The organism is Blautia sp. HA8986 (genome assembly GCF_056504635.1).
Genome location: NZ_JBWLUQ010000001.1, coordinates 1,963,334 through 2,078,676, shown reverse-complemented (window position 1 = coordinate 2,078,676; position 115,343 = coordinate 1,963,334). Strand labels below are relative to the sequence as shown.

The window sequence follows — 115,343 nt, the reverse complement described above, 5'->3', positions numbered from 1 at the left end:
AGAATATTTCCGCAGTGAGATCAGGTAGTACTAAGAGTCTGTATTTTCTTGTATACAGAAATACCCCCTTTTCTTTTCATGCCAGCTGTGGTATACTCATGCCTAGCACAATATATAGAGAAAAAACAAGATATAGAGAACTATAATACTATATATAGTATCGGGAGAGATGAGTCATGATATATGTGATTAAGAAAGATGGGACAAGAGAGGAGTTCAATCCTCTGAAGATCGTGGCTGCCGTGAATAAGTCAGCAGAGCGTATACTTTATACTTTTTCAGATGAGGAGAAGGATTTTATCTGCAGATTTGCCCAGGAGCATGCAGATTCCCTTGGAAAAAATGAGATCGAGATCCAGGAGATGCACAATATCGTAGAGGGTGCCCTGGAGCGTGTGAACCCGGCTGTAGCCAAGAGCTATCGCGATTACCGTAATTATAAGCTGGATTTCATTCATATGATGGATGACGTCTATACCAAGAGTCAGGCAATCCGTTACATTGGAGACAAGAGTAATGCCAATACAGACAGTGCACTTGTAGCTACCAAGAGAAGTCTGATCTTTAATGAGCTGAACAAGGAGCTTTACCGTAAATTCTTTATGAACCGCAACGAGCTTCAGGCATGTAAGGATGGCTATATTTATATTCATGATCAGTCAGCACGTCTGGATACCATGAACTGCTGTCTCTTTGATGTAGCTGCTGTTCTGCGCGGTGGTTTTGAGATGGGTAATGTATGGTATAACGAGCCTAAGACTCTGGATACTGCTTTTGATGTTATGGGTGATATTATCCTCAGTACAGCAGCACAGCAGTACGGTGGATTTACAGTGCCGGAGGTAGATAAGATCCTTGCGCCATATGCCAAGAAGAGCTATGATAAATATATTTCCGAATTTATGAAATACTCCGATGAGAGCTGGAAGGGCCGCGAGGAGAAAGCAATAGAGTATGCTCTTGATAAAGTACGAAGAGAGTACGACCAGGGATGGCAGGGAATTGAGTACAAGCTGAATACGGTTGGTTCTTCCAGAGGCGATTATCCGTTTGTTACAGTGACTTTGGGACTGGGGACTGAGCAGTTTGAGAAGATGTGTACTGTTTCTCTCCTGAAAGTCCATCAGGGCGGACAGGGTAAGACAGGTCATAAGAAGCCGGTGCTTTTCCCTAAGATCGTGTTCCTTTATGACAAGGAGATCCATGGCCCTGGAAAATGCTGTGAGGATATTTTTGAGGCTGGTGTGGAGTGTTCCTCCAAGACCATGTATCCGGACTGGCTTTCCATGTCAGGTGCAGGCTACATCTCCAGTATGTACAAGAAATATAAGAAAGTTATCAGCCCCATGGGATGCCGTGCTTTCTTAAGTCCATGGTATGAGCGCGGAGGAATGGAGCCGGCTGATGAGAATGATACACCTGTTTTTGTAGGACGTTTTAACATTGGTGCAGTGAGTCTTCATCTGCCTATGATCCTTGCGAAAGCCAGAGCAGAGAGCAGAGATTTTTACGAGGTTCTGGATTTCTATCTTGAGATGATCCGTAACCTGCATATCCGCACTTATGAATACCTGGGACAGATGCGTGCTTCTACAAATCCGCTTGCATATTGCGAGGGTGGTTTCTATGGCGGACATCTGAAACCAAATGAAAAAATCGGTAAGATCCTGAAGCCAATGACAGCTTCCTTCGGTATTACAGCACTGAATGAGCTGCAGGAGCTTTACAATGGCAAATCTATCGCAGAAGATGGTGAGTTTGCTCTGGAAGTTCTGAGATATATCAATAACAAGGTAAACGAGTATAAGAAAGAGGACGGTTATCTTTATGCGATCTACGGAACTCCGGCAGAGAGTCTTTGCGGCCTGCAGGTAGAGCAGTTCCGTAAGATGTACGGAATTATCGAAGGCGTTTCCGACAGACCGTATGTGAGCAACAGTTTCCATTGTCATGTAACTGAGGATGTGACTCCCATCGAGAAGCAGGATCTTGAGGGACGTTTCTGGGAGCTTTGCAATGGCGGTAAGATTCAGTATGTACGTTATCCGATCGGATATAATAAAGAAGCGATCCGTACCCTGATCCGCAGAGCCATGGATCTGGGATATTATGAGGGAGTAAATCTTTCTCTTGCATACTGTGACGACTGTGGTCACGAGGAGCTTGAGATGGACGTATGCCCTGTATGCGGTTCCAGAAACCTGACTAAGATCGATCGTATGAACGGATATCTTTCCTACAGCCGTGTGCATGGTGATACACGTCTGAATGAGGCGAAGATGGCGGAGATCGCTGAAAGAAAATCTATGTAATATACAGGTCGGTCACAGAGGCGGTTGTGTTTGTGCTTTATTCAATAATAATATAAAAAATCCCATGCGCTGATCAAGGATTTACTCTTGATCCGGGCATGGGATTTTTTTATATTCAGAGATTTATTTAATGATAGTTCCTGTCTTCTCGCAGTAACCATCTTTTGCATGGGCCATATCTGTGATGATGGTACGACGTCCGTTTCCTTTCTCAACGAAGGAAACGCCTGCTTCGATCTTAGGAAGCATGGAACCAGGTGCGAACTGGTTGTCTGCAATATATTTCTTCGCATCATCTGTGGAGATAGTATCCAGATAGGACTCATGATCTGTCTCATGGTCAAGGCTTACTTTCTCAACACTTGTGAGGATCATCAGGGTATCTGCATTCAGCTCCTCGGCAAGAAGTCCGGCTGCCCGGTCTTTCTCGATGATGGCACTGGCACCGTTCAGCTGTGCGCCCTGCTCAAGAACCGGGATTCCGCCGCCGCCTGCTGCGATAACGATCTGCTCAGCCTGGGAAAGAACCTTCACTGTTTCGATTTCAACGATCTTCTGCGGCTTCGGTGCTGCAAGGATTCGTCTGTACTGGCCGTCGCCAACTTTTGTAACAAAGTTACCTTTCTCTTCTTCGGCCTCAGCTTCTTCAGCGTTGAGAACACGACCGATGACCTTCTCAGGTTCAGCAAAAGCCTCATCATATGGATCGATGACAACCTGTGTAAGAACTGTGCTTACCGGCTTGAAAATTCCTCTGGAAATCAGTTCCGCACGAATGGCGTTCTGAAGGTCATAGCCGATGTAACCCTGGCTCATGGCAGAGCAGACAGACATTGGTGCAAATGTATAATCAGGATGCGCCTTGCCGAATTCATTCATTGCGGTGTGGATCATCCCTACCTGCGGACCGTTGCTGTGGGAAATTACCACGCGGGTTCCTTCTTCTACCAGGTCTGCGATCGCTTTTGCTGCGAGACGTGTGGCTGTTTTCTGCTCAGGGAGTGTGGTACCAAGTGCTCGGTGGCCTAATGCAACTACTACGGTTTTTTCGCTCATAGGAAATACCTCATTTCTCTTTAAAATTAAACTGCTGCGGAACAAGCCGCGATCAGGTCGGGACAAAAGATTTTCTGCCCTGACATTATTATATTTATTATAAAAGACCCATGTGGGAAATGCAATACAATTTTAACTGATAAACTGTGAAGCAGCTATTCGGTGTAGAGCTATGTGGCGAATGCGGAGTGTGAATATAAGCCTGACTGCAAACAGGCTGTATGTCAGACTGTAATGTGGGACAAAGGAAAAACCGTCTGATTTCTCAGACGGCTCATTTCCTACTATTTTTTTGAGGGGGGAGATAGAGAGTGGTTTTTCATCTATCCAAGTTCTATTATATAGATGAAATATGTTTAAATTATGTCGGCATTCTAAAAGAAATCGAAAATTTATAAAGAAAGTTTAAACAAACTTTATATTTTTTATATGCAGTTGCACGATATCAGAGAATGTGTTACATTAAAGAGGTCTTATTTCCGCGTTCTGCGGGAAACATTCACGCATCAGTTCGATGCAAAAATTCACTGTATTTAGAAATTAACAGAATCACCGGCGGTTATGCACCGATTTTTCAGGGAGGGATGCCTTTGTCTGTGGAAAAGTAAGCTGTGATATGGAAACTATGTGTAAAAATGATATGAGGATTGTGAAAACTGTATAAATCGGAGCAATCCGCAGATATCATGCTGTGAAACAGAGATGGGAGAATTTCGATGAAAAACAGAATATGGAGACAGATACGAAGAATCGGGATCGCCGCTGCCGCTGCAGGGGCTGTATTAGGTGCAGGATTCCAGCCGGAAACTGTAAAAAGTGCAGATCTGACAGATGTAAATATTTCAATTGGTCAGATTGGAAGCTGGACAGACAGAGAGAATGGAAAAGCAGAACTACAGATTCGGGTGGAACGACTCAGAGGCTGGCTGGAGCAGAGAGAAGCCATGAAAGATATGGAGAGTACTGACAAGGAGCAGGAAGACGAGGAACGTACCGATCAGGATCAGGAAAGGGAGGAAGAATATGAGTACGTGGAGGAGCTGGCATCCGGGGAAACAGTACAGCAGGAGAATGAAGAGCAGGAGGAAACGGGTGCGAGCCCACAGGAGGGAGAAGCGGCCGGCGGAGAAGCTGTAGAAAAAACAGAGTATGCAGAACCATCAGAAGGAGGAATCCCTGCCATAGCCCCGGAAGATACTGCAGTTTCAGAAGAAATTCCAGCTCTGGAGGCGGCGCAGAAGAAACTGACACTTGTCACATACATCTCAGAATATTTTTTTGCGGAAATCTCGGAGCTTCCGGGAGATATATCTGTTACACCAATTACCATAAAGAATCAAAAGGGAAAAAATACAGAGATCATGAAACTGGAATATAAGATAGACACGGAAAATATGCCGGAAGAAGCTCTTTCTCTGCGCATTCCACTGACTTTGCGGGAAGAATACCGTTATCCGGCAGAGGCATCCGGTTACAGCCTTGTTCAGGATGAACCTCTGAAAAAAGACCGAAACGGTGCTGGAACCTTTCTTCTTATGGAAGAAAATGAGGAGACACAGATACTGGCAGAAGGAATTTCACCATCGCTGGATGTGGAAGCTGCTCAGGCAGATATGAATGTGGCGGTGGCCTCCGAAACGAAAGAAATGAAAGCCGGAAAGACTATCCGATACAGGATCGACCTGACTAATACAGGAAAACTGGATCTTACAGATGTTCATCTTACCAGTACGTTTTCCTGTCCGAAGATTATTCAGCGGTGGGAGAACAAGGAGGGTTCAAATTCTGGAAATTTCCGGACAGAAGGGGACAAGGCAGAGATCTTTACATTAAAGGCTGGTGAAAGCAGAGCTCTGTACGTTCTGGCTCCGCTGGAAAATGAGCAGGAGAAACCTCTGGAGCATAAAATAGAAGCAACTGCCACCATAAAAGAAAAACCGGATGCAGCCATTACAAGAACTGTATCGGTTACAGATGAACTACAGGCACTGAAAGCTGATTTTACGGTAAAGAAAACAGCAGATAAAGAAAAAGCGGAACCTGGAGAAATGGTAACTTATCAGATCTGCATTGTCAACACAGGAGAAAAAACACTTCATTCAGTTGTAGGAACCGAGCGTTTTCAGGCAGAAGGAATCCAGGCTCAGTTTGTGGAGCAGGAAGGTATTACATTGAACCGCACAAAAACGAAAGCTCTGATTCCGCAGATCGCTCCGGGAGAAGCAGTTTCCCTCCAGGCAGTTGTAAAGATCCCGGAGAAATCTGTGAATCAGAAGCTTCTGAATCAGGTAACAGTCACAAGCCAGGAAACAGGAGAGCGGGTTGTTGAAGCATCTGCGCAGATCACAGTAGAAGGAGGGGCTGTAACAGCAGCACCAACAGAGCAGCAGGAACAGTCACAACTGGAAAGATATTCAGAAGAACAAAATCATGCAGCAGTTCAGAATGAATCCCAGGTCAGAAGTGTGTCTTCTCATCCAAAGACCGGCGATAATACGAGGACAGAGTTTTTTACCCTGTTGTTACTTGCAGCGGGAATTACCATACTTGGCGGATTCTGGCTTCACAGAAAGTATCGGGACATGCCATGGACAAGCCATTTCCAGGGAAAGAAACGTTGAAAACAGGGGGGAGGTGTGCTATTCTATATGGTATGTATATAAATCAAAAACCAGCATGTCTTCCCGCTTTCCGCTGTCACAGAAACAGGCAGAAAAAGGGGGAAATGGAGGAGAAGAAATGAAACTTTTATCCTTATTGGAACATCTTGAATACAAATGCCTTCAGGGGAATACAGAGCAGGAGGTAACCTCTGTTGTATATGATTCCCGCAAGGTGGAAGAAGGAAGCCTTTTTATCTGCATCAGAGGTGCTGTGGTGGACGGCCATAAATTCGTACCGGATGTAATTGCCAAAGGAGCCAAAACCCTTATCGTGGAGGAACCGGTAGAAGCTCCTGCTGATGTGACTGTGATCCAGGTAGAGGACACACGTTATGCAATGGCATTTATTTCCGCTGCATGGTTCGGACATCCGGCCCGAAAGCTGAAAACCATCGGAATCACCGGAACCAAGGGAAAAACAACCACAACATACATGGTGAAATCCATTCTTGAGAATGCAGGATATAAGGTTGGCCTGATCGGAACTATCGAGGCGATCATCGGTGAGAAACATATTCCGGCAGCTAACACAACACCGGAATCCTACATGGTGCAGAAATATTTTCATGATATGGTAGAAGCAGGCTGCGATGCTGTTGTTATGGAGGTATCTTCACAGGGACTGATGCTTCACAGAACACAGGGATTTATCTTTGATTTCGGTATTTTTACCAATATCGAGCCAGACCATATCGGACCGAATGAGCATAAGGATTTTGATGATTATCTTCACTGTAAATCCATGCTTCTCAAACAATGTAAGGTGGGCATCGTGAACAGAGATGATGAGCATTTTGAGAAGATCATCGAAGGACATACCTGCGAACTTGAAACATACGGCTTTTCCGAAAAAGCAGATCTTTGCGCTGAGGATGCGAAACTTGTAGGAAGAAAGGGATATCTGGGAATTTCCTACCATGTAAAAGGCCTTCTCGACTTCCCAGTAGAGATCGACATTCCAGGTAAGTTCAGTATCTACAATTCCCTGACAGCTATTGCAATCTGCCGTCATTTCAGGGTATCTGAGGAGAACATCGTCAAAGCTCTCAAGGTAGCCAGGGTCAAAGGGCGTATCGAGATGATCAAGGTATCTGATGAGTTTACTCTGATGATCGATTATGCCCACAATGCAATGGCACTTGAGAGCCTTCTTGGCACATTGAAAGAATATAATCCTCACAGACTGGTATGCCTGTTCGGCTGCGGAGGAAACCGTTCCAAACTCCGTCGTTATGAAATGGGCGAGGTTTCCGGAAAAATGGCAGACCTTACCATCATTACTTCTGATAACCCGAGAGATGAAAAACCGCAGGCTATTATCGACGATATTAAAGTGGGAATGGCCAAGACAGATGGTAAATTTGTGGAGATCCCGGATCGTAAAGAGGCGATCGCCTATGCTATCCATCATGGTGAGCCGGGAGATATCATTGTCCTCGCAGGAAAAGGACACGAAGATTATCAGGAGATCAAGGGCAAAAAATATCCGATGGATGAGCGTGTGCTGATTCAGGAAATTCTGGAAGAAGACAGGAAAGCGTAAACGCATGACCTATGCAGATGTGATCATTGATATTTCTCATGAGAAAGTTGACCGGGATTTTCAGTACCGGATCCCGGATGAACTGGAACAGGAGATAAAGCCGGGCGTTGTTGTCACCGTTCCGTTTGGGAAGGGCAACACGCTTCGGAAAGGTTATGTGATCGGAGTCACAGAAAAAGCCAAATATGATACTTCCAGGATTAAGATGATCCAGAGCGTGTCTACAGATGATGAGACAACAGAATCACGTCTCATCGCCCTGGCTGCCTGGATGAAGGAGACTTATGGTTCAACCATGATCCAGGCTCTTAAAACCGTTCTTCCTGTAAAGGACAAGATACGTGCAAAAGAAAAGCGGCTGATTTTTTTCTGCGGAGAAAGACAGGCTGCGGAAGAGCTACTGGAAGAACTCTCCGGCAGCCGGTTCAGGGCAAGAGAACGTTTCCTCCGGGCGATACTGGAAGCCGGAAGACTGGAATATACTTATGCCTCGAAGGAACTTGGCGCAGGTGCATCGGTTCTTGATTTTTTTGAAAAAAAAGGTATGATCCGCTTAGAGAATCAGGAAATGTACAGGATTCCGAATCAGGCTGATCTTGTAAAAGAAGACTGTGAATTATGTCTGAATGCGGAACAGAATGTGGCAGTTAAGCAGATATTCAGGGAATGGAAGGAACAGGAACCGAGGCCGGTACTTCTTTTCGGAGTTACGGGAAGTGGCAAGACTCAGGTGTACATGCGGCTGATCCAGCAGGTGATACAGGAGGGAAAACAGGCTATTGTCCTGATCCCGGAGATTGCCCTCACCTATCAGACTGTGCGGCGATTTTATGCCATGTTCGGAGATAAGGTGTCAGTCTTAAATTCCAGACTTTCCCAGGGAGAGCGTTACGATCAGTTTAAAAGAGCGAAACGTGGTGAAGTGCAGGTGATGGTAGGGCCAAGATCTGCACTTTTTACACCATTTTCCAATCTGGGACTGATCGTTATTGATGAGGAACATGAGTCTACCTACAAAAGTGAGAATACACCGCGGTACCATGCAAGGGAAACCGCCATCCAGAGGGCCCGGATGGAGCATGCGAATGTGGTGATGGGATCAGCTACACCATCACTTTCTGCTTACAGCCGTGCAGAAAGCGGGGAGTATCTTCTGGTGAAATTGAATGCCCGTTATGAAGAAAGACCTCTTCCGCAGGTATCAATCGTGGATTTGAGGGAAGAATTAAAGAAAGGAAACCGTTCTGTTCTGAGTACGGAACTGAAAGCTTCTTTAAGTGAAACTCTCCAGAAGAAAGAGCAGGCCATACTTTTTCTCAACAGAAGAGGGTATGCGGGATTTGTTTCCTGCCGTGCCTGCGGCCATGTGATGAAATGTCCGCATTGTGATGTGTCTTTAAGTGAGCATAATGGCCGCCGCCTGATCTGCCATTACTGCGGCTATGAGACGGTGAAGCCACAGGTCTGTCCTTCCTGCGGATCCCCTCACATCGGAGGATTTAAGGCAGGAACTCAGCAGATCGAGAAGGTTCTTGAGAAGGATTTTCCGGAGGCAAGAGTCCTTCGGATGGATTTTGATACCACAAGGACAAAGGACAGCTATGAGAAGATCCTGGCAGCTTTTTCCAGGCATGAAGCAGATATTCTGGTGGGAACCCAGATGATCGTCAAGGGTCATGATTTTCCGGATGTGACGCTGGTTGGTGTGATCGCAGCGGATCTTTCCCTGAATATGGATGATTATCACTGCGGAGAGCGGACATTTCAGCTTCTTACCCAGGCCGTAGGGCGTGCAGGCCGCGGAGTGAAGCCAGGGCATGCGGTGATACAGACTTATCAGCCTGAACACTACAGTATCAGGGCAGCAGCTACCCAGGATTACGCTGAATTTTATAAAGAAGAAATGGGCTACCGGTTGCTTATGGATTATCCGCCCGCAGCACATATGATGACGATTTTTGGCGCCTGCCAGGATGAAGAACTTCTGAAAAAAGCCATGTATTATATAGAAGCTTTTATCTGCAGGGTAAGTCCGAAAGAGGAACTTCACATGATCGGTCCTGCAGCAGCATCTGTGGGAAAAGTGAAGGATGTATACCGCCAGGTGCTCCATCTGAAAAACGTGGACATGGCTTTTCTCACGGCAGTAAGAGAGAAGCTTGAGCAGTATATAGAGATAAATTCCGGTTTCCGGAAAATATACATACAATTTGATATGAGCTGATAAGGCAGGACAGCCGGCAGAAGCTTATCATCTGAAATGAAAAGGAGAAGAAAAAATGGCACTTAGAACAATCAGAGTAGAGGGAGATCCTGTACTGACCAAAAAATCCCGTCCTGTAGAGGAAATGACACCAAAGATCAGTGAGCTGATCACAGACATGCTGGATACCATGTATGATGCAATGGGTGTAGGTCTGGCAGCACCGCAGGTAGGAATCCTGAAACGTATCGTTGTGATCGATGTGGGAGAAGGCCCGATCGTTCTTATTAATCCGGAGATCCTGGAGACAAGTGGTGAGCAGACAGGTGATGAGGGATGCTTAAGTGTTCCGGGAATGGCAGGACAGGTAACGCGTCCGAACTATGTGAAAGTAAAAGCACTTGACGTAAACATGGAAGAAGTGATCTACGAAGGCGAGGAGCTTCTTGCCAGAGCATTCTGCCATGAGATCGACCATCTCGATGGAAAAATGTACACAGAACTTGTAGAGGGAGAACTTCACAAGGTAACTTACGACTACGACGAAGAAGACTAAAGGCGGGATAATATGAAAATTGTTTATATGGGAACTCCGGACTTTGCAGTTGCACCTCTTGCTGCACTGGTAAAGAACGGATATGAGGTTGAGGCTGTGATCACACAGCCGGATAAGCCTAAGGGCAGAGGCAAAACCATGATGTTTACCCCTGTAAAAGAAGAAGCACTGAAACATGACATTCCGGTCCTGCAGCCTGTGAAGGTGCGTGATCCGGAATTTGTGGAAAAACTTGCAAAAATTGCACCGGATATCATTATTGTAGCAGCTTTTGGACAGATCATACCGAAGAGTATTCTGGAGATGCCGAAATTCGGATGTATCAATATCCACGCATCCTTACTTCCGAAATACCGCGGAGCAGCACCGATCCAGCAGGCAGTTATTGACGGGGAAAAAGAATCCGGCGTTACCCTCATGCAGATGGGAACCGGCCTGGATACCGGAGATATGATCTCCAGGATCGTGGTGCCGCTTGCGAAAGATGAGACAGGTGGAAGTCTTTTTGACAAGCTGGCAGAGGCAGGAGCAGAGCTTCTGATTCAGACGCTGCCGACTATTTTTGACGGAACAGCTGTATATGAGAAACAGCCGGAGGAGAGTCCGACACCATATGCAGCTATGATCTCAAAGAAAATGGGACTTCTGGATTTTTCAAAAAGTGCCCGGGAACTGGAACGTCTTGTGCGTGGTTTAAATCCATGGCCAAGTGCATTTACCTTTATCAATGGAAAAACTCTTAAAGTATGGAGGAGTTCCGTTGAGCAGGCAGAGGTTAAAGAGATACCGGGTACCGTTGTGAGCACAGATAAAGATGGTATCCACGTAGCCTGCGGACAGGATGTACTGGTACTTCACGAAGTACAGCTGGAAGGCAAGAAACGTATGGAAGCAGATGCTTTTCTGCGCGGATGTCAGTTGAAACCAGGAGACATGTTTTCAGATTCCAGGGAGTGATGAATAATGTACGGATATGGTTATTATGGATATGGGATGGACCCTACAGTGCTCCTGCTTGTAATCGGAATGATTCTTTCCCTTGCCGCATCTGCAAAACTTAAGAGTACTTTTGCAGTATATAAGAAAGTGAGGAATCATTCCGGGATTACCGGTGCGGAGGCAGCACAGCGGATTCTCCGGGCAGCAGGGATCACAGATGTACAGGTTGTTCCGATAAGAGGAAGCCTGACAGACCATTATGATCCACGGACGAAAACAGTTTCGCTTTCTGAGGATATTTATGGAAGAAACTCTCTGGCAGCAGTTGGCGTGGCAGCACATGAGTGCGGACATGCGATCCAGGATGCAACCAATTATGCACCTTTGAATATCCGTTCTGCGATCGTGCCGGCTGCGAATATCGGCTCACAGCTTTCCTGGCCGCTGTTTATCGCCGGACTGATCTTTTCCATTCATCCGCTGGTTACGCTTGGAATTGCATTGTTTTCACTTGCAGTACTTTTCCAGCTGGTAACTCTTCCGGTTGAGATCAATGCCTCCTCCAGAGCACTTACAATGCTGGAGACTACCGGTATTTTAGGCACTGACGAGAAAAAAGGAGCAAGAAAGGTGCTGACAGCAGCTGCACTTACATATGTGGCAGCTCTTGCATCATCCATTCTTCAGCTTCTGAGACTGATTATCCTTGCAGGAGGTAGAGACCGTGATTAGCAGCGGAGTGAATACAAGAGAACTGATCCTTGAGATCCTGTTACAAATCGAGGAGGAAGGAGAGCACAGCCACATCGCGATCCGCAATGCTCTTTCCAAATACCAGTTTCTTCCGAAACAGGAGAGAAGCTTTATTACGAGAGTGTGTGAGGGAACTCTGGAATATCGGATTTATATTGATTATGTGATCGATTCTTTTTCCAAGGTTTCCGTAAATAAAATGAAACCGCAGATCAGGGAGATCCTCCGAAGCGGTGTTTATCAGCTGAAATTTATGGACAGTGTTCCGGACAGTGCAGTGTGCAATGAGGCTGTGAAGCTTGCCCAGCGGAAAGGCTTCTACAACCTGAAGCCTTTTGTAAATGGTGTTCTCCGCACTATTGCCAGGGAGTTAAAGAATCTGGAGCTTCCTTCCAGAGAAGAGAATGAGGTACGGTATCTTTCTGTGAAATATTCCATGCCGGAATATCTGGTGAATAAATGGATTGATGCCTATGGAGTGAAGACCACGGAAAAGATCCTGGAAGATTTTCTTACGGAGAGACCGCTTACAGTGCGGTGCCGTACGCACAGGGCATCAAAAAAAGCCATTGTTACAAGTCTCAGATCACAGGGAGTTACTGTGGAGCAGGCTCCATATCTGCCATATGCACTGAAGATTTCAGATTACAATCATATTCTGACGCTGGATGTTTTTCTCCAGGGACAGATACTGGTGCAGGATGTAAGTTCCATGATGGTGGCAGAGGCTGCCAGTCCGAAAAAAGGTGACTACATTATCGATATGTGCGCAGCACCTGGCGGAAAGAGTATCCATGTGGCAGATAAGATGGGCGATTATGGTAATGTGGATGCCAGGGATGTAAGCCAGTACAAGGCTGATCTTATTGAGGAAAATATCCAGAGAACAGGTGTGATCAATGTGGAAGCAAAAGTGCAGGATGCTACCATTTATGATCCGGATTCTGAAGAGAAGGCAGATATTGTGATCGCAGATGTCCCATGCTCGGGATACGGCGTAATCGGAAAGAAGCCTGAGATCAAATACAGGGCAACTCCGCAGAAACAGGAAGAGATTGTTATGCTTCAGAGAAAGATTCTGGACAAGGCTGCGAAGTATGTGAAGCCGGATGGAACACTGATTTTCAGCACATGTACCATTGCAAGAGAAGAGAACGAAGAAAACGTATTATGGTTTCTGAAGAATTACCCGTACAGGCTGGAAAGCCTGGATCCGTATCTTCCGGAGGAGCTTCACTGCAAGTCAACCAAACTTGGTTATCTGCAGCTCCTTCCGGGAATACATAAGACGGATGGATTCTTCATTGCCAGATTCAGAAGGAAATAACACAAAATGACAGATATAAAATCCATGACACTGGAGGAACTGAAAAATCTGATGACTGAGATCGGTGAGAAGCCTTTCCGGGCAAAACAGATCTACGCATGGCTGCACCAGCAGCTTGTTACCTCCTGGGATGAAATGACGAATCTTTCCAAAAGCCTTCGGGAAAAGCTTTCGGTTTATCCAATCACAGCTCTGACCCAGGCTGATGTAAGGATATCGAAAATTGACGAAACAAGAAAGTATCTGTTTCAGCTGGAAGATGGAAATGTGATCGAGAGTGTTCTTATGAGATATCATCATGGAAATTCGGTGTGCATTTCCTCACAGGTTGGCTGCCGTATGGGCTGCCGGTTCTGTGCCTCCACTATCGGAGGGCTTACCAGATGCCTGAAACCGTCTGAGATGTTGGATCAGATTTACAGGATACAGGCAGATACCGGTGAGCGCGTTGCCAATGTAGTTGTGATGGGAACCGGTGAGCCGATGGATAATTATGATAATCTGATCCGTTTCATAAAGATCCTGACAGATGAGAACGGGCTTGGCATCAGCCAGCGTAATATAACGGTTTCTACCTGTGGCATCGTACCTAAGATGTATGATCTTGCAGAGGAGAAACTTCAGATCACACTGGCACTTTCTCTTCATGCACCAAATGATGAGAAACGCCGGGAACTGATGCCTATAGCGAATAAATATTCCATGGATGAGGTCTTAGATGCCTGCCGGAATTACTTTGACAAGACAGGACGACGTATTACATTTGAGTACAGTCTTGTGGCCGGGGTAAATGACGGCGAGGCAGATGCAAAACAGCTTGCAGGACGCATCCGGGGGATCAACTGCCATGTAAATCTGATTCCTGTAAATCCTATTAAGGAGCGGTCCTATGTCCGTTCTACTCGACAGGCTGTTGAGAATTTTAAAATAAAACTTGAAAAATACGGAATTAATGTTACTATTAGAAGGGAAATGGGCAGCGACATTGACGGTGCCTGTGGACAGCTAAGAAAAAGTTACATGGAAAAAACAGAAAGCGAGAAGTGACATGAGGATATACTCAGCTACTGATGTAGGGCAGAAGCGGAAGATGAATCAGGACTACGTATTTGTGTCCGAAGGTCCGGTAGGAAATCTGCCTAACCTTTTCACAGTCGCAGACGGAATGGGAGGCCATAACGCCGGTGACTATGCATCCTCACATGCAGTACGGATCCTTGTGGATGAAATCCGTGAAGACGCGGATTACAATCCGGTGAAGGTCATTCGTCATGCCATTGAAGCTGCCAATACGGAGATCAGAAACCGTGCGCAGGAAGATGCAAATCTCCGGGGCATGGGAACCACTATGGTGGTAGCGACTATTGTAGATCAGTATGCCTATATTGCCAATGTTGGCGACAGCCGCTTGTATGTGATCAGTGATGAAATCCGACAGATTACCAAAGATCATTCTCTGGTTCAGGAGATGGTCAGAATGGGTGAGATCAGTGAGGAGGAAGCACGTAATCATCCGGATAAGAATATTATTACAAGGGCACTTGGCGCAGAGAAAACGGTGGATGTTGATTTCTTTGATCTGAAGCTTGAGAAAGACTGTACGATCCTGATGTGTTCGGATGGTCTGAGCAATATGGTGGAAGATTCCAAAATTCAGGAGATCATATCCGATCCGGAAGCAGATATTGATCAGAAGGGCAATGCGCTCCTTCGGGAAGCAAATCAGAATGGTGGTAAGGATAATATTGCAATCGTACTGGTAGAACCATTCACGAATGAGGTGAAAACATGTTGAAGACGGGAATGATCATAGCCGAACGCTATGAGATTGTAGGAAAAATCGGAACTGGCGGAATGGCAGATGTCTATAAGGCTATGGATCATAAGCTCAACCGCTTTGTGGCAGTGAAAGTCCTGAAACCGGAGTTTCGGGAAGATACCACATTTATCAGGAAATTCAGAAGTGAGGCTCAGGCAGCAGCCGGGCTGACACATCCGAATATTGTCAATGTTTTTGATGTAGGTGATGATGGTGGTGTTTATTACATTGTAATGGAACTGATCGAGGGAATCACCCTGAAGGAGTATATCTCCAAGAAAGGCAAGCTTTCTATTAAAGAAGCAACAAGTATTGCCATTCAGGTGTCAATGGGACTGGAAGCAGCACACAGCCACGGGATCGTTCACAGAGATGTGAAGCCTCAGAACATTATCATTTCAACAGATGGTAAGGTAAAGGTCACGGATTTCGGAATCGCAAGAGCTGCTTCCTCCAATACGATCAGCTCCAATGTTATGGGATCTGTTCATTACAGTTCACCTGAGCAGGTAAGAGGCGGATACAGCGATGAGAAGAGTGACATCTATTCTCTTGGAATCACTTTGTATGAGATGGTTACAGGAAGAGTTCCTTTTGACGGGGATACAACAGTTGCTATTGCCATCAAGCATCTGCAGGAAGAAATGGTTCCGCCAAGTGTTTACACACCGGATCTTCCGTACAGCCTGGAGCAGATCATCCTGAAATGTACACAGAAGAGTGTTGACCGCAGATACAGCCGGATGGAAGATGTGATCGCAGATCTGAAACATTCACTGATCGATCCGCAGGGAGATTTTGTAAAGCTTGCTACTGTGGACAATGATGCCAAGACAGTTGTGATCTCAGAGGAAGAGCTTGGTGAGATCAAGAACACACCGAAGCAGAGTCTCAAGCAGGAGATCGAAGCTCTTGAGAAAGAGCAATACGATGATAACGATTACGATGATGCAGAGGATGATTATCAGCCGAAATCCAGTCATAAATCCGAAAAGAAAAAGAAACACGGTTCCGGAAGAGCACTGACGATTGCAGCTCTCATCGGAGGAGCAGTGCTTCTGATCGTTCTGGTGGTCGTACTTGGACGTGCAGCTGGTCTTTTCGGAACTGGCGGTAAGACAAATGATACGCAGAAAGAACAGACAGAAGATACTTCCGGCACAACAATGGCAATAGTTCCGAATCTTGTAGGAAAGACTGAGGAAGAGGCTAAGACTCTTGCAAATGACGCACATCTTGGCGTACAGATGGCCGGGGAGGAAGCGTCCGATCAGGAGAAAGGCAAGATCTCACGTCAGGAGACAGCTGCAGGAACACAGGTTGCAGAGAATACAACTGTGAAATACTGGGTAAGTACAGGAACAGCACAGGTTACAATTCCGGATCTGGACGGACGCACAGGTATTGATGCGCAGCAGACACTGGAAGATCTTGGTCTTCAGGTAACTGTTCAGAAAGAATACAGCGATACAGATGATAATGGATATGCACTTGTAGATCCTGGATATGTATATAATGTTGAGCCGGCAGCAGGTACTTCTGTACAGGGCGGTTCTTCTGTAACACTGACAGTCAGCAGAGGTGTTGATTATGGTGATAATGCGGAAGTTCCAAGTGTTGTTGGAATGACCAAGGATGATGCACTTACCACTTTAGGTAAATTTATTGATATTCAGATCACAGAGCAGCAGAGTACAGAAGCAGCAGGTACTGTTATTGCACAGGATCCGGAAGCTTATACAGCAGCAGATCCGGATCAGCCGGTCTATATTACGATCAGCTCCGGAGATAAGGCACCGGCAGCAGACAGTACAGCATCTGCAGACAGTGCATCCGCAGCAGACAGTACAGCATCTTCAGAGAGTACAGCATCAGATAGTACTGCTGCTACAGACAGTACAGTATCCGCAGACAGCACAACAAGCACTGCAGATAATGCTAATACCGGCTGGAAATGTACACAGACTCTGGATACTCCGTCTGGATATAACGGAGGAGCAATCCGTCTGGAACTGATCCAGGATGTAAATGGAGAGCCGAAAGCGTCTACTATCATTAACGGTCAGAATGTAAGCTTCCCGTACCAGCTGGATATTTCCGGTGCTGAGGGTGTGACAAGCGGTACCATTTATCTCTATGAGCAGGTAAACGGAGATTATCAGCAGCTTGGAACCTACACAGTCACTTTCAAGAAAGCTGAGTGATATGCAGGGTAAAATTATAAAAGGTATTGCCGGATTCTACTATGTATATGCAGAAGACGGCAATACATATGAATGCAGAGCCAAGGGTATTTTCCGCAAGGATAAGTTCAAGCCCCTGGTCGGTGACAACGTGGACATTACAGTTCTGGATGAAAAAGAGCTGGAAGGCAGCGTGACAGAGATCCATAAACGTAAGAATTCCCTGATCCGTCCGGCAGTAGCTAATGTGGATCAGGCACTGGTGATCTTTGCCATGGATAACCCGAAGCCCAATTTCATGCTCCTTGACCGCTTTCTCATTATGATGGAGAGGGAGGATGTTCCGGCCGTCATCTGTTTTAATAAAAAAGATCTGGCAACAGCGGAAGACCTGGAATTTCTCTGTGAGACATACCAGAGCTGCGGTTATCAGGTGATCATGTCAAGTGCGCTGAAAGGCGAAGGTCTCGGCGAGATCGAAGAGGTGCTGAAAGGCAAAACTACGGTAGTAGCAGGGCCTTCCGGCGTTGGTAAATCTTCTCTTACCAATTCCCTTCAGGAAGAAGTGGAGATGGAGACCGGCGAGATCAGCCGTAAGCTGAAGAGGGGTAAGCACACCACCCGCCATGCACAGATCATACCGGTGGCACAGGACACATTTCTTGTGGATACACCGGGATTTTCCTCCCTGTATATTGAGAACATGGAGGAACAGGAACTGAAGGATTATTTCCCGGAGTTCCGGAGATATGAAGACCAGTGCCGTTTCCAGGGCTGTCGTCATATACACGAACCGGGCTGTGCCGTGAAGGAAGCCCTTGAGAACAATAAGATCAGCAGACTCCGGTATGAAGATTATCTGGAGCTGCACCAGGAATTAAAAGAGAAAAGGAGATACTGAGTCATGGAATACCGATTGTGCCCGTCGATTTTATCAGCAGATTTTAACCGACTGGGAGAACAGATTAAAATTCTGGAAAAAGAAGGCGTGGAATATCTGCATATTGATGTTATGGATGGAGATTTTGTTCCGAGCATATCCTTTGGAATGCCGGTGATCAAATCAATCCGAAAAGAATCCAACATGTTTTTCGACGTACATTTGATGGTAACAGAACCGGAGAGATATATACGTGATTTTGTAGAGTGTGGAGCAGATTCCATTACAGTTCATGCAGAGGCCTGTGAGGATCTGGAACGTACACTGGAGCAGATCAGGGCAGCAGGAGTAAAAGCGGCAGTTTCCATTAAGCCCTCCACACCGGTAAATGACATCAGCCATCTTCTCGAGGATGTGGATATGGTGCTTGTGATGACTGTTCAGCCGGGATTCGGCGGACAGAAATACATGGACGAGTGCACTGAAAAGATCCAGGAGCTTCGTGAGCTTATTGACGAGGAAGATCTGGACGTTGATATCCAGGTGGACGGTGGTATCAATGATGATACACTTGAAACGGTTATGCGTGCCGGCGCCAACTTTATGGTTGCAGGCTCCTGGGTATTTAAGGGAGATGTGGCAGCCAATGTAAGACATATCACAGACAGGATTCACAATATCAAAGAAAAGCTGGACTGAAAATGATTGATACGATAGTAATGAGCGGGGGCAATATCCAGGATGGTTTTGCCCTCGGTTTTTTGAAAAAAAGAATTGAAGAGGGTAAAAGAGAGAGCCTGAAGCTGGTAGCGGCAGACAAAGGCCTGGAGTGGTTTATGAGAAATCCGGAGATCACACCAGATCTTGCAGTGGGAGATTTTGACAGTCTTTCCGAAGAAGGGGAAGCCTATATGAGAAGCCTTTCAGATCTTGAGATCATCAGGCTTTGCCCGGAGAAAGATGATTCCGATACTCAGTCAGCAGTCAATCACATCATAGAAAAAGGGGCCAGGGATATACTGATCTTCGGTGCGACCGGGACAAGACTGGATCATGTTCTGGCCAATCTGGGATTGCTTTCCATGGGAAAAGATAAAGGTGTGCATATTTCCATTGCGGATCAGTGGAATTACATAACTCTGGCTGAAAGCGGAACTGTGCTGAAACGGGATTCCCAGTTTGGAAAATATGTTTCGTTTTTTACTGTTGGCGGTGATGTGGACGGACTGACCTTGAAGGGATTTAAATATCCGTTGAATAAATATCGTCTTACAGTTGCGGACAGCGGCCTTACAGTCAGCAATGAAATCGCAGAAGAGACGGCAGAAATCACGTATGACAGCGGTCAGCTGCTTATGATCATGTCAAGAGATTAGTGTACGGTTACGGATCACCGGCAGTGTTCTGTGAGCTGCTTTGGCTGGCGAAGCCGGCAGAAATAAATCTGAAAGTACGGTGGGTTGCGTATTCTACCTGTGTATGGTAAGATGAGAAAGGCAAAAATACTGAAAGTAGCAGATACCCTCAAAGAAGCATAATGGCTCTGCAAATGACCCGTCTGATATCAGGAGGTATCTGAAATTACCGTAAAATCTATATATTTAAAGGAGAAATACAGAGAAATGAAATTAGGAATTGTAGGACTTCCTAACGTAGGAAAAAGTACATTATTTAATTCACTGACAAAGGCCGGAGCAGAATCAGCAAACTATCCGTTCTGTACCATCGACCCAAACGTAGGTGTTGTAACAGTGCCGGATGAGAGACTGAACCTTCTTGGCGATTTCTATAAATCCAAGAAAGTGACACCTGCAGTTATCGAGTTCGTTGATATCGCAGGACTTGTAAAAGGCGCATCCAAGGGTGAAGGACTTGGAAACCAGTTCCTTGCAAACATCCGTGAGGTAGATGCTATCGTTCATGTTGTAAGATGCTTCGAAGATTCCAATGTTGTCCATGTAGACGGAAATATTGATCCGATTCGCGATATTGAAACGATCAACCTGGAGCTTGTTTTCTCAGATCTTGAGATTCTGGAGAGAAGAATTGCCAAGGTTACAAAGACAGCACGGATGGATAAGGAAGCAGCCAAAGAGCTTACATTCCTTGAGAGAGTAAAAGCACACCTTGAGGAGGGCAATCTTGCCATCACTCTTGAGACAGAGAACGAGGATGAGGATGCATGGCTTGCAACATACAACCTTCTTACTGCAAAACCTGTGATCTATGCTGCAAATGTTGCAGAGGATGATATTGCAGATGACGGCGGGAACAACAGTCATGTTCAGGCTGTACGCGAATATGCAGCCGGACAGAACAGTGAGGTATTTGTAATCTGTGCTCAGATCGAGGAAGAGATCTCTGAGCTTGATGAAGATGAGAGAAAGATGTTCCTTGAGGATCTTGGACTTACAGAGTCCGGCCTTGAGAAACTTGTACGCGCAAGCTATCATCTTCTTGGACTTATGAGTTTCCTGACAGCAGGTGAGGACGAGACAAGAGCATGGACCATCAAGATCGGAACAAAGGCACCGCAGGCAGCCGGTAAGATCCATACAGACTTTGAGCGTGGATTTATTAAAGCTGAGGTCGTGAATTATCAGGATCTTCTGGATTGCGGTTCTTACGCAGGAGCCAGGGAGAAAGGTCTTGTCCGCATGGAAGGAAAAGACTATGTTGTTCAGGATGGAGATGTGATCTTGTTCCGTTTCAACGTATAATAAACAGGTGATTTTATGGATATGTCAATTCGGTTTCCAGGACTGAATCTGGTTTTGGACTATGTGCCGAGATCTTTTGAAATTTTTGGATTTGAGATAACGATTTACGGGATTTTGATCGCGGCAGGAATGCTCCTGGGTATCTTTTTTGCAGTGCTAGAAGCCCGAAGGAACCATGAAGATGCAGACGCATGCCTGGATCTGGCGATTGTAACGCTGATTACCGGTGTGATCGGAGCGCGGCTTTTTTACGTGGCTTTCTCATGGAGCCTTTATAAGAATGATCCGGGTCAGATCCTGAATGTCCGTTCCGGAGGAATGATGTTCTACGGGGCACTTTTGGGCGGCGTGATCGGTGGAGTACTGTATTGCCACATCCGCCGGAAATCTTTCTGGCAGATGGCAGATATTGCATGTATGGGAGTTCTCATCGGACAGATAATAGGAAAGTGGGGATGTTTCTTTAACAGGGAATCTTTCGGAGAATACGCTGATAATGTCCTTTCCATGCAGCTTCCGCTGACTGCGGTAAGAGCTGGTGAGGTGACAACGAAGATGCGTGAGAATCTGGAAACTGTGGGTGGTTCAGCCTGCGTTCTGGTTCAGCCGATGTTCCTTTATGAGAGCCTCTGGTGCCTGTTGCTGCTTCTGATTCTTATGATGCACCTTAGAAAAAAAGTATTTCAGGGAGAGATTTTTCTGAGATATCTGGCCGGCTATGGACTGGGAAGATTTGTGGTTCAGTGGTTCCGCACAGACAAAATATTTTTTCCGGGAACAGAAATTGATGTTTCACTGGTCATTTCAGGCATACTCTTCGTTGTATGTACAGTGATCGTTACAGTAAGATGTATTATGACAAGGAAACGTGCTGCAGCCAGGATGCGCAGAATGGAGAAAGACTATCAGGCGGAACGGGAAGCAGCAGAGAAGAGAGAAAACACAGCAGAACCTGTAAAAACAGAGACTGTACAGGGAGAGAAGAATGAACCAGAACAAGATACCGCGGGAAACGAGAGAATCCCGAAGAGCAGCACTGCTTCAGCAGCTGCAGAAGGAACGCAGCAAGATGGACAGTCAGATCATGAGCAGGAGCGACCTGCTGAAGAATCTGGAGATCAGTCAGAGAGTTGACCGTATTCTTGAGCTGTATTACGAAAGCTGAGATAAATTAAAATCCGGCAGGAAATTCATGAGTTATTTAACTCAATAGAGATTTCCTGCCGGATTTTTTTGTCAATCGCATAAGCTGCTAATACATCTTCCTGAAATCCAGAGGCGTTATTCCTGTGATCTTACGGAACATGGCAATAAAGTGGCTGGCATCGGAGAAGCCCACAGCTCCGGCAATATCCTGGATTTTCATGTGCGGATTGGATAAAAGAAGCTCTCTGGCTCTGCTGATTCGGTACATGGTAACGTATTCATATACAGAACATCCCAAAAAACGACGGAAAATCCTGGAAAGATACTGCGGAGAAACAAATACGCTCTGACTCAGCTCAGCAGCTGTGAGTTCCAGCTGGTAGTTCGTTTCAATTTCTTTTATTACAGGAACTACGTATCTCTGATAAAGAGGATTCTCCTGGATCTTCGGGGAAGCTGCACAGTCCGAGAAATTCAGCAGAAGGCTGTAGCAGTCCGAGGAAAGAGATTTCAGATCCGGGCTGGGCTGGTGGTATTTACGGAGAGCATTGGAGATCAGCTTCTGAATATGCTCTCCCTGTTCTTTCTCAATAAAAATAACATCGTGATTCTCCGTCATGGAAGGAATGCTTCCTGCCAGAGTGCCTGTAAATGTGGCAAACATGGTGATCCATGTAGTGGAATCCCTGTGATAGGAATGGGGAACATTGGGGGCTATAAGAATTCCTTCGTTAGCACCAAGAGAATAATTTTCTCCCTGTACTTCTATGCGTCCGCAGCCTTTTTCTGTCTGGAGATAATGATAGTAAGGGTATCCGCCCGGACGGAGTACAGTATCCTGCTTCCAGTGGTTGCCGAGAGATTCAAAGATAAACGGAGCACTGACGGGGGTATTTCTGAAATAAATTGACATTGTATTCACCTGTTTCTGAATGTTATATATTTTGGTGAAACATATTATACCATAATCCGTCGGATTATACTATAATAACTATATCAACAGGAAAAAAAGAGCGAAAGAAACTAATTAAAGATTCAAACAGGAGGAAGCAATGAAAAAATTCGATTATTCACTGGTAAAAGATCCTCAGTATTTCTGTGATGGAAGAATGGCGGCACATTCTGACCATACTTACTACCGTTCTGAGGAAGAGAGAGAAGATGGTGAGACTTCTTACCGCTATGATATGAACGGACTCTGGAAATTCCAGTATGCACCGAACTATGCCGGAACGATCCGGGGCTTTGAGACAGAGGCTTATTCCTGCAAAGACTGGGAAGATATTTATGTGCCTGCACATATCCAGATGGAAGGATACGATGTTCCGCAGTATGCAAATGTCCAGTATCCGTGGGAAGGCCATGAGGAACTTCACCCGGGTCAGATTCCGGAGCGTTTCAATCCGGTAGCCAGCTATGTGAAATATTTTTACGTGCCGGAGAACATGAAAGGAAAAAGAGTTTTCATTTCCTTCCAGGGAGCAGAGAGCGGACTTGCTTTATGGCTCAACGGAAGCTTTGTGGGATACAGCGAGGACTCTTTTACCCCATCAGAATTCGAACTGACAGAATATCTGAAGGACGGAGAGAACAAACTGGCTGTCCAGGTATTCAAATGGACAGCAAGCAGCTGGTGTGAGGATCAGGATTTTTACCGCTTCTCCGGAATTTACAGAGATGTATATCTTTATACAGTGCCGGAAGTACATGTATATGATCTGCAGATCCGTGCGGTTCCGGACGAAACATTAAAGAGTGCTACCCTGGAGCTTACTACAGATACCTGGGGAGAAGGAAAAATCAAGGTTACACTTTCCGGAAAAGGTGAGATCCTTTTTTCAGAGGAAAAAGATCTCAGCGGAAAGAATACATATACTTGGGAGATCCCGGACCCGGTTCTCTGGAGTGCAGAAGACCCACAGCTCTATGATCTGGAAATGGAAGTCTATGACAGAGAAGGAACACTTCAGGAGATCATCCCTGAGAGAGTTGGATTCCGCCGTTTTGAGATGAAGGACGGAATTATGACACTCAATGGCAAACGTATTGTATTTAAGGGCGTAAATCGTCATGAGTTCAGCTCCATTACAGGAAGACATGTATCTGAGGAGGAACTGCTCAAGGACATCATCACCATGAAGCAGAACAATATCAATGCCATCCGTACCTGTCATTATCCGGATGCTTCACCGATCTACCGTCTCTGCGATGAGTACGGACTTTACATGATCGCGGAGAACAATCTGGAGTCACACGGTTCCTGGGATATTGCAGAGTTTACAAAGGATTACACGGATGTGGTACCTTACGACAAACCGGAGTGGCTTGGCATGATGCTGGACCGTGTAAATTCCATGTATCAGAGGGATAAAAACCACCCGGCGATCCTGATCTGGTCCTGCGGAAATGAATCTTTCGGCGGAAAAGATATCTTCGAGATGTCAGAGTTCTACCGCAAGAACGATCCCACCAGACTTGTGCACTACGAAGGTGTTATCCATGACCGAAGATATAATGATACCAGTGATATGGAAAGCCAGATGTATCCGTCTGTAGATGCAATTAAGAAATTCCTTGCAGAGGATGACAGCAAGCCGTTTATCTGCTGCGAATACACTCACGCAATGGGAAATTCCTGTGGTGCAATGCATAAATATACAGATCTCACAGACACAGAGCCGAAATACCAGGGCGGTTTTATCTGGGATTACATTGACCAGTCCATCTATAAAAAAGACCGCTACGGAAAAGAGTTCCAGGCTTACGGCGGCGATTTTGGCGAGCGTCCGACAGACTATAATTTCAGCGGAAACGGTATTGCCTACGGCGGAAACAGAGATGCTTCCCCGAAGATGCAGGAAGTAAAATTCAATTACCAGAATATCACTGCACAGGTAAGTGAGAATTCCGTTAAAGTCATCAACAAGAACCTTTTTGTAAATACTGATACTTTTGACTGTGAGGTAACACTTGCAAAGAACGGACATGTCCTTCGTACAGAGATATTGGAAACATCCGTAGATCCGTTAAGCGAAAATAACTACGTACTTCCATTTGGAAAACAGACCCGACCGGGAGAGTATACAGTAACGGTATCTTTCCTTCTGAAGAAAAAAACACTCTGGGCTGAAGCAGGACATGAGGTTGCCTTCGGCCAGTATGTGTACCAGATCGAAGAAACCGGAAAACTTTCTGAATGCGGCGTTGAGCTTGTAAAAAGCCTTCACAACATCGGTGTCCGAGGAGAGAATTTCCAGGTGATGTTCTCAGTACTTAACGGAGGGCTGGTTTCGTATAAATATGCAGGAAGAGAGATGATCGAGGCGATCCCGAAGCCGAATTTCTGGAGAGCACCTACAGATAACGACTGCGGAAACCTGATGCCAATGCGCTATGCACAGTGGAAGATCGCAAGTATGTATGCAACACACAAAGATTTTAGGAGCAAAGAGAGATATGCACCGTCCAATGCACCGGAGACAACAGTTCATGAAAACAGTGTAGAGGTCGCTTTTAAATATCTGATGCCTACCACACCGGTCAGCGAGTGCCGTCTGGCATACGAAGTGTTTGGCGATGGAAGAGTGAAAACAACTCTGACATATGATCCTGTGAAAGAGCTGGGAGACATGCCGGAGTTTGGTGTTCTCTTTAAATTCAATGCAGATTATGATCATGTGAAATGGTACGGTCTTGGACCGGCAGAAACTTATTCAGACAGAAAGCATGGTGCAAAACTTGGCATTTATGAAAACTCTGTATCAGACAATATGGCGCGTTATCTTGTACCTCAGGAATGCGGCAACAAAGAGGGAGTCCGCTGGGCAAGCATCACTGACAGAAAGGGCAGAGGAATGCTCTTTGAGATGGACAAAAACAATGGCCCGATGATGTTCTCTGCGCTGCCGTACACACCGCATGAGATGGAAAATGCCATGCATCCATATGAACTGCCGGAGGTACACTACACAGTAGTGCGCACTGCAAAAGGCCAGATGGGTGTAGGCGGAGATGACAGCTGGGGTGCGCATACCCATCCGGAATACCTTCTGAATGCAGATGGAAAAATGGAATTTTCCTTCGTGTTCAAAGGCCTTTAAAATGTCATAAAATAACAGAACATACAGCTTAAAAAAGCTTTCGGGAACAGCCCGGAAGCTTTTTTTGTTTCATAATAATGCCCATAAATCTGATATGCTTAAAAAACCCCCTGTGGATATTTCATGAAATTAAAAAAAACTTGGATATGCACTTGTTTTTTCAGGGTAAATAGTTTAGAATGATTACATAAGTGGTAGAAAGTGGTGAATAGTGGTAGCAAATGGAGATGAGTGGCAGAACACACCATTTGTACCCTGGAAACACGAAGGGGAGAATCGTGTTTCAAGAGAGTAGGTGGGTTTCATGTTCATGGGCGAGTATAATCACACGATCGACGCGAAGGGGCGTCTGATCATTCCCTCCAGGTTCAGGGAACTCTTAGGGGAAGAGTTCGTACTGACAAGAGGGCTCGATGGTTGCCTTTCTATTTATCCGATGGATGAATGGGTTGCCTTTGAAGAGAAACTCAGAGCATTACCACTTACAAATAAAGACGCAAGAACCTTTTCACGTTTCTTTGTAGCCGGAGCAACAACATGCCAGCTGGACAAGCAGGGGAGAATTCTCGTACCGCAGACGCTGCGCGAATTCGCTGGTCTGGATAAGGATGTGGTGCTTACGGGTAATCTGAACCGGATTGAGGTCTGGAGCAAGGAGAAGTGGAGCGAGAACTGCAATTATGATGATATGGACAGCATTGCCGAGAGCATGCAGAACATTGGAATCGTCATTTGAGCAACGCGCAGGTAGAAATCCCACAGGAGATGGATATGGAATTTAAACATAAATCTGTATTACTCAATGAAACCATCGAGGGTTTAAGGGTGAAACCCGATGGAATCTATGTGGATGGCACTTTAGGAGGAGCGGGGCACGCCACAGAGGTGTGTAAGAAACTTTCTGCCAAGGGGAGATTTATTGGCATAGATCAAGACCAGGATGCGATAATTGCTGCGAGTGAACGGCTGTCAGCCTTTAACCAGGTGACAATCATTCGCAGCAATTATTGTTACATGGCAGATGAGCTGAGATCCCGTGGCATTGATAAAGTGGACGGGATCCTGTTAGATTTAGGAGTGTCATCTTATCAGCTGGATAATGAAGAGAGAGGCTTTTCCTACAGATACGATTCACCTCTGGACATGAGAATGGACAGAAGGCAGAGCCGTACAGCCGGAGATATTGTCAATGGCTATGATGAGAAGGAACTTTACCGTATTATCCGCGATTACGGCGAGGATAAATTCGCCAGGAATATAGCGAAACATATTGTGGCTGCCAGAGAGCAGGCACCGATTCGGACAACCGGGGAACTGACAGAGATTATAAGGGGAGCGATCCCTATGAAAATACAGGCTACAGGAGGACATCCGGCCAAGAGAACTTTCCAGGCGATCCGCATTGAGCTGAACAGAGAGCTTGATGTGCTAAGAGATTCTCTTGACGGAATGATCGATCTTCTGAACGATGGAGGAAGGATTTGTATCATTACTTTCCATTCTCTGGAGGACAGGATCGTGAAGACCATTTTCCGCAAAAATGAGAATCCCTGTACATGCCCGCCGGATTTTCCGGTCTGCGTATGCGGTAAGGAATCCAAAGGCAAGGTGATCACAAGGAAACCGATTTTGCCAGGTAAAGAGGAAATGGAGGAGAATCCAAGGTCCAAAAGTGCGAAACTCCGCATCTTTGAAAGAAAAATGTTTTAAATAAAGGATGGAAGGTAGGCAAATGGCTAAGACAGGAAGAGGAACAACCGCCAGAAGAAATCCGAATACCGTAAGACACTCGAGAGATGTGTACATTCAGGGAAATGCGGTAAAACGGCTGCAGGAAGCTCCTCGAAGAACTGATCTGCCCGATATTAAGGAAAGACGAAGGCTGGCGCAGGAGAGAGAACAGAAGAAATCAGCAGTTCCTGCCACACCTGCGAAACAGGTGGTGAGCAGGCAGGCACAGCGAAACAGAGAGAAAGCGATGGCCATGAACAAGGGCTTCGTTATGTTTCTCACAGCAGTTTCCATTGCAGTGCTTTTTACCTGCATCAATTTTCTGCAGGTAAAATCAGAGATTACGGCAAGTATGAAGAATGTTGCCAATCTGGAATCAGAACTTGCACAGCTCAAGGAAGATAATGACGCATATTACAGTCAGGTAACATCGAATGTAGATATCAGTGAGATCAAGAAGAAAGCAATCGGTGAACTGGGAATGAAATATCCTTCAGAAGATCAGATACAGACCTATACAACAGAAGGAAACAGTTATGTGAGACAGTATCAGGATGTAGACACACATAAGTGACAGATATTACAGAGGTGATCGATTGAGTACAAGAAGGCGCAGGCCTGTAAAAAAAATAAATTACAAAATGAAAAAAAAGCTGGCAGTACTATTTTCTTTAGTGTTGCTGGCTTTAGTCGGTTTGGTGGCGAGAATTACCTATATTAATGCTACAAGTGGTAGTAAATACCGGAAACAGGTATTAAGTCAGGCACAGCAGAAATATGAGAACCAGACGCTTCCGGCGAAACGAGGCGATATTTATGACCGAAACGGAAACATTCTGGCAACCAGCAATAAGGTTTATAATGTGATCCTTGACTGCCTGGAGATTAATGAGGATCAGGACACTGTTGAGCCTACTATCAAGGCTCTTGTAGAAGTTCTGGGGTTGGATGAAGCAGAGATGCGCAATCTTCTTACGGATGATGCGACCAAAGAAAGCCAGTATCAGATCGTGAAGAAACAGATATCCATGGATGATAAGAAGGCCTTTGAGGAATATGAGAATCCGGGCGAAGACAGCGGACTGACAAAAACACAGCTTAAGGAACGTTCCAATATCACAGGCGTATGGTTCGAAGAGGATTATCTGAGAACTTATCCTTTTAATGAGACAGCCTGTGATACTATTGGATTTACACTTTCCAGAGATGTTGCAGATGCCGGACTTGAAGGATATTACAATGCCACACTTACCGGTGTTGACGGAAGACAGTACGGATACATCAACAATAATTCTGATGTTGAGCAGACCATTATTGAGCCAACAGACGGCAAGAGTATTGAGATTTCCCTTGATCTTGGGCTACAGCAGATTGTTGAGAAGTATGTAAATACTTTTGAGGAGAAGATGGGAGCCAAGAATGTAGGCGTTATCATTGAAGATCCAAAAACCGGAGAGATCATGGCTATGGACGGCGGCGACCGTTATGATCTGAACAATCCGAGAGATCTTTCCAATATTTATTCGGAGAGTGAGATCGCAGCCATGAATGATGAACAGACTGTGGAAGCACTGAATGGCATGTGGAGTAACTTCTGTGTAACAGATGCCTATGAGCCGGGATCTGTTGTCAAGCCTATCGTTATGGGTTCTGCACTTGAGATGGGCGCAATATCTGAGACAGATAATTTTGTTTGCGATGGAGGGCAGTCTTTTGGCGCAGAGGGCTCCAGCACATTTATCAAATGTGCGGTATGGCCGGATGCACATGGAACGGAGGCACTTGCGGATGTTATTGCCAATTCCTGCAACGATGGTATGATGCAGATCGCAGCCAGGATGGGCAAAGACAATTTCCTCAAGACTCAGAGTACTTTTAACTTTGGCACCAGAACCGGTATTGACCTTCCTAATGAAGGCAGCGGTGTTGTTCATACCAGCGAGACTATGGGCGAGACAGAGCTTGCATGCTCGGCTTTCGGACAGGGTTATACACTGACTATGATCCAGGAGATCAATGCCATATGTTCTGTTATCAACGGTGGTTATTACTATCAGCCGCATCTAGTGACGAAGATCAAGGACAGCAGCGGCGGAGTTGTGAAGACGATCTCTCCGACACTGATGAAGCAGACTATTTCCGAGAAGATTTCCGCAAATATCCGTTCTTATATGGCAGCCAGTGTGGATCATGGTACCAGCCGTACATCCAAGGTTCAGGGATACAGTTCAGGTGGTAAGACAGGTACAGCTGAGAAGCTGCCGCGAGGCAATGGTAAATATCTGGTTTCTTTCATCGGTTTTGCACCGGTGGATGATCCTGCACTTGTGATTTATGTTGTTGTAGATGAGCCGAATGTAGAGGATCAGGCCAGCAGTACTTATGCACAGTATATTGCGCAGGGAATCCTTTCTGAAGCACTTCCGTATCTCAATGTGCAGCCGGATGAAGCTGAGGACGGAGAAGTTCCGACAACAGAATTGTGGGATATTTTTAAAGGGATCAGTGATTCTGCAACAGGATCTGCTGCAGACGGACAGAAGGAAGCAATCTCCAATGAAGATGTTCCGAGTCCGCCGGAAGACGATTCTGAGGAGAAGACAGAGGATAATAACGATATGCAGAGTGAGGGCCTGACTAACGAAGAAGCGGGTCTGGAATAAGAATACCCTCTCAGGGGAAGGTCATATATTACAGTGACGATCTCTGAGAGGGATTTTTTATGATCCGGACAATGGTTTTTCACAGAAAAAAGATCTGGGTGATTTTTGCAGGCTGTGCGCTGATTCTGAGCGGACTGGCAGGAAGGCTGATCTATCTTATGTGGGCTCAGGCAGATTATTACACTCAGAAGGCAGATGATCTCCATGAGAGAGAGCGTGATATCAAGGCAGTCAGAGGTAAAATTCTGGATGCCAGAGGGAACGTTCTGGCAGATAACCGCACTGTCTGTACGATTTCCGTGATCCACAGTCAGATTAAAGAACCGGAAAAAGTGATCAGGGTTTTGAAAGAGCAGCTGTCTATGGATGAAGAGACAGTACGCAAAAAAGTCGAGAAAGTTTCTTCTATTGAAAGAATTAAAACAAATGTAGACAAAACCATCGGAGATGCCATCCGTGAATATGCTCTGAATGGGGTGAAAGTGGATGAGGATTACAGGAGATATTATCCATATGGTTCTCTGGCATCCAAGGTTCTGGGATTTACAGGGGGAGATAATCAGGGAATCATTGGGCTGGAAGTAAAATATGATGAGATCCTTGCAGGGCAGCCGGGAAAAATCCTCACAGTTACAGATGCCAGGGGAGTGGAGCTGGACGGGACAGGAGAGCGGCGGAAAGAGCCGGTTGCAGGAGACACCTTGCGAACCAGTCTGGATATCAGTATCCAGGAGTATGTGCAGCAGGCAGCTTTGAAGGTGATGGAGGAGAAGCAGGCAGAGAGGGTTTCTGTTCTTCTTATGAATCCGCAGAACGGGGAGATCTATGCGTGCGTCAATGTGCCGGAGTTTGATCTGAATGATCCGTTTACGTTGAATACAGCAGAAGAAACAGTGACCGGCACGGATTCAGGAAGCAGCAAACAGGATCTTCTCAACCGGATGTGGCGCAACCCCTGCCTGAATGATACATATGAGCCAGGTTCCACGTTTAAGATTATCACCATGGCAGCAGGTCTGGAAGCAGGCGTGGTTTCAACAGAAGATCGTTTTTTCTGTCCTGGGTATAAAGTGGTGGAGGATCGGCGTATCCATTGCGCCAAACGGACCGGGCACGGAGCACAGAATTTTGTGGAAGGAGCACAGAACTCCTGCAATCCGGTTTTTATTGAGGTGGGTCTGCGTCTTGGAGTTGACAGATATTATAAATATTTCAAACAGTTTGGTCTTCTGAAAAAAACAGGAATCGATCTTCCGGGTGAGGCAGGAACCATTATGCACAATCCGAAAAATATGGGCGAGGTGGAACTCGCCACAGTATCTTTTGGCCAGTCCTTCCAGATCACGCCGGTTCAGCTTGCAACTACGGTCAGTTCTATCATCAACGGTGGGAACAGGATCACGCCCCACTTCGGGATCAGTGTGGAAAGTGCAGACGGAACGCAGATAAACACGCTGGAATATCCGGTGGAAACAGGAATCCTATCAGAAGAAACATCCAAAACAGTGCGATCAGTTCTGGAAAAAGTAGTCTCCCAAGGTTCTGGAAAAAATGCAGGTATTGAAGGGTACTCCATCGGTGGAAAAACAGCAACTTCACAGACACTTCCCAGAGGTTCCGGAAGGTATATTTCCTCATTCTTAGGGTTTGCACCTGCGGAGAATCCTACAGTACTGGGGCTTTGCATCATCCACAATCCCCAGGGAATGTATTATGGAGGAATTATCGCAGCCCCGGTGATCCGGAGTATTTTTGAAAATATACTTCCATATCTTGGAATCGAAAAAACAGCTCAGGTGGAAACCAGACAAGGCGGAAAGTCAGCACTTGATTAATGAAAAGAAAAGCTTTATACTGATGAAGAACTATAAAAAAAACGAAAGAATTAAAGAGGTGTGAGGATGGAGTTTCATGTAGTGATCCCTGTGCTGATCTCATTTGCGATCAGCCTTGTATTAGGACCGGTTGTTATCCCATTTTTAAGAAGACTTAAAATGGGACAGACAGAGAGAGAGCTGGGCGTACAGTCCCACCTGAAGAAGAACGGTACACCAACCATGGGCGGTGTGATCTTCCTTATTGCGACGACCGTAACATCACTGTTTTATATCAAGGATTATCCGATGATCATTCCGGTACTTTTCCTGACTCTGGGATTTGGACTGATCGGATTTCTGGATGATTACCTGAAAGTAGTCCTGAAACGTTCTGATGGACTTTTGCCATGGCAGAAGATGGCTCTGCAGATCGTTGTGACAGCAGTATTTGCTTTTTATCTTGTGAATTACTCCAATGTATCCCTGACTATGAGGATCCCGTTCTGGAGCGGTCATTACCTGAATCTTGGATGGTTCGCTGTTCCGGTACTGTTCTTTGCAGTCATCGGTACTGTAAACGGAGTAAACTTTACAGATGGACTTGACGGACTGGCATCCAGCGTTACATTGATCGTTGCAGTATTTTTCACTGTTGTTTCACTGGGACTGGGCAGCGGTGTTGAGCCTATCACATGTGCGGTAGTGGGCAGCCTTATGGGCTTCCTTCTGTTCAATGTATACCCTGCCAAGGTGTTCATGGGGGATACCGGTTCCCTGGCACTTGGCGGTTTTGTTGCCGGAGTGGCTTATGCAATGCAGATGCCGCTGTTTATTATCCTGGTAGGACTGATCTATCTCATCGAGGTGCTTTCCGTTATGATCCAGGTATCCTATTTCAAGGCAACACATGGAAAAAGAATTTTCAAGATGGCACCTATCCACCATCATTTCGAGCTTTGCGGGTGGTCTGAGACACGGGTGGTTGCAGTGTTCTCTGTTGTAACAGCCATTATGTGCCTGATCGCTCTCCTGGCATTATAAGGAGGAACAGAACAATGGATTTAAAATCAAAAAAGGTTCTCGTATTCGGAGCCGGAAAAAGCGGTATCGGTGCAGCTGATCTGCTTGGCAGCGTTGGTGCGCAGCCGGTAATCTATGACGGAAATGCAGACCTTGACAAAGAAGCTGTTTTACATAAAACAAATGGCAGATATCAGCCTGAGATCTGGGCGGGAGATTTTCCGGAAGGAGAGCTTGACAGCCTTGATCTTGTAGTATTAAGCCCCGGAGTTCCAACAGATCTTCCGCTGGTGAAGAAATTTTATGAAAAAGGCCTTCCGGTCTGGAGTGAAGTGGAGCTTGCATACCGCACAGGGAAAGGTGAAGTTCTTGCGATTACAGGAACTAACGGCAAGACAACAACAACAGCACTTCTTGGTAAGATCATGGGAGATGCCCGTGAATCTGCATTTGTTGTAGGAAATATCGGAACTGCATATACATCGAAATCACTTGAGATGAGGGATGATTCTGTGACAGTTGCAGAGATCAGCAGTTTCCAGCTTGAGACGATTGACCAGTTCAGACCGAAGGTAAGCGCGATCCTGAACATTACAGAGGATCACCTGAACAGACATCATACAATGGAAGAGTACATCCGTGTGAAAGAGCTGATCACCAGAAACCAGGGACCGGAAGATGTCTGCGTTCTGAATTATGAGGACGAGGTACTCCGCAAATTTGGTGAGAACATTGTACCGAAGGTTGTGTATTTCTCAAGCCTTCGAAAGCTTGAGCAGGGTATCTATCTTGACGGAGATCAGATCATCCTGAAAACTGAGACAGAAGAGATCCCGATCGTTAAGACGGGTGAACTTAAGATCCTTGGCCGCCATAACCACGAGAATGTAATGGCAGCAGCAGCTATGGCGTATTATGCAGGAGTTTCTGTTGAGAGCATTCATAAGAGCGTCTGTGAATTCGTGGCAGTTCCCCACAGGATCGAGTATGTGACAGAGAAGAACGGAGTTGCCTACTACAATGATTCCAAGGGAACCAACCCGGATGCAGCGATCAAGGGAATTCAGGCTATGAACCGCCCGACCCTCCTGATCGGCGGCGGCTATGATAAAGAATCCAGCTATGACGAGTGGATCCAGTCCTTTGATGGAAAAGTACGCTATCTTGTTCTCATCGGTCAGACAAAAGAGAAGATCAAAGCAGCAGCAGAGCGTCTTGGATTTACAGACATTATTCTCTGCGAAGATCTGAAAGAAGCAGTTAAGGTCTGTGCCGAGAAAGCCAACCCTGGAGATGCAGTTCTTCTTTCACCGGCCTGCGCAAGCTGGGGACAGTTTGATAATTATGAGCAGCGTGGTGATATGTTCAAGGAATATGTCAGAGAGCTGTAATAACAACAGAAATAAATACATATGCTGAAATAAGAGACCGCTTTGGAGGCCGGAGTTATGAAGGCAGAACTGAAACAGACCGGAAAGACAGATGTGGTTCTTGTGGCACTGGTACTGATTCTCGTAGTCTTTGGCCTGGCGGCACTTTTTTCGGCAAGCGAATATAATGGCAGAGTACGTTTCCACGACTCTGCCTATTATTTTAAGAAGCAGCTCTTTGCTACGGCACTGGGGCTGCTTGTTATGTATCTGGTGGCAAAAACGGACTATCATCTGTCGGTTGTTCTGGCTCCGGCAGCGTACCTTCTCTCGTTGCTTCTTTCAACAGCAGTCCTTATTTTCGGACAGGAGATCAATGGTTCCAGGCGATGGCTCAATCTGGGTCCTTTATCCTTTCAGCCCTCAGAATTCTCAAAAATGGCAGTGATCCTTTTTCTGGTATGGCAGATCAGCAGGACAAAAAAGAAGACAACAGGCTTTTGGTTTATGGCAAGAACAATGCTGACTCTGCTTCCGGTAGTGGGGCTGGTTGGTTCCAACAACTTAAGTACGGCGGTGATCATTCTGGGAATCGGTGTTGTGCTTATTTTTGTGGCGAATCCAAGATATCTCCAGTTCCTTGCACTGGGAAGTGCGGGCATCGGATTTATTGCCGTATTTCTTGCTGCAGAGAGCTACCGTCTGGAACGCCTGGCCATCTGGCGTGATCCGGAAAAATATGAAAAAGGATTTCAGACCATACAGGGCTTATATGCTATTGGGAGCGGAGGGATTTTTGGCAGAGGCTTAGGAAACAGTCTGCAGAAACTGGGATTTGTGCCGGAAGCTCAGAATGATATGATTTTTTCGATTGTGTGCGAGGAAACCGGAATCTTCGGGGCTTTTTTACTGATCTTTCTGTTTGTTCTTCTGATGTGGCGGCTCTGCGTTCTTGCACTTGATTGCCGGGATCTGGAAGGAACGCTTTTGTGTGCAGGAATCATGGCACATATGGCAATACAGGTAATCCTTAATATCGCAGTTGTTACAAACACGATCCCGAATACAGGAATTACGCTGCCCTTTGTGAGCTACGGCGGAACATCTGTGGTTTTTCTGATGGGAGAGATGGGGCTGGCCTTAAGCGTCAGCAGTCACAGAAGAGGAATAATTACATAGAATAAAAAGCAAGAGGCCCTTTTTTAGGAGTGGAAGACTTGAATGAGATCGATGAGATCATCGTAACCGGAGGAAGACCACTGAATGGAACCGTAAAGATCCAGGGCTCAAAAAATGCAGCTCTGCCAATGATGGCAGCAGCTCTTTTAAGTGAAGGAATCAGTGTGCTTCGCGGCTGCCCAAGGATTGCAGATGTATTTCTCATGGAAAAAATCCTCCGGGAGCTGGGTGCTGTAACCTGGTGGCAGGGTCATGACCTCTATCTGGATTGCAGTCAGGCTGACGGCACTGTGATACCAGCAGATTTTTCGGGAAAAATGCGGTCTTCCGTGATCCTTCTGGGGGCGATGCTTGGGCGGAACCACAAGGCCAGCACAGGCTATCCCGGCGGGTGCGTCATCGGAAAACGTCCGGTTGATCTTCATATAAAAGTTTTGCGCAGCCTTGGCGCGAAAATCGTGGAAAACGGTACAGAGATCAGAGCATCCTGTGGAAAACTGAAAGGTGCGGAGATATTTTTTTCAAAAAGCAGTGTGGGGGCTACGGAGCAGGGAATCCTGGCAGCAGTGCTTGCAGAGGGCAGAACGGTTTTAAGGGGGTGTGCCTGTGAGCCGGAGATCGGATGGCTGTGCAGTTACCTGAACGGAATGGGCGCGAAGATATTTTTTTCGGAAAAAAATATTATCTGCATTGAGGGCGTGGAATCTCTGCGGCCGGGAGACGGGGTGATACCGCCTGACCGGATCGTTGCCGGAACCTATCTTCTGGCAGCAGCAGCCACCCGCGGGGAGATCATAATAGAGAATCCACCTTTAGGAGAAATGGACGGAATCCTGGAAGTATATCGGAAAATGGGTGGACAATATGATATTTTTGGTGGTAAACTAATAGTCAACGGAAAAAATACGGGTAATCCGCTGAAGCTTCTGGAAACGGAAGTGTACCCGGGGTTTCCTACGGATCTGCAGTCGCCGGCGATGGCAGTACTGGTCACGATATCAGGTGAGAGCAGAATCCGTGAGAAGATATTTGAAGACAGATATAAGACAGCTCCATGGCTGTGCCGCATGGGTGCAGATATCAGAATCCGGAATGGCGTGGCAGTGATCCATGGCGGATATCCGCTTACGGGATGCACAGTGGAAGCTCAGGAACTTCGTGGCGGTGCTGCACTGGTGATTGCAGCTCTTGCTGCCGGCGGAACAACAAAAGTCCGGGGCTACCGTTTCATTGAAAGAGGTTATGAGCATATCTGTGAAGACCTGACCGCACTGGGCGGTCTTTTGATAAAGGACAGAGGAACTTTATGAAACTATCAAAAAAAAATCAGCTGAAAATTACAGGACTGATCGTGGTTCTGATACTGGCAGGTGTTATTTTCTTTTTTACCTATTATCAGGTTGATGAAGTACAGGTGATGGGAAGCAGCCATTACTCAGAAAAGCAGATTAAAAAAATGGTTCTCAGAGGACCGATGGCATCGAACTCTATTCTGGCTCCCATAATCTATACTAAAAAAAATACAAAAGATGTTCCGTTTGTGAAAGGCTACACTGTCACCAGACTGAACAGGCACACCATCTGTGTCAGCGTAAAAGAAAAAGATATTGTAGGCTGTATTCCATATCTGGACAGCTATATTTATTTTGACAGGAACGGAACATTCATTGAGAGCTCTACAGAGAGAAATGAGAAGATTCCGTTTTTTGACGGAATCAAGGTGAAACATGTGATCTACAATGAAGAACTTCCGATTAAAGATAAGACGGTTATGAATACAGCGGTGGCATTGTCCACCATATTTCAGAAGAACGATAAGATTCCGGATCATATTGAGTTCAGTGATGACGGACAGATCAGCCTGCTCTACGGGGATATCACAGTGAAGCTTGGGAAGGATGAATACCTGGAAGACAAGATGACCAGGATACTGGCGATCCTTCCATTGATCTCTGACAAGAAAGGAATCCTTCATGCTGAGAATGTAAATGATAATTCCAAGATGATCACTCTGGAGCAGGAGAAGGGTGAAACTTCGGATTCTTCCGAAACCTGGACAGGCGGATATGACGAGGAAGGCAATTATACAGGTGAAGGCGAGTACGATGAGAACGGAAACTATGTGGGAGCCAGGCCTCAGACAGATCTGGAATATGCACTTTCCAAGTGGGTCGGCGGATATGATGAGGAAGGCGATTACACAGGAACTGGCGAGTATGATGCCGATATGAATTATGTAGGACCTGCACCAACTGAGGAGAGCATGGCTGCAAATGGCAGCTGGACAGGCGGATACCGTGAGGACGGAAGCTACGATGGAGTCGGTGAGTATGACCGGGATGGCAATTATGTAGGATCTGTGGAAGATGCACAGAATTCAGATGAGTCTGACAGTTCTGGTGCATCCGAAGATGGAGGTACTTCCGGGAACGAAGGTAATTCTGACAGTACAGACACCGGTGACAGCGGAGAGCAGAGTTACGACACCGGCGATACTGATGATTATTCCGGTGAAGAAACTGATTCCGGATACAGTGATGAGGCAGACAGCTACAGTGACAATGGAGATTATACCAGCGATTCGGAATGGGAATAACAAAACTACAGATCAATCAGATACGGATGATTTTGTTCGCCTGACAGCACCCGGGTTTCAAATTCCCGGGTGTTTTTTTGTTTATCAGCATATTATAATTAGGAAAGAGTTCTTTCGAAAAACGGTCTGGAAACCTTTGGACATTTTGCCAGAGATTGTTTCGCAAACCTTCACGTTAATAGAAACAGTGCCGAAATTTAGTAAAAAAAGTATAAAAAAACAAAATTAGTGGTTGATTAATTACTCAAAAAAATATATGATATATCTATGTGTATATGTAGCTTGGAATAAATTACACTGAATCGGATATCAGGTTAGAAATAAAGGAGGAAGTACATTGTTAGAGATAATGACGAATGAGGCTGAGTCTTCTGCGAAGATTATTGTAATTGGAGTAGGCGGCGCAGGTAATAACGCAGTAAACAGAATGGTGGAAGAAGCCATTGGTGGAGTTGAGTTTGTAGGTGTCAATACTGATAAACAGGCTCTGACTCTGTGCAAAGCTCCGACTGTACTTCAGATTGGCGAAAAAATTACTAAGGGTCTCGGCGCCGGCGCGCAGCCGGAGGTTGGCCAGAAGGCTGCTGAGGAGAGCATCGAGGAAGTTAAGAAGATCATCGAAGGAGCTGACATGGTTTTCGTTACCTGTGGTATGGGTGGCGGAACAGGTACAGGAGCTGCTCCTGTAATCGCTGGCGCAGCGAAAGAGATGGGTATCCTGACTGTCGGTGTTGTTACCAAGCCATTCCGCTTTGAAGCGAAGACCCGTATGAATAATGCACTTGCAGGAATTGAAAATCTGAAGAAAGCAGTTGATACTTTAATTGTCATCCCGAATGACAAGTTACTCGAGATCGTTGACAGAAGAACAACAATGCCGGAAGCATTGCGTAAGGCTGATGAGGTTCTTCAGCAGGCAGTTCAGGGAATCACAGACCTGATCAATCTGCCGGCACTGATCAACCTTGACTTTGCAGACGTACAGACAGTTATGACTGACAAGGGAATCGCTCACATCGGTATCGGTGAGGCAAGAGGCGATGACAAGGCTATGGAGGCTGTACAGCAGGCTGTATCTTCTCCGCTTCTTGAGACAACCATCAAGGGAGCAACACATGTTATCATCAACATTTCCGGTGATATTTCCCTTATGGATGCCAACGATGCTGCAAGCTATGTTCAGGAGCTTACAGGCGAGGATGCGAACATCATCTTTGGTGCTATGTATGATGATTCTGTTGCGGATTATGCAAGGATCACTGTTATTGCTACAGGACTTACAGACAACAATCTTCAGGCATCTCCATTTGGAAACAGAGCTTCCAATTCTGTTTTCGGAACAGCTAAGAAGACAAGTCCGTCACCTGCACCGAGCATGAATTTTAACATGCCGAGCTTCAGTCTTCCGAATATGAACTCCACACAGTTCAATTCCAAGGCACCGACAAGCACTGTACAGAAGAAAGACATTCAGATTCCGGATTTTCTTAAGAACAGATAAATAATAAGAGATATGATAAGCCGTATGCTATTTTGGTATGCGGCTTATTTTGATGCAAAAAAACAGCAGAGGCGCCATATAAGACGACTCTGCTGTCAGTTGATATCAGCACTTACATTCAAATGTATCGCATTTTGTATCGCAGCAGCGGTGGGCATTGTCGCCAGCTACATTAATGGAGACAGCGCTACATTTACAGTGTTCGTTGTAGGTACAGTTGTGCGCTTTGCAGTCAATGTTGATGTTTTCACAGCCACAGCCGGAATCAGCAAAATTGACAGCAGCACTATCCTTATTTCGGAAACTTTCACAGGCAGTATCATCTGCAGAGCGCGCTTCTGAACCCGCTACATTGATGGAACCTTTGGAACAGAGGGAATCCTTGTTATAATAGCAGTTGTGTGCGGAACATTTTAAAAGTGTCATAGTATTTTCCTCCTGATAATAGATTTGCGGAACAAAGCACAGAAGAACCATGTATTGCTCCACAAAAAGAAGTATGTCTCAAAATACAAAAAATATGTATGTGAGAAAAAAATTTCAAGAAAGAGTTGGCGAAAGAGTATAACTGATATAATAAGTATATAATTTCAGAAGAGTAATTGTACTTAACAGAACAGAGGAGGTGCATGATTATGATAAATAAGAAATATTTTAAAAAAATCGCAGCAGCAGGAGGAGCTGACAAAAGAGCTTCCCCCTTTTCAAGTAAAAAGCTGCGGTCAAAAAAGTATAAAAATATAATGAAAAATAGTTGACAAATCATAAACATCATGGTATTCTCTTAAAGTACGTAGCGAAAAGAAAGCAGAGTTCACTCTCACCTCAGCGTTTTGGAAAACGACTCAGGTCAATATTGCACAGTACTGCGAACGGATAAACTATCAGTGCGCAGGTGTAATTATTTGAAGTGTGGACATCTGTCTGCGCTTTTTTTGTGCAGGAAGAGATCCCGGCACAGTGTTGAGAAAGAAAAAATTAATTCTATCATGTTCATGGAGGTGTACAACAATTAGCGGTTTAATGATTAACGAACAGATCAGAGACAGAGAGGTACGCTTGATTGGTCCGGACGGAGCACAGCTTGGAATCGTGTCCGCCAGAGAAGCGATGGCGAAAGCACAGGAGGCAGGACTTGACCTTGTAAAGATTGCCCCACAGGCGAAACCGCCGGTATGCAAGATCATTGATTACGGTAAATACCGTTATGAGCTTGCCAGAAAAGAAAAAGAGGCCAGAAAAAAGCAGAAAACCATCGATGTCAAAGAAGTGCGTCTTTCCCCGAACATTGATACGAACGATTTAAAGACGAAGGTAAATGCAGCAAGAAAGTTCCTTAGCAAGGGTGACAGAGTTAAGGTTACACTTCGTTTCCGCGGAAGAGAGATGGCACATATGTCCAGCAGCAAGCATGTGCTTGACGACTTCGCAGATCTTCTGTCCGATATAGCGACTGTAGAGAAGGCTCCGAAGGTAGAAGGCAGAAGCATGACAATGTTTCTGACTGAGAAACGGTAGATATCTCAGTCTTCACGGCAACAGCCGGGCAGAACGGGATGTTATATAAAATTTAGAAGTACCAAATCAAGGAGGAATTCATAATGCCAAAAATTAAAACTTGCAGAGCAGCAGCAAAGCGCTTTAAAAAAACAGGTACAGGAAAATTAGTAAGAAATAAAGCCTACAAGAGCCATATCCTTACAAAGAAATCTCAGAAGAGAAAGAGAAATCTGAGAAAATCTACTGTTGTTGATTCTACTAACGTAAAGAGCATGAAGAAAGCATTACCATATTTATAAGATAGAGAAGACGAGCAGGAGGAGAATTAAGAAATGGCAAGAATTAAAGGCGGATTAAACGCAAAGAAAAGACATAACCGTACATTAAAACTGGCAAAAGGCTACAGAGGAGCCCGTTCCAAACAGTATAGAGTAGCAAAACAGTCTGTAATGAGAGCACTTACAAGCTCCTATGCAGGAAGAAAACAGAAGAAACGTCAGTTCAGACAGCTCTGGATCGCCCGTATCAATGCAGCTGCAAGAATGAACGGACTTTCCTACAGCAAAATGATGCACGGCCTTAAAGTCGCAAACATCGACATCAACAGAAAGATGCTTGCAGAGATGGCAGTTAACGATGCAGCAGGCTTCACAGCACTTGCTGAGATCGCTAAGAAAGCAATCGCATAAGTAAAGTATTAAGAGACGAAGAAGTCCAGGGAGTTTTCCCTGGATTTTTTTGTACGAAAAATTCAGACAATTTGCCGAAAAACAACACAAGCTGTACAGCGGACAAGTGTCCGCGTTGTGCAATCAGACGAAAAACAACAGATAACTAAATTTGCCCTTGAAATAAAAAATATGCGATGCTATAATTTTACCATTAAACATTAGTAACGCGACAAAGCGCAGGAGGAGAGATTATTATGAAGAATTGGAAGAAAGTAATCGGCGTTGCATCAGCAGCAGCGATGACAGCAGCTATGATGATGCCTACATCAGTTTTTGCAGCAGATGAGACATTTAAGATCGGTGTGATCGGACCGATGACAGGTGATTACGCACAGTACGGTACCAACGTATACAACGCAGCCAAGATCGCAGCTGATGAGATCAACGAGAACGGTGGATTCAACGGATATAAAGTAGAGATTCTTGACGCAGGTGATGACCAAGGAGATCCGGAGAAGGCTGTTAACGCATACAATGACCTGATCGATAAAGGAATGCAGATGCTCTGTGGAACTGTAACATCCGGTTCCTGTATCGCAGTAGGAGCTGAGGCAGCTGAGGATACATTCCTCTTCACACCCTCCGCAACAGCACTTGACTGTATCACAGCAGGAACAAACGAGTTCCGTATGTGCTTCACAGACCCGGCACAGGGAACCAAATCTGCTCAGTACATTTCCGAGCACAAACTTGCAACGAAAGTAGCAGTACTTTATGATTCCGCTGCTGACTACAACTCCGGTGTACATGACGCATTCGTTGCAGCAGCAGCTGATGACGGACTTGAAGTAGTTGCAGATGAGGCTTACACAACAGACAGCAACACAGACTATTCTGTACAGCTTGCAAAGATCAAGAAGAGCGGCGCTGAGCTTCTTTTCCTTCCGAACTACTATTCCGACAATGCGCTGATCCTTCAGCAGGCATCTGAGGCAGGACTTGACATTAAATTCTTTGGTGTAGATGGCATGGATGGTATCCTCAATGTAGAGAACTTCGATAAATCCCTTGCAGAGGGTGTTATGCTCCTGACACCATTCTCCGCAACATCCACAGATGAGAAGAGCCAGAACTTCGTAAAAGCATACGGCGATGCTCACAACGGTGAGATCCCGAACCAGTTTGCGGCAGATACATATGATGTACTTTACGCAATGCAGCTTGCAGCTGACGATGCAAAGATCACACCAGATATGGAAAATGCAGACATCAGTGCAGCAATGAGCGCATCCATGGCAAACATCGAGCTTGACGGACTTACCGGAAAAGCAAAATGGACCGAGGATGGCGAGTGTGATAAAGAGCCGAAAGCATTCGAGATCAAAGACGGTGCTTATGTAGAGATGAAATAAGTAATTTCTGTTAACGTTAGGGGTCAGGGGACGGTCACCTTTAGTGGGAACCGTCCCCTTTTTCCCTTATCAATAAACAATTAAAAGAGGTGCGTTATGAGTTTTATATCTTATTTGAAAGACGGCATCAGTCTTGGCAGTATCTATGCGATCATTGCGCTTGGATATACCATGGTTTACGGTATTGCCAAGATGCTGAACTTCGCACACGGAGATGTTATTATGGTAGGAGCTTATATCATTCTTACCTGTATCACAAGAGGCGGTATGTCACCGATTCTTGCAGTGATCCTTTCCGTTGTGATCTGTACACTGCTTGGTGTTGTCATTGAGAAGGTAGCTTACAGTCCACTTAGAAAAGCTTCCTCAAACCTGGCCGTTCTTATCACGGCTATCGGTGTCAGTTATCTGCTTCAGAACCTGGCACTTCTGATCTTCGGCGCAGATGCCAAGAGTTTCGTAGCTGTTATCAAAGTTCCGTCCATCACACTGTTTGACGGTGAGCTTACCATCAAGGGAATCACCATCGTAACCATCCTTGCATGTATCATCATCATGGTGGGACTTTCCCTCTTTGTAAAAAAGACAAAACCTGGCCGTGCCATGCAGGCGGTTTCCGAGGACAGAGATGCGGCACAGCTGATGGGAGTTAACGTCAATGCGACAATTTCCCTCACATTTGCCATCGGTTCCGGACTTGCAGCGATCGCAGGCCTTCTGCTCTGTCAGACTTATCCGACACTGACTCCGTACACAGGAGCCATGCCTGGTATCAAAGCTTTCGTAGCTGCTGTATTCGGTGGAATCGGTTCGATTCCGGGAGCTATGGTCGGCGGCATCCTTCTGGGAATCATCGAGATCTTCGGAAAAGCTTATATTTCTTCCCAGGTTGCAGATGCCATTGTGTTTGCAGTCCTGATCGTCGTGCTTCTTGTAAAACCGACTGGTCTGTTCGGCAAGAACATCCAGGAGAAAGTGTAAGGTGGCCGATATGAAGAATATGAAAAACAAAACAACAAAAAATAATATGATCAACTACGGAATTGTCATTGTACTCTTTGTGATCGTACAGACACTTTCCTCAACTGGAAATCTTTCCAGACTTCTTATGGGACTTCTTGTTCCCCTTTGTGTTTATACCATCGCATCAGTTTCCCTGAACCTGGTAGTAGGTTTTTCCGGTGAGCTGAGCCTTGGACATGCAGGTTTCATGTGTGTGGGAGCTTTTTCCAGTGCCCTGTTTTCGCAGGTTGCTGCAGACTCCATTCCGCAGGTTCCTCGTTTTATCCTTGCAATTCTTGTAGGGGCGGCAGTGGCAGCATTATTCGGTGTGATCATCGGTATTCCGGTACTTCGTCTCCGCGGTGACTACCTGGCTATTGTTACACTGGCTTTTGGTGAGATTATCAAGAATCTGATCAATGTACTTTACATTGGCGTGGATGACAAAGGACTTCACGTTGCAACAAGTGCAGCCGGTCTTCATCTGGAAGCCGGCGGAAAGCAGATCCTCAAAGGCGCTCTTGGTATTTCAGGAACAGCAACTCTTTATAAAGATATCAAGAATTACTTTTTCCTGATCGGCGTGATCCTGCTTCTTCTCACATTGTTTATTGTACAGAACCTTGTAAACTCCAGAAGCGGACGTGCTATTATGTCAACCAGGGATAACCGTATTGCAGCGGAGTCTGTAGGAATCAATATCACCAGATATAAGCTGCTGGCATTTACCATTTCTGCAGCCCTTGCAGGAGTTGCAGGTGTGCTGTATGCACATAACCTTTCTCTTCTTAAGGTTTCTGTATTCGATTACAATATGTCCATTCTGGTACTTGTGTATGTAGTACTTGGAGGAATCGGAAATATCAGAGGATCTATCATTGCAACAATTATCCTCTATGCACTGCCTGAGCTTCTCCGTGGATTCGCAAACTACCGTATGCTGATCTATGCTATCGTACTGATCATCATGATGCTCTTTAACTGGGCACCGGCGGCGAGAGACTGGAGAGCACGCATGGTAGAGAAATTTAAAGGCAAAAAAGAGAAAAAGGAGGTGGCCTGATCATGGCAATGCTGGAAGTAAATAATCTGTCTATCCAGTTCGGCGGTCTTCGTGCTGTTGACGGCTTTAACATGACCATTGAGAAAGGACAGCTCTATGGCCTCATCGGACCTAACGGAGCCGGTAAGACAACTGTATTCAACCTTCTCACAGGGGTATACAAACCAACAGAAGGAATCATCAAACTTGACGGCCAGGATATCACAGGAAAAAGCACCATTGAGATCAACAAGGCCGGAATCGCAAGAACCTTCCAGAACATCCGTCTTTTCAAGGATATGCCTGTTCTTGACAATGTAAAAGTAGGACTTCACAATCATCATCCATACTCCACACTGACCGGGATCTTAAGACTGCCGAAATACTATAAGGTGGAAAAAGAGATGAACGAGAGAGCGATGGAGATCCTGAAGGTTTTTGACCTGGATAAAGAAGCTGACACACTGGCCGGCAACCTGCCTTATGGTAAACAGCGTAAGCTTGAGATCGCCAGAGCACTTGCCACAGAGCCGAAGCTTCTTCTTCTGGATGAGCCGGCAGCCGGTATGAATCCTAATGAGACACAGGAACTGATGGATACTATCCGTTTTGTGCGTGAGCATTTTGATATGACAGTGCTTCTTATTGAGCATGATATGAAACTGGTCGGTGGTATCTGCGAGGAACTGACTGTTCTGAATTTCGGTCAGGTACTGATCCAGGGTGAGACATCCACAGTACTGAAAGACCCGACTGTTATTACTGCATATCTGGGAGAATAAGGAGGACGAGACAATGGCAATGTTGGAAGTAAAAGACCTCCAGGTTTACTATGGTGTGATCCAGGCCCTGAAGGGAATTTCTTTTCATGTAAATCAGGGAGAGGTTATTGCGCTGATCGGTGCCAATGGCGCCGGAAAGACAACCACACTTCAGACACTTACCGGAATTCTTTCTCCGAAGTCCGGAAGCATTGTGTTTGAGGGAAAAGACCTCACAAGAACACCAGCCCATAAGATCGTAGAAATGGGAATGGCACACGTTCCGGAAGGAAGACGAGTATTTGCGGATATGTCCGTTTATGAGAATCTTCTTCTTGGAGCTTACACAAGAAAAGACAAGGCAGAGATCGCAGAGAGCCTTGCCGGTGTATACAAGAGATTTCCGCGTCTGGAAGAACGTAAAGGACAGCGTGCAGGAACTCTTTCCGGTGGTGAGCAGCAGATGCTTGCCATGGGGCGTGCACTGATGAGCAAACCGAGGATCATCCTGATGGATGAGCCGTCCATGGGTCTGTCACCGATCTTTGTAAATGAGATTTTTGATATCATCCGTGAGGTAAGCGAAAGCGGCACAACCGTACTTCTTGTTGAGCAGAATGCGAAGAAAGCACTTTCTATTGCTGACCGTGCTTATGTTCTTGAGACGGGAAGCATCACCATGGATGGAAAGGCCCAGGATCTTCTGAATGACGAAGCTGTTCAGAAGGCATATCTTGGAGAGTAGGGGGAAGATCATGGATAATTTCGTAATTACCATTGCAAGACAGTATGGAAGCGGCGGACGTACCATCGGAGAGGAGCTTGCAAAGAAATTAGGGATTTCTTACTATGATAAGGATATCATTCGTATGGCATCCGATGAGAGCGGTATCCGCCAGGAGCTTTTTGGACGGGCAGATGAAAATGTCAGCACCAAGCAGAGATTTTTTGCAAAGTCCGGAATCTACAAGGGTGAGCTGATCCCACCGCAGAGTAAGGCTTTCACATCCGATGAGAACCTGTTTAATTATCAGGCGAAGGTGATCCGTCATCTGGCAGAAACAGAGTCCTGTGTGATCATCGGACGTTGTGCAAACATGATCCTGAAAGATTATCCGAATGTTCTCCGTGTGTTTGTTTACGGAGACTGGGATTTCCGTATCCGTGAGGCAAGTAAGAAGCTCAGCGGAACTACAAAGGATATTGAGAAATTCATGCAGAAGGATGACAAGCGTAAAGAAGATTTCTGCAAACGTTTCATGGGTGTTGACTGGGCAGACATGACGAAATATAATCTGTGCCTGGATAACGGTACCCTTGGTTATGAGAAATGTGTGGAGGAGATCGAGAGCGCACTTGAGATCCTGAAGAAATAAGACATATATCAGAGAATATTCCCCGGGAAAGAAGAGCAGAAAGTCTTTTCCCGGGGATTTTTTCATATATTGTGGAAAAGTATATTTGATCCGGCGGGAAATATGGATAAGCGAAAAAAATATTTCTGTGTAATGGCAGTGGTACTGATCCTGCTCAGCGGATATGGAAAAATCTCAGACAGTGCATTTCGGATGCAGATGGCCAGAATGATCGCCGGTAAGGGGATGCTCCGGCTGGTGGTGGCGCAGTACGGAAAAAAAGAAGCAGAATCGGTGGCGGAGACAGCCTCTGACAGGAGTGAAAAAGAGGATCGTCCACGTGCGGCTCTTACCTTTGATGACGGACCTCATGCAACATATACACCGCTGCTTCTGGATGGTCTGCGGAAGCGGGGGATCCATGCCACATTTTTTCTTATGGGGAAAAATATCCGGGGAAATGAGGAAATCGTAACGCAAATGCAGAGAGACGGCCATCTCATCGGCAATCACACCTATGATCACGTACAGCTTGATAAGCTTCCCAATGATCAGGCCTGCCAGCAGATCATAAAGACAAATAATGAGATCTATGAGATTACAGGAGAGTATCCCATGTATCTTCGTCCGCCCTATGGAGCCTGGCCGAAGGATCTGGAGCTCTGTGTTACCATGCTGCCTGTATTCTGGGATGTGGATACTCTGGACTGGAAATCGAAGAATGTGCAGTCTGTGGAAAATATCGTTCAGCGGGAAGTGAAGGATGGCTCCATTATTCTGATGCATGACAGCTTTTCAAGTTCAGTAGAAGCAGCATTGCAGATTGCAGACATGCTCACAGAGCAAGGGTATGATCTGGTGACTGCGGATGAGCTGCTGGTGATGTAGAATTGCAGCGCGAAATCACGTAAAGCAGGATTTTCGTATATCGCAAAGCATGTTGCTGAGAACAGAGGGAACAGTAACACGTGGTAACATGCCGGCAGTGCAGACTTCAGGAAACGATTGCTTTTTTTTATATAAGCAGGTAATATTAAGAATAAAGAACTTATCAGCAGCTGTATTTATATGGCGGTTTTCAGACAGAACAGGGGTGCAGCAGACCCCTTATTTGTATCAGGAGAGAATAATATGGATTTATTTGAATATGCGAAATCAAAAACCCTGGATCAGGAGTCCCCTCTTGCCTCCAGGCTGCGTCCGAGAACTCTGGATGAGGTGGTAGGGCAGCAGCATATCGTGGGAAAAGATAAATTGCTGTATCGCGCCATTAAAGCCGATAAACTGACTTCAGTTATTTTTTACGGCCCGCCGGGAACCGGAAAGACCACTCTGGCTAAAGTAATTGCCAATACTACAAGTGCGAATTTTACCCAGATCAATGCAACGGTAGCAGGCAAGAAAGACATGGAAGCTGTAGTGAAGCAGGCCCAGGATGAACTTGGTATGTATGGAAAGAAAACGATTCTTTTTATCGATGAGATCCATCGTTTCAACAAAGGCCAGCAGGATTATCTCCTTCCTTTTGTGGAGGACGGGACCATCATTCTTATCGGAGCTACAACCGAGAATCCATATTTTGAGGTAAACGGCGCACTCCTTTCCAGATCTATCATCTTTGAGCTGAAAGCTCTGGAGATCCCGGAAGTGAAGGAACTGATCAGGCGGGCAGTGAACGACCCGGAAAGAGGAATGGGGAGCTATGATGCTGTGATTGATGAGGATGCCCTGGAGTTTCTGGCAGATATGGCAGGAGGAGACGCCAGAAGCGCCTTAAACGCCGTAGAACTGGGAATCCTTACAACACCCAGGTCAGAGGACGGGAAGATCCATCTGACCCTTGACGTGGCTTCTGAGTGCATTCAGAAGCGTGTTGTGCGCTATGATAAGAACGGCGACAATCATTACGATATTATTTCCGCATTTATTAAAAGCATGCGTGGCTCAGACCCGGATGCGGCAGTTTATTATCTGGCAAAAATGCTCTACGCAGGGGAAGATGTGAAGTTTATTGCAAGAAGGATCATGATACTGGCCTCCGAGGATATCGGAAATGCAGATCCACAGGCTCTCTGCGTGGCAGCAGCAGCGGCACAGGCTGTGGAGCGGGTAGGGATGCCGGAATCCCAGATCATCCTTTCCCAGGCTGTTACCTACATGGCCTGTGCACCGAAGAGCAATTCTGCAGTGAATGCCATTCAGGAGGCCATGCGCTGTGTAAAGGCGAAGAAGACCACAGTTCCTGTGCATCTCCAGGATGCCCATTATGGCGGACACGAAAGCCTCGGACATGGCATCGGCTACAAATACGCCCACAATTATCGAAATCATTATGTAAATCAGCAGTATCTACCATCTGAGATCGAAGGAGAACATTTCTATGAACTCAGTGATATGGGATATGAGAAAAAATTAAAAGAACACATGAAGAAGATACATGATGAAGCAGAATAAGAGACAGAGAGGGTAGTCTTGATTTATGAAAAAAATGGAGGAGCTTTCTTAAAGAAGCTCCTCCATTATTTTGTCGTAAACGTTCTGATATTTGTAGGGCCAGCTCTCACATACAGACTGTGCAGCAGCCAGGTTGGGGACATTGATGCTCAGGTCAACCATATTGACATCGTTCTCAATAATACGGCAGCGCACGGAATAACTTCCCTCTTTGGTAGGATAGTAGTCAGCAGGTGTGAGAAGATGTTCCTCAATCTTGCAGTGCAGGGTATTGAGATATTCTTCCACTTCTTTCTTTATATCAGAAGAGAGTTCCCTGGAAAAATATTTCAAGGTATTCCGTCCTTCACCGGTCAGTCGGTAGTAGGAACGGTTGGATTGGGAAGACATCTCAATCAGATCTGCCTCTACAAGCTCGGAAATAGCCTGCTGAAGCTGGAAATAATTGGTATATTTCCTGTCCAGGATAAAATCAGTGATCTGTGAGTTGGTGAGATCCCCTTCGGAATTCTGTAGCATATATAAGATAATAAGCTTGTATGTTGTAAAAGGTGATGCCATAAGAATCCTCCTTTTTACTGGCTGAGGGAAAGAGCTTCGAGGGCTTTTCCCTGAAAACTTTCGCGCTCCTTCATTCTGTGGTGAAGAAGATTTAAAACTTCGCGCTTGCGGCTGGCCCATAAAGGTGCAATAAGCAGATCTTTCGGACCATCTCCGGTTACGCGGTGAATGACAATATCCTGCCGTAAATGTTCCAGACAGTGGATCACAAGATCCAGGTATTCTTCCCTGTCATATGTCCGGAAAAGCCCTGCTTCATAATCTCCGGCAAGATCTGTGCCCTTAAGCACGTGGAGAAGCTGGAGCTTGATCCCCTGGATATCCATTTGATCCAGGTAGGAAATGGTTTCCAGAATGTCGTCAGGATTTTCGCCTGGAAGCCCCAGAATCGTGTGGACGATCACTTCGATCCCTCCTGCCCGAAGCCTGTTTACTGCATCATCAAAGCAGGAAAGCGAATAACCGCGCCGGATGTATCTGGCTGTTTTTTCATGGATGGTCTGAAGCCCCAGTTCGACCCACACAGGTTTGATCTGATTAAGAGAATAAAGAAGCTCCATCACATCATCGCCCAGACAGTCAGGCCTTGTTCCGATGGACAGTGCCACGATATCCGGGTGAGAGATCGCTTCTGTAAAAATTTTCTTAAGATATTCCACAGGAGCGTAAGTATTTGTATATGCCTGGAAATAGGCGATATATTTATGAATCGGTCTTTTGGAAGAAAGGCTTGCGATCTGGGTGTCGATCTGTTCCGTGATAGAAAGAGATGCGCTTGCAGCAAAATCACCGCTTCCTCCCTGGCTACAGAAAATGCAGCCTTTTTTTCCAAGGGTGCCGTCACGGTTAGGGCAGGACATGCCTCCGTTCAGGGCTACCCGGTAGACCTTCTCACCGTACCGTTCCCGGAGCATGTAGTCCAGGGAATGATACGGTTTATCGTTCCAGCGTTTCATCATGCCTGATCAGGCTCGTTCTTTGGTGCTTCTTCATCAGCTGGTATGTAGTTATCAAAAATCTTAACAAAGATCTTCGATTTCCAGTAAGCCAGTGTTGAGAATCCCATCAGCACAAAAAGCATGATCAGGATAGATGTCACCTGTGCGAAGCTCACATAAGCGAAAAGCCACAGAAGCAAAATCGGTGATGCTGAGATCACAAGCATCAGGGCCGTCTGCGGAAGGTGACGGATCGACATCAGAAATGAGTTCACAAAAGTATTTTTGATGGAGTTGAAAAACTTGGCAAGGATCGGATAAATGTACAGAAGGATCAGCGCATAGATAATAGCGAATGCGATAAATAATGTGAAAAGACCCTTGTACAGCATTCCGCTTCCGCCTTTTGCGATTCGAAGATCGATAAACAGGACTGCACCTGTGAGCAGCAGGATTACATTAATGATGGTGGCCTGTTTAAAATTCTGTTTGAAGGAGCGGAAAAAGCTTCGGATAATATAGGATTCTTCGTCTCTTGCCATCTTCAGTGTGACGTAGTAAAGTGCTGTGATGGAAGCTCCGGCCGTAACGATCGGAATACAGCAGAGAATGCAGAGGATATTCAGAAGAATAAGGTCTGCCACACGTCCCATGAACACGAAGAACTTATTGTCCATGTTAAAAAAACGGTTCATTTGGTAAGTCTCCTTTTCTTTCTTTTCTTTTTGAAGATATTATTTTAAGTATAACCAATCAGAGCAGAAAAAGCAAACCCCAAATAGGTTAGATGAAGATTGGACGAATAAGAGCAAGTGTCCGCCATACAAAGACAATTTAATGAAATAGTTTATTAAATTTCCGTAAAAGGCTTGCTTATCACGATTTAGAGTGTTAAAATATCAGTATTATATCAGATGAAAAACTATGTAATCTAAAGGAGCGTAACAATGAGTAAAAAAATCAGGACGGAGGCCGTGGATCACCTGTTTGAAGCGATCCTGTGCCTGAAGGATAAAGAAGAGTGCTATACATTTTTTGAGGATGTTTGTACCATCAATGAGCTGCTTTCATTATCTCAGCGCTTCGAAGTAGCGAAGATGCTCACTGACAAGCGTACATACCTTGATATCTCAGAGAAGACAGGGGCTTCCACAGCTACGATCAGCCGTGTGAACCGTTCTCTGAATTATGGAAATGATGGGTATGAGATGGTATTTGCACGTATGAAAAAGAACGATGAAGAGAAGAACGATAAAGCAGAGTAATGTATGTCGGCTGTAACAGCGACAGCAGAGACTGCGATAACGTAAAAAAGAGACAGGCGTGATGGTCTGTCTCTTTTCTTCTTTATTTCTCTTTTTTGGATGTGCCATCGCCTTTGGATGAGTTCATATGATCGATCATGTTCTCAATGATCATCTTTTTCATGTAAACGTCAAAACTTAAAAGGCAGATGAAAGAAAACTGATGAAGAAATTCCCTGTCCTCCGGATCTGCGTCTTCGAAGATCTCACCTGCACTCTTGAAGCGGCGCATGAGATCTTTTTCCAGATAGCGGATCTGTGTCTGTTCCATGCTGAAAACTTCCTGGTAGATGTAAGTCATGTCCTTCTCTGTCATGGATTTAAAATATTTCTCCGTGATAGGTCCGAGAAGAGTCTGGATATCGCTGATGGAAAGGATATTCTTAAAATAGTAGATAAAGATCAGCATCAGCAGATGCTCACGGGAGTAACGCTTCTTCTCAGGCGGCGGGAGAAGCTTGTTCTTCGCGTAATTGTTGATCATGGTCTTGGTCAGGATCTTGTCATCCTCGTGACGCTTGGTGGAAGCAAGATTCTCTTCCATAAAAGTTGTCACCTGATCCATGTACAGATTGATATTCGGAATCTCATCAGGTTTTATATAATCAAGTTCAGCAATTTTTGCAAAAATGCTGTTCATCATCTCTTTTTCATTATTTGTCATCGTATTATCACCTCTGCTCCCTATTATATAGTTTTAAATACTACTTGTAAAGAAACTTTTTTTACCGGAAAAAGGAATTTGATGTTGTGGGTTTACCATGGGGAAAAGTCATGATAGTATATAGATACTGTTCATATGGAAAAAGAAATGGAGATTAAAATGAGTATACATGAAGCTTTGGATACATTAAATCCCATGCAGAGGGAAGCTGCCGTACATACAGAGGGACCGCTTCTTATCCTTGCAGGAGCAGGTTCCGGCAAGACAAGAGTGCTGACCCACAGGATCGCCTACTTAATAGAAGAAAAAGAGGTTAATCCATGGAATATCCTGGCCATCACCTTTACCAACAAGGCTGCCGGTGAGATGCGTGAGCGTGTGAACAAGATTGCCGGAATGGGCGCAGAGAGTGTCTGGGTTTCCACTTTTCATTCCGCATGCGTCAGGATTCTTCGCAGACATATCGAGGTGCTTGGATTCAGCAGTAATTTTACAATCTATGATGCAGACGACCAGAAGACTGTCATGAAGGAAATTTTCCGGAAGTTCAATATCAATACGAAGATTTATAAAGAGAGAGCTGTGCTTGGCGAGATCTCTCATGCCAAAGATGAGCTGATCACTCCGGAGGAGATGGAACTGAACGCAGGAAGTGACCCGGATGCACGGAAAATCGCAGGAATGTATAAGGAATACCAGTCCATTCTCCGTGGAAACAATGCCCTGGATTTTGATGACCTGATCGTGAAGACTGTGGAGCTTTTTCAGCATAATCCGGACATCCTGGATTATTATCAGGAGCGGTTTCGTTATATTATGGTAGATGAGTATCAGGATACCAACACAGCGCAGTTTAAATTTGTAAGCCTTCTTGCTGAGAAATACAAGAATCTCTGCGTTGTTGGTGATGATGACCAGTCCATTTACCGTTTCCGCGGGGCTAATATCGGGAACATTTTGGGATTTGAGAAGGTTTTCCCGGAAGCTAAGGTGGTGCGCCTGGAGCAGAATTACCGTTCTACCAAGAACATCCTTAACGCAGCCAATGAGGTGATCGTCCACAATACAGAGCGTAAGGAAAAAACTCTCTGGACAGAGAACGAAGAGGGAGATAAAGTTCATTTCCGTCAGTTCAACAATGGTTTCGAGGAAGCGGAGTATGTAACCGGTGAGATCATGCAGGGACGCAGGAGCGGCAGATTCCACTACAAGGACTGTGCAGTACTTTACAGAACCAATGCCCAGTCACGTCTTTTTGAGGAAAAATTCCTCCTGGCGAATGTTCCTTACAAGATCGTTGGTGGGGTTAATTTCTATGCGCGCAAGGAGATCAAGGATCTTTTGAGTTACCTCAAGACTATTGATAATGCAAGTGATGATCTTGCAGTGCGCAGAATCTTAAATGTGCCGAAGCGTGGAATCGGAGCTACCAGTATCGGTCGTGTCCAGGATTATGCGGACAATATGAATTTAAGCTTCTATGATGCGCTCCGCGTGGTGGAGGAAGTGCCGTCCATTGGACGTGCTGCTTCCAAGATCAATGATTTTGTTTCCTTTATCCAGGGATTAAAGAGCAAGGCAGAGGCTTATACAGTCCGTGAAACCCTGGAAGAAGTTATTGAGATGACTGGTTATGTGAAGGAGCTTGAAGCTGAGAAAACAGAAGAAGCCCAGGCAAGGATCGAGAACATCGATGAGCTGATATCCAAGACAGAATCTTTCCAGGAAGCCATGGAAGAAGCCGGACAGCAGGCTACACTTTCAGCTTTTCTGGAGGAGATCGCGCTGGTGGCTGATATTGATTCTGTTGACCCGGATCAGGATTATGTACTTCTTATGACGCTCCACAGTGCCAAAGGTCTGGAGTTTCCAAATGTATTTATGGTGGGAATGGAGGATGGAGTTTTCCCGGGATATGCGTCTATCTGGTCAGGAGATCCTTCTGATATTGAAGAGGAGAGAAGACTCTGCTATGTAGGAATCACAAGAGCTATGAAGAACCTGACGCTTACCTGTGCAAGGCAGAGGATGATCCGTGGTGAGACACAGTATAATAAAGTATCACGTTTTGTACGGGAGGTGCCGCGGGAGCTGGTAGATCTGGGACATACCATTCAGGAGAAGAAGCCGCAGGTAGAGAACATCATGTCGCCAAAGAGTGCCTATGCCCAGATGAAAATGAATTTCCAGGCAAAAAGCAGTCTGCAGAAGAAGGATTTTACAGTTACCAAGGCTTCCAGTCTGGACTATGGCGTGGGAGATACGGTACGCCATGTGAAATTCGGTGTTGGTATCGTGAAGAATATTACCGAAGGCGGAAGAGATTACGAGGTTACGGTTGACTTCGATAAAGTCGGTGTAAAGAAGATGTTCGCCGGTTTTGCCAAGCTGAAAAAGATCTGAGAGGGATCTCTCCGGGCAGACTATTTCTGCAAAAAACTGTAAAAATCCGGCCTCAAGGTTGTAATTGGAAAACCGGTATGCTAGAATTAGTATCAGCGTAATTGAATTGCTGTGAAGTGAACAGTATCACCGGCACATATGCTGCCGGATACTGTGAGAGGGAATCGGGTAAAAAGCCTGAGCGGTTGCGGCCACTGTATACAGAAGAAGGGATTTCACATGCCATTGCAGAAACTCATGTGAGAAGGCGAAATCCCGATGTCAGAGAGATTCTGGAGAAAAAACTGATACATCATTCATGATCGGCTAAAAGATGAATGGTGTATCAGTTTTTATTTTGCGGAGTTTTTTCTGAGTCTGTAAGTCAGAAAACCTGCTTGACAGTATGTAAGTGGGAGCTTCCGTACAAAGTGTTCCGTGCAGATTTTATGAAGCCCCATCTTTTCGGTTACCCATAGGCAACAGGAGATAAAACAGGCGAAAAGAGAGGAAATGAAATGAAAAACAAGTATGTATCCACAAGAATCATGGCAATGGTAATGGCAGCGGCAATGACCGTATCTGCAGCTCCGGCTGTTTATGCCGCAGAGAGAGCAGACTCCGAGACCATCAAGGAAGACAACCAGCCGGCGGCAGAAGACAGTACAGGGTCTGCAGACACCGAAGATTCTTCCGCAGAGGCAACCAAGACAGAATATCCTCTGACCATCACAACCTATGATTACGATGGAAACGAAATCGAAACCACTTATGAAAAAGCACCGGAAAAAGTCCTTGCTGTATATCAGGGAAGCATTGAGACTATGCTCGCACTTGGTCTGGAAGACCACCTGGTAGCTACCGCAGGTCTTGATAATGAAGTTCCGGAAGATCTCAAAGAAGCATTCTCAAAAACAAATTATCTTGACGAATTTACCCCATCCCTTGAAACTGTAACAATGCTGGAGCCGGACATGATCTTATCCTGGAGCTCTCTTTTCTCTGATAAGAATCTGGGAAATGTAACAGACTGGATCGACAAAGGCTGCAACACCTACTACAACACCAATACTCGTCCGGACGGCGACAGAACACTGGAAAATGAATTCACAGATATCTTAAATATCGGAAAGATCTTCGATGTACAGGACAAAGCGCAGGCTATCGTTGATGATGCAAAAGCAGTGATCGACAAAACTCTTACTGCAACTGCAGATGTAAAAGACAAACCAAGCGTAATGGTATTGGAGCCTCTTGGAGATGACATCACAAACTATGGCGTAAAGAGCCTTGGCGGAGATATGGTAACACAGTTAGGCGCAACTCTTGCAAACCCGGATGCTTCCACCGTTGGAAAAGAGGATATCATCGCAGCCAACCCTGACGTGATCTTTGTGGTTTACATGCCATATGCAGGAGATGATCCGGAAACTGTTAAGAACAGCCAGCTTGCAGTGATCCAGGATGATGAGTCCTTGAAGAGCCTTGACGCAGTAAAGAACGGACGTGTTTACCCGATTATGCTCAGTGAGATGTATGCAAGTGCAACACGTACCCAGGACGGAATCGAAACTTTTGCAAAGGGATTATATCCGGACGTAAATCTTGACTGATCGGAGAAAATGCAGTGAAAGAAACAGCTTCACAGAGAAAAAAAGATAAGGTGCTCAGAACATCCATGTATGTGGCAGTTCTCATCGGACTTGCAGGATTCCTTATTTTTTCCATACTTGCAGCCATCACTTTTGGAAATGCGGATCTGTCACTGAAGGATGTATACAGCGTTATCGCTTATAAATTGTTTCATATAAAAAGTCTGTCCGCCTATGCGGAAGGCGCAGTTCATGATGTTGTGTGGCTGATCCGGCTGCCTAGAGTCCTTCTGGCTCTGGCAGTTGGAATGGCTCTTTCCGTGTGCGGCGTGGTGATGCAGGCTATCGTGCAGAACCCGCTGGCAGACCCGTATGTGCTGGGTATCTCATCTGGTGCATCTCTGGGTGCCACACTGGCCATCATGCTTGGAATCGGAAGCTTTCTTGGCGGAAACTCTGTGGGAATCACAGCTTTCATTGGCGCGATGATCACTTCTTTTGCGGTGATCGCCATTGCAAACATGGGTGGAAAGGCAACTTCCGCAAAACTGATCCTTGCGGGAATGGCGGTCAGCGCAGTCTGTTCTGCTTTTTCCAATTTTGTCATTTATATTACCAATGACAAAAATGCGGCAACAGAAGTTATGAAGTGGAGCATGGGAAGTCTTGCCGGAGCAAGCTGGACCAGAGTGGGTGTAATGCTTCCGGTCACGCTGGTGTGCGTGGCTGTTTTCTGGACGCAGTACCGGAACCTGAATCTGATGCTTCTGGGAGATGACGTATCCATTACCCTTGGAACAGATCTGCACAGACTGCGGACTTTTTATCTGATCGTTGCTTCTGTTATGATCGGATTTGCCGTGTACTGTGCCGGTGTGATCGGATTTGTGGGACTGGTGATCCCTCATGTGGTCCGGATCCTTTTTGGAACAGATCACAGAAAACTGCTCCCCTTAAGTGCGCTTCTTGGTGCATCGTTTCTGATCTGGTGCGATGTGGCATGTCGTGTGATCCTTAAAAATTCCGAGATGCCCATCGGTGTGCTGGTATCCATTATCGGTGCTCCCTGCTTTATTTATCTGCTTGTGCGGAAATCCTATGGATTCGGAGGTGCCCGGTAATGAAGATCACCACAGAAAATATTCAGGTTGGCTTTCACGCCAGACAGATCCTGAAGGGAATCTCCATGGAATCCCAGGATAAGGAACTGGTAGGAATCATCGGACCAAACGGAAGCGGAAAATCCACTTTGCTGAAATGCATTTACCGTATTCTGAAACCAGACGCAGGAGCCGTGTATCTGGACGGCGAGGAGCTTCATTCCATGAGTGTTCGAAGCTCTGCGAAAAAAATGGCCGTGGTGGCACAGCACAATTATTATAATTTTGATTTTACGGTCCGCGAGGTGGTTCTTATGGGGCGTGCGCCTCATAAAAAGACTCTGGAACGGGACAATGCAAAAGATTACCAGATCGTGGATGAAGCGCTGAAAACCGTACAGATGGAGGCGTTTGCAGACCGTACCTTTTCCACTCTTTCCGGAGGAGAGCAGCAGAGGGTGATCCTGGCAAGAGCACTTGCCCAGCAGACCTCTGCACTGATTCTGGATGAGCCTACCAATCATCTGGACATTACCCACCAGATCATGCTGATGGAGTTGGTGAAAAAACTTAATGTAACCGTGATCTCCGCTATTCACGATCTGAATATTGCAGCAGCATACTGTGATAAGATCTATGTACTGAAGGACGGAGTTCTGGAAGGTTACGGAACGCCGGAAGAAGTCTTGACCCCGGAGCTGATCCGCAGGATCTATAAAGTAGAAGCGGAGATCGTTTACGACAGCCGCGGAAAGATGCATATTTTGTTTTTATGATTCTGGCTGTGAGGCGGGATGCATAGAGGGAAAAAGATGAAAAAGATCGGGATTTTGACATGCCTTAATTCCAATGATGTGTGTACCAGGGCAGGATGTCTGTCTGCATTTCGGGAAAGAAGAGATTTTTTTTCCGGCTATCCGGAAGATACGATTCTGGCAGCTGTGATGACATGCAACGGATGCAAAGAAACCAATGAAAAAGAACCTGCTGAAGATGAGGGGATTTTGGAAAAGGCAGACCGGCTGGTCAGTGAAAAGATCAGCGTCATCCATGTCGGGGTATGCCGTCTGAATGAGGAAAAAAAGGAATGTCCGCGGATAACACAGATCTGCGGTCTGATAGAAGAACGCGGGATCAAAGTGATCCGAGGAACCCATAAAGAATAAGAGAAAACCGCCGTATCTTTCCGGAAATGCCGGAAATACGGCGATTTTTTTACAGAATGTTTCTGCGAAAATTTGTGTAAGTTCTGGTAAAACCAGACATATGGTGGTATAATAAGAACATTAAAAAAGGCTCGGGTGCAGCGACCTCAAAAAACGCTGCGCTGTAGATTTACTGACAGAAAGTACAGCCGAACAGAAAGAAAGGATGGTGCAGTGTTATGAATTTCAATACAACAAAACTTGAAGAGCTGCTTGCAACATTGAAGAAGAAAGAAGAAGAGAAAGACAAGAACACAGTCCTTTGGGTACTGGCGATCATCGGTGCAGTTGCAGCTGTTGCAGGTATTGCATTTGCAGTATACCGTTTCTTCGCTCCGGATTATCTGGAAGATTTCGAAGAGGATTTTGATGATGATTTCGATGATTATTTCGAGGATGAGGAAGAGTAAGAACAGAACCTTTTCCAGAATGCGTTTTCTGGCGCAGTAATAAGACATGTGAATGATTGGAGCCCCGGCGCGATACCGGGGCTTGATCTTTGAACAGGGTTTACACAGTGGAAATGAAATATCCGTAGGATATATAACAGAAAGAGGATTTATGAAAAAAGGCGAAATTTACGAGGGCGTTATAGAAAAAGTTGAGTTTCCAAACAAGGGTTTTGTGTGGGTAGATGACCAGAAAGTAATTGTAAAAAACGGAATTCCGGGGCAGAAAGTGCGTTTTATGATCAATAAGAAGCGTTCCGGACGTGCAGAAGGACGTCTTCTGGAAGTTCTGGAGAAATCCCCGTTGGAGACAAGAGAGCCAGCCTGTCAGGAATTCCCGGCCTGCGGTGGTTGCATGTACCAGACCATGAGCTATGAGGCACAGAAAAAGATGAAAGAGCGTCAGGTGAGGGAGCTGCTAGATGGAGCAGTAAAGGAAAGCCTGGCAAAAATCGGGCAGAGCAGTGATGAGATAGAAATAGCTGAGAGCACAGATAGCTTATATCACTGGGATGGAATCTATGGCAGTCCTATTGAGTTCGGGTACCGGAATAAGATGGAGTTTTCTTTTGGAGATGAGTATAAGGATGGCCCGTTATCTCTTGGACTTCACAAGAAGGGAAGCACTTATGACATCCTGAATACAGATGATTGTAAACTGGTGCATCCGGATATGACGAAGATCCTTGTCTGTGTGCGGGAGTTTTTCCTGGAACGAAATGCCAGTTTTTATAAGAAGCTTCAGCATGTAGGATATCTCCGCCATCTTCTTATCCGACGAGGTGTGACAAGCGGCGAGATCCTGGTGCATGTGGTAACGACTACCCAGGAAGAATATGATCTGGAGCCTCTGAAAGAACAGCTTCTTGCGCTTTCGCTGGAAGGTAAGATCGTGGGAATCATGCACATTTTAAATGATTCTTTATCTGATGTGGTACAGAGTGATGAGACGAAGATACTCTATGGAAAGGATTATTTCTATGAAGAACTTCTTGGGCTGAAATTTAAGATTAGCACCTTTTCATTCTTCCAGCCAAATTCCCTGGCTGCGGAGATCCTTTACTCCAAAGTGCGGGAATATGTAGGAGATACCAGAGATAAGATAGTGTTTGATCTTTACAGCGGAACCGGCACCATTGCCCAGCTTGCGGCATCTGTTGCCAGCGAGGTGATCGGTGTGGAAATCGTGGAAGACGCGGTAAAAGCCGCCAGAGAAAACGCTGCACTTAACGGCATTGATAACTGCCGTTTTATTGCCGGGGATGTGCTGAAGGTTCTGGATGATGTGCATGAGAAACCGGATATGATCATTCTGGACCCGCCGAGAGATGGTGTTCACCCCAAAGCTCTTCCGAAGATCCTGGCTTACGGAGTAGACCAGATCGTATACATTTCCTGCAAGGTTACAAGCCTTGTGAGAGACCTTCCGGCATTTTATGAAGCCGGATACGAGATGACCAACGCCTGTGCAGTTGATCAGTTCTGTCAGGGAGTTCATGTGGAGACGGTAGTTCTTTTGTCCCGACAGAAGCCACAAGAGATTGTGTTAAAAGAATTGGTGTATATCTAAAGCGTGGAAAGCTCCTTCGGGAGCTTTTTGCTGTTTATAAGATAAATTCTGTCGGAGATTTATTATAAAACATTACTTTACAAGAAGAATAAAAAAGCATATAATTCTTTTATAATATATTTGATAAAAGAGGGTAAGAAAACGGAAAATAAAGATAAAAAAAATATAACAAGAAAAAAAATAATTAATTATGTGCTAGACAATCATGTTACATCCAAGGCGGGAATCGCAAAAGAGTTAAACTTGAGTATGCCGACTGTGTTAGCAAATGTGAATGACTTGTTAGAAAAAAGGGTGTTGGAAGAAACTGGGGAATATGCTTCAACCGGTGGAAGGAAGGCAAAAAGTATAGGTATTAATAAGTCATACTGTCATGCAATGGGAATTTTGATTACAGCGAATCATATAGAAATGGTATTAGTAAATCTTGGAGATGAGATTATAAAAAAAGATCGCATCCGTTTAAAATTTACGGCAGAATTATCCTATTGTACAGAGGTGGCACAAAAGGTCAAAACTTTTCTTGAAGGCGAATTAGCGAAGGATACGCTACTTGGGATTGGAGTGGCGATTCCGGGAATTATTGATCAGAAAGAACGGATTGTTTTAAAATCCCATGCTTTAGGTATAGAGAATTATAGTCTGCGCTTTTTAGAGCAGGCTTTGGAAATTCCAGTATATTTTGAAAACGATGCTAATGCTGCAATGCTTGCAGAAAAAAAGCAAAAGTATCCAAATGCGATATATCTGTCTTTGAACCACACCTTAGGAGGCGCATTCTGCATAGATGGAAAGCTGTTTCGAGGGCAGAACCAGAAAGCAGGTGAGTTTGGTCACATGATACTCGTTCCCGGTGGAAGAAAGTGTTATTGTGGTAAAGCAGGATGTGCAGATGCATATTGTGCTGCAAGTGTACTGACACAAGATAACAGGCAGTCACTGGATGCATTTATGGAAAAAATTGAAAGTGGTGATGAAAAAAATTTGCAGACATGGAATGAGTATCTGGATCATCTTGCTGTTTTGATATCAAATCTGCGGATGGCATATGATATGGATATTATACTCGGAGGTGATGTGGGAGGTGTATTGTCAGATTATATGATACCACTGGGAGAAAAAGTGATGGCATATAATGGCTTTGAGCATGATGTTTCATACTTAAAAAATTGTTCGTATAAGAAAGAAGCGTCGGCTGTTGGAGCCGCGAAATACTTTTTTACAAAACATATGGCAGAATTGTAAATTTTTTGAACTCAGATAAGCAGTACACCGCATCTGGTGCGTAGGGCATTAAGTGTAGGGTAAGGGGATGTTTAGTTTGTTGGAGTTAAAAGCTCCCACTGACAGGTTACAAAGCGAATGAGGATGTCCGCTTTATATGTGGGAAAAACGAGAAGTTGTGTAAAATTAAAAAAAGATATTATAGTAAAAAACGGAAAGAAAACAGTAACTACGGTTTCCTTTCCGTTTTTTTGCGTGTTAATTGTGAAAAATATACAAAAAATGTGTTTTAAAATTATGAAATATATAAAAATATGAAAAAACATATTGACAAATTGTGTTTACATGGCAATAATATAATTACTTTAATAAAATATTTTATAAAACACAAAATAAAACAACATAAAAAGGAGGAAACAATTATGTTACAGCAGGTAATGACAAATCCAGGAGAAATTATTTTCAGAGAGGTTCCGGTTCCGGAGGTAAAGGAAAATCAGGTGTTGGTAAAGATTATGAATATTGGTGTCTGTGGATCAGATATTCATGTTTATCATGGAAAACATCCGTTTACAAAATATCCGGTAACACAGGGACATGAGGTTTCAGGTGAGATCACAGAACTTGGAAAAAATGTCACAGAGTTTCATGTGGGACAGAAGGTGACGATAGAGCCTCAGGTATATTGTGGACATTGCTATCCATGTCGTCATGGAAAGTATAATCTCTGTGAGGAATTAAAAGTAATGGGATTTCAGACGACAGGAACAGCATCTGAGTATTTTGCAGTGGATGCATCGAAAGTAACACCTATTCCAGAAGATATGTCCTATGAAGAAGGCGCTATGATTGAACCTCTTGCTGTGGCAGTTCATGGTGTAAAACAGATAGGTGATGTAGCTGGCATGAATATTGCAGTTCTTGGAGCAGGACCGATTGGAAATCTCGTGGCACAGGCAGCAAAAGGAATGGGGGCAGCGAAAGTGATGATCACAGATATCAGTGATCTTAGACTGGCAAAGGCAAAAGAATGTGGAATTGATGTGTGTGTGAATACCAAAAATAAAGACTTCGGTGAGGCAATGATCGAAGCATTTGGACCGGATAAGGCGGATGTAATCTACGACTGTGCTGGAAACAATATCACAATGGGACAGGCAATTAAATATGCAAGAAAAGGAAGCACGATCGTACTGGTGGCTGTTTTTGCAGGAATGGCAGAAGTAGATCTTGCAGTGGCAAATGACCACGAACTTGACATTAAGAGCACGATGATGTACCGCCATGATGATTATATAGATGGAATCAGACTGGTAAATGAGGGCAAAGTGCATTTGAAACCGCTTATCTCAAAGACATTTGCTTTTAAAGATTATCTGAAGGCATACCAGTATATTGATGATAACCGTGAGACAACGATGAAAGTAATTATCAATGTCAGTGAAAAGTAAGGAGCGTATATGGAAAATAAATATGGAATTGTCGGAGTTGCCCATGTCGGGCTTCCGACAAACGATTTACAGAAAACAGTTGAGTTTTATAAGAGTCTTGGATTTGAAGTGATTATGCAGTCTTATAATGAAAAAGCAGGGGAAAAAGTGGCATTTTTACAGATAGAAAATTACTGTATAGAGACTTTTGAAAATGGGCAGGCGGCAATGTCAGACGGTGCATACCAACATGTTGCACTTGATGTGGAAGATATTGAAAGTATGTATCAGAAAATCCGCAATGAAAAATACACAATTATTACAGACGGAATCGAAGAACTACCATTTTGGGAAAATGGTGTGAAGTTTTTTATGATTAAGGGACCAAATGAGGAAAGAATAGAGTTCTGTCAGAAACTCTGATAAAAATAGGAGGGACATATGGGAAGCGAAAACAAAAATGGAAAAGTACCGCTGATCAGTAAGATTGCATATGGGTTTGGTGATGTTGGATGTAATTTCAGCTGGATGTTCGTCAGTAATTTTCTGATGATATTTTATACAGACGTGTTCGGAATCAGTATGGCGGCTGTTTCAGCACTTATGCTTTTTTCAAGATTCTGGGATGCAATCAATGATCCAATCGTTGGGGGACTTACGGATAAAACAAAATCGAGATGGGGACGGTACCGTCCATGGCTGTTAGTAGCGGCACCAATTACAGCGATTCTTCTTGTTATGACATTCTGGGCAAGACCCGACTGGCCGCAGAATGGAAAGATCATTTATATGGTAATTACATATTGTCTGCTGGTTTTGGGGTATACCTGTGTGAATATTCCGTATGGAACCTTGTGTGGTGCTATGACACAGGATATTGATGAACGTGCAAAAATAAATACATCCCGTTCGGTTGCAGCGATGATTGCAATTGGGGTGTTAAATATTATCACAGTTCCACTGCTCAGCAAATTCGGCAGTCATAGTGCAAAGACAGGATATCTGACGGTTGCGGTCATATATGGATGTATTTTTACAGCCTGTCATTTCTTCTGCTTTGCGAAGACGAAAGAGGCAGTGATCACTCCGGAAAAAGAAAAAATTTCTGTAAAGGTTCAGTTGAAAGCAGTCATGCAGAATAGACCATATCTTCTTGCATTGGTAGGACAGATATTGTTTGGATTTACATTATATGGTAGAAACGCAGATATTCTGTATTATTTTACATATGTGGAAGGGAATGCCTCCTACTACACAACTTATTCGATGTGCATCATTATTCCTTCTATCATCGGGGCAGCCTGTTTTCAACCAGTATTCCGCAAGTTGAATAACAAAGGAAGAACAGCATCTCTCTTTGCTTTATTTACAGGAATTTCAATGTTGTCTATGTTTTTCTTCAATGCCAAAGAATCACCAGCTATTTTTTATGCATTATCTGGTCTCACACAGTTTTTCTTCTCTGGATTTAATACCGCAATCTATGCAATTATTCCAGACTGTGTGGAATATGGGGAGTGGAAAACCGGACTTAGAAATGACGGCTTTCAGTATGCATTTATTTCACTTGGAAATAAAATCGGAATGGCAGTTGGAACAGCACTTTTAGCAGGATTACTTGGAAAATATGGTTATATTGCAAATCAGACACAAAATGCAACTGTACTTTCAATTATGAAACATGCATTTACGACGATTCCAGGTGCACTTTGGATTGTGACTGCGGTTGTATTATTTTTCTACCGGTTAAATAAAAAACGTTATAACGAGATTGTGGAGGAACTGAAAAATGGAAGAAAAAGTTGATATCGTGGCATTGGGAGAATTGCTGATTGATTTTACGGAAGCAGGACACAGTCGGGATGGGAGGAAATTGTTCGAACAGAATCCCGGAGGTGCTCCGGCAAATCTTCTAACTGTTGCAAGCCACTTTGGGTATCACACATCTTTTATTGGAAAAGTTGGAAACGATATGCATGGTAAATTTTTAAAGAAGACATTGCAAAAGGAAGGAATCAATACAGATGCTATTGTTGAAGACCCGGGTTATTTTACAACGTTGGCATTTGTGGAAATCGGTGAAAATGGAGAACGAAATTTTTCTTTTGCAAGAAAACCGGGTGCAGATACACAGCTAAAAAAAGAAGAACTGGATCAGACATTAATTTCAGGTTGTAGAGTTTTTCATTTTGGATCATTATCGTTGACAGATGAACCGGCAGAAAGTACAACGATCGAAGCGGTAAAAATGGCAAAAGCAGCGGGTGTACTTATTTCATATGATCCAAATTACCGTCCGTCTCTTTGGAAGAGCAAAGAGGATGCAGTGAAAAAAATGAGATCTGTCATAGAATTGGTAGATGTCATGAAGGTATCGGATGAAGAGAGTATTCTGTTGACAGAGGCGAAAAGTTATGAGCAGGCTGCAGATCAACTCCTTGCCATGGGACCAAAGCTGGTTGCCATTACATTGGGAGAACAGGGAGTTCTTATGGCAACAAAAAGCAGAAAAGAAATCATCAAAGCATTTCAGACACATGCGGTCGACACGACTGGGGCAGGTGATTCATTCTGGGGAGGCGTATTATGCAGTATCCTTTCTATGAATAAGAATGTTGAAAAAATGGAATGGGAAGAAATCAAAAAGTGTGCTGTTTTGGGAAATGCAGTTGCTGGATTGTGTGTGCAAAAGAGAGGGGGAATCCCTGCGATTCCGACGAAAGAGGCGGTGTTTGAATTTATGCAGAAATAATGAATGTATATGAACAAACTCGGGGCTGTAAAAATCCCCCTATTTTTAATAATGATGTTTGATGAATTGGCGTTCCATGCCAAAAGAAATCAATTTTGCAAGAAACAGCAGTCTTGAACTGGCTGGTTTATATAAGGGAGTCAGATTTTTCTTTTTCGCATCTGAGATGCTGTCATCCTGAATGAATAAAGTGTAAATATCTTGTATAGCCATATTACAGTCAGACATCAGTGGAAGAAGATTCTGGTGGATGGTATGGGCTAATTTTTCCTGCTTGGATGGCTTGGAATAGTAAGCGGATATTTTAGGACTGATTTTAGCCTGACCAGTTATCCAGCGGCAAACCAGACCGTTGTCCATTGAAAAATCCTGATTTGCCGGATCATCCATAAAATCTTCAAATAATTCGTATAAAAAATCAGGCTGACTCATCTGATTACTTTCGCTGATATGATTTTTTAAGCAAGTGCTAATAGAAGAAAAATCGCATCGATTCAATAGAAATTCCCCTTTCGTAGTTAAGAGTGAGTATATCTATTATATACACGAACATATATTTGATTGAAGAAAATGCGAATATTTTTAAAGTGATTGTGTCAATTTACAATCAAATTCTATTCAATGTGGTTTTCCGGCAGGTTCTGTAAAATAAGCTCAGATCAAAACAATAACGGGAGAAGCTTATGCAACAGGACATTTAAAATGACGTATACTCTAAGCTCAGTGATCGTTCTGTAGAAACTTGCGAAGCCTACAGGCGTGGGAGAGCCTGCGGGTCTCTCCCTCTTTTGCTTTAAGAAATGATATGCAGAAGAGATGTTATGCCAAATAGGATATTTTCCTCTTATTGGAGGATATAAACATCCTTTTAGGATAAAAAGCAGAAATGGGCAATAAGATAAAAGAATAAAGATTATCTTTAATAACAGTGTTTGCCTGTAAAAGGGGTGTATAAAAATGGATATCAGAATATTGCGATACTTTTTGACTGTAGCCAAAGAACAAAATTTTACGAAAGCCGCAGAACAATTGAATATTACTCAACCAACACTTTCAAGACAGCTTTCTGCATTGGAGGATGAGATTGGAAAAGCCCTTTTTATAAGGGGAAATCGAAGCGTCACACTTACAGAGACAGGGATATTATTAAAAAGACGGGCTTTGGAGATCCTTGATCTGGAAGAGAAAATGATGGATGAGCTAATGGCAAAAGAAGAATTGATAGAAGGTACTATTACAATCGGATGTGGTGAGTTTGCGGCTGTAGAAACATTAGCTGAAATTTGTAAGGTATATAAGGAAAAATATCCAATGGTGCAGATTGCTTTACATACAGCAACAGCAGATTCGGTATATGATATGATGAATCAGGGGTTAGTGGATATTGGATTGTTTATGGAACCGATCAATACAGAAGGCCTGGACTATATCAGAATTCTGGACAGCGATCATTGGGTTGTTGGGATGAAACCAGATGATCCATTAGCATGTAAAGAGTATGTTACAAAAGATGATCTCATAGATAAACCACTCATACTTCCCAGAAGACGAAATGTGCAGAGCGAACTTGCCAATTGGTTTGGAAAGGATTTTAATAAGCTTCACATTTCGTTTATCAGCAATCTTGGAACGAATGCCGGTGTTATGGCAACTCATGGACTGGGATATCCGGTTTCAATAGAAGGTGCTACAAAATATTGGAGAGAGGATTTACTTGTACATAGAAGGCTGTATCCTGAAATAGCTGCAAGTACAGTAATTGCATGGAGAAGAAATATCCCTTATTCACTGGCGATGAATAAGTTTATAGAAGAAATCAATGCCTTTAAGGCATAGAGGATGATTTGATGTAGGCATTAGACATAATATAATAATGAAGATTATAATAAATGTGTAAGGTATGAATGAAAAATACTTTACACATTTTTGTTTGCAAATAAGGAGGATTACCTATGGGAAAAAGATTAGTTGCATTTTTCAGTGCAAGTGGAACAACAAAAAAAGTTGCAGAGATGATTGCATCAGCGGCAGACGCAGATATGTATGAAATCATGCCAAAACAGCCATATTCAAAGGCAGATTTAAACTGGATGGATAAAAAGTCCAGAAGCAGTGTGGAGATGAGTGACAAAAAGTTCAGACCGGAAATATCCGATACAGATGTTTTGGTTGAGCAGTACGATGAGATCATCTTAGGTTTTCCGATCTGGTGGTATGTAGCACCTACAATTATGAATACGTTTTTGGAAAAATATGATTTTACGGGCAAAAAGATTGTGTTGTTTGCAACCTCCGGTGGAAGTGGATTTGGTAATACAGTAAGTGAACTTAAGCCGTCTGCACCGGATGCAGAAATAGTAGAAGGTAAAGTATTTCACAGGGGTGCAAAACAGGAAATCGAAGAATGGGTAAAACAAATTATTTAAACAATATTTTAACAGAGTAAAGAAGGTGTATAAGATGAAAAAGATTGTACAGACAGCAGGGAGAAATTCACTTAATGATTTTTCACCAGAATTTGCACATTTTAATGATGATGTTCTTTTCGGTGAGAACTGGAATAATCAGGATATTGACCTTAAAACCAGAAGTATTATAACGGTGGTTGCATTAATGTCTTCCGGGATAACAGATTCCTCTTTAATCTATCATTTACAGAACGCAAAGGCACATGGTGTGACACAAAAGGAAATTGCAGCAATTATCACTCACGTTGCTTTTTATGCAGGCTGGCCAAAAGGCTGGGCAGTTTTTAATCTGGCAAAGGAGGTATGGCAGCCAGAAGAAGGAGACTTGCCATATGAAGATGAGGCTATGAGAGCACATGCGAAATCAATGGTCTTTCCAATTGGACAGCCAAATGATGCGTTTGCAGAATATTTTGTAGGACAAAGTTATCTGGCTCCGATATCCACAGACCAGGTTGGAATTTTCAATGTAACCTTTGAGCCCGGATGCAGTAAACTGGATTATGTAGCATAAGAGTGTATAGCGTGTCTGTAGTCTGATTTTTGCCATAAATAAGTACAGGATACACAGAGAATAGAAAAGAATGTGTATTCAGTTAAATAAGAAATAGATAGCTGGTATGAGAGAACAAGGAGTCTTTCATACCAGTTTTTTTGTGGAAAAAGGGATAGGTTGCACAGGATCTGCCAGGAGATTTCAGTAGGTTTGGTGAATAGCTTTCTCCCAGAAGTGTGGTATAGTCTTGTGCTTGGAACAGGAAAACTACACAGAAGGGAGACACCGATATGACAGCACAGCCAGATATCATCTGGAATGAGCAATGCTTGGGGATACGGATAGGAGAACAGGTTTGCACCTATCTGAAAAAGCATGATGCGGAATACCAGAGACTGCAAAATAAAATACTGGAACTTACAGAGAGGTATCCAGTAATAGAAACATTTATGGAGTCGAATCAGGCAATCAGTCTAACGACAGAAGAGCATAAGGCAGTGCATCAATATTTCCGACTGGAAAGCGAAAAGGAAATGATAGAAGAACAGTACCATTTTTATATGGGACAGGCTCAAATGATCTCCTATGGAGCAATGCTTGGAAAAATTAAAAAAGCAATATTGGGAAATGATGACGGTGACACAAAGAAACTGCTGGAGTTGCTGCTGGATACCTGGATTGATGAGGTTGAAGATCAGCTGAAAGAAAATACAGTGTACCAGGGAATGCTTGAAAAAATATCGAAATATGAAGAACAGGTTCAGACAATGGGATTATCAAAAGAAAAGCGAAAAACAATAGACAAATACGTTACTGAAGTTAGTGAGAGATGGATATTATATGCGGAATCTTTATATCAGGCTGGCATGCAGAAAATTCTGGAACTATTAAATTTGTAAAAAAGGGACGGATAAAATGGGGAAGCACGAAAGGAACTTCCCCATTTGTCACTTCTATTCATCTTTGCCATCAATGAGAAATATGTATGAAACCTGAAAGATTTCAGCAATGGCTTTTAATTCAAGATCAGTGACATAACGCTTGTTTGTTTCGATTCTGGTGATTACATTTTTATCCATATCGTAACCAGCTAACTGGAGTTTATGGGCAAGATCACGCTGAGACATATTGTGGGTCTTGCGAAGTTCAATCAATCGCTGGCTAATCAGATTCTTCTCACCAGACTGTGTCCTTGGCTTTGGCATCTTAAATCTCTTCCTCTCTGGTAAAAGGATGGCTTGTCTCACTTTTTGCACCATCTGTATTGATTTTAACGATTGGACAAGGTAGAATCGGTTGTAAAAGTGAGACAAGAACAGAAGAGGGAGAAATATATGGAGCAGGTAAAAATAGAACAGTTTGCATTTTTATATTTATGCAGCGAGCATGATAAAAGGCTATTATTTAAGAAAGAAAAAATGCAGTTAGCTGATTTCGACAGGTTGACTTATCTGATTTATCATCTTGGTTTTAAGGAATATCACATAAAAGTTTGGATGGAATTTGCAGGAGACTTTAAAAAAGAATGGGATTGTTTGGAAGCACTTCAGGAAACAGGTGGATGTGCTGTGAGCATAGAAAATACAGAATCAGAGTCCAGATTGCATGAAATGTGGATTAGGGATTTTTGCAAAAATACACCAATGGAAATCAGAGAATGGCTTCGAGAATTAGCTTAAGAAATGTAAATAAAAATATACCCTAACTCATTTTTGTGGTATCATTATTAGTAGAGTTTGTGAAATTTGATTTTGCGGAAACCTGGAGTGATAAGAGATAAGTATAAAAGGAGCATATTGATATGAAGAATAGACGAAAGTTTTCTATTTTTATAAGTTCTACCTATGAAGATCTTAAAAAGGAAAGACAGGCATTGGTAGGTGTGGCACTAGAGAATAATTTTATTCCGGTAGGAATGGAGCAATTTCATGCTGCACCTACAAGTCAATGGAATGTTATAACAAAAATGATTGATGAGTGTGATTTTTATCTTCTTGTTATTGGTGCTAGGTATGGGTCAATTGATGAAGAAACTGGTATAAGTTACACAGAGAAAGAATACAATTATGCAAAAACTAAAGGATTACCAGTACTTGTATTGATTAAACAACCTTCGGCTATTTCTGAAAGTGAAAAGGATACCGGAAATGATAAGTATGATAAAATGAAGAAACTGGATGAGTTTAGAGAAAAAGTCAAAAATGATAAAAATACAGTTGATTTTTTCACAGATTTAAACAGTTTAAAGTATGTGGCATCACCGACATTTAGGAACGCCGTTAACTATGTTGATGATAACGCTGGATGGGTTCGATATCGAGATATAGTGGATATAATTAATGAAGAGGCAGAAGGACGAAATAAAGCAAATACTGAACTTGGAGAACATCAGCAGAAGATGCTAGATGACATGAAAGAGATGTTTTCTCAATTCTATAGTAGACTCACTGACCTAGAAAATAACCAGTTAACCTTGAAAGAAATTCCTACAGCAACAAGTGAAGATATCAAAAAATTGTTCCAGGTTGAAGATAATACGTTAATTATTGGAAATCCAGAAGAAAATAAATCAGTTGTAGGGCTAGATGATGTTGGGAACATTCCAGTGGACTCTGCCTTTTTATTAGTATATGCGGCTGATGGTGATGGGCAAATACTAAAGATACGGACACTTGGTTCACCTACTCAGATTTTTACATCAGGTAAGCAGTTTATGGCTGATAATTCAAAAAGAGAATCTGCGAGATGGGAAGAGGCTTTAGACAGACTTATAGAATGGGGCTGGGTTAAAGCTGTAGGGTATAAAGGTGAAATATTTGAATTGACCGGAACAGGTTATAGCAAAGCTGATTGGTTAAAGAACAATATGGCAATAGATACTTCAAAAGAACCGCTTGACGAGTTAAAAGAGTTTGAAGATTAATAAGAATTAAACTAATACAGTTATGCGTATTTATTTGCAAATATACATGGCTGTATTTTTTATTACGGGCAGGGCTCTTCGGGGTTCTGCCCTTTTTCTTTTTCCAGACCAAAAGACCACCTGCTGGAAAAGAACAAGAAAAACCTGAAAGGATGTGGTGACTTATTATTATAGGAATCGATCATGGATATTATGCCATCAAAACTCCCCATGTGTGTTTCCCGACTGGACTGACCGGGTACGATTATGAGCCGTATACCATGCAAAATGTCCTGCAGTACAATGGGAAATTTTATGTGTGTGGAACTGGGCGGCAGACGCTGGTGAGAAGCAAGACTTCCAATGACAATTATTATCTTTTGACAATGGCAGCCATTGCACAGGAGATCCGCTACCGCCGGGGAGAGAGGAAAACAGATGTGGTTCTGGCAGCCGGCCTCCCACTGGCAAGTTTTGGCAGGGAGAAAAAAGGTTTCCGGGAATATCTGTTTCGGAAAGAGCAGCCTCTGCGTTTCCGGTACGAGGATGAGAGCTATGAGATCCGGATTCAGGATGTAAAACTGTTCCCACAGGGATACTCAGCCCTGGCTCTCCACCCGGAATGTGTTCGGGACGAGCCTTCTGTTCTTCTCGCAGATATCGGTGGCTGGACCGTAGACCTGATGCGGCTGGACAACAGTGTTCCAAATGCCGCTACCTGCCGCAGCCTGGAACTTGGTGTGATCCGGTGTGTGGATGAGATCACCGAGCAGGTACGCAGAAATACCGGACTGTCTGTAACGGATATTCAGATCGAACGTGTTCTGAACGGCCAGAGCTGCAGCATGGACCCGGCCGCAAAAGAAATCATTGTCCGGCAGGGAAGGCTCTACACGGAGAAAATACTGTCTGCAATTATGGAAGCCGGGTTCGATCTGAAGGCAATTCCGTCCGTGATCATGGGCGGCGGAGCCAGCATTCTGAAACGGCACGTGACACCGCAGGACGGGCTGTGTCGGCAGATTTACCTGACAGACGTACACGCCAATGCTTCCGGCTATGAGCGGATTGTGGGGCAGATGTGCGCGAAGTAAAGAGACCCGTTTTCTCGTTCCGCCTGAACCTTGATAACCCAGATCACAAAAAGGCATGGGAGATCCTGCAAAGTGTTCCAGATGGACAGAAGAGCAGCTATCTGGTTCAGGTGATCTTAAAAGATCAGGAAAACAACCAGCTGGAGAAAAGCATCCGGCAGGCAATCCGGGAAGAACTGGCAGGTGTTTCCATTTCTGGCTCCGGGGAGAGTGTTTCAAAAAAGGAAGAAATCCCGTCCCAGATGCTGGATTTTCTCTCCGGGCTTGAGGATGCATTCTGAAAAAGTCAAGTCTTTCCTGGTGATAAAATAGCCAAATTTCAAGCAGTCAAATTAGTATAAATCACGGATTTTTGAAAGGGGTGATGCCTATTGAATGTTATTGGATCTGCATCCTTTGGGAGCTTTTGAGAGCCTCATATTCGTTGGGTATTGTGAATAGCTTTCTGTCACGTTTTAGGGTATGTTGTATGTAGAAAAAAGAAAGGAGAACGAACACAATGGAGATGAAAAACATATGCGGAAAAATCCCGGTAGAGCTGCATGAAAAGCTAAAACTGGAAGTCGAAGAGTTAGGAATCAGCATACCAAAATACCTTGAAATGGTAATCGAAGAACACATGACAAGAAAAGGAGAAAAGGCGAATATGGCAGATTTAAGAACAGTAGCAGTACAGGTAACCGAGGATTTATTTTCCAGACTGAAAGCAGTCCTCGCCAGGAATGGCATGAAACAGAAAGACTTCTTAATCGGGCTTATCGAAGATGCAATCGAAAAAGAAGAAGCCAAATGGAAAGCAGAGTCAGAGGAAGCCGAAGAAACAGAAATGGAAGATCCTGAGACTGCAAAATCAGAACCGGATGAAGAGTCAGTAGAACCTGAAGCAGAAGAGCCTGAGACAGAAGCACTGGAAGCTGAAACAGACGGAGAAATGACAGAACCGGACGAAGCTGAAGCAGATGAAGAGCCGACAGAGCCAGAAAACGAAGAGCCAGCGGAAGCAGAGCCAACAGAACTGGAAACCGAAGAAGCAGAAGAATCTGAGCCAGAGGAAGCGGAATCAGAAGAATAGACATCACAAAACAGAAACCAAGAGACGGAAACGGTGCAGAGAAATCTGCACTGTTTTTTTCGCAGCGAAGGGAGGCTGATAGCCGGAACAATTCGATTTTTTGACCTGTTCAGTGGAATCGGAGGATTCCGAGAAGGGCTGCACAGGGCAGGGGGCTTCACCTGTGTCGGACACTGTGAAGCAGATGCATATGCAGACCACAACTACCGGGTGCTGTTTGATACGGAAGGAGAGTGGTTCTGCAATGACGCAAGAAATATTGAAACAGAACGAATGCCGGACTTTGATCTTTTATGTGCGGGATTTCCTTGCCAGGCATTCTCAATCGCTGGACGAAGGGAAGGATTTGCCGATGCAAGAGGAACCCTTTTCTTTGAAGTTGCCAGACTGGTTGCAGACAAACGACCTGCGTATTTTCTCCTTGAAAACGTACCCGGTCTGCTTTCGCATGACAAAGGGCGGACGTTTCACACCATCCTCAGTACGCTATCTGAACTGGGGTATCATGTCGAATGGAAAGTGCTTAACAGCAAGGATTTCGGAGTCCCCCAGTCAAGGAAGCGGGTGTATATTGTCGGATATCTTGATGGAAGATGTGCCGGAAAAATATTACCTTTCCCAAAAGCAAATGGAACAGCTCTTATACAAGTCCATGCTGGCAAACAGGGAGAAAGAGTCTACGCAGAAGAAGGACTGAGCTGCACGCTGACCAGCGGGTCTGGTGGTATGGGCGGCAAGACCGGATTATACGAAGTCGGTATCCCAATCAAGGAAAACACCCGAAAAGGATACAAGATGGCCTACGAGGGGGACAGCATCGATCTCGGATATCCGGGAATCAACAGTCGCAGGGGGAGAGTCGGGCATGAGATCGCCCATACCCTGACGACCGGAAACCAGCAGGGAACACTGCATTTTGTAGATATCTCCCCTCCGCCGCTGGTGACAGACGTTGCAAGATGTCTGAATACCAGACAGGATTCCAGCATCCATAACCACAGAGGCGAAAGTTCCGGGGTGCTGGTGGAAGAACCGCCAAGGGCAGTGCTGACACCGGCCAAGGAAAAAGTCCGCCAGAATGGAAGAAGGATGAAAGAACCGGAAGAGCCAATGTTCACCATTACGGCAACTGACCGTCATGGAGTGATTTACCACGGCAGAATCCGCAGGCTGACGCCAAGGGAGTGTCTGCGGCTGCAGGGATATCGGGATGGTCAGATTTCCAAGATGGAAAAAGAAACATCGGATAACCAGCTTTACAAGCAGGCCGGTAATGGTGTCACTGTCAATGTCATTGAAGCAATAGGCAGAAATTTGAAAGCAGTAGATGAAGAGATCCAAAGCGGCTCACCTGTTCCAGAAGCGAAGGGTGGGTGAAGCAGATCGACCTAAAAGACCAGTATTTTGGTACAGAGATTGAGATGACAGGTATCAGCCGCTATGATGCGGCTGTTGCGATTGGAAGAATGTTCGGAACAGAGCCATATCATATCCGTTCTTACGATTCCTGGTGTGTAAAAGATTCAGATGGAAAAACGTGGAAATTTTCAAGAGACAGCAGTATCGACTGTGAAAGGCTGGCAAATGGTACTGTAATAGATGCCGATGGAGATTATTCGACAGAAATGGTATCCCCGAAATTGGAATATTCGGAAATGGGGAAACTCCAGGAAGTGGTGCGGTGTGTCAAAAACGCAGGTGCTTTTGTCAATTCATCCTGTGGCATGCATGTCCATGTGGACGCATCCAATCATACACCAAGGAGTCTGAAAAATGCACTGACGATCATGTACTGCAAAGAGGATATTCTGTTCAAAGCCTTAAATGTACAGACGAGAAGGGAAGATGAGTATTGCCAGAAAGTCCGTCCTATGGTATTGGAGAAGATCCGCCGGATGCCAAACAGCACCATCACGATGGAAAAATTCAAAAGGGCATGGTATGAGGGAAATGACGGAAGCTCCGAGCATTACAACTGGACAAGGTATTATGCCTTAAACCTACATGCTGTTTTTTCCAAGGGAACACTGGAATGGCGTTGTTTTGAAAGCACCCTCCATGCAGGAAAAGTCCGGTCGAATATCACACTGGCACTTGCCATATCCGCACAGGCGATCAACCAATCTTGTACCCATGCAAAAAAGACGGAGATCGGGGATAACCCGGCATTTACGTTCCGCACCTTTCTGCTCCGCCTCGGATTGATCGGGGACGAATACAAAAATGTACGGAAGCATCTACTTGCCAATCTGGACGGGGATAAGGCATGGCGGTATGACAAAAGTACCTATGCCTGTCTGCAGAATCCAAGACGGACAGATGATGCGAGATAACAGAATAATGAGAACAGACAGGCCGGGTGGAAACATCCGGCTGTTCTTATGCAAAATGAAGAAAAAGAAGAAAGAGGTAGAAAACATGAAGAGTAAATATCGATTCAGGCGAATCCTTTCAGGGGTGATGGCGGCAGTCACCATCTTATCCACGGTCATTTCACCGCTGACGGTGTATGCTTCGGAAGAGCCGAAAGCGGCGGAACCGCCAGCGTATGAATCCGTAAAGGATCAGCTGGATGAAAATGAAGTGGTAAAAGCCACCGATCTGGAGCTGGAAGTCGGACAGGACTTTGATGTTTCCACGGATTTTACAAATTTGGAAATCAAGGACGAAAGCAAAGTCAAAGTGACATTCCAGAAAGCAGAGAATGACGCCGGGGAGAACTTCAGCACCAGCCATGCAGACACTTACCATGCCGTTTATTATGTGGAGCCAGTCAACCAGAACCACCCGGTTTATCAGATTGGGAGAAACCTGATCGTAAAAGAGCCTGTGACAGCAGCTCAGAGTGAACCGCAGACAGAACAGGCAGTTACCGAAGAGGATACAGGTTCTGATGATGAGGAAGCTGCCTCGCAGGAAGAAACTGAGACAGTGCCTGTAGAAACAGAAATTGTTGAGCCGGAGACAGCTGAATCTGAAACAGAAGAACCGGAAGAAACAGAACCCGAATTTCAGGGTGGACTTTCTGAATCTGAGTTTGATGCCGCATTAGAGGAAGCCGAAACAGAAAATACAACCGATAAAGAATCCGGGCTGACACTCAGCGATGTTCTGGAGCAGGCAGGGGAACAGGATATTGACCTTATGGCAATGGAAGATGGGGAAACCGTTTCTTTCACCGCAGTCAATACCAGTACAAGAGCAACACAGGATGTAGATGTGACAAGAGGGACTGCATACTATTATGCAGACTACGGTCTGGGTTCTTATGTAACCTATAAATATACCGTAAAATTTGGAAACGTGTCTGCAACTGCCTACTGTGTGCAGCCGTCAAAAGCAGGACCTGGGGATGGTGTTTATAAGATCACCAAACTGGGTGACAGCAAAGCACTGGCAAAAGTATGCTACTACGGCACAAAAGCATCCGGCGAAAATGGATTTTTCTCAGAGAAACATCCTGATTTTTCCGCTGGAAAACAGTTTATCATTGTCCATCTGGCTGCGTCTTATGCCAATAACAGTAGTGACGCTTTTTCCGGTACGAATGCAACCGGACAGGCTCTGGCAATGGAACTCTACAATTATTGCATGAGCCAGCCGGAGATACCGGAAGTGGACATGAGTTTCTCCAATGCAGATGTTACCGCATATATCAGCGGCAACAGCCAGAGAACAGAAGAGATCACCTTTAAGGCATCCGAACTGCAGACCATCACCATGAAACTGCCTTCCGGTGTCAAACTGCATAATGTGACAACGGGAAAAACAAGCAGTGCAGGTGCATCCGTGGAGATCTGCGGCGGTACCAAATTCTACTTATCTGCACCGCTGACACAGGCAGTGGATGTCAAAGGGGAATGGTCTGTTACCATGAAGGGAAGCATCATCAAAGACTATTCCGCTTACAAGATCACAACCGGAAGCGAGACACAGGACCTTGCCCTGGTATTTGGCGAGGGCGTGACCGATGAGAAGTATGTAGATTTTAAAGTGTCATGGGTAAAACAGGCAACTCTGGAGATCGTAAAGAAGGACCGCAAGAGCAACAAAGCCATCGCAGGTGCAGTTTATGGCGTTTACAGTGACAAGGATGGAAAGAACTTGATCACAAAGATGCCGGCCACAGATGCCAACGGAGCTTCCAGCGTTACGATCACCAAAACACAGGATACCGTATACCTGAAAGAGATCTCCGTACCAAACGGATATCTGCTGGATACCAAAGCCTACGATGTGAAACTGGTCATCGGAGATACTGTAAAACAAACCGTTACCGATGCAGAGCAGATGGCAAGCCTGACTGTTTATAAATTAGGAGAAGTCCTGACCGGAGCAAAGGTAACTGATGATGGTGTTTCCTTTGTTTATACCGAGCAGAAACAGAAGAGTGCGGTTTACAATGTTTATGCCGCAGCGGATATTGTATCCGCAGACGGAACCGTCATTTATAAAAAAGACGCACTGGTCAAAGCCGGACTTACTACCGGGGATGACGGAAGTGTCACACTGGATAATCTATATCTGGGAAAATATGTGGTAAAAGAAATGCAGGCACCACAAAATCTGATATGCACAGGCGAAAGCCAGGAAATCACCCTTTCCTATGCCGGAAGCAATGTGGAGAAGGTCATGGGAAGCGTGACATTCAAAAATGACCGCCAAAAAGCAAGCGTAAGCGTATACAAACAGGATAAGGAAACCAGGAAATACCTTCCGGGCGGCACTTATGGCCTGTATGCCGGAAACGACATCAAAGTAGCGGACGGAACCGTTGTGGTCAAAAAAGATACCCTCATTGAGAAGGTAGTGACCGGAACAGACGGAAAAGCCGTATATCAGGCAGACCTGCCGATCGCTAACAGCTACTACATGAAAGAGGTTTCTGCACCGGCCGGATATACCAGAAACAGTGAGGATGTGTACTCTTTTACGTTCCAGTACACCACAGACAAAGAGGCAACCGTTTCTTTCAGCCACACGTTCCAGAACGAGCGTGTCAATGCGAAGATCAAACTGGTAAAAGAGGATTCCGAAACCGGAAAGACCGCACAGGGAGATGCAACCCTTGAGGGTGCGGTTTACGGACTGTATGCCCGTGAGGATATCGTTCATCCGGATGGACAGACAGGTGTCCTTTACCCGGCAGGAACGCAGATTGCAACCCTGACTACGGATACAGAGGGAAATGCAGAAATCGCAGACCTCTATCTCGGAAAGTATTACGTGAAAGAATTGACGCCGCCTGTTGGATATCTGGCAGACCCGGAAGAACATGATCTGGAGTGTAATGACGAGGGAGATCTGGTTCAGACGGTAGAACGTACCGCAACTTCTCTGGAAGATGTGATCAAACAGCCGTTCCAGGTCATTAAAGCAGCCAACAATGGTAAGACCGATGCCGATCTGTTAAAAGGTGTGGGATTCAGTGCATATCTGGAGAGCAGCCTGAAGAAAAATAAGGACGGTTCCTATGACTTTGCATCTGCAACTCCGGTTGTACTGACCGCAGACGGACAGACAGAAATGTTCACGGATGAGCGTGGATATGCATGCTCCATTCCGCTTGCATACGGAACCTACATTGTAAGGGAGACCACCACACCGCACAACTTCAAACCAGTCGATGACTTTAAGGTTGTGATCTCGGAAAACAATCCGGATCAGCCGCAGGTATGGCGTGTGCTTCTGGACGAAGAGTTTGAAGCAAAATTAAAGATCGTCAAAAAAGATGACGAGACAAAGAAATCTGTCCTGGTTCCGAATACTGAGTTTAAAGTATACGATCTGGATAACAAGAAATATGTGGAACAGGTGACCACCTACCCATCTACTATGGTACATAAATCTTATTTTACGGATGAGAATGGATACCTGATCCTGCCACAGAATCTGGCTTGTGGAAATTACCGCATCGAAGAAGTGACTGCACCGGATGGATACACCCACAGTGCCAATACCGTGGAAATCAAGGTAGACAGCGATACTGCATACCAGGAAGATCCGGTCAGCGGTGACCTGATCATCGAGGTGGAATTCGAGAACCACCCGGCAAAAGGCAGACTGACCATCCACAAGGAAGGAGAAGTAGTCAAAGGTTTTGACAAGGATTTCACCTATGAGGAAGCCAGCCTTGCAGGAGCCGTGTTTGAGGTTTATGCCGCAGAAGATATCTATACCGCAGACCATCAGAAAGATGAGAACGGCAACCGTTATCTGGAATATGCCAAAGACACACTGGTGGCAACGGTGACAACCGATGAAACCGGAAGTGCCGTAGTAGAGAACCTTCCGCTCGGCAAATACCGTGTAGAAGAGAAAAAAACGCCGGAGGGCTACACCTGGAATGCCAAAGGCGAAGAAGTAACTTTTACCTATGCCGGACAGGATACCCCAGTCGTAGACGAAGAAGTGACTTTTACCAATGAACGCCAGAAAGTAAGCATCACCGTGGAAAAACAGGATGCAGAAACAGGAAGCACGGTAGCTGGAGCTACATTCGGTCTTTACAATAAGAACGAGATCAAATCCGGTGACAAGATTATTGTGAAAGCAGATACCTTATTACAGGAGATCACAAGCGATGAAAAAGGACAGGCACACTTCACCCTGGACCTGCCGCTTGGAACTTATTATGTGAAAGAAATTTCTGCACCGGATGGTTTTGTATCTTCTGACGAGATACTGGAATTTGATGCCACCTATCAGGGGCAGGACATTCCGACCATCAAGCTGAAATCTGTGAAGAAGAACCAGCCGACCACCATCGAGGTGACAAAATCCGACCTGACCACAGGCGTAGAGCTGAACGGGGCATCCCTTTCTGTTCTGGACAAGGATGGAAATGTGATCGACAGCTGGACTTCCGTAAAGGATGAGCCTCATGTGATCAAATACCTGACCGTTGGAAAAACTTATACCCTCCGTGAATCTCTTGCACCGCTTGGTTATTTAAAGACCACGGATGTGGAATTCACCGTTCAGGATACCGCAAAAGTACAGAAAGTGGAAATGAAAGACGATGTGCCGAAAGCCCTGCTGATCGTAAACAAGAAGGGTGAATTCCTTGATAAGATCACCCTGCTGGACAATGTCAAAGGCGTTGTAGAGCATCTGTTTGAGTACATCACAGGAAGCCTGTCAGACGTTACCTTTGAGATTTACGCTGCAGAGGATATCAAAGCAGCCGATGGTGTAAGCCCGGATTATTATGCTAAGGACGAGCTGGTGGCAACCGTGACTACTGATGCAAACGGTGTTGCAGAAGTATCTGACCTTCCGGTTGGAAAATACTATGTCAAAGAGGTGGGCACAGCATATGGTTATGTGCTGGATGAAGAACCACGATATGTAGATCTTTCCTACCGTGACCAGGATACCCCGGTTGTCGTATACGATGAGGACTGGCAGAACAACCGTCAGAAAGTAAAAGTGAACGTCCTGAAGAAAGAAAAGGATACCGACCGTGTATTAAAAGGCGGCATCTTTGGACTGTACACCAGAAACGACATCCTGTCCGCATCTGGAAAGGTGCTGATGGAAGCAGATACCCTGATCGAGTTAAAAACAACAGATGCAGATGGAAAGATTTCCTTTATTGCAGACCTGCCGATCGACGGAACCTATTATGTGAAGGAGCTGTATGCACCGGATGGATTTGTCACCACCGGAGAAGAGCAGGAATTTGTTTTTGAGTACCAGGGGGATAAAGAAGTAGAAGCATCCTATGAATTTGTATTTGAAGATGAGCCGACAACCGTGGAGCTTTCCAAAACCGATCTGACCACGGGCGAGGAACTGCCGGGAGCCAGATTACAGCTGACGGATGAAAACGGGGCTGTTGTTGAGGAATGGACATCCACCAAGGAGCCGCACATCATCAAAGAACTGGTTGTAGGAAAATCTTACACCCTGACAGAAAACAAGCCGGCCGATGGATATGCCACTGCGGAAAGCATCACATTCACCGTAGAGAATACTGCGGAGATCCAGAAACAGGTAATGGAAGATGACGTGACCAAAGTGAAGATCAGCAAAACGGATATTACCGGAGATAATGAGATCGAAGGAGCCAAACTGACCATCACAGATGAAAATGGCAACATCGTAGAAACCTGGACTTCCGGTAAAGAGCCGCATTATATCGAAAAACTTCCGATTGGTAAATACACCCTGAAAGAAGAGCAGGCTCCAAACGGTTATGTCGTTGCAGAGGAGATCACCTTCGAGGTGGCAGATACCGCAGAGATCCAGAAGGTAGCCATGAAAGATGACACCGCAAAGGGACGTCTGATCATTGAGAAAACAGATAAGGATACCGGAGCAGCACTGAAAGATGCAGAATTTGAACTGAGGGATGCGGATGGCAAAGTGGTAGAAACCCTGACCACTGATGAAAACGGCCATGCAACCAGCGGACTGCTTGCAATCGGAACTTATAAGGACGGCAAATTTGATAAGGCAGCCACCTATTATCTGGTTGAGACCAAAGCACCGGAGGGCTATCAGCTGGATGAGACCAAACATGAGGTGACATTTACCTATGTAGATGACAAAACTCCAGTGATCGAAGTCATCCAGAAAGTGACGAACGAGAAGCTGCCGGAGGACACCCCGTTTGTAAGCAACCCGAAAACAGGCGATGACACCAACCTCTGGATTCCGGCCCTGTGCCTGATTCTTTCCGCAGGCGGTCTGATCGGCATGGGTGTGGCATCCAGAAGAAAGAAGAAAAAAGGGGGCAGATAGGCTGAAACAATTATATTTTGCGTATGGAAGCAACATGGATCTGGACCAGATGGCATATCGGTGCCCAAAGGCGGAGGTGGTAGAAATCGTCCGCCTGGAGGGGTATCGGCTGACCTTTGCAGCCGCAGGAAGCGGCCTTGCCACCATCTTCCCGGAAGAGGGAAGCCATGTGGACGGCGTCCTCTGGTCACTGACCGGGGACTGTGAAAAGAGCCTGGATCTTTATGAAGGCTATCCTGATTTTTACGACAAGCAGGAGATCACTGTCAAGAACAAAGATGGAAGAGAGATCAAAGCCATTGTCTATATCATGACAAAAGATTACATGCAGAACTTTAATCCGCCCGGACGGTCGTACCTGACTGGGATCTTAAAGGGCTGCAGACAGAACCAAATCCCGACAGAGCCGATCCTGAAAGCAGCAAGGAAACCGCCTGTGCCGGGAAAGACGCAGAAGAGTCAGCCAAAGAAGCAGAGAAAAGCCGGACAGGAACGATGAAGAAAAAACCAAAGACAGGAATCTTACAGAGGTTTTTCAAGATCATCTGCCTTGCAGTGACGCTGACAAGTGCCGGGTTTCTGATTTACCACATGGTATATCTTCCAATGGAGAACAAAAAGCTGGTGGCAGAGCTGAAAGGGAATTTCCCGGAGCTGGAAGCTCCGGGAGCCTCAGGCTCTGAAAAGAAAGACCAACCAGCTGGAAGAAAATGCCCGGTGGCTGCGGTAGACCTTGTTTCTCTTCGGGAACAATACCCGGATGTGCAGGGATGGCTGACAATACCGGATACCGGGATTGATTACCCGGTGCTTCAGTCCGAACAGGAGAATGGGGAGTTTTACCTGAAACGGAATTACAAAAAGGAATATGACATCAACGGAAGCCTGTTTTTACAGGCAGACTGTAAAGTGTCTGAAAGTCGGAACCTTATCATTTACGGTCACAACATGAACAGTGGGGCAATGTTCGGAAATCTGGACTTATATGCAGATGAAACGTACTATCAGGAGCATCCCTTTGCTTATCTTCAGACAGAGGATAGCATTCAGGAATACCGAATTGTCACGGTGCTGAAAGCAGACAGGAATTTGTTCCCATTCCAGCAGAAACTCGCAGATGCGGAGGCAGTGCAGGAATATTTAAAAGCAGCTAAGCAGAGGGAAGTGTTCGAAACCGGGGATGATTACCTGAAGTGTATATACGATAAGGTTTTGACGCTCGTCACGTGTTCATATGAATGGAGCGGTGCCAGGAACATCGTCCTGGCGGTGCCGGTTTCCGGGGCAGTGTGGAGTCAGAAGTGTTCGTAAGTACCAGAAAAGTGCAGAAAATGAGACAAATAATGACCGCACGGGCAGGGATGTGTTCAAAACAGGGGGATTATGTAAGGGTGTGCATTGGTAGTATTTAGGTTGAAAAAAGTGTCTGAAAGTACCAGAAAAGTGCAGAATGTGAGACAACTTATAACCCAGATCCGGCAGAAAGTGTTCCAGAAAGGAGCGTTTCCTGCCGTTATTATTTACTTGGAAAGGATGGTAACGATTATGAAACGATTTTATACAGCAGAATCCGTAACAGAAGGACATCCGGATAAGCTCTGCGACCTGATCGCAGACAGCATTCTGGACGCGTGTCTGAAAGAGGACGAAAATTCCAGAGTGGCCTGCGAGGTGCTGGCGACCAAAAGGAACATCATTGTAGCAGGAGAGATCACCAGCCGATTTGAGCCACAGGTGTTTGAAATCATCAAAAAGGTGCTGGAGAGTGCAGGCTATGAAGCAGAGGAAATCCACATGGATGCCCTCATCCACAAACAGAGTCCGGATATCGCCGGGGCAGTGGAGAGATCCAGAGAACGAAGGGCAGGGACTGTTTCTGTTCAGAGCGGACTTGCCAGCGGTGCCGGGGATCAGGGCATCATGATTGGCTACGCCTGCGATGAGACACCGCAGCTTATGCCGATGCCAGTGGTTCTGGCGAACCGCATTGTAAGGGAACTGTCTGCAAGCCGTAGAAGCGGATATATCACGGGAATCTTGCCAGATGGAAAGGCGCAGGTGACCGTGGAGTATGAAGATGACAGACCTGCCCGGCTGGATACCGTCATTGTGTCCTGCCAGCATGAAAAGGAAAAATCCCTTCGGAAGCTGGAGCATGAGATCCGGGAGAAAGTGTTACGCCCGGCACTCCGTATGCTGCCACCGGATGAGGATACCAAGATCCTGATTAACCCATCGGGCAGATTTGTGTGCGGAGGTCTGGATGCAGACACCGGACTGACCGGAAGGAAACTAATGGTGGATACCTACGGCAGCCTGGTACCGCATGGCGGCGGTGCATTCTCCGGGAAGGATTGTTCCAAAGTTGACCGTTCCGGGGCATACATGGCCCGTTACATCGCCAAAAACATGGTAGCTGCCGGACTTGCCAGCCGATGCCAGGTGTCCCTTGCCTATGCCATTGGGGTTGCCCAGCCAGTCATGGTGCAGGTGGATACCTTTGGAACGGGAAAGATCTGTGCGGATGACTGCCTCGCCGCAGCGATCCCTCTGGTGTTCGGGCTTACCCCAAGCCAGATCTGTGACACCCTGCACCTGAAGCGGCCAATCTACCGACAGAGTGCGGTGTTCGGGCATTTTGGAAGAAAGGAATTCCCGTGGGAGAAAACGGATAAGGCAGAGCAGCTCCGGGATACCGTGATGTAATGCCGTGGATTCCGGAAGAAGAAATCAAACGTGCAAGGGAGATCACCGCCATTGAATACCTGAAGAAATATCAGCCAAACCGTCTGAAAAAATCTTCAGCCAGAAATGAATGGGAGCTGACAGACCACGACAGCTTTAAGATTAACGAGCAGACCAGCCAGTGGCACTGGAAATCCAGAGATATCGGGGGCACCAGTGCTTTAAATTTCCTGATTCATGTAGACGGGTGTTCTTTTCTGGAGGCAGTGCAAATGCTGAAAGATGAGTATCCCACCTATATCCCTCCTCCAGTGGAAGCAAAGCCAAAGAAGCCATTTGTCCTGCCTACGGCCAGCCCAGACTGCCGCAGGGTGTTCCGCTATCTGAAAGAGCGGGGCATCAGTGGCGAGGTCTTACAGCGGTGTGTTCATTTGGGAATCTTATATGAGAGTCTGCCCTACCACAATGCCGTGTTCATAGGACGGGATGAAAACCAGGTGGCAAGATATGCTTTCCTGCGTGGGATTTACGATGCCAGCGGAAAGTCTTTTAAGATGGAACAGGCCGGAAGTGAAAAGGCATACGCTTTTTGTGTTCCGGCGAAATCGGGATGCAGACGGGTTGCTGTTTATGAAGCCTGTGTGGATGTGCTTGCCCACATGACATTGGAACAGAGACAAGGAAGCCGGGATAAGTACCGTCTGGAGCTTGGCGGGATCAGCGCACCAAAAGAAGGGCAGAGCCAGCGTAGCATGAAAAAGCCGCAGGCATTGGAACATTTTCTGTCCCAGCACCCGGAGATCACCGAGATCGAAGTGTGTACCGACAATGACTTTGCCGGACGGTGGGCGTGTGAACATATCCGAAAAGCCTACGAGGGAAGCTATCGGATCATCGAGAACCTGCCGGAAATCGAAGGGGCAGACTGGGCAGACATGGCAAAAATGGCTGCCCGTACACCGGAGAAACGGCAGAATAGGGAAGCGAGGTGATGCTTTGAAAGATAAAATAGAAGTGGGAATGCTGTCACCTCTGATGGCAGAGTTTATTCCGGACTATTCAGATATTGTGAATCTGGATGATGCGGAGCCATTGGAAGGACCTGACCTGGTGCAGTATCAGACATCCATCGCAGAAAAGGTTGACGAGATCAATCGGCTCGGTATGCCTGACAACCAGCCATGCAACCTGATCGATTATTTTGACCAAAACAAGGACATTAAGGAAAAAGTGGAACGCATTACAATGGCGGTAAAGGAACAGGAGGGCGTTTTATATGGCTGTGCAAACCTGACACTCCGGGAGAATCTGACACCAGAGGAATACCGTGTGGTGGGGCAGTATCTGAGAGGGCAGTACAGCGATGGCTGGGGAGAAAGTCTGGAACAGCGGGAGATCAAGGTAGACGGTGGTGAATTATACTTACATTTCTATGTTGGTGCCGGCTCGGATTTCCAGATACAGGTGAAAGCACCGGAAAACGGTGTGCAGGAAAAGCAGCCGGAACAAAAGCCGTCCCGTCCAGAACTTAAGCTCTTAGGGCATGACGGAAATATTTTCTCAACCCTTGGGGATGCCGCAAGACTGCTTAGACGTGCCGGGATGTCCGAACAGGCCAACGAAATGGCGGATCGTGTCCACAAGAGCAGCAATTACTATGAAGCGCTGGGAATCATCAGCGAATACGTGGAAACCGAGCTGTCGGACCACCGTGAACAGCCCAGAACGCCAAGAAAAGAAACACTGAAAAAAGAGGATACCTGCCGATGAGCAGTTCCATAAAGAAAAGCACTTCCAGAGAAATCTGGAAAATAAGCGACCGAAAGGATGATGCCTATGGGAAATACCCTGAAACTTGAAGATCTTTTAAAACCGGACTGTGTGCCGGATGAGTCTGCCGGAGGGGAGAACTGGCGTATCCTGCATGGAGATACCTTAAAACTGGTCAAAGGATTCCAGCCGGGGATCTTTGATGCAGTTATAACCGATCCGCCCTATGCGTCCGGGGGAACCAAGCAGAACGAACGCAACCGAACTACCAACCAGAAGTACAGCAGCATGAAAGCAGAAAATGCCCTGCCGGATTTTGATGGGGATAATAAAGACCAGCGTTCCTGGACCCACTGGATGGCAGAATGGCTGTACGATGTGCGGAAAGCCTGCAAGAGAGGGGCTCCGATCTGCCTCTTTATTGACTGGAGACAGTACCCGTCCATCACCGATGCCCTCCAGTGGGCAGGGTGGATCTGGAGAGGGACTGCCGTCTGGGACAAGGGGAACTCCCGTCCGCAGAAAGGCAGATTCCGCCAGCAGGCAGAATATATTGTATGGGGAAGCAACGGACCGATGCCGATCAACCGCCCGGTGTCCTGCCTTCCGGGTGTGTTCCGTTATGGGAATCCCCAGAACCGCATCCATGTGACAGAAAAGCCGCTCCAGCTGATGAAGGATGTCATCCAGATCTGTGAGCCGGGCGGCCTGATCTTAGACCCGTTTGCCGGAGCTGGTACTACCATCCTTGCGGCGGCAGAGTCGGGGTTTCAGGCAGTCGGCATTGAAGTGACCGATTCGTATTATAAGCTGGGAAGCGACCGTGTCCGCATTGCACTGGAAGCTGGGGAAGAAGCGGAAAACAAAGAACCACAGTAGCCGGATGTCTGGCAGACATCTGAAAAAGAGAAGAAAAGAATCCAGATGTCCACAAGACATCCACAGAGCGGAATGCTTTGTGGGTGTTTCTTTTTGGAAAAACGCCGGGCAGAGGAAACCTGTCCGGCCAGGAAAGGAGATGGTCGTATTGGAACAGGCACTTGCTTATGTCTGCTGTTCTGCAGAAGAAGGAAAGACCAAAGTACAGCGGTACTGCCGGAAGATCTACGAACTGGGATATGTGCCGATCTGCCCGCAGTACAGCTTTTCCCCATTCCTTGATGACGGGGATGCAGAGGATATGCAGGCCATGCGGAGAATGTCCCACCAGATATTAAGGCGGTGCAGGATGGTGGTTGTCTGCGGAAAAGAGACCACCGGGACGATGAACACGGAGATCAGCATGGCTGACAGACTCCATATCATCTGTACCACACTGGATGGGTTGAGCAAAATCAAGGAAAATGAATGATTCAGAAAAACGACTGGTTCAGAGGGGACGAAACCGGATGCGACTGGTTTTGCAAGCATAGCGTTTGGATATCCAAACGCACTTTGGGGAGAACCCCAATCCCCCATATCGAGCCGTAAACAGACGAAAGGAGAACGAAGAAATGTTAGGATTTATACTTGGCACAATGACCGGAGGGGCAATGGGCGTGTTTGCAATGTGTTTACTGATCTCAGGAAAACGGGAGGATGAGGCACTGGAGCGGTGCCGGATGAAACCAAAGGAGATCATTGACCACGGCGTGTGCATCTGTTTTGTAAACAGTCAGGGACAGGAACTGTTCCGGCTTTCAGACGGGGAGAGCCTTGTGCAGAATGCCCCAAATGGAGAGCGGAATGTATCCACCTGCCATTATCTGGATGCCGATTCTGCCATGATCGATGGGAAGAAATGGAACCTTCTGGAATTTGCGAAAGAGATGGAGAAAAGAGGAATCATGCTTGCCCCGATGGAACTGTGCCGGGTACCGGAAAGGGGGTGAGGCCTATATGAAGAAAAAGATTATTGCTGCAGCCGTAGCCATTGGCGTGCTGACAGGATTCCTGATCTGGAAAAACCGTGAAATGTAAGGAAACGATCAATAACCCGTTGGAAAGCAGGTGAAGAGATGAGAAAAAGAAACCATGTGATACCAGTCCGCCTCAATACAAAGGAGCTGCGTTTTCTGGAAGAGCAGGTAGAAAAAAGCGGCCTGTCCCGTGAGGAATACATACGTTCCCTTGTCATGGGCGGCGAAGTCCGGGCAAGACCCTGTGAACATCATACCGAACTTTTAAGGAAAGTATCCGGTCTGTGCAACAATGCCAATCAGCTTGCCCATGTAGCCAATGGATGTGGGATGGCAGGGGAAGAGAATATTCGGGAAATGCTCCGCATGACGAAAGAGACATGGAGGCTGGTCAAAGAGGAATGGTAGCCGATGGCATACACCAGTATCATCCCGGTCAGCCGTCTGGACAATTCCATTACTTACATTCGAAACAAGGATAAGACCACAAAGAAAGGGCAGAGTGCCGGCTCTCTGGAAGAAGCTATTCAATATGCAATGAACCGGGACAAGACGGAGCGTTCCATTTTTGAGAATGCCATTGGCTGTGTCTGTGAGACTGCTTATCAAGATATGGTAGATACAAAGAAACGATACCACAAGATGGACGGGGTGCAGGGCTTCCATCTGGTGCAGAGCTTTGCCAAAGGGGAAGTCACCCCGGAACTTGCCCACCAGATTGGCATGGAGCTGGCAGAAAGACTCCTTCAGGGAAAATATGAAGCTGTCATCACCACTCATTTGAACACGGAGCATTACCACAACCATATCGTGTTTAATTCCGTGAGCATGGAAGATGGGAAAAAGTACCATAGTAACAGCAGGAGCTACTACGAGGATGTGCGGAAAACTTCGGATGCCTTATGCCTGAAATACGGCTTATCAGTTATCGAACCGAAAAATGGCAAAGGGAAATCTTATGCCCAGTGGATGGCAGAACAGGACGGAAAGCCAACCTGGAGAACCTCGATCCGTCTGGATATCCGTGATGCGGTGGCAGAAAGCTTCACATGGAAACAATTTCTGGACCAGATGAAGCAGAGAGGATATCAGTGGAAGCTGAATCGGAAGTACATCGCATTGAAAGCACCGGGGATGGAACGGTATATCCGTCTGCGGAGCCTTGGGAAGCATTACTCAGAAGAGAGCATCCAGCAGTGGATCTTACAGCCCAAGAGCAGGACAACTGCTGGAAAAGAAGGAGCTTCCCAGCCCCCGAAAAAGAAGTTAAAAGGGATACAGGCCCTGTACTATTCCTATTTGTATCAGATGGGTGTTCTAAAGCAGAAGCCGAAAAGAATCTCCCCGGTGCTCCGGGCAGATATCCGAAAACTGGATGCCAGGATCGAGCAGATGGAATTTCTTCAGAAGTATCAGATTACCACCCGTGAAGAACTGATGGCATACCGAACCCCGTTGGAAGAACAGGTGCAGGCACTCACAAAAGAACGGAAGCGGCTCTACCGGAGCGAACCGGACAGTGTTAGGATCGGTCAGATCACCGAAAAACTGAGGCCGCTTCGGAAGGATATCCGTCTTTGCATCCGGATCGAACAGCAGTCCAAGGAGATGGAAGAAAAGATGCGTCTGGCAGAGCAGATCCAGAGACAGGCAGAACAGACGGAGAAAAACAGACAACCGAGAACAGAAAGCAGGTGAACAGTATGAATTATGGAGGCGATGCAGCGGATCAGATCGTCCGGTATTCCTTGGACGGCGTGGACCACGGGCTCAGACTTTCGGGTACGCTGGCAAAGCATCTGGCGGTATTTGTTGCCGCCGTATTAAAAGACCAGAAGAAAACGAGGGGCAGAACCCGGATGGTGCGGATGTTAAAGGAGAACAAGCCATTGAAGTTCTTTACTGTGCCGTCTGACCGCTTGCGTGAATTTTGCAGTGAGGGCAGGAAGCGAGGGTTGCTCTATGTGATTATCCGTGATAAAAAGAACCCGGAGATGAGCGAGGTCATGGTCTTTGCGGATGACGCAGCCAAGGTCAACCGGGTTATGGATAAGATGAATCTTGATTTTGTAAGAAGTGAAGTCGGGGAAGCTGTCCATGAGGTAACCGCTGGAATGGAAGCACCGGAAACCGAAACAGTACAGAAAATCGTACAGATGCCAGAGGGCGAGGTGCAGTTTGAGATCAGCGATCTGGACGAAGCATTCCAGGTCGGTGACATGGATTTTTCTCAAGGAGAGAAGAATCAGAATCATCCTGAAAAGGAGTCTTCCGAATCGGAAAATTTTATCCCGGTGCAGGAAGAGGGGGAAGAGAATCTGTCCGGCTTTTCCTTGCACAGCAGAAATATTTCTACCGGGCAGGAAAACGGGACTGATGGAGCAAAGCCAAGGGAACAGGAGCGTCCCAGTGTCCGCCGGGAGCTGGAGAACATCAAACGGGAGAAAGCAGAGGAATCCCAGAAGCGGAGCCGGGAAAAGAACCGTGGACCAAAGAAAACGCAGAAGAAAGCGAGAAATAAACGAAAGGTGAAAGCGAGGTAGAAGATGGACCTGACAAAATTTTTAGGGCAGGACACGCAGGAACCGTCCGCCCAGCGGTTATCGAAAGAAGAATATGCCGCACAGAAAAAGCAGGAGAGGGAAGAAATCTGGGGTATGATCGATGGAAAGGCACAGGAGGTCTTCCGGAATGGGGACTCCTTAAAAGGATTCCTTGATTTTATGGGACAGTGCAAGCCGCAGAGGACAGACAACCTGTTCCTGCTTTATGCACAGAATCCGAAGATCCGGCAGGTCAAGACCTTTGAAAAATGGAAGGAAGAAGGCAAGGTAGTCAAGACCGGAAGCAAGGGATACAACTTCATTGTCGGACAGGAATATGAAAAGGACGGTGTCATCCAGCAGGGGTACTCCATCCAGAAAGCCTATGACATCAGCCAGATCCGTACCAAGCAGCCGGAAGAGGCAGAGCCAAAGCCGATGGACCAGCTGATGGAAGCACTACTGACCGACAGCGAGGTACGGATTCAGATCGCAGACAATCTGCCGGATAAGGTACAGGCACAGTACATCCCGAACAAGCGGACGATCTATGTCCGAAATGGCATGAGCGAAAATGCAACGTTTCATTCCATCAGCCGGGAGCTGGCCTGTGCATCCCTTGACCATCACGATGGAAGCTACAGCCGGGCAGGGGTATCGGCACAGGCCTATTGTGCGGCGTATGTGACAGCACAGAAATACGGCGTGGATGTCTCCGGTTTTTCCTTTGACAAGGTATGCCAGATGCAGGCATTCGGACAGAAAGATCCGAAAGAACTCCGCTCCTTTATCCAGGATGTAAAGAGTGCAGCCTATTCCATTGGCAAGCAGGTAGACCGCAACCTTGGCAAAAGCGAGCAGGAATTTATGACCGATGAATTTGCCATCCCGGAGGAAAAAATGGAGAAACCTGCCAAGAGTAAAAAGTCCCCGGAACGCTGATAAAAAGGGGCTTTTCCGGCTCTTTTGCAGTAGCTTTCCGGGAGGAAGTGTGGTATGTTGTGGTTGAGAAAAAAGAGGAAAAAAGGAGGCTCGCCTATGACAAGAATGCGATATGTAAAGATGGACCGGATCATGAACCACATGCTGATCCATGCACTCCGGGAAGTGTTCCGGCAGGAAAAAGAACAGGGGCTTCCGGTGGATACCACACGGGATCTGGTTCTGAAGCTGGCAGAGCAGGAAGAGGGAAAGCTCTACCTGACAGAAGCCGAACACAGCAAATCCGTGGAAGCCTTAAACCAGCTCCGGGACACATACCTGAAAAACGGACGCTATTCCGATGGGATCGACAGCGTCCTGTTAAAGATCATGAAATCCAGATACCGCCCATACCGTGGAAGGGGAAGATGAAGAAAGGATGTGGTACAAATATACAGAAATATGACACAAGAAAGAATAGAAGCCATGCGGAGAAGATATCCGCCGGGAACCGAGGTCACGCTTAACAGCATGGAGGGGGAGAGCCACATGCCACCCGGCTTAAAAGGTAAGGTGGATATGGTAGACGATGCAGGGCAGATCCACGTAAACTGGGAGAATGGAAGCAGCCTTGCCCTCGTTCCGGGAGTGGACAGCTTCCACATTACGGACCTGCCAAGAGCAGAGAGGCCCAAACAGCAGCCATCCCGGTAACAAACAGCCGGAAGTCAGACTGGGTGATTTGGCTTGCCGGACTGCCTGTCATCTGGTGGGTAGCAATCCTGCTTGCGGATGCCATCCAGCCGGGCAGGAATCTTTTCGAGCTGATGGAGGTTCTCACAGAAAAGCTGAACCATCCCTTCCAGTTTCATTATACGGAATATACCATCAAGTCGATGCTGGTCTGCACGTTACTTTACGCAGCCGGGATCGGCATTTTTTATTCCAGTCAGAAGAACTACCGCAGAGGGGAAGAACATGGCTCTGCCAGATGGGGCGATGCCCGGCAGATCTGTAAGAAATATAGCCAGAAGCCGTACTCCCAGAACATCCTGCTGACACAGAACTTCCGCATTAGCCTTGACACCCACAAGCACCGCAGATGTCTCAACATTCTCGTAGTGGGAGGCTCCGGTGCAGGAAAATCCAGAGGCTTTGCCCTGCCAAACATCATGCAGTGCTGCTGTTCGATGGTCATCACCGATCCGAAAGCCGAGCTGCTCCGAAAGACAGGCGGTCTGCTGGAAAAGAAAGGATATGAGGTGCGTGTCTTTGACCTCATCAATCCCGACACATCTTTTTGCTACAATCCATTCGAGTATGTCCACGATGACAAAGACGTGCTCCGTCTTATTTCCAATCTGATACAAAACACCACACCCAAAGGTTCCCAGTCCTCTGATCCCTTCTGGGAGAAGAGCGAAACCGCACTGCTTCAGGCACTGATGCTGTATCTGCTCCACGAAGCTCCGCCGGAAGAACAGAACTTCGCCATGATCATGGAGATGTTAGGCTCGGCACAGGTAAAAGAAGAGGACGAGGACTACGAGTCCCCTCTGGACATTTTGTTTGACCGTCTGGAGATGCGGGACCCGGACAGCATTGCCGTCAAGCAGTATCACATTTACAAGCAGGCGGCAGGAAAGACCGCCAAGTCCATCCTGATCAGTGTAGGTGTCCGGCTGGCAGCCTTCAATCTGCCGCAGATCGCCAAGCTGACCAATACTGATGAACTGGATCTTTCCAGCATGGGAGAAAGAAAAGTTGCCCTTTTCTGTTGTATCCCGGATGCAGACACCTCTTTGAATTATCTGGTAGGCATGATCTACAGCCAGCTTTTCCAGACGCTTTATTACATGGCAGACCGTGTGCATGGCGGTGCCCTCCCGGTTCCGGTCAACTGCATCATGGATGAGTTTCCAAACGTATCCCTGCCAAATGAGTTTGAGAAGATCCTGGCAACCTGCCGATCCCGTTCCATTTACTGCAGCATCATCATCCAGAACATGAGCCAGCTAAAGGCTCTGTTCAAGGACTCCTGGGAAAGTCTGGTGGGCAATTGCGATGAGTTTTTATACCTGGGCGGCAACGAAAAAGAGACACACAAATATGTATCAGAATTACTGGGGAAAGAAACCATAGACACCAATACCTACGGGCAGACCAAAGGAAAATCCGGCAGCTACTCCACCAACTTCCAGCAGAGCGGAAGGGAGCTGTTACAGCCGGATGAAGTCCGTATGCTGGACAACCAGAATGCCCTTCTGTTTATCCGTGGGGAGCGGCCCATACTGGATGCCAAGTATGACCTGATGAAGCATCCCAACATCCGGTATACCGAGGACGGCGGTGCCGGACCGTTCAACTATGCGAAAGCACCGCTGGCGCATGACGATTTTATGTTTGATGAAACAAGATATGACGATTACGAACTGCTTCTGGATGAGGACATCATCGGGGAGCCTTTTTGATGGGAGGAATGCCAATGAATTTACTGAAAAATAAGAAACACACAGAAACCAGGAAAGAGACCGCACCGCTGAAGATGAAGAGAGGGCAGAAGAAACTGTTTGCTCTGTATGCAGTCATGGTACTGTCGATCTGCATTGGGGCGACCTGCGTTTATGCCGCAGGCGATCCGCTGACCGTAGTCAATAACCTGTCCACGTTTATCTTTTCCCTAATCCGTGCCATTGGCCTGATCCTGCTGGGATTTGGTATCGTGCAGGTCGGCCTGTCCTTAAAGAGCCACGATCCGAGCCAGAGGGCAAACGGATTTCTGACACTGGCAGGCGGTATCATCATTACTTTTGCAAAAGAGATCCTGGACCTGATCATGGGATAGGAGAAGAGACCAGAAGGGGAGCCATGCGAAATGCTGGCTCCCTGTTCACTTTTGCGGGATGGGAGGTGAAACTGTTTGAGTGATAACTGGATCGTACAGAATCTAAATTCTGCCTTGCAGACCTGGAGCGACAAGCTGGCTGAGATCTGGACACTGCTGACGCAAAGCCCGGAGAATTTCAAGGGCGGGGCGATCTGGAGCGTGATGACGAACATCAACGGTGGACTGAAAGCCATCGGGTACGGCCTGCTGGTTCTGTTCTTTGCGGCGGGGCTTGTGAAAACCTGTGGGAGCTTCACGGATATGAAAAAGCCGGAACATGTAGTGAAAGCCTTTATCCGTTTTGCACTGGCACAGGGAGCCGTCATGTCCGGCATGGAGCTTTTGACCGCGATCTTTTCCATTGTGCAGGGCATCGTAACAAATATCATGTCCCACTCCGGGATGGCGGGTGGAACTGTAACGGAGCTGCCCTCGGAGATCGTGGACAAGATCGAAGCGGTGGGGATGCTGGAATCTATCCCTTTGTGGATCGTAACTTTATTAGGAAGCCTGCTGATTACGGTATTGTCATTTGTCATGATTCTGACTGTATACGGAAGAATGTTCAAGCTGTATATGTACACAGCCATCGCACCGATCCCGCTGGCAACCTTTGCCGGGGAGCCAACTCAGTCCGTAGGAAAGAATTTTATCCGTTCCTATGCCGGGGTATGTCTGGAAGGAGCCATCATCGCACTGGCCTGCATCATCTTTTCGGTGTTTGCGGCGAGTCCGCCGGCCGTCGAGGATACCAGCCTGTCTGCTGTGACGATTGTCTGGAATTACATCGGGGAGCTGGTATTTAACTTACTGGTACTGGTCGGGGCAGTGAAAGCATCTGACCGGATTGTAAAAGAGATCATGGGATTATAGGAGGCAAAAAAATGGAAGAACCAAAGACACTGAGCTACGACTGGCAGTATGGCCGGGAGAAATTATTTCTCCGGGTAGACAGTTACATGAACGATGACAATCTCTATATCGGGCTTTACCACATGGAAGATGGATGCCCGGAAAGCTTTGCAGACCTTACGGTAAACCTGCCCTTTGCTCCGCTGGGCGGTATCAATGAAGCCTATATCGACCACAATTTCAGTAAAGAAAAGCTTCGTTTTATAAAGCAGTATAAGCTGGGAACGATCCAGCCGGATACCGCATCATCCGGTTACTGCATTTTCCAGAGGGTTGCATTCGACCTGAAAAAACTGGCAGAGCTTGATCCGGAAGGAACAAAAAGATTTATGGAAAGAAATGGCACCCAGCAAGGGGATGCATCCAAACAGAAACCAAAGAAAAAACAGAGATCACAAAGAGAAAGGTAGAAAACAACATGGAAGTGAAAATGAATAAAGAAATCCGAGACTATCAGGAGTCAATGTTCTGGGGGTTAAGTTTCCGGCAGTGCTTATTTTCGGTACTGGCAATCCTGGCAGCCCTTGGGATTTATTTCCTCACCCGGAAATATGCCGGGGAACAGGTAACTGGATGGCTGTGCATCCTTGGGGCGGCTCCCTTTGCGGCCTGCGGCTTTTTCCGTTACCACGGCATGACGGCAGAACAGTTTGCATGGACAGTCATCAAATCCGAACTGCTGTATCCGAAACGGCTGGTATTTAAGTCGGAAAACCTGTACTTTTCCTGTCTGGAAGAGAGCCTGCGGCTGGGTGAAAAAATGATGGGAAACGGAGCGGAGCTTCTGGAGAAGAAGCGGACGAAACAGAAGAAACCAAAGAAGCGAAAAGGAAGGGGTGATGCCTTTGATTAAAACCCTGAGTCAGACACTGAAACAGGACAAAGAAAAATTTAAAGTACCGAGGTCTGTCCAGCAGGCAATCCCCATCCGCAAGATCTGGCCGGACGGTATTTTTCAGGTGGAGAGCAAGTATTCCCGGACATTCCGGTTTACGGATATCAACTATTCCATTGCCAGCAAAGCGGACAAGACAGAAATGTTTCTGGATTATTCCGAGCTTTTAAATGCACTGGATTCCGGCTGTACGGCGAAGATTACCCTGAACAACCGCAAGATCAACAAGGAAGAGTTTGAGCAGTCCCTGCTGATTCCGATGAAAGGGGACGGGCTTGATGCATACCGGAAGGAGTACAACGACATGCTCCTGTCCAAAATCTCCGGTACCAACAACAGCATCTATCAGGAACGCTATCTGACCGTCAGCGTTCACAAGAAAAATATCGATGAAGCCAGAACCTATTTCGCCCGTGTGGGAACAGATATCATCACCCATCTGGCCAAGCTGTCCTCCATCGGGGAAGAACTGGATGCAGAACAGAGGCTCCAGATCTTCCGAGACTTTTTCAAGGCAGACGTTCCGCAGAGTTTCCCGTTTGACATGAAAGCCTTTGCGAAAAAAGGACACAGCTTCAAAGACTGGATCTGCCCGGACACGATGGAATTCCACAATGATCATTTTAAACTGGGTGAGCAATATGGCAGAGTCCTTTTTATGGAAGATTACGCCAGCTATGTAAAAGACGAGATGGTATCGGAGCTGTGCGGACTTGGCAGAAACCTGATGCTATCCATTGACATCATCCCGGTACCGACAGACGAAGCAGTGAGGGAGATCCAGAACCGACTGCTGGGCGTAGAGACAAATGTCACCAACTGGCAGAGGCGCCAGAATGCAAACAATAACTTTTCTGCCGTGGTTCCTTACGATATGGAGCTGCAGCGAAAAGAAACCAAGGAGATGCTGGATGACCTGACCACCAGGGATCAGAGAATGATGTTCGGTATCTTGACGATGGTACATATGGCAGACAGCAAGAAGCAGTTAGATTCTGATACGGAAACCCTGTATTCCATTGCCAGAAAACATCTCTGCCAGATGGCAACCCTGAAATGGCAACAGGTCGATGGGCTGAATACCGTCCTGCCGTATGGCCTGCGGAAAATCGATGCCGTGCGAACCCTTACCACAGAGTCCACTGCCGTATTGATTCCATTCCATACGCAGGAGATCATGCAGCCGGGCGGCATCTATTATGGGCAGAATGCAGTCAGCAAAAATATGCTGGTGGCAGACCGAAGGAAACTGTTAAATGGCAACTCTTTCCGACTGGGTGTCAGCGGTTCGGGAAAGAGCTTCTCAGCAAAAGAGGAGATCGTAGACCTTGCCCTTTCCACGGAAGATGACATCCTCATCCTTGATCCAGAGTCGGAGTTTGCTTCTCTGGTGGAAGCCTTAAACGGAGAGGTTATCCGGATCTCGGCAACCTCGGATACTCATCTGAATGCACTGGACATGGATTCCGCCTATGGCAATGACCGCAACCCCCTCATTGAGAAGTCAGAATTTATCCTGTCCTTGTTTGAGCAACTTGTCGGAGCCGGAAACCTTTCGGCAAAGGAGAAATCCATCCTCGACCGCTGCACCGCAGATGTGTACCGGGATTATATGAGGGGCGGTTACAAAGGGCAGGTGCCGACTTTGAAAGACCTGTACCGACAGCTCATGCTCCAGCCGGAGGAAGAAGCCAGAGGACTGGCCTTGTCTTCGGAATTGTTTATCAACGGAAGTCTGAACACCTTTGCCCAGGAAACCAATGTCAACACGAAGAGCCGTATCATCGACTATGATATTCGGGAGCTGGGCGAACAGCTGATGCCCCTTGGCATGCTGGTCACACTGGATTCTATTTTCAACCGTGTGATCCAGAACTGGAAGAAGGGAAAAACGACATGGATCTTTGCGGATGAGTTTTATCTGCTGTTCCGCTACGAATACAGTGCGGACTTTTTCTACCGCCTGTACAAGCGTATCCGTAAGTATTCCGGATTTGTCACCGGGCTTACCCAGAACGTAGAGGAACTTCTGAAATCCGATACCGCCCGCCTGATGCTGGCGAACAGTGAGTTCCTGATCCTTTTGAATCAGGCCACCACCGACCGGGACGAGCTGGCGGCACTTCTGAATATTTCAGACAACCAGTTATCCTACATCACCAATGTGGGTGCCGGCCATGGTCTGATCCGCTGTTCCGGAAATCTGGTGCCATTTGAAAATTCGTTTCCAAGAAATACAAAACTGTACCGCCTGATGACGACCAAGCCGGGCGAAGCGTAAGAGCGGGACAAGCCGAGACTGGAGGTGAGAGATGAAGGATATCAAAACCAAAGAAGTTACAACAAAACCAAAGACCAAAAATCCTGCCTCCAGAATCCCCAAGGAGCTGATGCGGACGGCCATACTGGAGAGCAAGGAAAAATCCCAGACCATCGCAAATGCCAGGGACAATGACATGGGAGAACAGTCCCCATCCGAATATGCCAGTGGGAAAGTCACATCCGCAGAGGAATGGGCTGCAAGAAAGACAGGCAGAACTGTAACCAGAGCCGGAAAGACAGCCGCACAGACTTCCTACGAGAAGATCAAACAGAGAGCCGCTGGCAAAAAAGAAGCGGAGAAAGAAACCGCCAGAGGAACAGGGGACACACAGACCGCCAATCCTGCCAGCCGGGAAGCTCAGGAAGCACAGATCCGGGAGGTACAGATCCAGGAAGCCCAGCGGCAAAAGGTGGTTTCAGATGCCGTCAAAACGAAAGAGCAGAAGATCCGGGCTGCCAGGGAGACACCAAGAATCCAGAACAGACAGGAAATAGCAGAAATGAAGCAGCTCTCCATCCGAGAACAGAGCCGGAAGAAGGAAGCAAAAGATACAGTAAGGCAGACCGCCATCCGACAGAAACAGCCGGAAACCATTCGGATTAAAGAAAAACCAAGGAAACAGCCGGAGCCGAAAACCATACAGAAGCGTATCATCAAGACGGCTCCCCAGTCTGCGAAGATCAGCGTCCAGCCAGAGCAGAAGCTCCGTGCGGCCAGCTCCAACGCCCTGACAGCCCGGATGCAGAAGCAGATGGAACGAAGGGCAGCGAAGCAGGCGGCGAAGAAAGCTGCCATGCAGACGTCCAACAACGTCCGCCGGATGCAGAAAACGGCAAGGGCAGGGCAGAATACCTTCAAGGCAGCCAAAGCCGCCGTGGAAGCGGCAGCGAAAACCGTGCAGTCCATGATGGCTGCACTGGGAGCCGCCGGAGCAGTTATCGTTCTTTTATTGGTTATCATGGTCGGAATCATTGGCGGTGCGGCATTTTCAGGAAGCTCAGAGAGCAACGAAGCATTGAGTCAGGAAGTCCTTTCCTATACAACAGCTATCCAGAAATATGCCAACCAGTACGGAATCCCCGAATACGTTTCCGTGATACAGGCGATCATGATGCAGGAATCCGGCGGCCGGGGAACCGATCCCATGCAGAGCAGTGAGTGCCCATACAACACCAGGTACTCCAACAGTCCCAATGCCATCCAGGACGCAGATTACTCCATACAGGTAGGAATCCAGTATTATGCAGACTGCCTGAAGGAAGCCGGATGCACCAGTCCACAGGATATGGATAAGCTGAAACTGTCCCTGCAAGGATATAACTACGGCAACGGATACATAACGTGGGCGATACGGAAGTATGGCGGTTACAGTGCCGAAAATGCCCTGCAGTTTTCCAACGAGCAGGCGGCTTCGCATGGATGGAGTGCCTATGGCGACCCAGAGTACGTCCCACATGTCCTGCGGTATTATTCCAGCGGCGGATTGTTTGCCGGCCTGTTTGGAGGCAACGGCCAGATCGTATCGGTGGCACTTACCCAGCTTGGAAATGAGGGAGGCCAGAAGTTCTGGTCGTGGTATGGCTTTGACAGCCATGTGGCATGGTGTGCCTGCTTTGCCAGCTGGTGTGGGGATCAGGCAGGACTCATCAAGAGCGGCAAGATGCCAAAATTCTCCCTGTGCGATGATGGAATCGCATGGTTCCAGAGCAAGGGAAAGTGGAAAAGCCGGGGATATTCCCCAGCACCCGGAACCCTGATCTTTTTTGACTGGAACGGGGACGGAACCTCAGACCATGTGGGAATCGTGGAGAAAACCGAAGGCAGTACCGTATACACCGTGGAAGGAAACTCCAGTAATGCCGTGAACCAGAGAAGCTATGATATCAATAACGGAACGATCATGGGATATGGTATACTTTGAAAATTAAAATAGAATATAAGTTATAACCTATGAAAAGAAATTTGATATGTGTAAGTTGATAATGAAAGTCGATGCAAGTATGGATTCTTATGCAAAGATTATTTAAAGAACCATAAAAATACGCTGTATCAGTTTATGCTTCTGTAGGACACTATTAGAGAGCATGTGATATATTATCTGTAAATAAAAAATCAGAGATCAGTAATGGACACACTGATTTTCTGGTTTTTTTATGATAACTGTATTACTGTATTGATAAATATATCACAGTGCGATATAATGCAAGTATCGAAGTACGATATATCGCACTGAAAGGAAAGGTTTATGGATGCACATATAAAAAAGGTTTACGTTCCCATGACGGAGACAAGTTTTTACATATTGTTATGTCTTCGTACTCCAAATCATGGATACGGGATTGTACAAAAAGTAAGAGAACTGACAGAAAATGAAGTGGTACTTGGTCCTGGAACCATGTATGGAAGTCTTTCAAAAATGGAAAAAGATGGCCTAATCCATTTTATCAGGGAAGAAGATAAAAGGAAAATTTATGAGATCACAGAACTCGGTACGGAAGTTCTGGAGCTTGAGCTAAAAAGAATCCGCAGATTGTATCGTAATGCACAGGAGGTAACGCAATGAAGAAACTCAAAAAAGAAATTCGCTGGTTTAGTATTATGGAGTACGAAAAAGAAGAAAATTACCTGAGCAAAAGGCACTTGGAAGGTTGGAAATTCAAGAGCGTAACATTTCCTGGACTATATACATTTGAGAGATGTGAGCCTGAGAAGGTAATTTACCAGCTAGATTACAATAAAGAAGGAATCAAACATCAGAGTGAATATATACGAATGTTTGAAGATTGCGGATGGGAATACCTGACAGAATTTGATGGATACAATTATTTCAGGAAACCAGCAGACAAGATGCAACAGAAAGAGGAAATATTCTGTGACGACATCTCCCGTCTGGATATGATGAATCGGATTTTTCGTGGAAGAGTAATTCCGTTAATATTGATGATTCTTTGTATCCTGATTGATACTATTGTAACAGATCCCAGTGAACCAGGCTGGATACCAGTATTTTTTAGGGTAATGTTAGTTGTATATGTTATTACTTTTCTACAGTTTGCTGTAAAATATTTTGTATTTTGGAAAAAAGTAAAAAAATAGTATACAGTTGACAACTCATCAACGTAAAGAGTTCATTGTCTAAATGAGTAGGGAACTTCTTTTCTGACTTTAAAAGAATTTTAAATTTTTTGTTACCACCTGGAATTATTTACGATATATAGTATGAATAGATAATAACGGAAATGTAAAAGGGACAGTAGATGTAAAAAATCAGCTTTGTCCCTTTTGTAACCTAAATTTGATATGTATAAGTTAACTTTCTTATTTGATTAAATTTATATGAAATGAAAAGAACCAGTGAGAGAATCGTTAAATTTCACTCACTGGCTCAATTCGTTTCAAATTTTTCGGACAACTCTGTCAGTTCTTTCACCGTTTCCTGGGTGTGATGCAGCAGGGTGTCACGCATTTCTGGCGGACAGCTGGAATAAAGCATTTTCATCTGATTGACACCCTCATCCTCCAGAGAAACATCTGGATTTATAAGTGTATCTAAAGAGATGTGCAGGACCTTTGCCAATGCTCTCAAAATCAAATAGGAAGGATTCATTTTCCCTTTTTCGATATTGGCGATTTGCTTTACAGAAACATGGCTCAGATCAGAAAGTTCCTGTTGTGTCAGTTCTTTATTCTTTCGGGCTTCCCGCATTTTTTGCCCTAAAGCAGTTAAATCATCAATCGGCATAATCGTTCACCTCAATAATATCGTATCGTTCCGGTTTATGTGATGGAATGACCTTATTATGCCGGTTAATGGGCTTGATTATACCGATTATAAAACTGAGAATACAAATTCCATTAAAGAGTAATGAAGGATGCAAACTTACCTGTATCCGTGACAGCATCCGGCGTGGTCTGAAGCAGCTGGCAAAGTATTTTTAGGGTAGAATAACAGAGGGCGCAAGGTCTCAAAGTGCTTCTGCATAAGACCTTGCGCCCTACCTATTGTAGTAGCCTTAGATGTGTATTTTGTAAAGCTATCTTTGAGTGAAGAAACATGATCTTTATCAAGAAAATTTGTTTCTTTCGGATATGTTTATATAGTTCCACTTGATAGCCAAAATAATTCATAACTATTACCTTGAAGCGGGCAAGCACATCGGATAGAATAAATATAAAGAAAAGCAGCGGCGATCTGGCACAAACGTCACATCGCCGCCCTTTAGCATTTAGCATAGAAACCTTACATCAACTGTAAGTGGTTTATCTTCCTGCCATGCAGTAAAATATAATCAACAACTAATCAAAAAGCGAAAAGGCAAAAGGTGATAATATGAATTGCAAAGAAAAACTTTTGGAAGTCCGAGATATACACAAGGTATATACGAAAGAGGGTGTTCCTACAAAAGCTCTTAATGGCATTACCTTTGATGTTCTTGATGGCGAATTTTTGGGGATCATGGGCGCAAGCGGATCAGGAAAAACGACCCTACTAAATTGCATTGCTACGGTTATTAAACCGACCTCCGGGCAAGTCCTGCTTTCCGGCGCAAATGTGAGTTCCTTTGATAGCGAAAAACTGGCTGAGTATCGGGGCAATAAAATAGGCTATCTGTTTCAGGATTTTGCTTTGCTTGACAACTTGACTGGCAGAGAAAATATCCTGCTGCCGCTTTCTATCCATAATGTAGATATATCTGCTGCGGAGAAGAAGTTGAATGACATTGCAGGACTTTTTGGAATCACGGATGTGCTCTCCAAATTTCCGGTGCAGATGTCAGGTGGTCAAAAACAGCGCGTCGCTGCCGCCCGCAGTTTGATTTCCGACCCCGATATTATTTTGGCAGATGAGCCAACTGGGGCATTGGATACAAAGGCAGCGCGGTTGCTTATGGAAAAACTGTGCGAGATCAATCACGGTCGCGGACGCACAATTTTGATGGTAACACACGACCCGAACGCTGCAAGTTTTTGTTCCAGAATCCTATTCATACAGGACGGTGTGATTTTCCATGAGCTGCGCCGGAAAATTCCGACTGAAACACGGGAGGAATTTTATGCGCGTATCTTACAGGTAATGGCACAGATGGGAGGAGGGAGTGCAAATGTTCTTTAACCTTGCGTGGCGAAACTCCAAACGAAACCGTAGTGAGAACCTGATTTATTTTCTTACTATGGTTACAGCTATAGCCACATTTTATATCGTCCTCTCCCTTGGAAGCCAGGACGTGATGCGCTTCTTGGAGGAAATCGAAAGTGACGCTGTTAATCGACTTCTGACAATGCTAATGCCGACGGTTTATCTTTTTTCGCTGCTGTTTGTATTTTTCCTTGTCATTTTTGCGAACAAATATCAGCTTGAATGTAGGAGCCGGGAATTAGGGCTTTACCTGATGTTTGGAATGACAAAGCGACACTTGTTTATTCAAATCATGGCAGAGGGGCTAATCACATCACTGCTGGCTCTTTTGGGCGGACTGATCTGCGGCGGCTTTTTATCAGAGGTAATCAGCCTTGCTACGGCACGGCTTGTAGGTCGCGGCATAATTGCACATCAGTCAAGTTTTTCTGTGAGCGCTGTTCTCTTGACAACGCTTGGATTTCTAATGATTCAAGTTGTCGCGTTGTTCATCCTTTGTGGAAAACTATTCAACAAAGAAATCCACCAACTCCTTTATGGAGAAATGGCGAAGAAACAGCAAGTTGGAAAAATGAGTGGGAACTTATTTTCCCTCATTCTCGGAGCGGTAGTTTTGACGCTTGCATATTGGGTAATCCTAAAGTATTTCATGGTTGCTGGCGGTATGATGATAATTGTTGCCGTGATATTAGGTATTGTGGGAACAATGCTTTTTATCCGTGGGCTTGCAGGCTTGCTGAGCGCAGCGGCGGCTTCTGTGAAACGCAACACAACACACGGTCTATATATTTTCACTCTGCGGCAGTTACACGAAAATATAGTCCACAAGTATATTTCAATCGGTGTTGCATCTATTTTGATTATGCTCACTATCATGCTCATTGCGGACGGATCAACCCGCATTATGTCGTATGGGAACCAAATGACGCGGGGATCTTCTGTTTACGATTTTACCGTCACGGGCAATGAAGCGACTGTTGAAAAATACCTTTCGGGTAAGCAAATGCAGCCCTATGTGGCTGATTTGAGCCGCATGGAAACAGGAACAATGAAACGCCCAGCTTCCGTGAAAGCGAACTCTTTTATAGATTGGTCCGGGCTGCGTGAACAGGTTGTTTTGAATCTGCCGCCAGAAGTAGAGGATCCCGTCACACAAGGAGCTACAAGCTATGAGTTCAGTCCCAATCAACCAGCCGCGCTTAACCTTTTAGGGTGTATTGATACTACGGGAGCTTCGCCATTTTTAATTCCCGTATCTTCATATAACGAATTGCTGGAAGCAGCTGGAGAAAAAACTATCGTTCTTGGAATCGACGAAGCTGTATTCTATCTTAACCCGGATTTTCAGGGGAGTACAAAAGAAGAAACCACCACCATGTTGAACCAGATTGCGGAGGACGCACGGGCTAATGGTAAAGTCTTGATTTCTATTGACGGACTGCCAATTACGCTTATCCCGTTTGTGCCGATGAAAGGCTTGACTGCGGATGAAAACGTAAAAATCATAACCGCATTGATTGTTTCCGATGAAGTATATTCTGAATATGTAAATCCAGGCACCGTTACCGTTTATCACAATTTCTGTATTCCGAGCGAAACTGTGGAAGCTGATGGCCTGATGGTGTCGATTATGGAAGCCCGTGACCTGTTAAAGCCCTCTGGCCTGTACTGCGAAAGCTATTTGGACAATTTCGGACGGCAACTATTTTATGTCATTTCCGGCAGCTACACGACCTTATACATGGGTTTTATGCTTCTAATTATCGCTTGCGCCCTACTTGCCCTGCAATTCCTAACCCAAATGCGAGAAACAAAGGCAAGGTATGCGACACTTTCTATTCTGGGCGCACGACGCGAACAAATGAAGCGTTCCATAAACCAACAGGTGCTATGGTATTTTCTGCTCCCGCTGTTTCCTGCGTGTATCAGCGGTACAGTCGGAATTTGCGCAATGCAGCATTACCTATACTCTAATATGGCAAAACTGCAACAGTCTTATCCTATGCTGCTCGTTATGGCGCTTGTCGTTGTTTGTATGCTTGCATTGTACGGTGTGGCTATTGCGCGGACAGCAAACCGTGAAATCAGCAAATTAAATTGGAAGCCAAATGCTTAATGGGCTTATTCGGGAAGGAGGTGTTCATATTGGCGCAAATTATTGTGGTTGAAGATGATGTATATATGCGGGAAGAATTGATTGATGTGTTGGAAAAAGCGGGATATGACGCTGTTCCTTTGCTTGACTTTGAAAATGCCGTATCACAGATAATGTCTCTTTCCCCGGACTTGATTTTGCTCGACATCAATCTTCCTTTTCACTCCGGCTTTGAAATCTGCAAAGAGGTAAAGGCCAAACAGCTTGGGACTGTGCTGATATTAACTGCAAGAGATAAATTACAGGACGAGCTTCACGCTTTGGGATTAGGGGCGGACGATTACCTAACAAAGCCATGCAACACGGAACGGCTTCTTGCCCGCATTAAAAACCTCTTGCGCCGCAAAGAAGAACAGATGCAGCAGGGATTGCTTAACGGGGGCGGCTTCCTGCTTGATCCAAACACTTTTACGCTCTATGCAGGAAAGAAATCTTATGTTCTTCCGCAGAATGAGGGGAAAATACTTCTCACCCTTTTGAAAAGCAGCCCGAACCTTGTATCAAAGAGCGACCTGTTTCATGTGCTTTGGGGAACAGCGGAGTTTATAGACGAAAATGCGCTGCAAGTCAATTTTACACGACTGCGGAAAACGCTGCGTGAAGTTGGACTTGATGATCGCATTGAAACGGTGCGCGGGCAAGGCTACCGTTTGAAAGAGCAGGTGGAAGTATGAAGAAATTTAATACTCTCTTGACCTATGTATCGTCCAATCGTATTTGGTTGATTACTCTTGGCTGCTTGGATTTGTTCTTTGCGTTTCTGGCATGGGTGGCTTATCCGGGGGATTTTTTGAGCCTTGTGGGGCTAATGATATTTGTATCACTTGCCGCGTTTGTCATCCCCTTTGTCATCTCAATTCATAAACGCAGTAAAATTGATGCCGCTTTTCGGCGCTTTCTGTTAGAGCCGGACGACACAAACGAATACCTGTTGTGTGAAAGTGCCCCCGCGTCAATGCGCCCATATATCCATGAATTAGCCCATCATCTGAGAATGCAAGAGGGGTATGTGAACGAACAGCAGTTAAAGGTTGCCAACTACGAAAGTTATATTGAAAATTGGGTGCATGAAATCAAGAAACCTCTGTCCCTTATGACGCTTCTTTTAGATAATCGAAAGGTTGAGATGTCACCGTTGGTGCATACTCGTATGCTATATGTACGCGACCATGTGCGGCAGAACGTAGAACAGATTTTGTACTTTTCACGTCTTGGGGCGGCTCACAAAGATTGCTATTTTGAACCAATTCTGATCTTAGAGACTTGTCGGGAAGCGGTTGAGGACAATTTATCCTTGCTTGAAGAAGCCCAATTTTCTGTCACATATTCCGGGAACGACTGTAACGTAATTTCTAACAAAAAAGGCTTTATGTTCATTTTGGGACAGATTATTAGCAACAGTGTAAAGTATGCTGTGAAGGACACCGCCCCCACTATTCAATTTTCAGTAACGGATAATCCAGAAAGCGGGCAGATTACTCTATCCGTCAGCGATAACGGAACAGGTATACCCGCGTCTGATCTGCCGTTTGTTTTTGATAAGGGCTTCACTGGGGACGCAGGAAGCTTTTTAAGCCGCTCCACAGGTATGGGATTATATTTAGTGCAGAAAATGGCAAAAGATTTAGCGATAGATTTACAAATCACATCACAGTTGTCATGCGGAACAACCATTATTCTGATGTTCCCCAAGGTGCAATATCCAGTCAGGAGGTTTGATGATGCAACAGCAGATTCGTACGCAAACACCAAAGAAAAATAAGCCTGCGGCTTCTCTGATTATAAGTTGGCTGATTATCTTGGGCGTATATTTACTTTTGCGCCTTGTCTTTGTTATCTTCGGATTTCATTTGGCACCAGTTGTTTTAGGTGGATGTTTAGCTGTTCTACCTTACATTGCGGGAGCGTTTTATCTTTTTAAGACACCAGCGGCACATCGGGTGGGAGGTTGTGTGTTAGGAATTTTACTGCCGTCCATTGTAGAAAAACTCGTTCTTTATTTTTTGGGTGCGTCCCTTTACGGAATACCTCTGGCAGATGTCAGCGGAGTAATGAGCAGAATTGCAGCGAATGAGCCGTTCACACACATTTTTTCTAATCCGGCAGCACGCTATATTCTTAATCTATCATTTTTTGGATGGCAGTACATTGTCGGCAGTATTGTCGTATGTGCAATTCTGATTTTAGGCATGATGGGTATTCAAAAAAGAAAATCATGTTCTCGAACGTAAGGAAAACTGAGGGGATTTGTAAATGAGCAGAAAAATAGTGATGACACTCGTGTGCATCCTTGTATTGGGTCTATCTGGGTGTGGAGATACACTCACTCTTAATCAATACAATACGAGTGAAATTTGGTATATAGCATATACAGACATTGATACAGTTTGTGAGAGCAATGAATTAACCGCAGATGGCTCCAGCATTTTACATTCTGAGGAAGATTATCTTCTGCTTTCATATGTAGTTGACAGCAATATTGAAATTACAAAAGAGCTAAAGGATGGGGGGTGGGACCATTTGATCCTGACAAACCCTCAATGGATAGATCGCTTTGGTGATCCCAGCAAGTTAAAACCTGTGGAATATGGCAGTTTGGCAAATAGCATGCAGGAATTTTTAGATGTTCAAATGCCTATATTGACTGCTGATGGAAATGTATTGCCTGATGGAGTGGGACTATATCAATATGATGGAGAGACATTATTGGCATTTCCGGTGCATGTGGCGTTGGGCGCAGCAGAGCCGATAGAAGCAAAAAATCCATTGATTATCCTTGTGGATAAACCGGCACAAAGTCTTAAAGCGAGTAGCTGTATGTTGCCGCTGACTTCAAGCGGAAATGTCCTGTTTGCAGAAGGAGAGAAACTTCAAGAGTCATTTGACGAGAGCAAACTAATTGACTATGGATCGATTGAAGAGTTTCAGATGAATCATTAAAGTGAATCTGAAATGTGGAAAACAGTAGCTTAGTATAACAGAAATAGCTGCCGCACGACGGCAAAAGAAAAAAAGCCGTCGTACAGCAGCTAGAATCCGTGCTTATACTTCAAAAGAAACTCGGTATGGTGCGTTCCGTGGATGTTGCCCGGTACATGGAAGTTTCAAAACCCAGCGTATGTTACGCAGTAGGAACTTTACGAGAGGACGGTTTTTTGACAACAGACGAAAACCATTATATACACCTGACCGACCTTGGCCGGGATGTGGCCGAAAAAATTTACGAACGCCATTGCTTTTTTACTTATCAACTTATAGCCGTTGGAGTTAATCCACAAACTGCAGAAGTGGATGCTTGTCGCATGGAACATGCAGTCAGTGATGAAAGTTTTCAAAAACTGAAAGAGCATGCGATGAGAGGGATTGCTGCACAAAAAATTGACAATACATTTGATAATTTTCCTGTGAAGAAATAGAAAATGTTGCTTTGCTAAAATAGATTAAATATGAAAGACACAAAATACAAGATATTAGCATATTTTGACAATCAATCATATCGAAAACTATTCAATGAGGTAAACTCAGATTATGCAGAAAATCTACAAATTTTACTGCATAATTTGAGTTTATTTTCTTATGATGTGCTTATAATAGGAGTGATCCTTTATAAAGAGAACATAAGTAATATTATATCTGCTATTAGAAAAATAACGCAGATACCAATTATTATTTTGACGGATGCTTCCTCTTTATTGTGTATGTCATGGAAAAAAGAATTAATATACGCTGGTGCAGATTGTGTAATGGATATAAATAGCACTATAGAAGAAGTAGATCTGCAGATTTTTTCATTGGCACGACGAAATAATAAACAAAAAATAACTCAAAAGCAATCCGAAACGATGATTAATAAGGGAAAACTTGTAATGGATCATAAGAAACATAAAGTATTTTGGAATAATGTAGCGTTACATTTAACACGACAAGAATATAATTTTTTATTGATTTGATAGACGGAAATCTTCTTATAAGCCCGCGCAAGTGTTTATAAAACCTTGCAAAAATGGCTTAAAATCAAGGTTTTCCGCGTATTGTCATTTATCTTGCCGTATCTCCGCATAAGATGATTTTGTAAGACCGGGCACCATTTTGGCACCACAGATTATAGGAGGACGACATGAAAAACGTACTTTTAGACAAGGGTATTATACTCCCGTCCGGCGAAATCAGCAAGGATAAGGTAAACCTTGTAACCGGAGCAATCACGCAGCCATTCGCAGAAATGGTATGGGTAACGACAGGCGGCGACATGGAAACCGTAAACCGCTTGACCGACGTACTTGTTACCATGAACACCCCCGCCGACCGGGGAAAGCTGTTCAAAATCATAAAAATGCTCTATGGGCTTATGGGCTTGCCCTTTTCCGAGGAAGCCGAGCCTATGGACGCAGACCCCGCCGTTTTGGAATACTTCATTTTTTCCTTTACGGCAGACTTTGGCGAAGTCATACAAGACCTCATAGCCGAAGAAGCAGAATAACGCACCGCACAGGCGGCGTTTCTCACTTCCCACAAGGAAGAACAGGAACGCCGCTTTTTTCATGCCCTTTGTTACGCAGTAGGCAGGAAAAAGCCCTTGATTTATGCGGCTTTGCGGGCGCGGTTTTCAGCGGATAAGGGATTGATACCTAAACCCTCAAAATCGCGTTTCTATTGCGTAACAGGTATGCAGCAAAGGAGTGATGAAGCTATGGCAGTTTTCAGAGTGGAGCGCAACAAAGGCTATACGGTTATGAGCAACCACCACTTACGCAATAAGGAGCTATCCCTAAAGGCAAAAGGGCTGTTATCGCAAATGCTGTCCTTGCCGGAGGATTGGGACTACACCCTTGCGGGGCTGTCCTTTATCAACCGGGAGAAAATCGACGCTATCCGGGAAGCCATTAAGGAACTGGAACGCGCCGGGTATATCGTGCGTTCAAGGGAGCGCGACGAGAAAGGACGCTTGCGCGGCACAGACTATGTAATCTTTGAGCAGCCGCAGACCTCGCCTGTATCGGATTTACCTACATTGGATAATCCAACGTTGGAAAAACCTACGCAGGAAAAACCTACGTTGGAAAATCCAACGCAATTAAATAAAGATATACAAAAGACTGACTTACCAAAAAAAGAAAAATCAAATACGGATTTATCAAGTACCGATTCCATTCCTATCCATTCCCTAAATCCCTTGCCTTACGACGGGGAAGCGGCTACGCCGCCGGAACGGAAACGAAAGGAAGCGACAGACGCATACAGCGTTTATGAGGAAATCATCAAGGACAATATCGAGTACGACCATTTTGTACGCTACGGGCAGGTAGACAAAGACCGCTTAGACGAAATTGTTTCGATTATCCTTGAAACGGTATGCAGCAAGAGAAAGACAATCCGTATCGCCGGGGACGATTACCCGGCAGAGCTTGTCAAGGCAAAGTTTATGAAGCTCAACAGCAGCCACATTGAATTTGTCTTTGACTGCATGAAAGAGAATACCACCAAAATCCGCAACATTAAACAGTACCTTAAAGCGGTGCTGTTCAATGCGCCGAATACCATTGACAGCTACTATACCGCCCTTGTCGCACACGATATGGCGACAGGCAAAATCTAAAGGAGGATTACCACATGGCACAGAAAACAGGAGCTTTGATTTTTGACGAACAGACCGACCGCTACGACATTCGCTTTGACATTGCCGACTATTACGGCGGCTTGCATTGCGGGGAGTGTTTCGACGTATTCACAGGCGGCAAATGGAAGCCGACCCGTATTGAAATGAGCGCGGCGCAGGAATGGTACCTTGTGGGTATCCGCGCCGAGGATTTGAACGGCTTGCGCGTCCGTATCTAAAGCCTATGGGCGGCTACCGCAGCGGCGTACCACCCTAACATTATCAGACTACCGCGAAAGGAGGACGGTAAATGCAAGATGAAATCAACGAAAAGACCATAGCCCTTTACATCAAGACCGGGAAACTGACCGCGCAGACGCTTCAAAAGGCTATGAAAACGCTGCTTGCACAGATGAAGAAGCAGAAAGACAAAACGCCGCAGGGCAAACAGACTTTGAAGCAGCTTATGAAGCAGAACGCGGGCGTTTCCAACATTGAGATTACCGAGGGCAATATCAAAGCCTTTGAGAGTACGGCGAAAAAGTACGGTATCGACTTTGCGCTGAAAAAGGACACGACGGAAAGCCCGCCCCGCTACCTTGTGTTTTTCAAAGGGCGCGACGCTGACGTGCTGACCGCAGCTTTTAAGGAATTTTCCGCAAAGAAGCTGACGCAGGAGAAAAAGCCCTCTATCCGCAAGCTGCTTTCCTGTCTGCAAAATGCTGTCTATGTTCTGCTTGATAACGTCATATTCCCGGACTTTCTTTTTCAGCTTGCCATAATCGGCGTAAAGGGCTTCTTTCTGCGCTTGGAGTGCTTCATATTCCTTTTGCAGCGTGGCGGGATTGGGGAGCTTTGTAATGCCCGCCGTTTTGAGTGCCTTTGCCGCAGCTTCATGGTCTACTTGGATAATGTATCCGTCAATGGCAATCTTCCTAAGATATGCCGCCATGTTCCGGGTGGGGACGAGCTTCATTTTTTCAAGAATTAAATCCCGTTCCGCTTCTGTTACTCTAAATTTGATTTGTACCGTTCTTTTGCGTCCGTCCATGCTTTCGCTCCTTTCCATTCCGAGGGTTTGGGATACTTCCCAATAAGCCATTTTCAACCGACGCGTCGCAGCGCAGGAGGGCGAAAATACGGAAGTGGGTACCCGCTTCCTATGCTTGCTATGAAAGTTTTTTCTTACTCCCTATTACAACAGAAAGCCCCGTTTTGCCAAACTTACGCAAAAGAAAAACGCTGCAATCTCAAAAAAGATTACAACGCTTCCTAAATCCTATTCAGTTTTAGGCCGGACATTCCTATTCGCCCTCTTTTTCGACTTCGGAAATCTCTTTTGCCGTTGCGGTGACAATCCGTATGCCTGTATCGCTCATATCATCAAGAAGCGCGT

109 protein-coding genes, 5 pseudogenes and 1 riboswitch (2 of these 115 running past the window's edge) are annotated in these 115,343 nt (G+C 45.6%); of the genes and pseudogenes, 101 read left to right on the top strand and 13 right to left on the bottom strand.

The features are described 5' to 3' along the window. Position 1, top strand: a 1-nt sliver of a protein-coding gene (locus AC04Q4_RS09795) for a hypothetical protein (protein WP_195455462.1). It extends 386 nt beyond the left edge of the window; only 1 of the gene's 387 nt is visible here; its start codon lies beyond the left edge, outside the window; the stop codon is cut by the window's left edge — 1 of its three bases falls inside, at position 1. Between the two features lie 175 nt (positions 2-176). Further along, on the top strand, positions 177-2,312 hold the full coding sequence (gene nrdD, locus AC04Q4_RS09790; RefSeq protein ID WP_173736777.1) for an anaerobic ribonucleoside-triphosphate reductase: 2,136 nt from the start codon (positions 177-179) through the stop codon (positions 2,310-2,312). Between the two features lie 123 nt (positions 2,313-2,435). Here nrdD and arcC read toward each other — a convergent pair whose 3' ends face one another. After that, positions 2,436-3,368, bottom strand: a complete 933-nt coding sequence (arcC, locus tag AC04Q4_RS09785) for a carbamate kinase (protein WP_173756538.1) — start codon at positions 3,366-3,368, stop codon at positions 2,436-2,438. Between the two features lie 716 nt (positions 3,369-4,084). On the opposite strand from arcC, the gene AC04Q4_RS09780 reads away from it, so the two are divergent. From AC04Q4_RS09780 to lgt, 15 genes are all read left to right on the top strand, one after another. Continuing rightward, positions 4,085-5,989 (top strand): DUF7507 domain-containing protein, encoded by a 1,905-nt coding sequence (locus AC04Q4_RS09780; protein ID WP_476388883.1) that lies wholly within the window; start codon positions 4,085-4,087, stop codon positions 5,987-5,989. 118 nt (positions 5,990-6,107) lie between these two features. Further along, complete coding sequence (locus AC04Q4_RS09775) at positions 6,108-7,574, top strand: UDP-N-acetylmuramoyl-L-alanyl-D-glutamate--2,6-diaminopimelate ligase (RefSeq protein WP_476388882.1); 1,467 nt, start codon at positions 6,108-6,110, stop codon at positions 7,572-7,574. 4 nt (positions 7,575-7,578) lie between these two features. Continuing rightward, a complete protein-coding gene (gene priA, locus AC04Q4_RS09770) occupies positions 7,579-9,798 on the top strand; it encodes a replication restart helicase PriA (protein WP_476388881.1) in 2,220 nt (739 codons plus the stop codon). A gap of 55 nt (positions 9,799-9,853) precedes the next feature. Next, positions 9,854-10,333 carry a peptide deformylase gene (gene def / locus AC04Q4_RS09765; RefSeq protein ID WP_173736782.1) on the top strand — a complete coding sequence of 160 codons (480 nt, stop codon included), beginning with the start codon at positions 9,854-9,856 and terminating at the stop codon, positions 10,331-10,333. 12 nt (positions 10,334-10,345) lie between these two features. Further along, on the top strand, positions 10,346-11,290 hold the full coding sequence (gene fmt / locus AC04Q4_RS09760) for a methionyl-tRNA formyltransferase (RefSeq protein ID WP_173736783.1): 945 nt from the start codon (positions 10,346-10,348) through the stop codon (positions 11,288-11,290). A gap of 6 nt (positions 11,291-11,296) precedes the next feature. Further along, positions 11,297-12,004, top strand: coding sequence for a zinc metallopeptidase (locus tag AC04Q4_RS09755; protein ID WP_173736784.1), 708 nt, complete (start codon positions 11,297-11,299; stop codon positions 12,002-12,004). Next, complete coding sequence (rsmB, locus tag AC04Q4_RS09750) at positions 12,000-13,352, top strand: 16S rRNA (cytosine(967)-C(5))-methyltransferase RsmB (RefSeq protein WP_173736925.1); 1,353 nt, start codon at positions 12,000-12,002, stop codon at positions 13,350-13,352. Before AC04Q4_RS09755 ends, rsmB begins: the two co-directional genes overlap by 5 nt. Positions 13,353-13,358: 6 nt before the next feature. Beyond that, entirely contained in the window at positions 13,359-14,399 is a 1,041-nt protein-coding gene (gene rlmN / locus AC04Q4_RS09745; protein WP_173756547.1) for a dual-specificity RNA methyltransferase RlmN, read from the top strand. A gap of 1 nt (position 14,400) precedes the next feature. Further along, complete coding sequence (locus tag AC04Q4_RS09740) at positions 14,401-15,147, top strand: Stp1/IreP family PP2C-type Ser/Thr phosphatase (protein WP_173736786.1); 747 nt, start codon at positions 14,401-14,403, stop codon at positions 15,145-15,147. Beyond that, entirely contained in the window at positions 15,141-17,375 is a 2,235-nt protein-coding gene (gene pknB, locus AC04Q4_RS09735) for a Stk1 family PASTA domain-containing Ser/Thr kinase (RefSeq protein WP_173736787.1), read from the top strand. Before AC04Q4_RS09740 ends, pknB begins: the two co-directional genes overlap by 7 nt. 1 nt (position 17,376) lies before the next feature. Then, a complete protein-coding gene (gene rsgA, locus AC04Q4_RS09730) occupies positions 17,377-18,255 on the top strand; it encodes a ribosome small subunit-dependent GTPase A (protein WP_173736788.1) in 879 nt (292 codons plus the stop codon). 3 nt (positions 18,256-18,258) lie between these two features. Next, positions 18,259-18,933: a ribulose-phosphate 3-epimerase gene (rpe, locus tag AC04Q4_RS09725; protein WP_173736789.1), complete on the top strand. Its 675-nt coding sequence runs from the start codon at positions 18,259-18,261 to the stop codon at positions 18,931-18,933. Between the two features lie 2 nt (positions 18,934-18,935). Beyond that, the gene (locus AC04Q4_RS09720; protein WP_173736790.1) at positions 18,936-19,610 is read left to right on the top strand and encodes a thiamine diphosphokinase; all 675 of its coding nucleotides are present in this window, start codon (positions 18,936-18,938) and stop codon (positions 19,608-19,610) included. 246 nt (positions 19,611-19,856) lie between these two features. After that, a complete protein-coding gene (gene ychF, locus AC04Q4_RS09715) occupies positions 19,857-20,954 on the top strand; it encodes a redox-regulated ATPase YchF (protein ID WP_173736791.1) in 1,098 nt (365 codons plus the stop codon). Positions 20,955-20,969: 15 nt separating this feature from the next. Continuing rightward, a complete protein-coding gene (gene lgt, locus AC04Q4_RS09710; protein WP_476388880.1) occupies positions 20,970-22,088 on the top strand; it encodes a prolipoprotein diacylglyceryl transferase in 1,119 nt (372 codons plus the stop codon). 118 nt (positions 22,089-22,206) lie between these two features. On the opposite strand, the gene AC04Q4_RS09705 is transcribed toward lgt, so the two are convergent. After that, a complete protein-coding gene (locus AC04Q4_RS09705) occupies positions 22,207-23,013 on the bottom strand; it encodes a helix-turn-helix domain-containing protein (RefSeq protein WP_173736793.1) in 807 nt (268 codons plus the stop codon). 139 nt (positions 23,014-23,152) lie between these two features. Between AC04Q4_RS09705 and lacZ the strand changes: the two genes are divergently transcribed. From lacZ to ftsZ, 12 genes are all read left to right on the top strand, one after another. After that, a complete protein-coding gene (gene lacZ / locus AC04Q4_RS09700) occupies positions 23,153-26,200 on the top strand; it encodes a beta-galactosidase, LacZ type (protein WP_476388879.1) in 3,048 nt (1,015 codons plus the stop codon). Positions 26,201-26,504: 304 nt separating this feature from the next. Continuing rightward, positions 26,505-26,936 carry a division/cell wall cluster transcriptional repressor MraZ gene (gene mraZ / locus AC04Q4_RS09695; protein WP_119239329.1) on the top strand — a complete coding sequence of 144 codons (432 nt, stop codon included), beginning with the start codon at positions 26,505-26,507 and terminating at the stop codon, positions 26,934-26,936. A 35-nt stretch (positions 26,937-26,971) separates the two neighbouring features. Then, entirely contained in the window at positions 26,972-27,910 is a 939-nt protein-coding gene (gene rsmH / locus AC04Q4_RS09690; RefSeq protein WP_173736795.1) for a 16S rRNA (cytosine(1402)-N(4))-methyltransferase RsmH, read from the top strand. Between the two features lie 22 nt (positions 27,911-27,932). Beyond that, positions 27,933-28,505, top strand: coding sequence for an FtsB/FtsL family cell division protein (locus AC04Q4_RS09685; protein WP_173736796.1), 573 nt, complete (start codon positions 27,933-27,935; stop codon positions 28,503-28,505). A gap of 124 nt (positions 28,506-28,629) precedes the next feature. After that, positions 28,630-30,594, top strand: a complete 1,965-nt coding sequence (locus tag AC04Q4_RS09680; RefSeq protein WP_347708313.1) for a penicillin-binding transpeptidase domain-containing protein — start codon at positions 28,630-28,632, stop codon at positions 30,592-30,594. A 59-nt stretch (positions 30,595-30,653) separates the two neighbouring features. Next, entirely contained in the window at positions 30,654-32,429 is a 1,776-nt protein-coding gene (locus tag AC04Q4_RS09675; protein ID WP_195455469.1) for a peptidoglycan D,D-transpeptidase FtsI family protein, read from the top strand. 66 nt (positions 32,430-32,495) lie between these two features. Then, on the top strand, positions 32,496-33,452 hold the full coding sequence (mraY, locus tag AC04Q4_RS09670) for a phospho-N-acetylmuramoyl-pentapeptide-transferase (protein ID WP_119239324.1): 957 nt from the start codon (positions 32,496-32,498) through the stop codon (positions 33,450-33,452). A 14-nt stretch (positions 33,453-33,466) separates the two neighbouring features. After that, positions 33,467-34,822: a UDP-N-acetylmuramoyl-L-alanine--D-glutamate ligase gene (murD, locus tag AC04Q4_RS09665; protein ID WP_173736798.1), complete on the top strand. Its 1,356-nt coding sequence runs from the start codon at positions 33,467-33,469 to the stop codon at positions 34,820-34,822. A 57-nt stretch (positions 34,823-34,879) separates the two neighbouring features. Beyond that, positions 34,880-35,980, top strand: a complete 1,101-nt coding sequence (locus tag AC04Q4_RS09660; protein ID WP_476388878.1) for an FtsW/RodA/SpoVE family cell cycle protein — start codon at positions 34,880-34,882, stop codon at positions 35,978-35,980. 29 nt (positions 35,981-36,009) lie between these two features. Further along, positions 36,010-37,290, top strand: a complete 1,281-nt coding sequence (murA, locus tag AC04Q4_RS09655; RefSeq protein WP_476388877.1) for a UDP-N-acetylglucosamine 1-carboxyvinyltransferase — start codon at positions 36,010-36,012, stop codon at positions 37,288-37,290. After that, the gene (locus AC04Q4_RS09650) at positions 37,287-38,576 is read left to right on the top strand and encodes a cell division protein FtsQ/DivIB (protein WP_476388876.1); all 1,290 of its coding nucleotides are present in this window, start codon (positions 37,287-37,289) and stop codon (positions 38,574-38,576) included. Before murA ends, AC04Q4_RS09650 begins: the two co-directional genes overlap by 4 nt. A 349-nt stretch (positions 38,577-38,925) precedes the next feature. Next, positions 38,926-40,077 carry a cell division protein FtsZ gene (gene ftsZ, locus AC04Q4_RS09645; RefSeq protein WP_173736927.1) on the top strand — a complete coding sequence of 384 codons (1,152 nt, stop codon included), beginning with the start codon at positions 38,926-38,928 and terminating at the stop codon, positions 40,075-40,077. A gap of 105 nt (positions 40,078-40,182) precedes the next feature. Here ftsZ and AC04Q4_RS09640 read toward each other — a convergent pair whose 3' ends face one another. Further along, positions 40,183-40,503, bottom strand: a complete 321-nt coding sequence (locus AC04Q4_RS09640) for a DUF1540 domain-containing protein (protein ID WP_173756568.1) — start codon at positions 40,501-40,503, stop codon at positions 40,183-40,185. 209 nt (positions 40,504-40,712) lie between these two features. Here AC04Q4_RS09640 and AC04Q4_RS09635 point away from each other — a divergent pair, with 209 nt between their 5' ends. The 12 genes from AC04Q4_RS09635 (at position 40,713) to AC04Q4_RS09580 (ending at position 50,274) form a co-directional block, all read left to right on the top strand. Beyond that, positions 40,713-40,835 carry a hypothetical protein gene (locus AC04Q4_RS09635; protein ID WP_476388875.1) on the top strand — a complete coding sequence of 41 codons (123 nt, stop codon included), beginning with the start codon at positions 40,713-40,715 and terminating at the stop codon, positions 40,833-40,835. 265 nt (positions 40,836-41,100) lie between these two features. Further along, positions 41,101-41,595, top strand: coding sequence for a translation initiation factor IF-3 (gene infC, locus AC04Q4_RS09630; protein WP_021977873.1), 495 nt, complete (start codon positions 41,101-41,103; stop codon positions 41,593-41,595). A gap of 83 nt (positions 41,596-41,678) precedes the next feature. Then, the gene (gene rpmI / locus AC04Q4_RS09625) at positions 41,679-41,876 is read left to right on the top strand and encodes a 50S ribosomal protein L35 (RefSeq protein WP_019162770.1); all 198 of its coding nucleotides are present in this window, start codon (positions 41,679-41,681) and stop codon (positions 41,874-41,876) included. Between the two features lie 33 nt (positions 41,877-41,909). Next, positions 41,910-42,266, top strand: a complete 357-nt coding sequence (gene rplT / locus AC04Q4_RS09620) for a 50S ribosomal protein L20 (protein WP_015526090.1) — start codon at positions 41,910-41,912, stop codon at positions 42,264-42,266. A 236-nt stretch (positions 42,267-42,502) separates the two neighbouring features. Then, on the top strand, positions 42,503-43,660 hold the full coding sequence (locus tag AC04Q4_RS09615) for an ABC transporter substrate-binding protein (protein ID WP_173736803.1): 1,158 nt from the start codon (positions 42,503-42,505) through the stop codon (positions 43,658-43,660). 96 nt (positions 43,661-43,756) lie between these two features. Continuing rightward, the gene (locus AC04Q4_RS09610) at positions 43,757-44,641 is read left to right on the top strand and encodes a branched-chain amino acid ABC transporter permease (RefSeq protein WP_015526088.1); all 885 of its coding nucleotides are present in this window, start codon (positions 43,757-43,759) and stop codon (positions 44,639-44,641) included. Positions 44,642-44,651: 10 nt separating this feature from the next. Then, on the top strand, positions 44,652-45,725 hold the full coding sequence (locus AC04Q4_RS09605) for an ABC transporter permease subunit (protein ID WP_476388874.1): 1,074 nt from the start codon (positions 44,652-44,654) through the stop codon (positions 45,723-45,725). A 2-nt stretch (positions 45,726-45,727) separates the two neighbouring features. Beyond that, positions 45,728-46,486: an ABC transporter ATP-binding protein gene (locus AC04Q4_RS09600; protein ID WP_119239319.1), complete on the top strand. Its 759-nt coding sequence runs from the start codon at positions 45,728-45,730 to the stop codon at positions 46,484-46,486. Between the two features lie 13 nt (positions 46,487-46,499). After that, the gene (locus AC04Q4_RS09595; protein ID WP_119239318.1) at positions 46,500-47,210 is read left to right on the top strand and encodes an ABC transporter ATP-binding protein; all 711 of its coding nucleotides are present in this window, start codon (positions 46,500-46,502) and stop codon (positions 47,208-47,210) included. 10 nt (positions 47,211-47,220) lie between these two features. Continuing rightward, positions 47,221-47,841 (top strand): cytidylate kinase family protein, encoded by a 621-nt coding sequence (locus tag AC04Q4_RS09590; RefSeq protein WP_476388873.1) that lies wholly within the window; start codon positions 47,221-47,223, stop codon positions 47,839-47,841. Between the two features lie 102 nt (positions 47,842-47,943). Beyond that, positions 47,944-48,708, top strand: a complete 765-nt coding sequence (locus AC04Q4_RS09585) for a polysaccharide deacetylase family protein (protein ID WP_173736805.1) — start codon at positions 47,944-47,946, stop codon at positions 48,706-48,708. A 243-nt stretch (positions 48,709-48,951) separates the two neighbouring features. Next, the gene (locus AC04Q4_RS09580) at positions 48,952-50,274 is read left to right on the top strand and encodes a replication-associated recombination protein A (protein WP_173756570.1); all 1,323 of its coding nucleotides are present in this window, start codon (positions 48,952-48,954) and stop codon (positions 50,272-50,274) included. A 48-nt stretch (positions 50,275-50,322) separates the two neighbouring features. On the opposite strand, the gene AC04Q4_RS09575 is transcribed toward AC04Q4_RS09580, so the two are convergent. The 3 genes from AC04Q4_RS09575 to AC04Q4_RS09565 are packed head-to-tail and all read right to left on the bottom strand — an operon-like array spanning position 50,323 to position 52,468. After that, positions 50,323-50,835, bottom strand: a complete 513-nt coding sequence (locus AC04Q4_RS09575) for a DUF4364 family protein (protein ID WP_173736807.1) — start codon at positions 50,833-50,835, stop codon at positions 50,323-50,325. A 14-nt stretch (positions 50,836-50,849) separates the two neighbouring features. Continuing rightward, positions 50,850-51,791 carry a tRNA modification radical SAM protein MnmL/YtqA gene (mnmL, locus tag AC04Q4_RS09570; RefSeq protein ID WP_195455485.1) on the bottom strand — a complete coding sequence of 314 codons (942 nt, stop codon included), beginning with the start codon at positions 51,789-51,791 and terminating at the stop codon, positions 50,850-50,852. Then, entirely contained in the window at positions 51,791-52,468 is a 678-nt protein-coding gene (locus AC04Q4_RS09565) for a YesL family protein (RefSeq protein WP_173736808.1), read from the bottom strand. Before AC04Q4_RS09565 ends, mnmL begins: the two co-directional genes overlap by 1 nt. 252 nt (positions 52,469-52,720) lie before the next feature. On the opposite strand from AC04Q4_RS09565, the gene AC04Q4_RS09560 reads away from it, so the two are divergent. Further along, positions 52,721-53,038, top strand: a complete 318-nt coding sequence (locus AC04Q4_RS09560; protein WP_173736809.1) for a YerC/YecD family TrpR-related protein — start codon at positions 52,721-52,723, stop codon at positions 53,036-53,038. Between the two features lie 82 nt (positions 53,039-53,120). Here the strand turns inward: AC04Q4_RS09560 and AC04Q4_RS09555 are convergent, their stop codons facing one another. Beyond that, positions 53,121-53,741, bottom strand: a complete 621-nt coding sequence (locus tag AC04Q4_RS09555) for a DUF1836 domain-containing protein (protein ID WP_173736810.1) — start codon at positions 53,739-53,741, stop codon at positions 53,121-53,123. Between the two features lie 159 nt (positions 53,742-53,900). Here AC04Q4_RS09555 and pcrA point away from each other — a divergent pair, with 159 nt between their 5' ends. The 12 genes from pcrA to AC04Q4_RS09495 all read left to right on the top strand — a co-directional run bounded on the left by pcrA (position 53,901) and on the right by AC04Q4_RS09495 (position 67,445). After that, entirely contained in the window at positions 53,901-56,144 is a 2,244-nt protein-coding gene (gene pcrA, locus AC04Q4_RS09550) for a DNA helicase PcrA (protein ID WP_195455472.1), read from the top strand. A 101-nt stretch (positions 56,145-56,245) separates the two neighbouring features. Next, positions 56,246-56,535: riboswitch (cobalamin riboswitch) on the top strand. Between the two features lie 106 nt (positions 56,536-56,641). After that, on the top strand, positions 56,642-57,736 hold the full coding sequence (locus AC04Q4_RS09545) for an ABC transporter substrate-binding protein (RefSeq protein WP_178645204.1): 1,095 nt from the start codon (positions 56,642-56,644) through the stop codon (positions 57,734-57,736). 14 nt (positions 57,737-57,750) lie between these two features. Next, positions 57,751-58,836, top strand: coding sequence for a FecCD family ABC transporter permease (locus AC04Q4_RS09540; RefSeq protein ID WP_227574163.1), 1,086 nt, complete (start codon positions 57,751-57,753; stop codon positions 58,834-58,836). Then, positions 58,836-59,591: an ABC transporter ATP-binding protein gene (locus AC04Q4_RS09535; protein WP_021651662.1), complete on the top strand. Its 756-nt coding sequence runs from the start codon at positions 58,836-58,838 to the stop codon at positions 59,589-59,591. The genes AC04Q4_RS09540 and AC04Q4_RS09535 overlap by 1 nt, the downstream gene beginning before the upstream one ends. A 36-nt stretch (positions 59,592-59,627) precedes the next feature. Then, positions 59,628-59,981: a CGGC domain-containing protein gene (locus AC04Q4_RS09530; RefSeq protein ID WP_173736812.1), complete on the top strand. Its 354-nt coding sequence runs from the start codon at positions 59,628-59,630 to the stop codon at positions 59,979-59,981. A 218-nt stretch (positions 59,982-60,199) separates the two neighbouring features. Continuing rightward, entirely contained in the window at positions 60,200-60,430 is a 231-nt protein-coding gene (locus tag AC04Q4_RS09525) for a hypothetical protein (RefSeq protein ID WP_173736813.1), read from the top strand. A gap of 151 nt (positions 60,431-60,581) precedes the next feature. Then, positions 60,582-62,039, top strand: a complete 1,458-nt coding sequence (rlmD, locus tag AC04Q4_RS09520) for a 23S rRNA (uracil(1939)-C(5))-methyltransferase RlmD (RefSeq protein WP_476388872.1) — start codon at positions 60,582-60,584, stop codon at positions 62,037-62,039. A gap of 120 nt (positions 62,040-62,159) precedes the next feature. Beyond that, on the top strand, positions 62,160-63,284 hold the full coding sequence (locus tag AC04Q4_RS09515; RefSeq protein WP_476388871.1) for an ROK family protein: 1,125 nt from the start codon (positions 62,160-62,162) through the stop codon (positions 63,282-63,284). A 401-nt stretch (positions 63,285-63,685) separates the two neighbouring features. Beyond that, positions 63,686-64,714, top strand: a complete 1,029-nt coding sequence (locus AC04Q4_RS09510; protein ID WP_117823768.1) for a zinc-dependent alcohol dehydrogenase — start codon at positions 63,686-63,688, stop codon at positions 64,712-64,714. Positions 64,715-64,723: 9 nt separating this feature from the next. Further along, complete coding sequence (locus AC04Q4_RS09505; RefSeq protein ID WP_173736818.1) at positions 64,724-65,116, top strand: VOC family protein; 393 nt, start codon at positions 64,724-64,726, stop codon at positions 65,114-65,116. 18 nt (positions 65,117-65,134) lie between these two features. Then, positions 65,135-66,499, top strand: coding sequence for an MFS transporter (locus tag AC04Q4_RS09500; protein ID WP_117823769.1), 1,365 nt, complete (start codon positions 65,135-65,137; stop codon positions 66,497-66,499). Then, entirely contained in the window at positions 66,483-67,445 is a 963-nt protein-coding gene (locus AC04Q4_RS09495; RefSeq protein ID WP_195455474.1) for a carbohydrate kinase family protein, read from the top strand. The genes AC04Q4_RS09500 and AC04Q4_RS09495 overlap by 17 nt, the downstream gene beginning before the upstream one ends. 51 nt (positions 67,446-67,496) lie before the next feature. Here the strand turns inward: AC04Q4_RS09495 and AC04Q4_RS09490 are convergent. After that, positions 67,497-67,877, bottom strand: a pseudogene (locus tag AC04Q4_RS09490) (tetratricopeptide repeat protein); the annotation flags it as partial. Between the two features lie 525 nt (positions 67,878-68,402). Between AC04Q4_RS09490 and AC04Q4_RS09485 the strand changes: the two are divergent. From AC04Q4_RS09485 to AC04Q4_RS09470, 4 genes and pseudogenes are all read left to right on the top strand, one after another. Then, entirely contained in the window at positions 68,403-69,281 is an 879-nt protein-coding gene (locus tag AC04Q4_RS09485) for a LysR family transcriptional regulator (protein ID WP_173757555.1), read from the top strand. A 116-nt stretch (positions 69,282-69,397) separates the two neighbouring features. Beyond that, positions 69,398-69,871, top strand: coding sequence for a flavodoxin (locus AC04Q4_RS09480; protein ID WP_195455476.1), 474 nt, complete (start codon positions 69,398-69,400; stop codon positions 69,869-69,871). A 34-nt stretch (positions 69,872-69,905) separates the two neighbouring features. Further along, positions 69,906-70,403, top strand: a pseudogene (locus tag AC04Q4_RS09475) (carboxymuconolactone decarboxylase family protein); the annotation flags it as partial. A 296-nt stretch (positions 70,404-70,699) separates the two neighbouring features. After that, positions 70,700-71,308, top strand: coding sequence for a DUF6664 family protein (locus AC04Q4_RS09470; protein WP_055147690.1), 609 nt, complete (start codon positions 70,700-70,702; stop codon positions 71,306-71,308). A 54-nt stretch (positions 71,309-71,362) separates the two neighbouring features. Here the strand turns inward: AC04Q4_RS09470 and AC04Q4_RS09465 are convergent, their stop codons facing one another. Next, entirely contained in the window at positions 71,363-71,614 is a 252-nt protein-coding gene (locus AC04Q4_RS09465) for a helix-turn-helix domain-containing protein (RefSeq protein ID WP_117628481.1), read from the bottom strand. A gap of 129 nt (positions 71,615-71,743) precedes the next feature. Between AC04Q4_RS09465 and AC04Q4_RS09460 the strand changes: the two genes are divergently transcribed. From AC04Q4_RS09460 to AC04Q4_RS09310, 31 genes are all read left to right on the top strand, one after another. Beyond that, on the top strand, positions 71,744-72,088 hold the full coding sequence (locus AC04Q4_RS09460) for a hypothetical protein (RefSeq protein ID WP_015533346.1): 345 nt from the start codon (positions 71,744-71,746) through the stop codon (positions 72,086-72,088). 122 nt (positions 72,089-72,210) lie between these two features. Continuing rightward, positions 72,211-73,332, top strand: coding sequence for a DUF4062 domain-containing protein (locus AC04Q4_RS09455; RefSeq protein WP_055149049.1), 1,122 nt, complete (start codon positions 72,211-72,213; stop codon positions 73,330-73,332). 164 nt (positions 73,333-73,496) lie between these two features. Beyond that, entirely contained in the window at positions 73,497-74,405 is a 909-nt protein-coding gene (locus AC04Q4_RS09450) for a ParM/StbA family protein (protein WP_161208660.1), read from the top strand. Further along, positions 74,393-74,686: a hypothetical protein gene (locus AC04Q4_RS09445; RefSeq protein WP_006428275.1), complete on the top strand. Its 294-nt coding sequence runs from the start codon at positions 74,393-74,395 to the stop codon at positions 74,684-74,686. Before AC04Q4_RS09450 ends, AC04Q4_RS09445 begins: the two co-directional genes overlap by 13 nt. Before the next feature lie 218 nt (positions 74,687-74,904). Then, complete coding sequence (locus tag AC04Q4_RS09440; RefSeq protein ID WP_015533347.1) at positions 74,905-75,477, top strand: hypothetical protein; 573 nt, start codon at positions 74,905-74,907, stop codon at positions 75,475-75,477. 75 nt (positions 75,478-75,552) lie between these two features. Continuing rightward, complete coding sequence (gene dcm / locus AC04Q4_RS09435; RefSeq protein WP_179966521.1) at positions 75,553-76,854, top strand: DNA (cytosine-5-)-methyltransferase; 1,302 nt, start codon at positions 75,553-75,555, stop codon at positions 76,852-76,854. Between the two features lie 5 nt (positions 76,855-76,859). Beyond that, positions 76,860-77,810: an amidoligase family protein gene (locus AC04Q4_RS09430; protein ID WP_071849528.1), complete on the top strand. Its 951-nt coding sequence runs from the start codon at positions 76,860-76,862 to the stop codon at positions 77,808-77,810. Positions 77,811-77,895: 85 nt separating this feature from the next. Then, complete coding sequence (locus AC04Q4_RS09425; protein WP_278632529.1) at positions 77,896-84,225, top strand: LPXTG cell wall anchor domain-containing protein; 6,330 nt, start codon at positions 77,896-77,898, stop codon at positions 84,223-84,225. A 1-nt stretch (position 84,226) separates the two neighbouring features. Next, complete coding sequence (locus tag AC04Q4_RS09420; RefSeq protein ID WP_025577045.1) at positions 84,227-84,724, top strand: gamma-glutamylcyclotransferase family protein; 498 nt, start codon at positions 84,227-84,229, stop codon at positions 84,722-84,724. Next, positions 84,721-85,536 carry a class B sortase gene (locus AC04Q4_RS09415; protein ID WP_117628479.1) on the top strand — a complete coding sequence of 272 codons (816 nt, stop codon included), beginning with the start codon at positions 84,721-84,723 and terminating at the stop codon, positions 85,534-85,536. The genes AC04Q4_RS09420 and AC04Q4_RS09415 overlap by 4 nt, the downstream gene beginning before the upstream one ends. Positions 85,537-85,770: 234 nt before the next feature. Further along, a complete protein-coding gene (metK, locus tag AC04Q4_RS09410) occupies positions 85,771-86,931 on the top strand; it encodes a methionine adenosyltransferase (protein ID WP_015533350.1) in 1,161 nt (386 codons plus the stop codon). Continuing rightward, positions 86,931-87,902, top strand: a complete 972-nt coding sequence (locus AC04Q4_RS09405) for a DUF3991 domain-containing protein (protein ID WP_008400051.1) — start codon at positions 86,931-86,933, stop codon at positions 87,900-87,902. The genes metK and AC04Q4_RS09405 overlap by 1 nt, the downstream gene beginning before the upstream one ends. A gap of 4 nt (positions 87,903-87,906) precedes the next feature. Next, a complete protein-coding gene (locus AC04Q4_RS09400; protein WP_071849526.1) occupies positions 87,907-88,680 on the top strand; it encodes a hypothetical protein in 774 nt (257 codons plus the stop codon). Between the two features lie 66 nt (positions 88,681-88,746). Further along, positions 88,747-89,559: a DNA-methyltransferase gene (locus AC04Q4_RS09395; RefSeq protein WP_227097758.1), complete on the top strand. Its 813-nt coding sequence runs from the start codon at positions 88,747-88,749 to the stop codon at positions 89,557-89,559. Positions 89,560-89,698: 139 nt separating this feature from the next. Continuing rightward, positions 89,699-90,031: a DUF7768 domain-containing protein gene (locus AC04Q4_RS09390; protein WP_044920437.1), complete on the top strand. Its 333-nt coding sequence runs from the start codon at positions 89,699-89,701 to the stop codon at positions 90,029-90,031. A 142-nt stretch (positions 90,032-90,173) separates the two neighbouring features. Further along, a complete protein-coding gene (locus AC04Q4_RS09385) occupies positions 90,174-90,551 on the top strand; it encodes a DUF3789 domain-containing protein (protein WP_117628478.1) in 378 nt (125 codons plus the stop codon). Positions 90,552-90,677: 126 nt separating this feature from the next. Continuing rightward, positions 90,678-90,986 (top strand): plasmid mobilization protein, encoded by a 309-nt coding sequence (locus tag AC04Q4_RS09380; RefSeq protein ID WP_055155773.1) that lies wholly within the window; start codon positions 90,678-90,680, stop codon positions 90,984-90,986. A gap of 3 nt (positions 90,987-90,989) precedes the next feature. Then, on the top strand, positions 90,990-92,276 hold the full coding sequence (locus tag AC04Q4_RS09375) for a relaxase/mobilization nuclease domain-containing protein (RefSeq protein WP_117628477.1): 1,287 nt from the start codon (positions 90,990-90,992) through the stop codon (positions 92,274-92,276). A gap of 5 nt (positions 92,277-92,281) precedes the next feature. Next, positions 92,282-93,121 (top strand): PcfB family protein, encoded by an 840-nt coding sequence (locus AC04Q4_RS09370; protein ID WP_055155775.1) that lies wholly within the window; start codon positions 92,282-92,284, stop codon positions 93,119-93,121. A 3-nt stretch (positions 93,122-93,124) separates the two neighbouring features. After that, positions 93,125-94,063 carry an ArdC-like ssDNA-binding domain-containing protein gene (locus AC04Q4_RS09365; protein ID WP_117628476.1) on the top strand — a complete coding sequence of 313 codons (939 nt, stop codon included), beginning with the start codon at positions 93,125-93,127 and terminating at the stop codon, positions 94,061-94,063. A gap of 96 nt (positions 94,064-94,159) precedes the next feature. After that, positions 94,160-94,474 (top strand): hypothetical protein, encoded by a 315-nt coding sequence (locus tag AC04Q4_RS09360; RefSeq protein WP_015513376.1) that lies wholly within the window; start codon positions 94,160-94,162, stop codon positions 94,472-94,474. Positions 94,475-94,504: 30 nt separating this feature from the next. Next, positions 94,505-94,756: a DUF4314 domain-containing protein gene (locus tag AC04Q4_RS09355; RefSeq protein WP_015513377.1), complete on the top strand. Its 252-nt coding sequence runs from the start codon at positions 94,505-94,507 to the stop codon at positions 94,754-94,756. 23 nt (positions 94,757-94,779) lie between these two features. Then, entirely contained in the window at positions 94,780-96,513 is a 1,734-nt protein-coding gene (locus AC04Q4_RS09350; RefSeq protein ID WP_117628475.1) for a VirD4-like conjugal transfer protein, CD1115 family, read from the top strand. Then, positions 96,513-96,887, top strand: a complete 375-nt coding sequence (locus AC04Q4_RS09345) for a hypothetical protein (protein WP_015533374.1) — start codon at positions 96,513-96,515, stop codon at positions 96,885-96,887. Before AC04Q4_RS09350 ends, AC04Q4_RS09345 begins: the two co-directional genes overlap by 1 nt. Before the next feature lie 75 nt (positions 96,888-96,962). After that, positions 96,963-97,802, top strand: coding sequence for a VirB6/TrbL-like conjugal transfer protein, CD1112 family (locus AC04Q4_RS09340; protein WP_117628474.1), 840 nt, complete (start codon positions 96,963-96,965; stop codon positions 97,800-97,802). An 11-nt stretch (positions 97,803-97,813) separates the two neighbouring features. After that, complete coding sequence (locus AC04Q4_RS09335) at positions 97,814-98,251, top strand: DUF4313 domain-containing protein (protein ID WP_117628473.1); 438 nt, start codon at positions 97,814-97,816, stop codon at positions 98,249-98,251. 8 nt (positions 98,252-98,259) lie between these two features. After that, positions 98,260-98,694 (top strand): PrgI family protein, encoded by a 435-nt coding sequence (locus AC04Q4_RS09330; RefSeq protein ID WP_117628472.1) that lies wholly within the window; start codon positions 98,260-98,262, stop codon positions 98,692-98,694. After that, positions 98,687-101,017 carry a VirB4-like conjugal transfer ATPase, CD1110 family gene (locus AC04Q4_RS09325; RefSeq protein WP_330410339.1) on the top strand — a complete coding sequence of 777 codons (2,331 nt, stop codon included), beginning with the start codon at positions 98,687-98,689 and terminating at the stop codon, positions 101,015-101,017. The genes AC04Q4_RS09330 and AC04Q4_RS09325 overlap by 8 nt, the downstream gene beginning before the upstream one ends. A 31-nt stretch (positions 101,018-101,048) precedes the next feature. Continuing rightward, positions 101,049-102,980: a lysozyme family protein gene (locus AC04Q4_RS09320; protein WP_117628470.1), complete on the top strand. Its 1,932-nt coding sequence runs from the start codon at positions 101,049-101,051 to the stop codon at positions 102,978-102,980. Between the two features lie 324 nt (positions 102,981-103,304). Continuing rightward, on the top strand, positions 103,305-103,622 hold the full coding sequence (locus tag AC04Q4_RS09315) for a PadR family transcriptional regulator (protein ID WP_117628469.1): 318 nt from the start codon (positions 103,305-103,307) through the stop codon (positions 103,620-103,622). After that, entirely contained in the window at positions 103,619-104,155 is a 537-nt protein-coding gene (locus AC04Q4_RS09310; RefSeq protein ID WP_117628468.1) for a DUF2812 domain-containing protein, read from the top strand. Before AC04Q4_RS09315 ends, AC04Q4_RS09310 begins: the two co-directional genes overlap by 4 nt. 289 nt (positions 104,156-104,444) lie before the next feature. Here the strand turns inward: AC04Q4_RS09310 and AC04Q4_RS09305 are convergent, their stop codons facing one another. Beyond that, positions 104,445-104,801 carry a helix-turn-helix domain-containing protein gene (locus AC04Q4_RS09305; RefSeq protein ID WP_005337966.1) on the bottom strand — a complete coding sequence of 119 codons (357 nt, stop codon included), beginning with the start codon at positions 104,799-104,801 and terminating at the stop codon, positions 104,445-104,447. Between the two features lie 588 nt (positions 104,802-105,389). On the opposite strand from AC04Q4_RS09305, the gene AC04Q4_RS09300 reads away from it, so the two are divergent. The 12 genes and pseudogenes from AC04Q4_RS09300 to AC04Q4_RS09245 all read left to right on the top strand — a co-directional run. Then, positions 105,390-106,172, top strand: coding sequence for an ABC transporter ATP-binding protein (locus AC04Q4_RS09300; RefSeq protein ID WP_055057039.1), 783 nt, complete (start codon positions 105,390-105,392; stop codon positions 106,170-106,172). Continuing rightward, on the top strand, positions 106,162-108,312 hold the full coding sequence (locus AC04Q4_RS09295; protein ID WP_055057040.1) for an ABC transporter permease: 2,151 nt from the start codon (positions 106,162-106,164) through the stop codon (positions 108,310-108,312). Before AC04Q4_RS09300 ends, AC04Q4_RS09295 begins: the two co-directional genes overlap by 11 nt. A 29-nt stretch (positions 108,313-108,341) precedes the next feature. Beyond that, complete coding sequence (locus AC04Q4_RS09290) at positions 108,342-109,025, top strand: response regulator transcription factor (protein ID WP_025577041.1); 684 nt, start codon at positions 108,342-108,344, stop codon at positions 109,023-109,025. Then, positions 109,022-110,113, top strand: coding sequence for a sensor histidine kinase (locus tag AC04Q4_RS09285; RefSeq protein WP_117628466.1), 1,092 nt, complete (start codon positions 109,022-109,024; stop codon positions 110,111-110,113). Before AC04Q4_RS09290 ends, AC04Q4_RS09285 begins: the two co-directional genes overlap by 4 nt. Next, a complete protein-coding gene (locus AC04Q4_RS09280) occupies positions 110,073-110,582 on the top strand; it encodes a hypothetical protein (protein WP_015533392.1) in 510 nt (169 codons plus the stop codon). The genes AC04Q4_RS09285 and AC04Q4_RS09280 overlap by 41 nt, the downstream gene beginning before the upstream one ends. A 22-nt stretch (positions 110,583-110,604) precedes the next feature. Then, complete coding sequence (locus tag AC04Q4_RS09275; protein WP_015533393.1) at positions 110,605-111,291, top strand: DUF6619 domain-containing protein; 687 nt, start codon at positions 110,605-110,607, stop codon at positions 111,289-111,291. Between the two features lie 47 nt (positions 111,292-111,338). Beyond that, entirely contained in the window at positions 111,339-111,767 is a 429-nt protein-coding gene (locus AC04Q4_RS09270) for a metal-dependent transcriptional regulator (protein ID WP_055057440.1), read from the top strand. A gap of 30 nt (positions 111,768-111,797) precedes the next feature. Further along, the gene (locus AC04Q4_RS09265; protein WP_226840123.1) at positions 111,798-112,301 is read left to right on the top strand and encodes a response regulator; all 504 of its coding nucleotides are present in this window, start codon (positions 111,798-111,800) and stop codon (positions 112,299-112,301) included. 167 nt (positions 112,302-112,468) lie between these two features. Further along, positions 112,469-112,831 carry a hypothetical protein gene (locus AC04Q4_RS09260; RefSeq protein WP_002584990.1) on the top strand — a complete coding sequence of 121 codons (363 nt, stop codon included), beginning with the start codon at positions 112,469-112,471 and terminating at the stop codon, positions 112,829-112,831. 210 nt (positions 112,832-113,041) lie between these two features. Beyond that, positions 113,042-113,947 (top strand): DUF6017 domain-containing protein, encoded by a 906-nt coding sequence (locus tag AC04Q4_RS09255; RefSeq protein ID WP_055057439.1) that lies wholly within the window; start codon positions 113,042-113,044, stop codon positions 113,945-113,947. A gap of 14 nt (positions 113,948-113,961) precedes the next feature. Next, a complete protein-coding gene (locus tag AC04Q4_RS09250; protein ID WP_002584988.1) occupies positions 113,962-114,186 on the top strand; it encodes a DUF5348 domain-containing protein in 225 nt (74 codons plus the stop codon). 71 nt (positions 114,187-114,257) lie between these two features. Then, positions 114,258-114,671 (top strand): annotated as a pseudogene (locus AC04Q4_RS09245) (PcfB family protein); the annotation flags it as partial. On the opposite strand, the pseudogene AC04Q4_RS09240 reads toward AC04Q4_RS09245, so the two are convergent. From AC04Q4_RS09240 to AC04Q4_RS09230, 3 genes and pseudogenes are all read right to left on the bottom strand, one after another. Further along, positions 114,648-114,845 (bottom strand): annotated as a pseudogene (locus tag AC04Q4_RS09240) (relaxase/mobilization nuclease); the annotation flags it as partial. The pseudogenes AC04Q4_RS09245 and AC04Q4_RS09240 overlap by 24 nt on opposite strands. A gap of 33 nt (positions 114,846-114,878) precedes the next feature. After that, positions 114,879-114,998 (bottom strand): annotated as a pseudogene (locus tag AC04Q4_RS09235) (plasmid mobilization protein); the annotation flags it as partial. Between the two features lie 253 nt (positions 114,999-115,251). Then, positions 115,252-115,343: the 3' end of a helix-turn-helix domain-containing protein gene (locus AC04Q4_RS09230; protein ID WP_055057438.1), read on the bottom strand. Its footprint extends 262 nt past the window's final position; the window shows 92 of its 354 coding nt (coding positions 263-354); its start codon lies off the right edge, out of view; it ends in the stop codon at positions 115,252-115,254.

Excerpts from the sequence above, each read along its gene's own strand:
- AC04Q4_RS09310 (WP_117628468.1), top strand. The coding sequence starts at position 103,619 with ATGAAGAAACTCAAAAAAGAAATTCGCTGGTTTAGTATTATGGAGTAC.
- AC04Q4_RS09635 (WP_476388875.1), top strand. The coding sequence starts at position 40,713 with ATGATAAATAAGAAATATTTTAAAAAAATCGCAGCAGCAGGAGGAGCT.
- AC04Q4_RS09480 (WP_195455476.1), top strand. The coding sequence starts at position 69,398 with ATGGGAAAAAGATTAGTTGCATTTTTCAGTGCAAGTGGAACAACAAAA.
- infC (WP_021977873.1), top strand. The coding sequence starts at position 41,101 with ATGATTAACGAACAGATCAGAGACAGAGAGGTACGCTTGATTGGTCCG.
- AC04Q4_RS09650 (WP_476388876.1), top strand. The coding sequence starts at position 37,287 with ATGAAACTATCAAAAAAAAATCAGCTGAAAATTACAGGACTGATCGTG.
- AC04Q4_RS09510 (WP_117823768.1), top strand. The coding sequence starts at position 63,686 with ATGTTACAGCAGGTAATGACAAATCCAGGAGAAATTATTTTCAGAGAG.
- lacZ (WP_476388879.1), top strand. The coding sequence starts at position 23,153 with ATGAAAAAATTCGATTATTCACTGGTAAAAGATCCTCAGTATTTCTGT.
- AC04Q4_RS09675 (WP_195455469.1), top strand. The coding sequence starts at position 30,654 with ATGATCCGGACAATGGTTTTTCACAGAAAAAAGATCTGGGTGATTTTT.
- AC04Q4_RS09535 (WP_021651662.1), top strand. The coding sequence starts at position 58,836 with ATGAAGATCACCACAGAAAATATTCAGGTTGGCTTTCACGCCAGACAG.
- lgt (WP_476388880.1), top strand. The coding sequence starts at position 20,970 with ATGGATATGTCAATTCGGTTTCCAGGACTGAATCTGGTTTTGGACTAT.
- AC04Q4_RS09260 (WP_002584990.1), top strand. The coding sequence starts at position 112,469 with ATGAAAAACGTACTTTTAGACAAGGGTATTATACTCCCGTCCGGCGAA.
- mraZ (WP_119239329.1), top strand. The coding sequence starts at position 26,505 with ATGTTCATGGGCGAGTATAATCACACGATCGACGCGAAGGGGCGTCTG.
- metK (WP_015533350.1), top strand. The coding sequence starts at position 85,771 with ATGAAACGATTTTATACAGCAGAATCCGTAACAGAAGGACATCCGGAT.
- AC04Q4_RS09405 (WP_008400051.1), top strand. The coding sequence starts at position 86,931 with ATGCCGTGGATTCCGGAAGAAGAAATCAAACGTGCAAGGGAGATCACC.
- AC04Q4_RS09255 (WP_055057439.1), top strand. The coding sequence starts at position 113,042 with ATGGCAGTTTTCAGAGTGGAGCGCAACAAAGGCTATACGGTTATGAGC.
- AC04Q4_RS09575 (WP_173736807.1), bottom strand. The coding sequence starts at position 50,835 with ATGGCATCACCTTTTACAACATACAAGCTTATTATCTTATATATGCTA.
- AC04Q4_RS09565 (WP_173736808.1), bottom strand. The coding sequence starts at position 52,468 with ATGAACCGTTTTTTTAACATGGACAATAAGTTCTTCGTGTTCATGGGA.
- AC04Q4_RS09470 (WP_055147690.1), top strand. The coding sequence starts at position 70,700 with ATGACAGCACAGCCAGATATCATCTGGAATGAGCAATGCTTGGGGATA.
- AC04Q4_RS09355 (WP_015513377.1), top strand. The coding sequence starts at position 94,505 with ATGACACAAGAAAGAATAGAAGCCATGCGGAGAAGATATCCGCCGGGA.
- AC04Q4_RS09685 (WP_173736796.1), top strand. The coding sequence starts at position 27,933 with ATGGCTAAGACAGGAAGAGGAACAACCGCCAGAAGAAATCCGAATACC.
- rlmD (WP_476388872.1), top strand. The coding sequence starts at position 60,582 with ATGAAAAAAGGCGAAATTTACGAGGGCGTTATAGAAAAAGTTGAGTTT.
- AC04Q4_RS09320 (WP_117628470.1), top strand. The coding sequence starts at position 101,049 with ATGAAGGATATCAAAACCAAAGAAGTTACAACAAAACCAAAGACCAAA.
- AC04Q4_RS09530 (WP_173736812.1), top strand. The coding sequence starts at position 59,628 with ATGAAAAAGATCGGGATTTTGACATGCCTTAATTCCAATGATGTGTGT.
- mnmL (WP_195455485.1), bottom strand. The coding sequence starts at position 51,791 with ATGAAACGCTGGAACGATAAACCGTATCATTCCCTGGACTACATGCTC.
- AC04Q4_RS09390 (WP_044920437.1), top strand. The coding sequence starts at position 89,699 with ATGGTCGTATTGGAACAGGCACTTGCTTATGTCTGCTGTTCTGCAGAA.
- ychF (WP_173736791.1), top strand. The coding sequence starts at position 19,857 with ATGAAATTAGGAATTGTAGGACTTCCTAACGTAGGAAAAAGTACATTA.
- murD (WP_173736798.1), top strand. The coding sequence starts at position 33,467 with ATGGATTTAAAATCAAAAAAGGTTCTCGTATTCGGAGCCGGAAAAAGC.
- rpmI (WP_019162770.1), top strand. The coding sequence starts at position 41,679 with ATGCCAAAAATTAAAACTTGCAGAGCAGCAGCAAAGCGCTTTAAAAAA.
- AC04Q4_RS09660 (WP_476388878.1), top strand. The coding sequence starts at position 34,880 with ATGAAGGCAGAACTGAAACAGACCGGAAAGACAGATGTGGTTCTTGTG.
- AC04Q4_RS09590 (WP_476388873.1), top strand. The coding sequence starts at position 47,221 with ATGGATAATTTCGTAATTACCATTGCAAGACAGTATGGAAGCGGCGGA.
- AC04Q4_RS09425 (WP_278632529.1), top strand. The coding sequence starts at position 77,896 with ATGAAGAGTAAATATCGATTCAGGCGAATCCTTTCAGGGGTGATGGCG.
- AC04Q4_RS09525 (WP_173736813.1), top strand. The coding sequence starts at position 60,200 with ATGAATTTCAATACAACAAAACTTGAAGAGCTGCTTGCAACATTGAAG.
- rpe (WP_173736789.1), top strand. The coding sequence starts at position 18,259 with ATGGAATACCGATTGTGCCCGTCGATTTTATCAGCAGATTTTAACCGA.
- fmt (WP_173736783.1), top strand. The coding sequence starts at position 10,346 with ATGAAAATTGTTTATATGGGAACTCCGGACTTTGCAGTTGCACCTCTT.
- AC04Q4_RS09375 (WP_117628477.1), top strand. The coding sequence starts at position 90,990 with ATGGCATACACCAGTATCATCCCGGTCAGCCGTCTGGACAATTCCATT.
- AC04Q4_RS09780 (WP_476388883.1), top strand. The coding sequence starts at position 4,085 with ATGAAAAACAGAATATGGAGACAGATACGAAGAATCGGGATCGCCGCT.
- AC04Q4_RS09365 (WP_117628476.1), top strand. The coding sequence starts at position 93,125 with ATGGACCTGACAAAATTTTTAGGGCAGGACACGCAGGAACCGTCCGCC.
- def (WP_173736782.1), top strand. The coding sequence starts at position 9,854 with ATGGCACTTAGAACAATCAGAGTAGAGGGAGATCCTGTACTGACCAAA.
- AC04Q4_RS09370 (WP_055155775.1), top strand. The coding sequence starts at position 92,282 with ATGAATTATGGAGGCGATGCAGCGGATCAGATCGTCCGGTATTCCTTG.
- AC04Q4_RS09740 (WP_173736786.1), top strand. The coding sequence starts at position 14,401 with ATGAGGATATACTCAGCTACTGATGTAGGGCAGAAGCGGAAGATGAAT.
- AC04Q4_RS09440 (WP_015533347.1), top strand. The coding sequence starts at position 74,905 with ATGGAGATGAAAAACATATGCGGAAAAATCCCGGTAGAGCTGCATGAA.
- AC04Q4_RS09455 (WP_055149049.1), top strand. The coding sequence starts at position 72,211 with ATGAAGAATAGACGAAAGTTTTCTATTTTTATAAGTTCTACCTATGAA.
- AC04Q4_RS09360 (WP_015513376.1), top strand. The coding sequence starts at position 94,160 with ATGACAAGAATGCGATATGTAAAGATGGACCGGATCATGAACCACATG.
- AC04Q4_RS09330 (WP_117628472.1), top strand. The coding sequence starts at position 98,260 with ATGGAAGTGAAAATGAATAAAGAAATCCGAGACTATCAGGAGTCAATG.
- AC04Q4_RS09545 (WP_178645204.1), top strand. The coding sequence starts at position 56,642 with ATGAAAAACAAGTATGTATCCACAAGAATCATGGCAATGGTAATGGCA.
- AC04Q4_RS09485 (WP_173757555.1), top strand. The coding sequence starts at position 68,403 with ATGGATATCAGAATATTGCGATACTTTTTGACTGTAGCCAAAGAACAA.
- AC04Q4_RS09555 (WP_173736810.1), bottom strand. The coding sequence starts at position 53,741 with ATGACAAATAATGAAAAAGAGATGATGAACAGCATTTTTGCAAAAATT.
- priA (WP_476388881.1), top strand. The coding sequence starts at position 7,579 with ATGACCTATGCAGATGTGATCATTGATATTTCTCATGAGAAAGTTGAC.
- AC04Q4_RS09640 (WP_173756568.1), bottom strand. The coding sequence starts at position 40,503 with ATGACACTTTTAAAATGTTCCGCACACAACTGCTATTATAACAAGGAT.
- AC04Q4_RS09605 (WP_476388874.1), top strand. The coding sequence starts at position 44,652 with ATGAAGAATATGAAAAACAAAACAACAAAAAATAATATGATCAACTAC.
- AC04Q4_RS09250 (WP_002584988.1), top strand. The coding sequence starts at position 113,962 with ATGGCACAGAAAACAGGAGCTTTGATTTTTGACGAACAGACCGACCGC.
- rlmN (WP_173756547.1), top strand. The coding sequence starts at position 13,359 with ATGACAGATATAAAATCCATGACACTGGAGGAACTGAAAAATCTGATG.
- AC04Q4_RS09560 (WP_173736809.1), top strand. The coding sequence starts at position 52,721 with ATGAGTAAAAAAATCAGGACGGAGGCCGTGGATCACCTGTTTGAAGCG.
- AC04Q4_RS09295 (WP_055057040.1), top strand. The coding sequence starts at position 106,162 with ATGTTCTTTAACCTTGCGTGGCGAAACTCCAAACGAAACCGTAGTGAG.
- AC04Q4_RS09335 (WP_117628473.1), top strand. The coding sequence starts at position 97,814 with ATGGAAGAACCAAAGACACTGAGCTACGACTGGCAGTATGGCCGGGAG.
- pcrA (WP_195455472.1), top strand. The coding sequence starts at position 53,901 with ATGAGTATACATGAAGCTTTGGATACATTAAATCCCATGCAGAGGGAA.
- AC04Q4_RS09720 (WP_173736790.1), top strand. The coding sequence starts at position 18,936 with ATGATTGATACGATAGTAATGAGCGGGGGCAATATCCAGGATGGTTTT.
- AC04Q4_RS09280 (WP_015533392.1), top strand. The coding sequence starts at position 110,073 with ATGCAACAGCAGATTCGTACGCAAACACCAAAGAAAAATAAGCCTGCG.
- nrdD (WP_173736777.1), top strand. The coding sequence starts at position 177 with ATGATATATGTGATTAAGAAAGATGGGACAAGAGAGGAGTTCAATCCT.
- AC04Q4_RS09275 (WP_015533393.1), top strand. The coding sequence starts at position 110,605 with ATGAGCAGAAAAATAGTGATGACACTCGTGTGCATCCTTGTATTGGGT.
- AC04Q4_RS09755 (WP_173736784.1), top strand. The coding sequence starts at position 11,297 with ATGTACGGATATGGTTATTATGGATATGGGATGGACCCTACAGTGCTC.
- AC04Q4_RS09615 (WP_173736803.1), top strand. The coding sequence starts at position 42,503 with ATGAAGAATTGGAAGAAAGTAATCGGCGTTGCATCAGCAGCAGCGATG.
- AC04Q4_RS09465 (WP_117628481.1), bottom strand. The coding sequence starts at position 71,614 with ATGCCAAAGCCAAGGACACAGTCTGGTGAGAAGAATCTGATTAGCCAG.
- AC04Q4_RS09380 (WP_055155773.1), top strand. The coding sequence starts at position 90,678 with ATGAGAAAAAGAAACCATGTGATACCAGTCCGCCTCAATACAAAGGAG.
- AC04Q4_RS09285 (WP_117628466.1), top strand. The coding sequence starts at position 109,022 with ATGAAGAAATTTAATACTCTCTTGACCTATGTATCGTCCAATCGTATT.
- AC04Q4_RS09500 (WP_117823769.1), top strand. The coding sequence starts at position 65,135 with ATGGGAAGCGAAAACAAAAATGGAAAAGTACCGCTGATCAGTAAGATT.
- AC04Q4_RS09580 (WP_173756570.1), top strand. The coding sequence starts at position 48,952 with ATGGATTTATTTGAATATGCGAAATCAAAAACCCTGGATCAGGAGTCC.
- mraY (WP_119239324.1), top strand. The coding sequence starts at position 32,496 with ATGGAGTTTCATGTAGTGATCCCTGTGCTGATCTCATTTGCGATCAGC.
- rsmH (WP_173736795.1), top strand. The coding sequence starts at position 26,972 with ATGGAATTTAAACATAAATCTGTATTACTCAATGAAACCATCGAGGGT.
- arcC (WP_173756538.1), bottom strand. The coding sequence starts at position 3,368 with ATGAGCGAAAAAACCGTAGTAGTTGCATTAGGCCACCGAGCACTTGGT.
- AC04Q4_RS09600 (WP_119239319.1), top strand. The coding sequence starts at position 45,728 with ATGGCAATGCTGGAAGTAAATAATCTGTCTATCCAGTTCGGCGGTCTT.
- AC04Q4_RS09495 (WP_195455474.1), top strand. The coding sequence starts at position 66,483 with ATGGAAGAAAAAGTTGATATCGTGGCATTGGGAGAATTGCTGATTGAT.
- AC04Q4_RS09395 (WP_227097758.1), top strand. The coding sequence starts at position 88,747 with ATGGGAAATACCCTGAAACTTGAAGATCTTTTAAAACCGGACTGTGTG.
- AC04Q4_RS09265 (WP_226840123.1), top strand. The coding sequence starts at position 111,798 with ATGAAAGACACAAAATACAAGATATTAGCATATTTTGACAATCAATCA.
- AC04Q4_RS09775 (WP_476388882.1), top strand. The coding sequence starts at position 6,108 with ATGAAACTTTTATCCTTATTGGAACATCTTGAATACAAATGCCTTCAG.
- AC04Q4_RS09385 (WP_117628478.1), top strand. The coding sequence starts at position 90,174 with ATGTTAGGATTTATACTTGGCACAATGACCGGAGGGGCAATGGGCGTG.
- AC04Q4_RS09595 (WP_119239318.1), top strand. The coding sequence starts at position 46,500 with ATGGCAATGTTGGAAGTAAAAGACCTCCAGGTTTACTATGGTGTGATC.
- AC04Q4_RS09415 (WP_117628479.1), top strand. The coding sequence starts at position 84,721 with ATGAAGAAAAAACCAAAGACAGGAATCTTACAGAGGTTTTTCAAGATC.
- AC04Q4_RS09505 (WP_173736818.1), top strand. The coding sequence starts at position 64,724 with ATGGAAAATAAATATGGAATTGTCGGAGTTGCCCATGTCGGGCTTCCG.
- rplT (WP_015526090.1), top strand. The coding sequence starts at position 41,910 with ATGGCAAGAATTAAAGGCGGATTAAACGCAAAGAAAAGACATAACCGT.
- AC04Q4_RS09315 (WP_117628469.1), top strand. The coding sequence starts at position 103,305 with ATGGATGCACATATAAAAAAGGTTTACGTTCCCATGACGGAGACAAGT.
- AC04Q4_RS09705 (WP_173736793.1), bottom strand. The coding sequence starts at position 23,013 with ATGTCAATTTATTTCAGAAATACCCCCGTCAGTGCTCCGTTTATCTTT.
- AC04Q4_RS09610 (WP_015526088.1), top strand. The coding sequence starts at position 43,757 with ATGAGTTTTATATCTTATTTGAAAGACGGCATCAGTCTTGGCAGTATC.
- AC04Q4_RS09305 (WP_005337966.1), bottom strand. The coding sequence starts at position 104,801 with ATGCCGATTGATGATTTAACTGCTTTAGGGCAAAAAATGCGGGAAGCC.
- ftsZ (WP_173736927.1), top strand. The coding sequence starts at position 38,926 with ATGACGAATGAGGCTGAGTCTTCTGCGAAGATTATTGTAATTGGAGTA.
- AC04Q4_RS09585 (WP_173736805.1), top strand. The coding sequence starts at position 47,944 with ATGGATAAGCGAAAAAAATATTTCTGTGTAATGGCAGTGGTACTGATC.
- pknB (WP_173736787.1), top strand. The coding sequence starts at position 15,141 with ATGTTGAAGACGGGAATGATCATAGCCGAACGCTATGAGATTGTAGGA.
- rsgA (WP_173736788.1), top strand. The coding sequence starts at position 17,377 with ATGCAGGGTAAAATTATAAAAGGTATTGCCGGATTCTACTATGTATAT.
- AC04Q4_RS09345 (WP_015533374.1), top strand. The coding sequence starts at position 96,513 with ATGGGAGGAATGCCAATGAATTTACTGAAAAATAAGAAACACACAGAA.
- AC04Q4_RS09300 (WP_055057039.1), top strand. The coding sequence starts at position 105,390 with ATGAATTGCAAAGAAAAACTTTTGGAAGTCCGAGATATACACAAGGTA.
- AC04Q4_RS09460 (WP_015533346.1), top strand. The coding sequence starts at position 71,744 with ATGGAGCAGGTAAAAATAGAACAGTTTGCATTTTTATATTTATGCAGC.